Below are 115,343 nucleotides of genomic sequence, written 5' to 3' on the forward strand. Positions count from 1 at the left end.
CAATGATAAAAACTTTGCCCCCACCGATGAGAAAAAAGGCATCGAGCAGGTCGGTGCTATCATGATCGACAAATCGGGCGCCATCAAAGGTATGATTGAGGGCCGAAATTTCTTCGACGAACAGCTTAATCACGCAACACAAGCGTACAGACAGCCTGGTTCAACGATGAAGCCTATCGCCGCTTACATACCGGCTTTAGAAAAAGGGGCCATTCAACCGGCCAGCATCGTAGATGACATCCCGATTATTTTGAAAGATGGCGTTAAGGGCTTCCATCTGCCGGAGAACTGGGATCACAAATTCCATGGTTTGATGACGGCCAGAAAAGCATTGAACCAGTCTTACAACATCCCTGCAATTGATATCTTTTTGAATAAAGTCGGAATTAATGACGCCTGGGACTTTGCGAAAAAGCTAGGTATCACCTCTATTCAAAAAGAAGATTATTACGCCCAAACCGGCGTAATCGGCGGGCTAAGCCGCGGTACTTCCGTCAGAGAGCTGACAGGAGCCTACGCTTCTATCCCGAACAAAGGGCAGTACAATGAAACATTCATGATTCGCGAAATTAAAGATTCGAACGGTCAAACGATTTATTCTCATGATCAGAAACCGACTCAGGTCTACTCTCCGCAAAGTGCCTATCTGATTACGGATATGATGAAAACGGTGATTAGCCAAGGTACGGCAACCGATTTAATGAAAAAATATAAATCTTACGGCAAGATCGAAATTTCTGGTAAAACAGGCTCTACACAAGATGATGCCGATGCATGGTTCATGGGCTTTACACCAGATATTACAGTCGGCGTTTGGATTGGCTATGATCAACCAATCAATAAGCTCTCCTCCAAAACGCTGCAAACGAATCATGCCAAAGATATTTGGGCCTTAATCATGAATAAGACCATCGAGCAGAAGCCCGACCTTTTCCCTACCAAAACGTTCGCGAAGCCTGACGGTATCGTCTCTGCTACCGTGTCCAGCTTATCCGGCAAGCTGCCGAGCGACTTAACATCGAGCTCTAATCTTCAAGTAACCGATATCTTTAACAAAAAGTATGTGCCAACTGATGTCGATAATGTTATGGTCCGGATGAAAATCAGCTCCTATAACGGATTGAACTACATGGCACAAGATCATACACCGGCAGATTTTGTTCAAGAAAAAACGGTCATTAAACGAAAGAAGTCGATCTCGCAACTGCTCAAAGAAATCCAAGATGCGATGAGCAAGCTGCCGGAAAAGAGCAGAAAACCGATCGATAGTTACAAACCGACTGATTATGACGATGATGCTCCTTCCGAAATGGATCCAAGGGTCGACGACGGCAAAGAACCAACGGCACCAACTAACATAACAGCAACGAAGTCTGGAGAAACCGTATCTATTACATTCCAGCCAAGCACGAATCCGGATCTGGTCGGTTATCGCATTTACCGTTCGGATAACCGCGGGAAGTTCCAGCTTCTAGGCGGTAAGGTTGTCTTAGCTGGAGCAGAAGCCAAGTTTGTTGATACGATTCCATCAGCCAGCTTAATGGGCTACTACGTGACTGCAGTCGATGTAGCTGGAAAAGAATCAACGCCGAGCCGATCTGCATATACAGACGGAAGCTCGCTTGACTCCTTATTCGTCCCGTCGGTGGATGGCACACAAATGCCAGGATCAACAACTTCTCCAAGTGGCGGAACAGAGCCACCGACCACGTCATCCAAGGATGCACCGGGTGCGCCTACCGGTCTCAAAGCAAAAGCTGACGGTGCCGGTATCGTCCTCACGTGGAAAGCAAATTCGGGGAAAGAAAAGATTAAGAAATATAATATTTACTTTAGCGATAAAGAAAAAGGCACCTATTCGAAGCTAGGCTCTGTCGATAACGGTACTGAATTTCATTATTACGCGGCAGCTTACAATGGCTACTACAAAGTAACGGCTGTCAATGAATCAGGCGAATCCAAAGCTTCTGCTCCAATCGCCTTTAATAAGTAACCCAAGGATAAACGACTTCGTCGTCCTTTTAGGACGAACGCGTTTGTCAAGGTAGATGCGAAGCAAAAGTAAAAAACTTATACTTCCTTATCTACAAAAGAAAGAACCTAGCGAGGCTAGGTTCTTTTTTCTGCGCTTTGAGTAGCAACCTTTCTGCCCGTTAAAGGAAAAAGGCCGCCTCGAAAGTCATTTCTGACCTTCTAAGACAGCCTATTCTATATAAATCCCTAGTCTTCGATTGTAGATAAGTCGCCCGTTGGGAGATTAAGTTCCCAAGCTTTCAATACGCGGCGCATAATTTTACCGCTTCGCGTCTTCGGCAGCTTATCTTTGAACTCAATTTCACGAGGTGCAGCATGGGCGGAGAGCCCTTCTTTTACAAATTTCGAAATGTCCGCTTTGAGCTCATCTGACGGCGTAAAGCCTTCACGCAGCGCGATAAACGCTTTGATGATTTCGCCACGCATGGGGTCAGGCTTTCCGATAACACCTGCTTCCGCAACAGCCGGATGCTCAACCAGCTTGCTCTCAACTTCGAATGGACCTACTCGCTCGCCGGCTGTATTAATCACGTCATCTACACGGCCTTGGAACCAGAAGTACCCTTCTTCATCTTGGTAAGCGGAATCGCCAGAGACGTACCAGCCTGTCAGTCTGAAATATTCTTCATATTTGGCCGGATTGTTCCAAATTTTGCGCATCATGGACGGCCATGGCGTTTTGATCGCCAAGTTCCCCATCCGGTTTGGAGGCAAGACATTCCCCGCATCGTCGATAATAGCCGCTTCAACGCCCGGAATCGGACGTCCCATGGAACCAGGCTTAATCGTCATGGATGGATAGTTGCAAATAAGCTGTCCACCCGTTTCTGTCATCCACCACGTATCATGAATACGTTGGTTGTACACTTTGAGTCCCCAACGAACAACCTCCGGATTTAAAGGCTCACCAACGCTCAGTACATGGCGAAGCGAGGAAAGATCAAAACCGGACACAACATCATCACCGGCTCCCATCAACATGCGGAACGCCGTCGGAGCGCTGTACCAAACGGTAACTTTATATTTTTGAAGCGTATTATACCAATCCTGAGGACTAAAGCGCCCGCCGCGGATTACATTCGTCGCCCCATTCAACCATGGAGCAAAAATGCCATAGGAGGTTCCAGTTACCCAGCCTGGATCAGCTGTACACCAGTAAATATCGTCTTCTTGAAGATCCAATACGATTTTACCTGTATAGTAATGTTGAAGCATAGCGTTTTGTACGTGGAAAACACCTTTCGGCTTTCCAGTTGAACCCGATGTATAGTGAATAATGAGTCCGTCTTCACGATCCAACCACTCGATCTCAAGCTCAGTGGAAGCTTTCTCCATCTCTTTGTAGAAATCAACATGGCCTTCTGCAGGCTCCACATTTTCACCAACAACGATGATATGCTTCAGATTCGGAAGTTCACTGGAAGGAACCCGGGAAAGCAAGCTTGGCGTAGTTATAATCGCAACAGCTTCACTGTCCTCCAGGCGGTCTCTCACGGCTGTTTCCATAAAAGCCTCAAACAACGGCCCTACAACAGCCCCTACTTTCAATGTTCCGAGTAAAGCATAGTACAGTTCAGGCGTACGCGGCATGAAAATAAATACGCGCTCACCTTTGCCAATGCCAAGACCACGAAGAACATTACCGAACTGATTGGATTTCTCTTTCATTTGGCCGAAAGTAACAGACTCTTCTCTTTGATTATCGCTGTAATACAGAGCGATTTTATCCTTTTTTGACGATTCAGCATGGCGATCAATGGCTTCATAAGCCATGTTTACTTTGCCGGTTTCGTACCAGGAAAAGCTCTTTTCGATGTCTTTCCAATCAAAGTTTGCGTGTGTTTCTTCATAATTTTTCATGTTAGGATTTGCAGCTACTGCTTCAACGAGTTCAACTTTCAATTGATCCATGTACGTAAAACCCTCCTCACGAGATAAACCGCTTTCATTTTACTGATTTATTTGAGCAAAATGTGATCGATTTTTGACATATTCTATTATAACACACGGAGAATTTTTCGCCTACGCCTAACTTCAGCTTTTATTTGTAAATGAAATTTGGTATAAAGGGACTATGACCTAACGGAAAAGGAATCACTCATCATGCTGTTTTTCAAAAGGAGAGCTAAGGTTATGCAGCATACCAAGATATATCACTCAAATCGCTTGCACACAGCTCCCGATCAGCCAGAAATTATAATAGAAGGTCCAGTCTCAGCAGACAGCTTACAAAATCTTGCGATGCACGCCAAGTTAGACGCCTTTCGCAGACCAAAGGAACAATTGGAGGCACTTATTGAGATTGCCCAATTGCCGGAAGGCCGAATCATCATTGCCAGAGACTGTGCTACGATTGTCGGTTATGTCACCTTCCATTATCCGGATGAAATCGAGCGTTGGTCGCAAGGCCATATGCAGGATTTGATTGAGCTCGGAGCTATTGAAGTTGCGGACGATTATCGCACCATGGGGCTGGGGAAAAAGATGATTCGCCTTGCTTTCGAAGCCGAACAGATGGAAAATGTGATTTGTTTCACCACGGAATACTACTGGCACTGGGACTTGGAGAATAGCAAGCTCACCGTCTGGGAATACCGGCAAATGATGGAGAAATTAATGAAAAGCGTCGACATGATCTGGTTTGCTACGGATGATCCTGAGATCTGTTCGCACCCAGCTAATTGTCTCATGGTCCGTATCGGCAAGCATGTTCCGATATCGTCCGTGGAACAATTCGATCGGATTCGTTTTCAGCAGCGGTTCATGTACTAAATATTGACTAATCTTAGGATTTCTAGGGCTTCAAGCAAGAATGTTAGCCCATTCGGGGGAATGTGGGATATGAACAAGAAGGCATTAAGTCCTGTCTTTATCTATGATGATGAAGAAATTCACTATAAGTTCAATGAGAGTCATCCCTTTAATCAAGATCGACTTGTAATGACGGTCGATTTGCTGCGTAAGGCCGGTGCGCTCTCAGACAGCGCGATTCGGACGCCTCGCCCTGCCACAGACAGTGAGCTGCTGCGGGTTCACACCGCCGCTTATATCGAAGCGGTGAAAGCGCTTAGCTGCTCCGTGCCAGAGGATCGCTGGGTCAAAGAAGCGTCGCGCTTTGGACTCGACACCGACGACACGCCCTTTTTCCCCGGGATGCATGACATCACGGCGAAGATTGTAGGCGGCTCCATCACCGCAGCAGAGCTGGTGATGTCCGGTGAGGCTCCGCACGCCCTTCATCTAGGAGGCGGGCTGCATCACGCGCTGCAGAGCAAGGGCGCAGGCTTCTGCGTCTACAACGACGCGTCGGCGGCGATTGCTCATGCCAAAGAGACGTATGGCGCCAAGGTGCTGTACGTCGATACGGACGTGCATCATGGGGATGGCGTCCAATGGAGCTTTTACGCCGATCCCCAGGTATGCACGCTGTCCATCCATGAGACGGGGAAGTATTTATTCCCCGGCACGGGCGCCGTGAACGAACGAGGCGAAGGCGACGCGTTCGGGACAAGCATTAACATCCCGGTGGAGCCTTACACCGAGGATGAGTCATGGCTGGAGTGCTTCGGCGAGGTGCTCACCGAGACGATCGCCCGCTTCCGGCCGGACGTCATTATCTCGCAGCATGGGTGCGACGCCCATGCCTTCGATCCGCTCGCGCATGTGCACTGCTCCATGCGCGTGTACAAGGCTATGCCCGAGCTGATCCACAACCTTGCGCACCAGTGGTGCGAAGGGCGATGGGTAGCGCTCGGGGGCGGCGGGTACGACATTTGGCGTGTCGTACCGCGGGCTTGGAGCCTGCTCTGGCTCGTGATGAGCGAGCAGACGGTTTTGTCCCAGCTGGCGGCGCAGCCGCAGCTAGCGCTTCCTCGGGCGTGGCTGAACGCCTGGCAGAGCAAGAGCCCGGTCCAGCTGGTGGATACGTGGCTGGACCCGGTCGATGCTTGGGCGCCGATTCCAAGGCGCGAAATCATCACCGAGAAGAACCGGCAGACGAAGGATCTTTCTATGATGTATTTGAAGTAGAATAAAATTGGTCCTCCAAGTAACAATTTAAAGGGACCATAACAAATAGCATCTTCCGACGATCCGCGACTTCATTTGCAGCCAGGTATCGATGGATTTGGAGGCATGATTGCCTACAGTGCATGCAAAAAAACCGTTCCTTTGGAATTGGAGGACAAGTACCTCCTGCTTACCAAAGAACGGTTTTTTGTTTGTGGCAGTCTCTACCTTGTAGCTCCTAAATGAGGGAACTACAGGGCGCTATTCGAGCCAAATACGCTACTTTTGAGTTCACAGCGGAACTAGAGGGTCTTATTCGCCACAGGCAGCCACCAATACGCTTCGAATGAGGAAAATAGCGGAACATCGTCCCCACTACTTTTCCGAATAGCAGTTTTTGGGGCAAATAACGGATCGTTGTTCCCCCTGCCGCGAATTGGCCCTGCTGTATCGATCTGCTTCGTCGCTTAGGCTTTAACGCTCCGCTTTCTCGCTCTGCGCACAGCCTCTGCCTTCTCGTTCTGCATGTTGCCTCAGTCTTCTCGCCCTGCTTAATCATCAGCATTCTCATACTATTCCCTGATATCTACTTCCTCGCAAAGCTTCACTCGTCTAGAGCTGTTTCACGATCTCTTCAACCATTTTATACGAGTTCTCCGATGCTTGAACCGTAAATTCAGCAAAGTTCACATGAGCCGAACCATCCGCCTTATCTGACATGGAGCGCAGCACCACATAAGGAATTGCATTCATGGAACAAACCTGAGCTACAGATGCCCCTTCCATTTCTACGCAAATACCGCCTAGCTCTTTGTTGAGGCTAGCAACGACATCACGGCTTGCGATGAACTGGTCTCCGGAGAGCACTCTCCCCTTCTTCACTTTCCCTGCAAACAGCTTCTCGCCAGAAGCTACTGCCAAATCCACCAGCTTGCTGTCTGCTTCAAAAATAGATTTTGCTTCGTAAGGGATGACACCCCGTTCGAAACCAAGCGGCGTAACATCCATATCATGCTGCATGCATTCACTAGAGACGACGAGATCGCCGATGTTCAGTTCCGGGTCCAACGCACCTGCAACGCCAGTAAAAATGACAGCTTCAACTCCGAATTTGTCAATTAAAATTTGAGTTGTAACGGCAGCGTTAACCTTTCCTACACCTGTGCGGCATACGACGACATCTTTACCGAAGTACGCCCCTTCACGGAACGTAATTCCCGCTTTCACCGTTTCACGCACATCCGTCATATGGGATACGAGTAATTCAATTTCTTCATTCATCGCACCGATCAGCGCAAGTTTATTCCACGTCATTTTATCGATCCTCTTTTCAATATGTATACCTGCTTCAATTGATTTATTGCCTTCAAAGAAAGGAGAAAACCTCTAATGGCATCATCCTCGAAAGGATTGAGCTCGCTTAGAGGCTTAGATTCGTTCATTAGGCTTGGGTAACAGAGTTACGGTAAATTACTTCATGCGGCAAAATAACTTGCATATTATCCGTTGACTCTTTGTTCATCAGCTTCGTAAGAAGTCTCATCGACACCGCACCGATGTCATACATCGGTTGAGCCACTGTCGTTAGAGTCGGTCTAACCATGGAAGCCATGCGAATATTGTCTACACTGATGACAGCAATATCTTGCGGCACTTTGAGTCCGTTATCTTGAATCGTGTGAATAGCGCCAATCGCCATTTCGTCGGTTGCCGAGAAGATCGCTGTAGGACGAGGAGAAAGCTCCAAGAAATATTTGACAGCGTCGACACTGGATTCATACCGATAATTTCCGATTCGTACATATTCGTCACGCAGCTCGATACCTGCTGCATCTAAAGCTTTTTTGTATCCTTGGTAACGCGCGAATCCATTAGCTGGATCCTGCAAAGTTCCGGAAATCATTGCGATGTCGCGATGTCCGGCTGCGATTAACACATTAACGGCATCGAATGCAGCTTTCTCATGATCGATATCCACGGAAGGCATCGTTTGCTCCTCATCCTTTGTCCCACATAAAACAACAGGAACCGAAGAAGTACGGAATGCTTGGATATGATCCTCTGTGACAACACCGCCCATGAAGAGCAGTCCATCGACTTGCTTCTCCAACAATGTGTTGATAACACGGATTTCTTTTTCCTTTTTCTTATCGGCGTTACACAAAATAATATTGTAATGATACATATTCGCAATATCTTCAATCCCGCGCGCAACTTCGGCGAAGATTGAGTTAGAAATATCGGGAATGACGACACCAACGGTTGTCGTTTTCTTGCTAGCCAAACCTCTTGCTACCGCATTAGGGCGGTAACCTAATCGTTCAATGGCTTCAAAAACCTTCTTGCGTGTTTGAGGTTTTACGTTCGGATTGTTATTGACAACCCTGGAAACGGTTGCCATGGAAACGCCTGCTTCTCTTGCTACATCATAAATGGTTACGGTCACGGTTACTCTCTCCATTTTCAAAAGTATTCTGCGAGCCTAGTATATTACCGTTATGATACGACAAATTAATTCATCTTGCAATGAAAAATGAAAATACTTTGAAAATAATTTCATTTCGTTTTCAATAATATCTCACAATTATGTACAAAAAGCCAATCCGTAAGGGATTGGCTCCACGCTGCTTATGTCGAAATTGCGCTCTGTGTGATTTGAGACAACCTTTTGCGAATTTCTTCCGTCCATGGCTCGTCACCAAGCGATTGTGCCAGCAGTAAGATGTCTAGAAGCTCATTTATACGTTCTTCCACAATCTTTTCCATGGAATCATTCATATGTTCTTTCTCGGTGACCTTCAGCAGCAAGAAAGCCACTTCCGATAGCTCGTGGAAAAACAACTGCTGTTTCTCAGGCTTGCTCCCCAGCTTGCCGATTAAACCGGTAAGCTCGGGTTTAACATGAGGAACAACCTCACTTCGACCACATGCTTCACATGAATAAATAGGTACATTTTCAATATCTACTTTACTTTGATAAATAACCGTACGCAGACGAAGGTTCATCGTGCGTCCGCACTTGCAATACTTTTGCATTCTAACACTCCTTCACTGGCAGGCGGCATGTACATGAGTTTCTTGTACTATGATATTCTACGATTCTATACGATTTCCTGCCGAATGAAGAGTAGTAGTTTTTGCCACGATTGGAAGTGTAATGTTACTTTACCTGATGTTTGTTGTAATGAACAAGCTCATCCACAAAGCGTTTGGAAAATGCCGGTAGATCTGGCGGACGGCGTCCAGAGATAATATTGCGGTCGACCACAACTTCTTCATCTACCCAGGTGGCGCCTGCATTTTCGAGATCATCGCGAATGCCTGGCGTAGAGGTCATCGTGTAGCCATTTACGATTTTCGCCGAAATGAGTACCCATCCTGCATGACAAATTTGAGCAATCGGCTTCACCGCGGCATGGAACTCCTGAGTAAGACGGAGTACGTCGGGATAACGGCGAAGCTTGTCAGGAGCCCAGCCTCCCGGAACATAAAGACCAATGTAATCGGATGATTTCACTTCATCAAAGGCATAATCCGTCGTAATTGGAACACCATATTTACCGTGATACACCGTTTTTCCTTTTGGACCGACGATATCTACAACAGCACCAGCTTCACGCAAGCGTAAAACGGGGTACCACATTTCCAAGTCTTCAAATTCTTCATCCACAAACGCCAAAACCTTCATACCCTTCAACTCCATGCTAATTACCTCCTACAATCGATTCTGTTTGTTCGGTTTGAGCCAGCAGCTCTATAATTTCATCGCTAGTTTTGCAAACTAGAATTTCACTTACTAATTGTTTGCACTTCTTAGCATCACTGCTTAATAAACGATGTTTAACTTGTAAAAGGGTTTGAACAGAAATGCTTAGTTCCTCGATGCCAAGACCTAACCAAATGGGTAAAGCACGGACGTCACCCGCCATTTCCCCGCAAACGCCAACCGGAATGCCCATACTTTTGCCAGCGTCTATGACATGTTTAAGAAGTCGGATAACAGCCGGATGATAAGGATTGTATAAGTGCGCGATATTTTCGTTCATCCTGTCTACAGCCAATACATATTGTACGAGATCGTTTGTTCCGATACTCATAAAATTAACTTCACTTGCCAGAACGTCTGCAATGAGAGCTGCAGCAGGGACTTCAATCGTTAATCCTACCTCAATATTCGCATTGAACGGAACGCCTTGTGCACTGAGCTCAGCCTTCGCCTTTTCCAGAAGCGCTTTGGCTTGACGCACCTCACCCAGCGAAGTCACCATGGGATACATGATTTTCACATTGCCATAATGGCTCGCTCTAAGAATGGCTTTTAGCTGTGTCATAAACAGATCCTTACGATCCAGTGAGATCCGAATGGCTCTGTACCCAAGGAACGGATTATCTTCTTTGGCCAGCGGCATATAATCCAGTTTCTTATCTCCGCCGATGTCCAAGGTCCGGATCACAATAGGACGCCCTTTTAGCTGCTTGGCTGCATGCAGGTACACTTCAAACTGCTCATCCTCACCCGGAAGCGAATCGCGGTCCATGTATAAATACTCGGTACGGAACAATCCTACCCCTGAAGCGCCATTGCGTAAAACCTGATCGATCTCTATTACCGAGTTAATATTCGCATGCAAATTTACATAGCTGTCATCCAAAGTCACAGGCGCTACATCAGCGATTTCCTGCAGACTCTCCTTGAATTCAAGCCAGTTCTTCTTGCGTGCTTGATAGCGCTCGATCGTGATTTTGTCCGGATTAATGTAAAGGGTACCCTCTTGGCCGTCAATAATTAAGAAGTCGCCATTTTGAATTGGACGCAGAAGCTTCCCTTCCAAGCCTAAAACATAAGGTACAGACATTGCTCTAGCCATGATAGAAACATGCGAATGCGTGCCTCCAAGAATGGTCAGCAGCCCCAATACTTTCGTTGGATCCAAATGAGCCAATTGCGAAGGTGTCAGCTCCTTGGCAACCAAAATATACGGATGATCGATCGGTGGAACCGTTGAACTCGTATCCCCAAGCAAATGTTTCAGAAGCCTGTTACCGACATCTTTAATATCAAGTGCCCGTTCCTTCATGTACTCATCGTCGATCATATTGAACATACCGACAAATTTATCGATGACTTCTTTTACAGCAACTTCGGCCGCCTTGTACTGCAGCTCGATAATCCCTTGGATTTCATTCATAAAAATAGGATCTTCCAAAATAGCCAGATGGGCGTCAAAAATATAAGCTTGATCCTGCCCGACGACTTCCTTAATTTCCTGTTTAATGAGTTCCAGTTCATCTTTAGAAGACCGGATCCCGTCATACAGACGCTCAAATTCATAAGCCAAATCTGTCACATCGATCATTTTCTCAGGAAAATCCCACTCCCACGTAGGAATGACAAAAGCTTGACCCATTGCAATGCCTGAAGACGCGCCTATCCCTCTGATCATCCGTTCATCCCCCCCGTAGATTTAGTAGGCTTTAAGACGACGGACATCACAGAACCTTGGCCTTTTTTAACAGCTTTGAACGGAGCGAAGCTCCAAGACTTAACAAGATCCGGATTTGTAATAATCATCGGTGTCGCCAAAGATGAAGCAAACTTTTTAACTTTATTGTAGTTAAATTTAACAAGAAGCTGCCCAGGTTCTACTCGATCGCCTTCTTTTACCACCGCATTAAAACATTTTCCCGGCAGACTCGACGTATCAATCCCGATGTGCAGCAGTACTTCCAATCCTTCATCCGTCAAAATGCCAAGTGCATGCATAGTCGGATAAATATGCATAATGGTACCTGCAACTGGCGAGACCAGTTCCCCTTTTTCAGGAATAAAAGCTACGCCATTCCCCACCAAACGTGAAGCAAATATGCGGTCGGGCACTTCCTCTATAGGAATCATGCGTCCTTGCATTGGCGAAGTAAACAATACCACATGAATGTCTTTACGCAGTACTTTCATAATCTCTTCACGAATTAGCTCTGAGAATGTCCCGAACACGACCTGAACATTGCCTCCTCCAAGACGGATGACGCCTGCAGCTCCTAAGTGTCGTAATGCCGTGATGTCTATCAAACGATCATTAACAAGCGTAAGTCGCAATCTGGTGATGCAGGCTTCAATCTTCTTAATATTGTCTTTCCCACCAAGTGCTTGCAAAATTAAAGGCGATCGATACGGAATGTCGCCAGCCCACTCTTCGAGTGAAGAGCCTTCTTCCCTGCCCGGCGTAGGAATTTGGAACCTTCTTATCGCCCAGCGAAACATGAAATAATACACCAATCCATACACGATCCCGATTGGGATTAGAAGCAGGCCATTATGCGATAAATGCAAATTAATGACGTAGTCTATGGCACCTGCCGAGTATGAAAAACCGTGCTGAATATGCAGTTCGTAGGCAAGCCACATTGCCGCACCCGATAAAATCGCGTGAATAATAAACAAATAAGGAGCTACAAAGAGAAAAGCAAACTCAATTGGTTCTGTGACACCTGTCAAAAAAGAGGCTAGCGCTGCCGTTAGAAATGTCGCCTTAATCTTCGGCTTCAAGTCCTCACGCGCTTCCCCAATAATGGCAAATGCAATGGCAGGCAGAGCGAACATCATGATCGGATATAGGCCGGCCATGTACATACCAGCCGAAGGGTCCCCTGCAAAATAACGCGGTAAATCCCCGTATACCATTTGTCCTGAAGGCGTTTTGTAAGCCCCAACTTGAAACCAGAAGAAGTTATTCAAAATATGGTGCAAACCAGACGGCACTAACAATCGATGCGCGATACCGTACACAAATGCTCCGAAACCGCCTAAACCAAGCAGCCAGTTCGAAAGCTTGCTCATCCCCACTTCCAAATATGGGCCTATCGCAATCATGATATAGGACACGACGAGCGTACACAGTCCCATTATGAGCGGCACCATTCTCGGACCACCGAAAAATTGTATGTATTCAGGCAGTTTTATCTCCTTACAGCGGTGATAAATAATGGCTGCAAGCAAACCGATCAAGATTCCGCCCGGTACACCCAATTGAAAATGGGGTCCAAGTGCATGTTCAATGAGCCTTGTAAACATAAAATAGCCCAACATGGCAGACAGCCCGGCAATACCGGCACTTTCTGTAAGCCCCAGCGCCACGCCAACGGCGAATATGATGGGTATATAGTCAAAGACCGTATTCCCTGCTAACAGCAGCATATCCCCAAATCCGGATGCGTGAATGCCGCCCCAAGGCAGGTCGCCGAGACGAAGCAGCACAGCAGCAATCGGAAGTGCAATGGTGGGCAGCATTAATGAGCGGCCAAGCTGTTGTAAGTTTCCCATCCAGTTCAAACGTATGATACCTCCTAAAAGTTTTGCTTTAGCAAAGCTGACACCGTAAGCCAAAGCATAGAGTTATCGAAAAAACTTACTTGATGAGCATAAGCCTCTCTTATCAAATCGTATAGCTTGTTTGCCAGTTTGTCAAAACAAAATAAGCAGGTCGAGGTTCGACCTGCCTGTGATTGCTGGTAATCGCATGCGATTAGTTAGAGTAGTTATTTCCGTATTGTTGTCCCAAACCCGTGCTGCTGAAAGCTTGGTTATATGGTTGGTAGCTTTGCTGATACGTGCCTTGTTGCCCTTGTTGTTGATAACCAAATTGCTGCATGCCTTGCTGCTGCTGAGATGCATAACTTGGCTGGGAGGATTGCATGGAAGACGAAGAGGACTCGCTGCGCAAATAAGAATCATGTCCCGGTTGATTTCCACGGTAATTAGCCGTGTGATAGGCGTTTGGTGACGTATAGGCTTGTGAGGAAGGTTGCTGACTCATTTGGGATGAGCCTCCATATTGACTAGTGATTGACGGCTGTTGGTGCATGGCTGTATAGCTAAACGGCTGATTTTGATTAGATGTATATTGGTTGTTCGCGCCGTTATAGGTAGAATATGCGCTTTGGAAACTTGAAGGTTGATATTGCGATGACGTTGAAGAGTCGCTGCGCAGGTAAGCGTCATGTCCCGTTTGGTTGCCACGATAGTTCGCCATATGGAAAGAATCGGTAGAAGCCATGCCGGCTTGGTTATAACTTTGGTTGTTGTCTTGGTTATAGCGTTGGCTGTAGCCTTGACTAGAGCCTTGATTAGAGTTTTGATTATAACTTTGATTGTAACTTTGATTGTTGCCTAGAACATAGTTGCTCGAAGTCGGTTGGCTATAGAAAGACTGCACATTGCCAACAGGTTGATACTGTCTTTGGTATCCCTGATTTTGTGAATTGTTGCTCTGGTACCCTTGAGAAGCTTGAGAGCCTTGAGAACTTTGTAAAGAACTTCCGAACGATGAAGTGGCATTGTTGTTAAAATTGTTATACATGTGTAAATTCTCCTTTAAATTTCATGATTTGGGACACCTTTTTGGAGCCTCTTTTATTCTCTCCCCTCCTTCGTATTTTATTTATTTTATATTTTTAAAAGTTCGAGCTTACGAATTTAGCTCAGATAATATACATTCTATACACATAAGTTGACTAATAGGAATTGGGTATGCCATAATTTCCTAGTACCCCATTCTCTTTACAGGAGGAATACTGATATGGCATATGACATCATTATTATTGGAGCAGGTCCTGCCGGTGCGAGTGCAGCTTTATTTACAGCTAAAGCTGGTAAATCAACACTTGTTATTGACAATGATCAAAGCGTAACGAAGCGTGCGTGGATCGAAAATCATTATGGTGTAGATGGGATCACTGGTCCTGACTTGATTGAAATCGGGAAGAAACAAGCCGCTAAATTCGGAGCTGAGTTTGTTCAAGGTAAAGCAACACAACTGACTCAATCCGGTGACGGGTTCCAAGTAACGACAGAAAGTGGTACATACGAAGGTAAGTATGTCATCCTTGCTACAGGTTTATCCGTTGATCTTGCAGAAGCCTCAGGAATTCAAACGAAACCAGGTACTGAGCCTCGTATCAAAACGATTGTTGATGCAGACGCACAAGGCAACACGAGCCTCAAAGGTGTATGGGCAGCAGGTACGATTGCCGGTGTCTCCATGCATACCATTATCACTTCCGGTGACGGCGCCAAAGTGGCCATTAATGTGATTAGTGAATTAAATGGAGCACGGTACGTAGATCATGATGTATTAAAAGCATAACAGAGCTCAAAAAAATAAAACCGCTTCTCTCTCGCCTACACGGTCTGAGAAAAGCGGTTTTTTGGTATTAATGAAAAATCTAATTGTTTCGCGGATTGAGAATCGCATCTTCCACTTTAATACAGCGGTCCATGATGACTTCTAAGCCTGCTTCACTAGCAATTCGGCCAGCTTCCTCATTCACGATGTCGAGTTGAAGCCAGAAAACCTTTGCTTTGATTTTGACGGCTTCCTCTGCAACTGGAACGACTTGATCCGCACGGCGAAAGACATTGACGATATCCACTGGCTCCGGAATGTCGGACAGCGAAGCATAACATTTCTCACCCAAAATCTCAGTTGCATTCGGATTAACCGGAATAATCCGGTATCCTCTGCTTTGCATCGCTGCGGACACCATATACGACGTGCGATCAGGCTTATCGGATAATCCTACGACGGCAATATTGCCTGCATTCGCTAGAATTTCCTTGATGTGCTCTCTTGACGGATTTTCAAAAGTCATCGATTTACCTCCTATTTTTTCAAGTAAGTGAGGCCTTGTTTCCCCATAGCGGACCAACTGTCGATAAACTGATCTTTGTTTACCTGCACTTGCTTTTTCCCGCTTAATGGATCATTCAAGTATACATTATTCTCATCATATCCGACCAATAATACAGCGTGCTCTGCATATGTCGTTTGAATAGGGCCAATCGGCGTATCCCATGTTACCCATTTGTAAGGAATATTAAAATCAATGGTTGTCCAAATGAGAACAGGAATGCCGCTTGCCACCTGCTGTTCAAACAGTTCGAAAGACTCACCCGTAATATCGATCGCCTCTGGAATGTATGACTTGAGCAGCGGGAAAAGACCGGCATGGTAAATGCCGAACCCTCTTTGTTTCCGTGTAACATCACCTACGAAACCTATGTTTGGATTCCCCCAGTAAGCAGGCGATCCATCTGCATTGAGCTTAATAGGCGTGTTATCCTTCGGCATCTCGGCAACAAGTTCCATCTTCGTTTTGGTAATTCCATAATACTGCAGCAGCATCGTTAGACTTGTAATTTCACAACCTGCTGGCAGTTCAGGCAGTTGAGCAAAAACTGGCGCATCAATCATTGCTGATTTTTTTGTCTGGATCGTTGGTTGTGGCGTAGAAACCTCCGCTGTTTGTACAGGCGCTGGCGGCTTAGCAATGGGCACCAACGGACCGGCATTGAAAAAAGCCGGCTCTTTCCCCGTAGCTTTGGCGTACAGCAATACAGCAAATACACTGCTGGCAAATACAAGCCCCGCAACAAGGAATAATCCAAACGTCACCTTTAACCCCTGCCAAATAACCCTCATGCTGACTCACCCGTTCCTTGTTTTGGAATCAAATTACTCCGTCACAAGTTCAACCTGAGCACCGATAGAACGCAAATGGTCAAAATACTGCGGGTAGGATTTGGCAACGTGATGGGCATCACGAATAGTCAACCCTTTCTCGGAACGAAGACCAACGACGGTTAGCGCCATAATAACACGATGATCGAAGTGAGCATTAATCTCGACACCGCCTGTAACACCTTGCGGCTTGCCGTGGACAATGATTTCACTTTGGCGTTCTTCCACGTCAGCTCCGGCTTTACGCAGCTCGTTCAAATAATCAGTGATACGGTCGCACTCTTTATAACGCAAATTTTCGACATTGTAGAAACGTGACGTCCCTTCAGCAAAAACAGCTGCCGCCACCATGGCTAACACAGCATCTGTGAAATGATCGCCATCAAACTCACCGGCTATCAACTTTTGGTTGCCGCGAACGTGCACAACCCCGTTATCATGGGTTAAATTAACGCCCATCGCACGCAAGACATCGACACAAGCCTTCTCCCCTTGCTTGCTGTTCTCTTCTAAGCGAAGAACGCGTACATCCGAGTTCGTGACGGCCGCTGCAGCCAGAATCGCCGCAGAACCAGGGTAATCTCCTTGAATGACATACTCTTTAGCTTGATAGGATTGTCTGCCCGGAATACGATAGTGCATCAAATCTTCGCTAGCATGAACGACAATACCAGCCTGCTCCAATACTTCGAGCGTTTGGCCCACAATGATTTTGGATTTCAAATCATGAAGAACTTCAATTTCGCTATCCTCTTCTAGAAGAGGTGTCATAAATAAGAGAGAGCTGAGGAACTGCGAGCTGACATTGCCGGAAACGGTAAGTTTGCCGCCACGCGGTTGTCCCCCTTTTATTGTTATCGGCAAACGACCGTTAGAATGTTGTACTTCTACGCCCATTTGCTGCAAAGTTTCGATTAAATCATCATGCGGACGCTTGCCCAGTGATTCCGGATACGTGTTGACGAAGGTTACTTCCGGACAAAAAGCGGCAGTGGACATTAGAAAACGAAGTACTGCGCCGGCATTTCCTACGTTTAGTTCAGAAATATGCTTAGGGTTTTTACCAAAGCCTGTAATCACGATTTTCTCATCATCTTCTTCAATGATAGCACCCAAATCACGTACACAGCGTCTCATTGCGTCACTATCTTCACTATGAGCAGGATAATAAATCGTACTTGTCCCATTCGCTAGCGCGCCGATCAATAAATAACGTGTGGTGTAGTTTTTGGAGGAAAGTGCGTTGATTTCTCCTTGTAGGTTAGCAGTAGGTTTCACGATGGCTTTCATTTAGTTAATATCTCCTTCACATGTGTTTATATGTAATATCCGATGAAGGTTAATAGAATTCCACCGGTATAACTAAGCATTGTATAGACCATCCAAGCTTGCCATTGTCCTGAACGGAGCTGTTTCACACTTTCCAAATTCAACGTGGAAAATGTAGTGAAAGCTCCCATAAATCCTGTGCCAATCAATAGCTTCCAATTATCAAAAGAGTGATATTTCATGAGAAGCCCCAGTAAAAAACAACCCAAAAGATTTATTGTCAGTGTACCATACGGAATAGAACTTGGGAACCTTCTTGACATGTACGAACCAAGCTGGAATCGGCTGATCGCTCCAAAAAAACCGCCAAAGCTTACCAAACATATTGCCCACAGCCATGTATTCATGAGAGCTCAGCCTCCCTTCGGGAGAGTAGCGCGATACGAACGCCAACCCAAGTAAGTCCTAGTCCTCCCCATAGGCTTGCAAGCACATAAATAAGAGCAAGTATCAGATGCCCTTGTTTATACATGTACACCGTTTCGTAGCTAAATGTAGAAAATGTAGTAAAAGACCCGATAAACCCCGTTGTGATTGGCAATTGGAGTTTGGCAGGGATGGGAAGCCTGTCCGTAAACGAAATAAAGCCAAGTAATAAACAGCCTGCTAAATTACAGATAAAAGTTCCCCAAGGAAACACTCCTGCCGTCCCCGGATTCCATAGCATGGAGAGCCCAAATCGGGCAAGTGCGCCGCAAATACCGGCTAAACCGATGTATAGCATGATTTAAACAACTCCTGGCTCAGGTCGCAGGTTTGACATCTTGTCTTAATGTTTCTATCATTACTTGTAATGGGGCTTCTTCCCCGTATTTCAAAACAAGGAGGTCCTACGATGGATACGATTTTACCAACCGCCGTCAAAGATAGACTCAGCCGTGGCGAGCAGTTAACCATCATTGATGTTCGAGAAGATGAAGAAGTGGCTGCCGGCATGATTGCTGGAGCTATTCATATCCCGCTTGGCCAGCTGCCTGAACGTTTGAGCGAGATTCCGAAGGCGGAAGAAGTGATTCTGGTGTGCCGCAGCGGTAACCGCAGCGGGCGCGCGCTTGGCTTTTTGGAAGCGCAAGGTTATAAAGGACTGAAAAACATGACTGGTGGCATGTTGGAATGGGAGGACTAAGCGTCGAGCTTGTCCTTCCTCTTAAAGATTAGCATGCCGAATAATCAACTCGACAATTTGGTCCGTTGTTAACTCGGACGTATCAATCACGGCATGTGCGAAGTCGTAAGCTGACTTGCGTTGTTCAAGCAGCGTATGCACGCGCTCTTCCAGGTTTCCTTGCAGCAAAGGACGGCTTGTATCACTGCTTACTCTATGAATGATAGCCTCAGGCGAAGCTTTCAACGCCACGACGAAACCATTACGCAGCATGCAGGCACGATTCTCCTCTGCCAATACAGCGCCCCCGCCTGTGGCCACGATTTGCCCTTTGCGGGCTAATAAATTTTCAATTGTTTTACTCTCCAATGTACGAAAGTGCGCTTCTCCATATTGACGAAACAATTCCGAAATGCTAGTCTGTTGATCCTCTTCAAGTACGGCATCCGAGTCTTGAAAAGTCCAGCCCAAACGTTCCGCCAGCTTCTGACCGACGGTGGATTTGCCTGTCCCCATGAAACCTACAAGTACAAGATTGCTTGTTGTCACGTTAATCCCCTTTTCTCATATGCTGTTCATACAAACTTTCCCAACATCATACCATAGCCGATTAGTCATGAATACAATCCATTAAAAAATCATATAGTAGTGTGAATAAATTCCAACTCAAACAGTTAAGATTTTAAGAGAGACCCTATGCCGACAAGGAGAGATGAAGTTTTGAACCCAACTGTTGCCTACACCAACCCCACACAAGGCAAACTGGAACAAATCTTACACCCGAGCTATGTACTGTGCAAAGAGGATGTTGTTTGGATTTTGGAGTTTATTAAGAAAAAAGTGGCTGAAGAAGACCCGCGCATGCAGGGCCTTGCTCAACCACGATTGTTAAAAAATTTCCGTTACTTTGCCGAAGTTTCCTTGATGCTCATTCACAGAAGGAACGGCTTCGATCAAGAAGCCGATCGTTTGAAGATGTGGCTGCGGGAAGCGGCATACGGTTTACAGGGAGAGGCCTAATGCCTCTGCCCTCTTAGTTTTCCATCCAGTTGAAGTGGAAGGAACCTTCTTTGTCCACACGTTGGAACGTGTGAGCACCGAAATAATCGCGCTGCGCTTGCAGCAGGTTAGCCGGCAGTCTTTCTGTGCGGTAGCTATCGTAGTAAGCAAGTGCCGATGCGAAAGATGGAACTGCGATACCGCGAGTTACCGCTTCTGCAACAACTTGTCTCCACGATTGTTGATAGTTCTCAACGACACCTGTGAAGTAAGAATCTAGCAACAGGTTTTTCAGTTCAGGATTGCGGTCATAAGCATCCTTGATATTTTGAAGGAATCTAGCACGAATAATGCAGCCGCCGCGGAAGATCATCGCGATGTTGCCGTATTTCAGATCCCATTTATATTCATCAGAAGCTGCTCTCATTTGAGCAAAGCCTTGTGCATAAGAGCAAATTTTGCTTGCGTACAGCGCTTGGCGCACAGCTTCAATAAATGCTTTGCGATCGCCTGTGAAAGCTGGAGCATCAGGTCCTTTGAGTACTTTGCTTGCCGCTACGCGTTCTTCCTTCATCGCAGAGATGAAACGGGAGAATACGGATTCCGTGATGATGGAAAGCGGTACGCCAAGGTCCAGAGCACTCTGACTGGTCCATTTTCCTGTTCCTTTTTGACCCGCGGAATCAAGAATAACGTCAACCATCGGTTTGCCAGTTTCAGCGTCATATTTCGTAAAGATATCACGTGTGATTTCGATCAGGTAGCTGTCAAGCTCGCCGTTGTTCCACTCCGTGAAGATCTCATGAAGCTCTTCTGTGCTTACACTCAGAACATCTTTCAGCAATTGGTAAGCTTCACAGATCAGCTGCATGTCGCCATACTCGATTCCGTTGTGCACCATTTTTACATAGTGTCCAGCGCCGTCTGGTCCGATGTACGTACAGCAAGCGTCGTCGCCAACTTTGGCAGAGATCGCTGTAAGAATTGGTTCTACCAGCTTATAAGCGGATTCTTGACCGCCTGGCATAATTGACGGGCCTTTCAACGCGCCTTCTTCGCCGCCGGAAACGCCAGTTCCTACGAAGCGGATGCCGTGTGCTTCCAGCTCTTTGTTACGGCGTTGTGTATCCGGGAAGTAGGCATTGCCTCCGTCGATCAGGATATCGCCTTTTTCAAGATGAGGCAGCAATTGGTTAATTGTGTCATCCGTTGGACCGCCCGCTTTGACCATGATCAAAATTTTGCGCGGAACTTCCAAGGATTGTACGAATTCTTCCACACTGTATGTACCAACTAGTTGTTTGCCTTCTGCTTCTTGAAGAAGCTCTCTTGTCTTTTCGGCAGAACGGTTAAATACGGATACAGTGAAACCTCTGCTCTCGATGTTTAACGCTAAGTTTTTCCCCATTACCGCTAATCCAACTACACCAATTTGTTGTTTAGACACGTCTCTCATACACCCTTCCGATATATAAATATTTAAATCGTCATCGAGCCAAAACCGCCATCTACTCTTAAAACAGAGCCTGTAACAAAGCTGGACGCTTGTTCAGATGCAAGGAACACAGCAGCACCCTGAAGCTCGGAAGCCTCGCCGAATCGATTCATTGGCGTATGACGCATAATGGACTCGATACGATCAGGGGACAAAATCTTACGATTCTGCTCTGCCGGGAAAAAGCCAGGAATAATCGCGTTAACCCGCACTCGGCTTGGAGCAAATTCACGGGCGATGTTCTGCGTAATGTTATTGACGGCTGCTTTAGAAGCGGAGTAAGTGAATACACGAGAAAGCGGCGGATCTGACGAAACGGATGAAATATTGATAATGCTTCCGCCTTCGCCCCGTTCAACCATGTATTTACCGAACACCTGGCAGGCTAGCACGACGCTTTTCAAATTAACCTCCATAATAGAATCCCATTCTTCCATGGAAATGTCAAAGAAAGGCGTGGCACTATTTTTCCCTGGACAGTTCATCAAAATGTCCGCTTGGCCTGACCATGCGAGAACTTCACCGAGTACACGCTCCAAATCCTCCCGTTTCGTCGCATCCGCTTGAAACGTTTGGGCTTCGCCGCCAATGGCTTCGATCTCTTGGCGAACCTGGTCGCTTTTCTCTTGGTTGCGGCCGACAATGGCTACTTTCGCGCCATGACCAGCCAAAGCAACCGCCATTGATCCTCCGAGTGTACTGTTACCGCCAATAATTACTGCTGTTTTCCCTGTAAGATCGAATAAATTCATTTGTCTTCATCCCCTCTAACATTATGCTTGGAACATTACACCGAAAGGCGCTTAAGCTATTTATGATTGAGGGCTCCGAAGGTGCTGACCTTGAAAGGCGGTTATCGCGTCGAATTGATCTTTTAACTGATGATATACGCTTGTATAAATAGATGTCAATTGTTGATATACGCGATAATTGCTTTCATTCACCTCATGAGCCGTTCCAACCTGAATCCAATTGTGCGCATGGGCTAAATCGTCAATCTCACCCATGGCAAGTAAACCAAGCAATGCAGCCCCGATTCCCGAGCTCTCGATTGAATCAGGTACCGTAACCGAAGTTCCCAACATATCCGTCATCATCTGGCGCCAGAATTCAGATCTGGCAAAACCGCCGGAAGCACGGATCACTTCCGCAGGTCCCATAATCCGCTCAAGCGACGTTGCGACGGCTTGGATAGAGAACATGACGCCTTCCAGCGCCGCGCGAATCATATGCTTCTTCTGATGGCTAAGCGAGAGGCCGAAGTAAACACCTCGAGCGTTCGCATTCCAATACGGTGCGCGTTCACCGGACAGAAGCGGCAAGAACAGAAGCCCGTCAGATCCTGCACTAACCTGTGAAGCCAGCTCCGTCAGGTAGTCATAAGGATCCATCCCTTGACGGCGTGCCTCTTCGGACTCCGCGGTAGCGATTTGATCTCTCACCCAACGGAAAACGATTCCGCCGTTGTTGATCGGTCCGCCGACAACCCAAAATTTCTCTGTCAGCGCATAGCAGAACAGCTTGCCTTCCGGATCGGTTTGCGGTTTTGTCACAACGCTGCGCACTGCCCCGCTGGTGCCGATGGTGACGGCGACGACACCCGGCTCGAAAGCGCCGACTCCGAGATTCGCCAAGACGCCGTCGGAGGCGCCGACGATAAACGGCGTGTCTTGGGCCAAGCCCATTGCTGAGGCATACTCAGCGCTTAGGCCCTCTACGCGATATGTCGTCGGAACTAGCTCCGAAAGCTGTTCCGGCGTCACGCCGGCTTGTCCTAGCGCTTCAACATCCCAATCCAGGTTTTCGAGATTGAACAATCCCGTTGCGCTGGCGAGTGAATGGTCAATCAGATAGCGGCCAAACAGCTTCGCGAAGACATACTCTTTGATCCCGATGAACTTGTGCGTTTCTCTCATCAGCCCAGGTTCGTTATCTCTGAACCACATGAGCTTGAGCAGCGGGGACATCGGATGGATCGGCGTGCCTGTCCGGGAATAGATCTGCTGCCCGAGACCGCTGCGCTTTAATTCCGCCGCATACATCGAGCTGCGGTTGTCAGCCCACGTAATACAAGCCGTCAGCGGCTTCGTGTTGTTATCTACTGCGATGAGGCTGTGCATAGCCGAGCTGAAAGAGACGCAGAGCACTTGGTCAGGCGTAACGCCAACCTTGCGAACGACTTCGCCAATGCCTTGCACGACCGCATCAAAAATTTGATCCGGATCCTGCTCAGCCCGATCAGCAGTCGGGGTGAAGAGAGGATATTCAATGGAATGAGATCCAAGAACTTTCCCCTCGCGTGAGATGACAAGCGTTTTCGTACTTGTTGTACCAATATCAGCCGCAATGATGTATGGCTTGAGGGTACTTAATTGGTCTGTCATTTGCTAATATTCCCCTCTGCGTCGAATGAAAGTTCATAAGGTTCTGTCAAAATTTCAATATCCGGATGAACGCGTGCTGCGTCCAGTAAATTCACAGAAATTTCAATTTCGCCGAGGTGGAGCGTATCTTGAATCCTAACCAGCTTACATGTCGTATAATCTAAAATATTACACGTTTTCACGGCAGCCTTAATGGCATAAAGGTCATTTTCCAACGTAGTAGCAATCTTCGTTGGCGCACATACCGTGGACGTTAACCCATTAGCATACGTGAACTCCAGGTTTGTTTTGTCCACTAAACGCTGTGTCGTAAAATCTGCTGTTCCCACGCCATTCGCGTTCCCTTTGGTTTCCGGTGTCAAGTCCAGCACGACCATTTTCGCAACATCCGGTCCTCCGTGTGCGTAAGGCGTCGGATAACGGCCAGTAACGTTAGGGTCCATCCCGTCGCCGCTTATATTTTTGCCAATATAATCAATGACTAGCACATCAATTTCATCGAACAAAATTTTCGGCAGGCGCGCTTTCGCCTCAATCAGAAGCTTTTCTTCACGCTCTTCTATTTCAGCAGCCGGCAGCACTTCTACACGGCAAGTTTCGTCGTAAGCATTTTCCACGAGAGCTACACCAAACACGATGGGAAGCTTCTTGATCATCAAATTGGCCATCGCCGGCACATTCTCAGCCATATATTTAAAGCCAAGCTGATGGCAGGCTTCGGCGCCTTTTTGCTTCCCAAGTCCGATCGCAATCATCTTCATGATGCCGCTCTCAATACGTCCGCGGAACGCTGTATGCGGCTTCACACGATTAATAACGACAATAGCATCTGCTTCAGAAGCGATGCGGTCCACATAAACAGGCAAACCGTTAGGCAGCTCGTCAATTTTCACGACTTCCATAGAAGATCGAATCGGAGCGCCCATTGTTGCTTCCGTAATGCCAAAGTGCAGCAGCACTTCCGTTTGTCCTTCAGCTGTCGCGCCGCCATGGCTTCCCATGCAAGGCACGATAAATGGGAATGCGCCTTTTGCCTTAATCGCATCGATCGTCGTTTTAGTAAACCCTGCGATATTCGCAATCCCTCTGCTTCCTACGGCAACAGCCACTTGTTGGCCTGGAAGAATGGTCTCCATCACGCCGCTGCTGACTAGCTTATCCGCTAATTCCTGCTCTGGGTTTTCCAAAATCGTACGGTCAAACTTCTGGCGAATTTTAACCATTTGCGGGATCGGAATATCTTTTAACAGCTCTCTCAAAATGCTCATCGACTATTCCCTCTTTCTTTATGTTGACAGCTTCTTTACGGACTCCCGCACGACGAGCTCTGTCTTCAAAAGCACTTGCTCGGTTTCGTGCTGCTTATTTTCAATATTTCCAAGGAGCCGTACAGCGCCTTCTTTACTAATTTGCTCAATGGGCCTGCGGACGGTTGTTAAGGATGGCGTTACGTAGGCAGCGAAAACCGTATCATCAAAGCCGACAACTGAAATATCCGCTGGCACCTGCATCCCTCTTTCCGATATCGCTTTCATCGCCCCTAACGCCATTTCGTCGTTGCAGCTAAAGACCGCGGTGGGCCGTTCATCTAATGCAAGAAATTGCTGCATCGCTTTATGCCCGCTCTCCAGATCATACAAGCCAGGCATTCGGTAAACGGACGGGATGCTCAGGCCGTAATGCTTCATGGCTCTTTCGAAGCCGTCTTTCCGGTTCTGAGCGGATTTGAAGCCTTTGCGGCCCTCAATTAGCGCAATGCGCGTATGGCCTTGTTCGATTAAATAAGAACACGCCAGAAAAGCGCCCTGTTCTTCGTCAGAAAGAATATTTAGCACGCCTGCCGTAGAGACTGGCCTGTTGAGGACGACAAGCGGAATGCCTTTACCTGCAATATGCTCGATAATGGACTGATCATCATCGCTTTGGGAGACAACGATAATCCCGTCAAAGCTTTTGCGTGTAATCGATTGAAAACTTGTGTAGTCATCGATACCTTTGACAATCAGTTGGTACCGGTCCTGAATGACCGAGTTCACACCGCGGATTGCTTCATAGAAGAAACCGGCAGAAGTTCCATTACTCAGTGTGGTAAAGAACAGTCCCAAATTATACGAACGATCGAGCACTAGGCTCTTGGCGTTATAATTGGGCGTATAATCCAACTGTTCGGCTATAAGGCGGATACGCTCTTTCGTTTCTTCTTGAATAAGCGGACTATTATTGAGCGCTCTGGAAACAGTGGTATGAGACACACCTGCAAGCTTAGCAATATCCTTAATGGTTACGCTCATTCGTTCACCTCTACTAGAAGCATATCATAATAATGCACACGTTAACAATAGTCTTTTTTAAACAAAAAAAACTCCCTTCTCAGGGAGCATCCTATCGATAGTTTAAACAAAAAACGCAGGTAAATACGGCTTATTCTTTTCCAGCACTTCAATCAACCGTGTTTTACAAGTCTATTTTCGTTATTCATCCTCAAGAAACACAAAAGAGAGTCCGTATGTATAAATACAGGCTCTCTTCTTATTTAAATCCACTATTCATTCTCACATCTCCAATAAGAGCATTTCTTGACGCATTTCAATCAGCTTTGTTTTACTCTCCATAATGGCTTTGGCATCTCCCGATGCGATTGCATCTTGTAAGGTGGCGAGTTCATAATCGAGTTCCATGCGTAAAATGGGAATACGCTCATCAGTACGCTTGGATCGCAGCGCTTGCATGACTTCTTCTACTGTCACGGCTGGCTCCTTCTGATACAGCACTTTATGTTCGATGCCGCTAATTTCGACCATGCGAATAATTTCCCCGAACATAATATTCTCAATGAGAATTTGCCGATCTTTAAATCTTTTGACTACGGCATGACCGCGTGTATCACCTATTAGTTTTTCCATCATTTCCGCGAGCTTTTCATCTTTGAAGGAATAATTGCCCACAATTTTATACTTTTCACCGATTCGCTCAAACTTCAGCTTGATCAGCTTACGTCCTGTACGAATGGAAATGATGAACTGCAGCTCGCTTTCGTTCCAATACAGAGAATAACCTTCCTGAATGAGCGCTTTAATGAAGTTCCGGATTAGCCGGCGATCAAATCGTAACTCTAGGTTGCAGTACTCCACTTCATGACTCTTACTCACGGCAATCCCCTCCATAATTGGTGCTTTTGTTTTATTTAAATATTCAGACAACTTATCTTCTTATCCTTATCTTATTATGAATTCTATGTTTTAGCAACTTGGATTATTGACATTTTTTTAAGGAAAAACGTACAAAAAAAGCTGATGCCTGTTTGAACGCGGCTTCAGCCCAGTAAGTAAATGGAAGGCACATTCTGTTATGCAAAGTTGCCCCGATTAATGCCATCCCCAGAAAAATCCATCGCGTTCCCAAGCTGCTCTGCCGCCATGCAATTTCTTGAAAATTTTCTTGACCTCTTTGGAAATCGCTTGATTTCCGTTTTCATTCACATAAATAAAGGATTCCCCATAATGACGGATAATATAGTCAACCGCTTCTTTCTGGTGCAAGATCCCCGCAGACTTCAACTGATCCAACATCCACACTGCAACTTCGTTCGCCGTAACGGCCATTATTTTTCTCTCCTTATTCCTACTCGTACTGGAAATGCCAGACCGTGTCCAACATTTTGAAGCAATCATTCCATTGTAGCACATTTTCCTCTGAAATTATCGATCATATAGGTACAGGAGCACAATCACTCCAACCCAAGCCCACCTGCCCATTCCTTCTTATGGGTAGCACCATATGCTAGCACTGTAAGACAAACGAACAGATTTTATAAACGAAAGGGTGATTTTGAATGGGTCACGCAGCTGGTGGTTATAATTCTGCAGCAGCAATTTTGGTTCTATTCATTTTGTTAGTTATTATCTCTAGTGCCTTCGTTATCTAATTCACTTCAAATACGAAAGGGCTGTCTGGCATGATGCCAGCAGCCCTTTATTCAAGTTCATTCTTTAAGAAAAACCGTCTGCTCAACATTCTTTCTCATTGAATCCGTGGCTAGCCCACCTCCGCATCCTCGGGTTTTAATATGACCGTTCCAACTCCGAGAAGAATCAAGGCAAACAAAGTGAGTACGCCCATGTGCATCCACATCTGGGACAGAGAATGCCCCGCAGCCATTTGCTGGATTGCATCAATCACCCATTTCTGAGGAACGAAGTTGGCGATCTTCTGCATCCATTCCGGCATTAGCGAAATGGGCCAGAAACAGCCGCCGAGCATGCAGGTTGGGGTCACGACCAAAGAGTTGATCAGGCCCATATTTGATACGTTCTTCACCATGCCGGCAATCGCGCTGGCAATGCCCATGCTAGCTAGCAAAAAAAACTCTAACATGACAAATTGTGAGAAGAAAGGCAAGCCATACTCATAGTTGGTCACATAACGGGTAACGATCAAGATAACAAGCACTTGCAGCGTTCCTACCAAAAAGCTGCCTATAAAATTGCCGAGCATAATTTCAATAGAGCGAACCGGTGCCGTAAAAGTTCTCGCCATCGTCCGCATTCTTCGATCTTCCATAATGACCGAGATCGTGTTATTGATGACTCCCATCATGAACATCAGCATGAAGCCGACAACCAGATGCATATTCGGATTCACATACAAATTCAAATCCGTGACATGCGCTTTTACTTGGTGTTTCTCCATCTGTGTAAGGGTCTTTTCCATCGCTTCCTGAAGGGATTTATCCTCAAGCCCTTGCTTTCGGTGCACATCCACCGTTCCTTGATACCCGGAAAGAATGCTGTCCAGCGTTATTTTCAGCGTAATTGTAGCCTCGCTTACACTCAGTTGATACATATCGACTTGCGGTGCGGTACCCTTCAAAAGCGTTTCGCTAAATCCTTCCGGTATGATGAACGCGCCTGAGGTTTTTTGCTTTGTCACACTTTCCTTTAAGTCCGCTCCAGACGACTGTTCCTGCAATCTGTAATCTGGCAGCAGTTTTAGTTCCTGCAACAAATGAGCGCCGAAAGGCCCCTGATCCATGTTGATATAAGCGATATCAATCCGATGTTCTTGCTGCTGGCCCATGACACCGATGATTAAGGAAACCACACCTGCCGGAATAAGCAGATACATCAGGAAGCCCTTCTTCTGCAAAAGCGTGCGACGAAGCATGTTATAAGCGATAAACAAGCTATTCATGATATCCCGCCTTTCGGTAAACAATGAAGGAAACGAGCAGTAATCCGCAGCAAATGCAGCCCAAGACGAACAGATGATGGAGTAAGACTGAGAATTCACTGCCGAGAATTATACGAAACATACTTTGCATCGCCCAGTAATTCAGTGTGAAATCGCCGAGTTGTCGCAGCAGACCATCAGGAAGAGGGGTGAACCCCCCGCTTAGGAAAGACATAACGAGAATCATCATTTGGAAGATCGTCGAAATTCCTTTTGACGATTTGACAATTAAGGCAATCAAGACTGCGAGGCTCATGGATGCCACGATAACAAAGAAGCAAACAAGCGCCAGCATCCCATAAGAGGTTCCCCAATCGACGTGATAAAAGAAAACCGTTGTCGCAACGATAATCGCCGCTTGGCAAATTGCAATGAACGCGTTCCCGAGCACTTTGCCGAGCAATATTTTATATTCATGAATAGGCATGGCATTAAGCCGGGATAACGTATGCTTATCTTTCTCGCCTTGAAGACCCATAGCCGTGGACAAACCGGAGTATAACAAAAACATGACAAGCATGGAAGCTGCGTAATACTGCATGGCGGAGTATTGGGAATTGGACGCCGTCAGATTGCCTAATCTTACATGAGAAGAGGCTCCTGATACACTTGCTGACTCGGCCCCGCCTTGGTTCTGCAAGTGAACTGCCGCCTCCGGCCCCGTCGATATCGCGACAGACTGCCTTTGGTTCACGTTATCCAGAAAAGAACGCAGCACCATTTGAGCCGTCAAATTCTGCTCATAGTTGTTACCGAGAATCATCTCCCACTCCGCTTCTTTCCCTTCCATTACACGGGTACTGAAATCGCTCGGGATAATAACGGCAAACTCTGAGTCACCTGTTTGAAGATGTTTGACCGCTTCCTCCCGCGACTGAACGTCTGTAACTTGTATAATATTCCCCAGCTGGGAGGAATGAAGAAAACCGTCGATCGTAGATTTTAGAGCGCCAGAATCAGCCTGCACAACCTCCACTTTAACAGGTTTAATCATTCGATCCTCTACCTTGAAAGCGCCTGAAAGCGCAGAGCCCAGTATGAATATAAGTAAAAGAGGCATGACAAACTGAATGACCATGACATACCTCATGCGCAGCATGCGCACGATTTCATATTTGGCAATCGTCCATATTTGCATTGCACTCTCCCCCTAATCCCGCAAAGTTCTGCCGGTCAACGACAGGAATAAGGCCTCTAAATCCGGCTCAACCTGCGTGAGCGATTGAATTTTCACATTGTGTTTGGATAAGATGAACAGAATATCTTGCAAATAAGCTTGCGAGGAGCCGACCAACAGCTCCAGCGTTTGTTCCTGGACGATAACCTGTTTGATTTTCGGATGTTCCCGCAGTTCCTTGACCGCTTCGTCCGTTACATTTGCTACCTGCAGCATGATCTTATTGTCCTGCGCGACTTTGCCGCGAAGCTCATCTTGCGTACCGCAAGCGATCAGATGTCCATGATCCATAATGCCGACACGCGTAGATATCGCGGCTACTTCCTCCATGTAATGCGAGGTGTAAATAATCGTTGACCCCATGCGGTTCAAGGTTTTGACTGACTCCAGAATATGGTTCCGGGATTGGGGATCGATACCCACAGTGGGCTCATCCATAATAATCAGCTTAGGATGATGCATGATCGCGCAAGCAATATTCAATCTCCTCTTCATTCCCCCTGAGAAGGCGTTCGGCTTATCATTCGCTCGGTCTGACAAACCGACAAATTCAAGCGCTTCCTTCACCCGGCTCTGCAGCAGATTGCCTCTTAAACCGTACAGTCTGGCAAAAAACGTAACATTTTCCCTCGCGCTTAAACTTTCAAAAATAGCAAGTTCCTGCGGAACAAGACCGATGAGGCGTTTCACCTCCAACGTATCCTTCGCAACCGAGAGACCGCCAACAATCATTTCTCCCCCGTCCATTTTGAGCAGGCCGCTTAGCATTTTGATCGTCGTGCTCTTACCCGCTCCGTTTGGGCCTAGCAGTCCAAATATTTCACCTTCCTGAATGGATAAATTCAAATGATCTACGGAAATTTGATTGCTGTATTTTTTGACAACATTTTTTATTTGAATAAAACTCATAAGATCCACTCCCTTTTCCCTACTAGCTCTTATTACACTCATTGTACCTTTAAGAAATCACTTCAACAGGTAGAATAAGTCATTTTACATAGGTGACAAAAGTCATAAACACATCGTTAAGCATATAAACCCGCTTGTCAATTATGCTATAATTTGGCTACACGCTTGCAAAGGAAGGGAATCGCTTGCTGCCTTTATTGCCTTTTACCCGCTACGCCCTCATTCTCATTCCAGCGATTGCTTCGATGTATCTGGAAAGCTACGTGTCCAATGGAACGTATGTATTCTTTATTCTTCTGTTTTTTTGGGTCGCAGAGCTGCGTAGAACGATTTTCAAAAAATCCGTATGGATGCTTCTCATTGAAATCGGATTCGGCGGATGGTTAAGCTATCAATATGACGGTTTATTATTCATTCTCTTTTACTCTACACTGTTGACTTATCTCAATACTTTTCATCGTCATATCCGTTACTCTTTCTTAGGTATTCAGTTGGTCCTATTAAACATGAGTTTGCAGGCCCAACCAAGCAGCTATTATGTGATTGCCAATCTATTATTATTTGCCCAGTCGCTGCTTTTGCTGCACATGCGCCGGGTCGAGCAAAACAAAGTGGATATCGAGCTACTTTACGATCAGCTTCGGAGGCAGCATTACGAGCTGGATGAAGCTCGCATGCAGCTATTGGATTATGCCAGACAGGTTGAGAATATCGCGCAACTGGATGAACGGAACCGAATTTCCCGAGATATTCACGATGATCTGGGACACCAGTTGATCCGTCTCAAAATGATGATGGAAGCCGCCCTGCGCATATTGCCAACCCAAATGGACAAAGGCATGGAGATGTTAACTTCGGTGCGTGACCAACTAACAAACAGCATGGAGCTGCTGCGCTCAACCGTACGCAGGCTGAAGCCGGACGACGATTCGATGCAGACCTTTACGCTTAGCCGGCTCATCGAAGGATTAACGAAGGAGAAAGGCATCTCCATTGAAGTTGACATTCAGGGAATGCCCTATGTCTTGTATCCCAGTCTGGCGTTTATTCTATACCGCAACGCCCAAGAAGCCATCACGAATGCGATTCGTCACGGCGGAGCGACTGCCGTACAAATTCAGCTAATCTATGAAACCAAGCAAATTACAATGAACGTTTCGAATAATGGGAAAACCCCTGTGGGTGAAACCATCAAAGGACTCGGAATGACAGGCATGGAAGAGCGCAGCAAGCTCATAGGCGGTCAGCTTCATGTCGCGATCGAGAAGTCATTTACCGTGACGACGATCCTGCCTACTTTTCGCCAAACGCAATAATACAGAAAGGGTTGACACCTTCATGATTCATGTCCTTATCACCGATGATGATCCATTCATACGAGAAAGTTTAAAATTAATTATCGGACTCGACGACCAAATCACCGTGGTCGGAACGTGCACACATGGCGATGAAGCACTCGCTTTTATCCAGAGCGGCGTGCAGGTCGATGTTGTCTTGATGGATATTAGAATGCCTGTTTGCGACGGCGTTGAGGGTACGCTGAAAATCAAACAAGCGAATCCGGCAATCTCCATTCTGATTCTGACGACGTTCGACGACGATGAGTTTATTGTGCAGGCGCTGAAAAACGGGGCCAGCGGCTACCTGTTAAAAAACATATCGCCGGACCGCATCATTCAAGGTATCAAAACAGTTGAACAAGGCAATCTGCTCATTCACCCCGACATTGCTAAGAAATTAGCAAGCTTCATCAGCCCAAGCCCAAGCCCAAGTCCTAACCCGCCGACACTAACTACACTCCGAGAGTATGGATTAACAGCCAGCGAACAAGCGGTCGTGGAGAAAATCTCCGAAGGCTTATCAAATAAAGAAATCGCCCAGGAGCTTTTCCTGAGCGAAGGTACGGTAAAAAATTATATAACGGAAATTCTCAGCAAACTAAATCTGCGAGACCGCACGCAAATTGCCATTTTTTATTTAAAAAAACAAGCAGGCGCGAACGGCTAGTTCCCTAATTTCTAATCTTCTCGACCTGGATATCCTCCTTGGAAGAGCTGCCAACAACATAATCAGGCTGATTATTGATGCCGTTAACTTGAGTCAGCTTGAGCGTTGTGCGGTAGTAATGACCGTTTTCTGACAGTAAATAGCTGTATGTATTGAGCTCAGGCAGCGCATCGACAATAATGGGACTCGTCGCAAACTGTACCTTATCAAGCTCATAGTATCGGAAGCTTTCGACGTAATCATTAATTGCTTTCCGCTTAACAGGGTCCTTCTCACCGATAATGGTGACGGCATCATAGTTCGCATACGATATTTGCGGGGGATTGTTCCCCCAGACTTTCTTCAGTTCATCCTCACCTACATACAGTTCCTCCGAATATTTCTCCTTCGCTTTGCGCATTCCCGCCGTTTTTACACCCATTCGTTCCACATCCGTTAAACGGTAATAGGCCTGCTCCGTCATATTCGTCAGCACCGGATAAGTGGCACCGAGATAATCGAAGTACTGGACAATAGGATATTGGAACACAATATTTGTATAATTCGTTTCATTCCCCTCCTCAGGCTGCCCAGGATTAATACGGGGATTAATATAAATCGTTTTGGTGCTGTCCTGCCAATTGACGACTGCTCCCAAGTAGCTTCCCAACTCTTTCACAGGTAAGTAACTGCTATTGTTATAAATTAACGGTGGATTCGCCAACTTTACCTGCTGCCCGTTTACAACCACATTGAAATCGCTTCTTAAATAAGCATCCACACGTTGCAGCACATCTTGCGCGTAGACGCCCGCCGTAAAGCATGTTCCCATTAAAGTACCCAGTATCGTGATTTTAGTCCATTTTTTCATTTTCATTACTAGAGTTCTCCTGTCTTTCCTGTATGATTTATTCCACATGTTTCGGCAAACTCCTATATTTTCCTGCTTTTTCAGACAAAATAAGACCTTCTTCCTACTTCTTTTTCTACAAAACTTGCGAATCATTGCAGATAGTACTAATTTAATTTAAAATAATTGAAAAACGTAAGTGAAATGAGGCAGACCGACTATGAGTTTTACCGGATTTACACAACATGATTTTGATACTTTCGCCATTGAGGGCTTAGAGGGTCGAATGGAAGCTATTCGCGAGCGCATTCAACCAAAATTTAAAGCGTTAGGAGATTCATTGACACAGGATCTCTCACTTTTGTCCGGAACCGAAATGTTCCTTCACATTGCCAAGCATCTGCGACGCAAAATAAATCCTCCTGTAGACACCTGGATGGCAATTTGCCCTAACAAAAGAGGTTATAAACAAGTTCCTCACTTCCAGGTCGGCCTTTTTGATGACCGGGTGTTTATCTGGCTTGCACTCATTTACGAACTGCCGAATAAAAGCAATATCGCCACATCTTATATGAATCAGATCGACCGCATTCGAAAAGATATTCCTGCTGACTTCGTCCTTTCCTTCGATCATATGAAAAAGGATGTCACCCCTCTTGCTGACTTGGACCGCAGCGGCTGGAACGAAGCGTTGATTCGTTTCCGCGATGTCAAAAAAGCAGAGCTGCTGATCGGCAGAAACCTTCATTTCCAAGATCCCGTACTAACGAAGCCCGCCGAATTTGAAACGCTGATTAAGCAAACGTTCGAGAAACTTATTCCGGTATATCAGCTGGCTGTCGACGCGAAATAACTCGAAACGTGGAAACTTTTATGTAAAACTAAGGTAAATTTAAACTAAAATTAATCCCTCCTGCACAGACTATGTTCTGTAATTCCAATTAACTGGAAAGGAGGTCATATTCGCATGAACCAACCTTATATGAAAAAGCTTCTGGTGACTACCATGGCTCTCTCATTTGTTCTGGGAGCAAGCGTGCTCCCTTCACTGTCTGCTTCGGCAAACGCTCCCTCCGGAGACTCGCAGGAAATCGTTTCTTTGCAGCAAAACGATGAAAAAGGCCATGGGCATCGCAACCGCAAATGGCCGATTATCGAGGAGTCCGCGTCCGTCATTGGCGTTGACAAAGAAGTGCTTGTGAAGTCGCTTAAGAGCGGTAAGAGCATTGTCGAAGCAGCCGCTGACAAAGGGATTAGCGAAGCCGACTTAACAGCCAAGCTCCAGCAGCTCCGCACCGGGAAGATTGAAGTTGCCGTCAAAGACGGCAAGCTGACGGCCGACCAAGGCGAGCATATGAAGCAAAAACTTGGCGAGCATTTAAAGTTCATCCTCAACGAAAAGAATCTGCTTGACAGCCATGGCAAAAGCAAGTGGCACCGATTCGGACTGAAGCCCGACACGGAAAAACTCGCCAAGACGCTCGGGTTGAGCAAGGATGAATTGCATGCCCAGCTCCGTTCGGGCAAATCGCTTGCTGAAATCGCTCAATCGAAAGGCATTTCCAAAGACAAGCTGGTTGCGTCAATCAAGGAACAGTTAACCCCTTCTATCGAGAAATGGGTTGACCACAAGAAAGATACGAAAACTAAGTAATAAGCGTACAAGAATGAGACTGCTCCGCTATCGTCATTGATAGCTTGGACAGTCTTTTTACTTTCCGCTCATGCTTTAGTCCGTTAGCTATGCAGAAAAAAAGCTGTACACCTGTCTTCCCTGTTGAGAAGGCCAGTGTACAGCTTTTTTATTTGTTCTAGGCAGTTTGCTGTTGAACGCGTGTCTGACGGTCGACAAGCACGAAGCGCTGCAGCAGCAGGATCGCTGCCAAGCAGAGCACGCCGCCGATAATAAACGGCAACGAATGTGCAATGGCGAACACTGCTCCGCCAAGGAGCGGGCCGGCAATGCGGCCCAGGCTGTCCATGGAGGAGCTGAGGCCCGTTGCGACGCCCTGCCCGACTTTCGTCCGCTGTGTAATCAGCGACGTCACACAAGGGCGTATGAGCGCGTTGCCCGCGCCGAATACCGACAAGTAAATCGCAGCGGTTACGACGCTGCTGGAGTACAGCAGCAGGAAGAAGCCCGCTGCCGACAGCAACAACCCGATGCCGATCACCTTCTGCTCGGCACCCTGCTTGACCAATCGGCGTACGACGCCGCCTTGAATCAAGGCTCCGACAATGCCGCTTGCAAGAAACATCATGCCAATATCAAATGGCGTTGCGCCGATCTTGTCCATTTGGTAATACTGGAGCGTCGCTTCCAAGCCAGCGAGCGTAAATGAAACGAAGAAGGACAGCACATACAAATACTTGGAAGCTCCCGAGAACGCTGTCCATCTGGATGGCGCTTTTTCCTTCACAGAGGTTCGCTTATTTGCCGGCAGTGATTCCGAAAGAATAGCGGCAGCAAAGAGGAACGAAGCAAAAGCCAACACCGAAGCGGCGAAGAATGGCACGTAAGTCCCCCAGCGGCTTAATATACCTCCAAGCGCAGGTCCGAAAATAAATCCTAAACCGATCGACATGCCCACCATCCCCATGCCTTTCGTCCGATTCTCGGCTGTGGTGATGTCCGCCACGTAGGCGACAGCACAAGCGGTTGCCGCTCCTGAGAACAGGCCTCCCAGAATGCGGGACACATACATCACCCACAGATGACCGTTTGCGAATCCGAAAATCAAGAAGCTAATACTAAAACCTAACAGCCCAATCAGAATAATGGGTCTGCGTCCGATGCGGTCCGAGATCCCGCCCCAAATCGGTGACATAAGAAAGGAAGCCGCCGAATAGACCGATAACAACAACGCGTTATGGTACTCAGAACCCGCCCCCTTCACAACCTCCGGCAGTATGGGGATGATAATGCCAAAACCTACGAAAATGGTCATCAACAACAACATGATGATTCCAATCTGTTTATTCATGATGCTTATTAGCCTCCAAACAAAACATTTTACCTTATCGTACCATACCTTTTTTGGGGATGGAAATGAACATTTGAAGAACAAGCAGCAGCACCAACACTCCCCCGCTCATCAAAAATGGCGCATGATAGCCATACACATCCCACAGTTTGCCGGAAACGATCGGCCCGACGATCATGCCTAGCCCTTCGATTGTCAGAAAGAAACCCCAAACGGCGCCTCTTTTCTCGGGCGGAATGGCCGATGCAATAAGCGCATTCCAAGAAGGTATGATAAAAGCGTAGCCGATTCCAAGCAACGCAACCAATACGTATAGTATGGTCATAGATTTAGCATACGTAAACAGCAATAGGGCCGCGGCGCTTATTGTAAAACCCGTGATCAAAAATGGACGTATGCCCCGGCGATCCACCCATTTTCCCATTGGTACCAGGCAAATGACAGTAACGGCTCCTCCTGCAACCAGAAACATGCTGTATTCGAGAGATGAGAGCTTAAGCACTTCTTTTGCATACAGTGTAAGAATAGGTGTCAATATACCAAGCGCAAATGTCTGTGCGAACATGGCTGGAAACATCAGCGGGCTAACCGACATCGAGCGCCTTACTTCACTTAAGTAAGCCGAAATTCGCTGCATGAGCGGAGCTGCTGCTCGGCTGCTGTGCATCACAGCCTTCTCCGCACTTTGACTCGCCTTACTTTTTCTTGGCAGGAACAGCGCCACGAGCACCACCACCGTCATACAGGCAATCAATAAACGAAATGCGGTCGTATAGTGATTTTCGCCTACAAAAAAGTTAATAGCGACCGGTCCGAGGCCAACACCCGACAGCCACGCCATGTAAACGACGCTCATTATTGTGGCTTTGCCATCCTCTCCGGCCACCTCCGTCGTTCCTGTAATCACACAAGGCCATAACGGAGCCGTACCAAAGCCAAGCATCGCACACCCAACAATCATCCATATGTATTCGGACGTCGTAGCGATCAAGACCACCGAAATAAACGTCAAAAGCACACCGGTAAGCATGGTCGTACGGTAACCCAACTTATCTATAATCCAACCAACGGGTGTGCGCAGTACATTATCACCGATATATTGAGCCGCAAGTGTCCAGCCAATAATAAATGCAGACGCGCCGAGCCCTGTTTTCATATAGACCGGCAGTATCGTAATCAGCAGCGCACCCTTCACAAATTCGACGATAAACATAATAATTAACAATTCGATCACAAATGGCGAAAATAGCCGGTTTTCCCGCCATTTTTGCATCCAAATCATAAGATTTCTCCTTAATAGGCTGTATTTTAACAATTGCTGTTAGTTTTTCCCCAATTGGCACAAACTATTTTCAAAAAATTAGCTTGCATGAAATCTCTAGTTTGATATACTCATTTTGTTTGTTGCAACTTTCGACAAGCAATCTACGATAGAAGGGAAGCGATAATCAGGTGGATCATACCCGTACCCCCCTGTTCAATGCATTGCTCAAGCATGCTGAAAGAAATCCGATTCAGTTTCACATTCCTGGCCATAAAAAAGGAGTCGGCATGGACCCGGAGTTTCGTTCCTTTATTGGGGACAATGCCCTGTCCATCGACCTCATCAATATAGCACCGCTGGATGACCTCCATCAACCGATGGGTGTCATTGAGGAAGCCCAGAAGCTTGCTGCGGACGCCTATGGTGCCGATCATACGTTTTTCTCGGTACAAGGAACGAGCGGGGCCATCATGACGATGATTATGACGGTCTGTTCGGAAGGCGATAAAATTATCGTCCCGCGAAATGTACATAAATCGGTCTTGGCCGCCATTATTTTCGTAGGCGCGAAGCCGGTGTTTATCCAACCTGCACGCGACAAAAACTTGGGAATCGATCATGGTATTCCGACTCGTTCTGTTCGCAGAGCGCTCGAAAAGCATCCGGACGCCAAAGCCGTATTGGTCATTAACCCGACCTACTATGGCGTATGCACCAACCTGAAAGAAATCGTGGACCTGGTACACAGCTATAACATGCCGGTTCTTGTCGATGAGGCGCATGGCGTGCTCATTCATTTCCATGATAAACTGCCGATGTCTGCCATGGAAGCCGGCGCCGATATGGCTGCAACAAGCGTTCATAAGCTGGGTGGTTCCATGACGCAAAGTTCCGTTCTTAACGTGAAAGGAAATCGTGTAAATCCAAAGCGGATTCAAACGATTATTTCAATGCTTACGACGACTTCTACGTCCTACATTTTGCTAGCTTCACTGGATACCGCGCGCAGACACTTAGCCTTAAATGGATATGAAATGGCGGAACGCACAATTGCTCTCGCACAGTACACCAGAAAGCAAATCAATGAAATACCAAACCTCTACTGTTTTGGGGAAGAAATTTTAGGAGAAGAAGCCACTTTTACTTATGATCCGACCAAAATATGCGTGCACGTGCGCAAGCTTGGCATCACGGGCTTTGAAGTGGAGAATTGGCTGCGCGAGCACTATAATATTGAAGTCGAAATGAGCGACATGTACAACATCCTGTGCCTCATTACGCCAGGGGATACGCAAGAGAACATTGAGATTTTGCTCGAAGCTCTGCGTGAACTGTCCCATATGAATGATGATGTTGTCGAGGTGAAAGAGGTTGTAATTAAAGTCCCTGCCATTCCTCAATTAACGCTGACACCAAGGGATGCCTTCTATGGCGAGACAGAAATTTTGCCATTCAAAGATTCCGCTGACCGCATCATCGCCGAGTTCATCTACGTGTATCCGCCGGGAATTCCTATTCTGCTTCCGGGTGAAGTCATCACGCAAGAGCTCATTGATTACATTGTCGAGCATGTTGAGGTTGGACTTCCTGTCAAAGGGCCTGAGGACCGCAGCGTTCAAAATGTCAAAGTTATCGTCGAGACGCAAGCGATTTTCTAGGCACCTACCCTGCAGGTATATATTGTAAAACCGTTTACATGATGCTATGATGTTGGTGATGTTTAGCGAATGAGGTGAACAAGGAATGGCTCAAAGCGCTTATATTAAATTCGTAACAGGCTCCCTAGTACCCGCACTCACCTTGGATGAACTCAAGGAAAAGCTTTTGCATTACCGTGAACAGCTCAGTCTGACAGCCAAGCAGCTTGGCTGGGAATATGACGAGGCCGGATTCCCCTACACCATTGAGACGAAGCCGGAAGGCGAAGGAAAATGGTTCTATCTGAAAGGTATCAATCCCTTATACAAATATATCGTGATTGGTGTCGGCAGCGAGAAGAATCAAGAGGAAGATCGGCATTATGTCCAAGTCGTATTACCCGACGACGCCACACATGGCGACAAGAGCAAAGGCAACGAATTCTGCAAATACCTTGGCAAACTGCTGAAAGCTGAACTTCATCTATTCAACGGCAGAATCATGTACTTTAATCCTCGAAAATGAGATCTTACGCGAATGGGGCTGTCCTCGAGGTTTGTTGCAAACCTCGAGGACAGCCCCATTGTATACCTGGCATTAGTAAAGGGCTGCCCCTCTAGTAGATAAACTACTGAATGGGCAGCCCTTCCTTATGTATAGCTCTTATTCTTCGCCTTCTTGAGCTACGATCTCATTGTAAATGGTCACTACGCGCTCCCATTCTTCTTCATCCTCAATGTTGACTAGGAAAGCGTCGTCGCCATCTTCTTCAACACGGAAAATTACGCCGTCCGCTTCAGGATCATTGCGATCAAGCAATACTGCATACGCTTGCTCTTGAGATTGGAAGGTATAGACCATTACCATCTCATGCTCTTCACCGTTCTCGTCCGTTACGATAAAAACATCTTCCCCATGCTCGTGATCGTGGTCACAGTCCGGGCCGTGTACATGATCGTGCTTCTCATCGCTCACAGGCAGAACCTCATTTCGTCGAATAATTAGTTACGTAATTATCCTATCATTTTCAAATACAGAGGTCAAACCACTTTCTTCATAGCTTATCCTATTCCGATTGGATCTGCTTCTCAGAAACGACGGAATAATCACTGGCTCCATCCTGTTTCATCGCAAATTTCACGACATACGTTCCGGCTTCGTCAAAGGAAACACCGTACAAAGGCACTTTCAGCCAAAAGGCTTCTTTCGACTCCGTGATGGACTTCACAACGGGTGTAACCACGCTCTTGCCGCTTGGCGATACAATCGAAACTCTTACCGAATTAATGCTTGTTTTCAAATTGTCCACTTGTGCGAATACGATAAAGTCAGCTTGCTTGCCGCGCTCAACAACGCCGAACGGAACGATCGCGGAGTCCTTACGCACTTCAGTCGTAAAGAACAAGTGCACGTTCGGTTTGTATAAGTAGGCGGTCTTGTTGGCGTTATCCCATTTCACCAACGCTTGCAGCGCATCGCTTACAGCACGTAGAGGCAAGACAGTACTCCCATCGACGATAAGTGGCGGTACATCGGAATCACCGAACTCCGACGTAGTATCGTTGACGACCAGACGGGCAATGTTAAATCCCTTATAATCCCCCCATATCGACGAGGCCACCACTGCAGCCGTGCTTAGAACAAAAAACACCAGCATCAACGTGAATATCCGCTGAACTACTTTCATCTCAAATAACCTCCAGCTCTCGTTAGTAAACTTTATGTCTGCATCTTTATACTCCGAAGGCAAAGAAGAGTTGCGATGATTTTATAATTTTGATAAAAAAGCTAGAACGCGTTGGTTATATGCCTCTGGCTGCATTTGATAGGAACCGACATGCCCCGCTTTTTGTGTCACCCATAACTCAAAAGCGTCCGGATGCCGGCGCCACATTCCTTCACTATTGGACCATGGAATCGCGTCATCATCCTTGCTGTGAATAAATAGAATCGGCCTGGGATAAATATGATCGACTGCGGCAAGCGCATCCACATGCCGGGGGTTAATGCCGATCAACCGCGGTAAAATGCCCAGAATTAAGGGAGTGAACGGAAACCGCGGGAGCTTTGACCACACTGGCAAATTATCCCTTAAATAAGGACTCAGTTGACTGAAAGCACTGTCCGTAATAACTCCCAATACAGAGGATTCTTCAGCTGCCGCTAATAATGACGTGCTGCCCCCCATCGAAAAGCCAACTAAACAAATTTTACTTCGCACATGCTCCTGCACCCAACTGATTGCACCAAGAATGTCTTGCTTCTCCAAATAGCCGACGGTTGTCAAATGCCCTTCCGAGTTGCCGGAATTGCGAAAATCAAACATGAGCACATGGTAGCCCTCATCTACGATTGATTTCGCTAACGCAAGCGCCGGAAGCCCCTTTTCCAATCGGGTTCCGGCATATCCATGAGACATAATAACCGTCATCGCTTGCTCGCCAATACCCGCAGAAGGCGATTTAAAAAACCATCCATCCAACACAACATCCTTCGTATGGCTTGGAAATGTAATATCCTGCTTATGTAAGCCATATTGTTCAGGGGACTCGTCGACGAGCTTGCGTTTCGGATGGGTTAACTGCCAGCCTACATAGGTAGATATGCCCACCAGAATCAAGCCGATCAGCACGATCAGCGCTCCAACTATGAACCAGATCATAGAAAATATCATCACCTTTAATAAAAATGAACGAACTTAAATAGCATCAATCACTGCGTATTTACAAGGAATCCATATAAAGGTTGAAATCGTGCAACCTCCCATGCTACATTAGAAAAAGATGGTTTTTTGTCGAAAAATGGGGGCAGCTGAATGAGTTTGCAAATTCAAATGTTGGGAACCGGCAGTGCATTTGCCAAAACATTTTATAATACAAGTGCATTAATCCGTTCAAATGGAATGAATGTACTCATCGACTGCGGTGCAACAACGCCTAAATCGCTTTACGACATTCAGATGCAGCCAGACCAAATCGATGGCATTATCATCACCCATATTCATGCCGATCACGTAGGCGGCTTAGAAGAAATGGCCTTTCGCTTATTATATGAAAGCAATCAGAAGAAAACAAAACTTTTCCTTACGATGGCCATTGCAGACATCCTGTGGGAAAACACGCTGAAGGGCGGCATGTATAACCCGGAAGAAGGTTATCATTCCCTCGAAGATTACTTTGATGTAAACTTGATTGAGGAACAAGTTCCTATTGAAATAGGTCCGGGACTGACGATAGAATTTTTACCCACACTTCATATTCACCTCAAACCCAACTACTCGCTGTTCATCAACGATCGAATTTTCTATAGTGCTGATATCCGCTTTAGTAAGGATCTGCTTCTTCATGAAGTCGTAGGCATAAGAAACTGTCATACGATCTTTCACGATTGCCAATTAAGCGGTCAAGGCTTCATCCACGCTACGCTCGATGAATTGCTGACGTTACCTGAGCATATTCAGCAGCGGATCTACCTCATGCACTATGCTGATAATATGAGTGACTTCATCGGTAAAACCGGCAGCATGAAATTCATCTTTCAACACGAAGTCATTGAATTTCCATCATAATTATGACGTAAAGAACCAGAGAGATTCATTCTCCCTAAGGTTCTTTTTTCGCGAAAATCCGTGTTTATTTCCTATTCTTTTTGCCGGTTAGCAGGATTTGGTTAACAGACAGAGAACAAGTCAAGTGTATATATTTGGACATCGTTACTTGCAGGAGATGATACAGTGGTTATCAATTGGATTCTTTATGCTTATGCGTTTGTTTATTTGTTATATACGACCATACTGAAAACTTCGCTTAACATTCCCTTACAAATCCTACTCGTTATCCTGTTATTGATAAGCCTGCGGATTCAGTCGAAACATGCTGCATTGCCCTGGCTTCGCTTACTGATCATTGGTCTCATGCATTTCTGCGGTCATATAAGCCTTCTTCTCCCTCTTTACATACTAACGCTATTTCATGATATTTATTCAGAAGAAAATCGCAAAAAATCATGGATTCTCACTGCATCCTATGGACTTATTTTTTTAAGCAATGTGTACCTCATCAAAGGCATTTATGATTTGCTTTGGATCTACGTGATTGAATGCTTAATGCATTTCACAACGGTTGCCTTACTTACTAATGCGAATTATACCACTCTTGGACAAGCAGCCCGATTAAACAAGGAACGAGATCTATGCTCGCAGCAGGATTCGCTAACAGGGCTTTACAATTATGAAGAATCCCATCGCAGACTCGATCAGCTCATTCGCCAGAAACAGGGTTTGGTGCTGATCCTAATTGATTGCACCGATTTGAAAGCAATGAATACAACCCGAGGATTTCAAGCTGGTAATTTTATTCTGAAGCAGATGGCAGAACTCCTGCAAATTTTGTTCAAGGATGCGCTCTTTATCGCAAGGTATGGCGGGGATGAATTTGCCGTGGTTATGCCGCTTGTCACAGACCCTTCATCAACCACGTCCTTAAAGCTGAAGTTGGATTCTGAGCTCCCTAAGCTGACAGGCATACAAATCACATATGGGATTGCTTCCTACCCGCTTGATGGCTTGACGAAAGATGATCTTATCTTATTGGCTGAACATAACTTATTTACAAAGAAACGCGAATCGTGGCTCAAACGAGAAGAGCATATGTTGAGGTCCGATAAGCTCAGGGTCATCGGTGAGTTGGCCTCCGGAATGGCTCACGAAATTCGCAACCCTCTGACAACCGTCAAAGGATTTTTACAAATTTCAAAAGCAAACGGTTACAACATTGAACAGTGGTACAGCTTGATTATGGAGGAAATTGACAGGATGAGTGATTTAACCGCTGAGTTCCTCCAATTTTCCAAACCGCATAGCATCGATTTCCGGGTCCATTCGCTCCATGAGTGCATGCTCAAAGTCATTGCCTTGATGGAATCGGAAGCAACGCGTTGTGGCCATCAAATTTATTATAAAGAGTCCATGGATGCTGTCCTCATCTTGATGGATCAGGATAAAATCATTCAATTACTGCTGAACATCGTGAAAAATGCGTGCGAGGCCATGCAAGAAAACGGTGTTGTACATATGCAATTAACGTGCGATGAGAAACAAGTGACTGTGATTATCGCGGATAATGGGCCCGGGATTCCGAGTGAGCAATTGGAAAAAATCTTTCATCCATTCTTCACAACCAAAGCAGCCGGCACAGGACTTGGTTTATCCATTTGCTACAAAATAGTGCAAGATCACCAAGGAACGCTGGAGGTTGAGAGTGAGCTCGGAACAGGCACACGATTCATCATCACCTTCCCATTAGCCTATGAGCAATCAGCATAAGCAAAAAAGCCGCTGTACTTACAGCGGCTTTTTCATTCTTACGTGCAAAATGCCAGCATCATAAAATGGTTCTGTGGAGATGACTTGATATCCCAATTGATTATAAAAGCCTTCTGCTTGACACTGCGCATCCAGTATGGAAGACGTACAGTTCTCTTCGCGGGCCTGCTGCTCCATAGCCAGAATAATTTGTTTGCCAAGGGATTTGCCTCTATATTCTTTCAAAACAGCTACACGCTGCATTTTGGCGGTTTGGGGCTGATACTCATACCACCGGGCTGCAGCTACAGGTTGCTCTCCATCTACAATCAAAAAATGGTGGCAAGTTTCCGGTGATTCATCCTTCTCATCCATTTCCAAATGTTCAGGCACTTGCTGCTCGTCCACGAAAACTTTAAAACGAACCTTAAAACATTCTTGCAGTTGATCTTGTGTAGTAACGCGAATGATTTCCATGTGGACTTTCTCCCTTCAATGAACATTCCTTGATCTTATCGCATTCAAGAAAAGTTGTCCACATGTCCTAACCTACCTCTTTTTCTCCAACATATAGCTGAAAGCGCCGATAGCTACTCCCAGAATCGCTCCTCCCAGAACTTCTCTCGGCAAATGCCCCAGCCTTTCCTTTAACGCTTTCCGCCTGCGAGCATGGTACAATCCCGGTTGCTGCTTAGCCAAACGCTCAACCTGCTCATCAAGGTCGTTCACTTCGACTGCAATTTCTCCCGCTGCGCGGCGAATTCCCATCGCGTCGTACATAACAACGGCCCCGAAAACAGAGGTTACGGCAAAATCAATCGCTGAAATTCCTCGTTTCATGGCAATATAGGTAGCAAGCGCAGATACTCCTGAAGAATGCGAACTTGGCATTCCCCCGGTCTGAATCATTTGCGACCAATCCCACTTCTTGGATGAGATATAAGCTAGAGGAATTTTCATCGCCTGCGCAGTTCCAATTCCTATCATTGCAGTTACTAGAGCTCGATTCATTACCTTCACCTCACTTGTAGCATCCATCACAGGTTTAGATTCTATTCGTAAATTTTGATACAATAGGAGTGTTGGTTTACGATGACTGTTTCCTACGGAAACACTGCTTATACAAACGAATAAGTTTCCTAACGGAAAACTCTAAGGAGTGTGAATGATGAATATCGCTTTTTTCCTATTGCCGAAATCCGAGGTTATTACTACAACATTACAAACGACGCTTCGTCAAACACTTGAACGCATGGAATATCACCGCTATACAGCGGTACCGATTCTATCTGATGATGGTCTTTATGTAGGTACCGTTACCGAAGGCGATTTATTATGGTTTTTGAAAAACTCAGACGGAATTACGTTTGAAAATGCCCATCGTCATTTGTTATCCGAGGTTCCACTGCGTGTACAAAATAAGCCTGTTCATATTCATGCTGACATGGTGGATCTCATTGATTTAGCGAAAGTGCAAAACTTTGTGCCGATTGTGGACGATTCCGATAAGTTCATCGGCATTGTTCGAAGAAGCGAAATCATTGAATATTGCGCGAAGCAAGTCGTGTTTAAATCCCCCTCCGCAGCAGCCGAGAGGTAGTTACGGCATTTCGGATCATATAGAGCACTTGCGTAATCAAGTGTGCACTCGCCAACATAAGAAATGGAAGCATGGCATACACATAGCGATCTACCGGAATGAACACCATATGAATACCCAAGAATAAGAGGAAAGCTGTAGTAAGGTACCGAATGGCCAGACTTTGAAAGCTGAATGCAACCATGACAAAGCTGCCTGCGGCGATTAAAAAGGTGTGAAGATGGCTTAGCATCGTCATATACCAGGCAGGCACGGAAAACGGGTAAGGACCGACCCATATCGTTTTAAAAAACACGAACAATTTTCCAACCGTCATCCATTTTATCCATAGTACCGGCTCTGTACTCAGTCCTTCTTTGATTCGTTTCATTCCTTCTGAGAATTGATGATTCTTATCAATATGGTCCCAATCGATGGTATTTTGGAAGTAAGGGTCCGTTCCTCCCAGGAACGGATTACCCGCTTCCCCTTTGGCGATGAAAATAAGTTCATGAAACGTCACCCAGTTACGAATCCACCACGGCATCATCACACAAGCAAAAGTGGCAGCAGCAAGACAAGCATAGGATGTGTCGAATTTCTTCGACTTTGCCCAAAGAAACAGATAAGGTACGATTCCAAGCGGAAGCACATTCGGACGGATCAATACACAGATGCCCAGCAGCAGCCCCATCCATAAATGATCCTTCCGCTTGTTATCTTGAATCATACGAACCTGTACATACAGTAAACCTGTGAAAGCTGTTAGGAATGGAACTTCCGTCAAGATCAAAGAAGTCGACCATACATAAGAGGGATACACCGCGGCAAAACCGCTGGCGATAAGTCCCGTAAACGGATGAAACAGCCTTTTTCCTATCAAATAAAGAAATCCTATAGCTCCCAGTGCAATAAAACAGTTCAAGATTCTCACAACCATTAAGGCAGATTCCAGCGATTCATGGCCAGTAAGCTTAAAAACTGCTGCCAGAAGCAGCGGAAAACCGGGTGTAACCAGAGAATTGGGCACAGTGTCCCGGTAGGCAAAAATACCTTTTTCCAATAACTGAATGGCTGTCTTCGTATACTCCAACTGATCCCACTCCAAAGGCGGATATTCCGCTTCAAGCACATAGTGAAGGCGTAAATATAAGGCTGCTGCCATAATTAGAAATAGTGCAAGCCGAATGCCGGATTTCATATCCAACTTCCTCCCTTCTTTCCACTTCCTACTTGGCTAACAGAAAGGCCCCTCCAACCAAAAAGAGCAGTCCTATCCATTGCGAGGACGAGAACGTTTCCTTAAATACCAACCAGCCGAACAACGCTCCAAAGACGTATGCGATAGACTGCAGCGGATATACCCGACTGAGGTCGAATTTGCTAAGTGCATAAAACCAGATTAACGTTGCTGCCGCGTACAATAAACATCCTGCCAAAATATAGGGTTGCAGCAAAACAGCCCCTAAATTATGTATCCCCGTTAATGGCATTCGGTTAAGAGCAATTTTCCATACGATCTGACCGCAGACCAGTAAAATAACATTGAGGAAAACAACGAAAAGCGGCGCCTGCAACAGCATCATTTGGAATCGCCTCCGTGTAACTGCTCCTGCAGAAGGGCCACCTCTTGTACGAGTCGGGTTAATTTGCGGTGGAGCTTGGAGATAACGAGCGTCAAATGCATAATAAACGCAAGTGAAAATAACAACCCTACCAGAAACAATAAGGATGGCGCGTAATGAATATGCAGGTTGTACGATAATTGATCCAGCAAGCTAGGGAACAAACTGAACAAGGCCATGATAAAGCCAAGGATGAGCCAGAGAATAGCGTACTGTTCCTGCAGCTTCTGCCTGCGAATCAGCTCCACAGAAATAAAAATAAACACTAAACAAAAGGATATCGCCAATAAGTAGACATTCATCTTCGATCAACTCACATTACGGATTCTTGTAATACATATGGCTAAGGATACTTTAATCATATAGTAAAGAGATTTCACGGGCGTAATGGACGAGCGTCCAGCCTGTCTCGCATGCATAACCACCGAGACTTCTTTCACTCTGAATCGCTGTTTTTCCAACAATACGATAGCTTCTACCTCTGGATAGTCCTCTGGATATTCATTAGCGAAGAGCTCAATGACTTGCCGGTTCACCGCGCGAAATCCGGAAGTCGGGTCTGTAAAGGTTTTACCGGTCATCCAGCCAATCATCCAAGTGAAAAATAATATCCCTGCTCTTCGATTCCATGCAGATCTATAACTGGTTCTCACCAAGAAACGAGAGCCGATGCAGCAATCTGCCCGCCCTTCTGTTATGGGCTCCAAGATGTGCGACAAAGCCTGCGGATCATGCTGTCCGTCTGCGTCAATCTGAACGGCAATGTCATATCCATGCCTTGCTGCATATAGATACCCCGTTTGCATAGCCCCTCCTATGCCAAGGTTGACGGGCAAATCAATCACCGTTGCTTGCTTTGTCAATCGTGCTACCTGTGAAGTATAATCCGTGGATCCATCATTAATGATCACAATATCCATCTCAGGCTGTGCACATTTGATAGCAGCCACTACATGCGCAATACTTTTCTCTTCGTTATATGCCGGAACGATGGCAAGCAGCTTCATTGTATTTGTTCCTTCCCCTTTATAAGGTTAGACCGATCAGCCAATCTATTTCCAAGCATACCCTCATCGACATGGAAATAAACCAGTTCCATCAGCGCATGGATAGGGTTTCGCATCAGGAGACAGACTAAGAGGAAAACTTTGCTTGGAAAGGAAGGATATCCTTGGATCCATTTAGCCAGAACAAACAATGGCTGTTAGATAAACTAGGCCCTTCCGACGATCTGGAGCATCGCACGATACAATCCAATCATTTAAAGGCCGAGCTTTTATTTATAACGAATATATGTGACAGCAGTTTGATCCGGGACGGGATCATTCAGCCATTTTTCCAAATGCAGCATGAAGCTGAATATGAAAATTATTTACTCTCTTTTCCGGGCTGTAACCGCCCCGCTTCTAATGTTGACACCTTAGGCAAAATTACGGCTGGTCATGTCGCCATTCTGCTGCAGGATCGCATTCTGCTCTTCAATGCCGCGCAAATTAAAGCCGCTGCTTTAAGCGACGCACAAGTAGAAGCAACAATTCAAGGGCCGCAAACAGCCTTTAGCGAGCATATTGACACGAATATCAACTTAATCCGTTTCCGTTATCAAAATAACTCCTTACGCGTGGAGTGCAGCGAAATTGGCCGTCTATCCAAATCCAGGCTCTGTATCATGTATGACGACTTGCAAGTCGATCATAGCGTACTTGATCGGGTAAGACGCACTATCGATGAGATTAAAGTCGACACTTTACAATCTGCCAATGAGCTCCATCAACTGCTGACCAAGCAAAAGTTTTCAATCTTTCCCATCTTCATGACGACCGAACGCCCTGACAGAACGATTCTTAACCTATCGCAAGGCAAGGTTATTTTAATGCTCGAAGGCACGCCGTTTGTTCTGATTCTGCCCGTTGTTTTTTATGATTTCTATTCTGCAATGGATGATAATTATCAACTTTCGTTAGTTAGTTATTTTTTGCTGCTCCTGCGGTACATTGCCTTATTTTTAAGCTTGATTTTACCTGCCGCCTATGTCGCTCTTACGGCCTATAATCCGGAAATATTCCGGGTTCAAGTTTCGCTGTCCATTGCTGGCAGCCGCGCATCTGTCCCCTATCCGGCTTATGTAGAAGTACTGCTTATGCTGATCCTAATGGAACTCCTACTGGAAGCAAGCATACGTTTGCCCAAATCCGTAGGCTCTACCGCAACTACCGTTGGCGGTTTAATTCTGGGTCAAGCGGCGACATCCGCAGGCTTGATTAGTAACATCATGATTATTATCGTATCGACTGTTGCGATCTCCAATTTTGTTGTACCTGTTAATTCCATGAGCTTCGCCATGAGAATTATGAAATATCCCCTCATTCTGCTTGCATCCATGCTAGGCATTACCGGCGTCGTGCTAGGACTAATTGGAATGATTGCCTATCTAACGAACTTAAGAAGCTTTGGCGTTCCCTATTTCCGCCTTTTTTTCTATCGAAAATAAGTCCAAGCTATACCTATGCGGGGGGTGAGTGCACCGATGGTCCGTTATTTTTATTATTTGGTATTTATCAATATGCTGGCGAACATCGTCCTCTTCGTGCCCCGCATTTTTATCACCCACAGGTTTGAAGGAAGTATGATGGCGCTGGTCTTATCCATCCCGATCGGGTTCATGCTCCTATACTTTTTCGTCAAATCGATTACCAAGTTCCCAGGTCAAGGATTCCCGGAAATATTAAAAAAACACACCCCGGGATGGGTGCGTATTTGCTTTTTGATTTATTTTATTGTTATTTGGTACTTGGCCGGCATGATTACACTAATTGCTTTTAGCGAAATTACGAAGAAATATATTAATCCTGATATTTCTTCCATGTTCATCGTTCTTGCTTTTGTCATTGTCGTAGGGTTGATTGCTCGCTTAAGCTCTGAAACCGTTCTTTACAGTATGGAGATATTGCTTATCACCAATGTACCTGTCATTGCATGGGTCCTCTACAAAGCAATCACTAATGAATCCATGCAATATGATGCTTGTATGGAGATAGCTACTCATATTCTGAATATGCCAACATGGGACACCCTCTCGGCTGGCACTTATATTTTCACCGGATATACGAATTTAGTTATTTTCAATCGACTCCTTCAACCTAACAAAAAGATTCCTTTCCTATGGACAATCCCGATCGTAGGAACTTTTGTCCTGCTTACCAGTTTTTTGATCCCTGTGGGATACCATGGGACAATGGCAGTTAACAGCTACATTTACCCTTGGATCTCAACCTCGGATTCTATGCGAGTAGAATTCGGTTTAGTCGAGAGGGTATTGTTTATTTTCATGCTGCTGTACACCAATATTAGCCTTGCTGGTTCTTTTCTTCATTGGCATGTAGGGATTGAATTTGTTAAAGAGCTAATCCCTATTCAAAAAGATAAGCCTTATTTCTCTTGGGTCATAGTTGGCCTTATGGGGGGTATCACATTTCTACTCAGTTTCTTTTTCAACGATGATTCATTATTCGATTTCGGCACTGCCTATTTAAATGTTAGATTATTTTCTGAAATTGCATTAGTCTTAACCATCGTTATTCTTGCCAGGAGGAAAACTATGTGAAAAAACTGTTTTTCATTCTGCTCCTCTTATACCTGTGCAGCGGGTGCGGCTTCAAAGATATTGATAAACGATTTTTCGTTGTTTCCATTGGCATTGATAAATCTGAAAAAAAAGATATGAAATATCGAGTCTCCCTCAAATTAGCCGTTCCTGGAAATAGTCTCGATTTAGGCACTGCCCAATACGAAATAATCACACAGGATGCCAACTCCATTACCGAAGGCGTTCGATTACTGAAGTCTAAAGTCGATAAAGAGATTGATTTCGGTCATGCGAAAATCATTATCTTCGGCCAGTCGTTTCTGAAGGATAATGGCATTAATGCGACAGACTGGTTCAATCGCCGCAGAGATATTCAACTCGTAGCTTGGGTGGCCGTCGGCCAGCCAACAGCAGAAGCCGTCCTAGGAACCAAAATTCCCCACGAGAGGCTTCCTGGCAACTCCTTGCTGCTCAGCTTCGGGAAAACGGGCGTAGAATCCGGTTATGTAATATCGGAGTACTTATTCAACTTCTTCCGCAAAAAAAAAGAATTAGGACTCGATCCCATTCTCCCCGTTGTGGAATCGGCAAACAACCATTTCACCATCAACACAGCCATCGTTTTTGATAAGGAACGAGCAAAACTCACATTAAGTTCCAATGAAACTCGGCTTTTTAATATCATAAAAGCGAGTATCAACAAAGTGGAAATCGAAGCACCTTTCCAGGAATCAAAGTTTTTCGTATCCGTGGATAATATTCGTTCGTCTTACCGTGTTCGCGTCCCCTCTAGTGGTCACCCTTATGTAGACATGCACATCAAGATGAGTGGGGTTATTGAAGAATCAGCACTAGGTATACTGGATCCCAATCAGTTAACTGTTTACGAGAAAGCCGTTACGCAATCCGTTCAAGAAAAAATAGTGCGGCTTCTGAAAAAATTCCAAGACAACCGTCTGGATCCGCTAGGCTTCGGATTGGACTATCGAGCGCATCACTTCGGTACGATAAAAGAGGAATGGCAGACGTGGCAATCACTTTATCCAGAATTAGAGTTTCGAGTTCGGGTGGAAATGAAGCTCGAAGGGGTGGGCGTAATCAAGTAATGATCGATTTTACCGTCACCTTCCACTATATTTGCATTGGTTTGGTCAGACAGCCATCTTTGCAATTGATCAGGCTGTATGCCAAGCTGATTCGTTAGATGATGAATATCGATTTCTTTCATGCCACCTACACCTCATCTATGGTTTGTCTCTTTGGGTTTAACTCTCTTTTACTTTATCGGTCAATCTCTTTTATGTAAATAAGTGCATATTGTCGAATCGCCTAAAAAATCAATAAAACGTTGAAGTCTAAAAACGGAACATTACGTTTAAATTTATAAATCATGTTGGATGACAAGAATTTGTTCCGATATTCGACTCCCAAATTGAGCAATCTATGGGGAAAAGCATGAAAATCAAAAAGCCGGCCATCTTGACCGGCTTCAAGTTCCTTTCGCTTTTACCGAAGAAAGAATTATATAAGTTGCTTTTACGCCAATATGGATTCGATTTTATTAATTACATCCGATGAGAGCTCGATACCAGATGCCTTCGCATTTTCTACTACCTGCTCTGGACGGCTTGCACCCACGAGCGCACTCGCAACGTTGCGCTGCCTCAAGGTCCAAGCTAATGCTAGTTGAGCTACGGAGATCCCCAGTTCCTTTGCGATTCCGTTGAGCTGTTCGACATTGGCTATTTTTTCCTCAGTGATACCCTTTCTCATATTCTCTAGCTTGGCGGCACGACTATCGGCAGGAATATCGGAGATCGAAGTGTACTTCCCGCTGAGAAGACCTTGAGCGAGTGGTGAGAATACGACTTGGCCGATGCCTTTGTCTTCGCCGAGTGGGATCACTTCTTTTTCAATATATCGGTTGAACATGTTATAAACCGGTTGGTTGACTACGATGCGATCAAGTAAATATTTATCAGCCACTGCAAGCGCTTCTGCCATTTGTACAGCAGTCCATTCGCTTACTCCAGCATACAAAATTTTGCCTTGTCTCACCAAATCATCGATGGTGCGAAGCGTTTCTTCTACAGGAGTTTCAGGATCGAAACGGTGGCAGTAATAAATATCCACATAATCCGTACTCAAACGTTTAAGACTGGCATGTAATTGTTCGTAAACATGCTTCCGAGACAATCCACGGTCATTGGGACCATCACCCATTGGCCAAAACACTTTGGTCGCAAGTACATAGGAATCGCGGGAGTAACTGCTGAGAGCTTCTCCTACCACTTTCTCAGCTTCTCCGCGTTCATACACGTTAGCCGTATCGAAAAAATTGATACCGAGGTCGTATGCCTTATGAATCGAATCCACCGCATTTTTCTTTTCGACGTAGCCGCCATATGTAAGCCAACTGCCTAAGCTTATCTCACTGACCTTAAGACCCGATTTGCCTAATTTCCGGTACTTCATGTGCCTCATTCCCTCCATTTGGTTATACGAGCTTGACTATCTAATCATAGAATACTCAGCATTCTTTTAGAAGTACTGAAATTATTTTCACATACTTAACGACAGTATAGTAAGTAAACTCATTCATCTACTAGTACTTATGCTCGCTTCCCGTTACTATACCCTTCTCGTCTTTACCGTTGCCCAATGGAACGTTCTTCAAAAGGGAATTTGAGGTTGAGGTCGCGCACAAAAACGGGAATCGGTATATATTCTTGGCCTGAGTCGGCAATCGGTACATTTTGTTGTCACTTACTTTTGACAAGAATATGATCTGATAAAATAAAAAAGCCGCGGTATACGCGGATCGTTATCGGACTATATTCTTGACACTCAACGAATTTCGACTAAAAAAAGAAAAAAGAGCGGCAGTTAGCAGCCCTTTTTCTTCGATATGGTGACATTTCCTATTATTGAAGCTGTCCATTTGACGAGGCCTTGGAGGATACGAATTCACTAGCCCAGTCGACCATTCCGTTCATTAACGTCAATATCAGATTCACGGCATCCTTCTCTGTCAATGTGCCATTATTCGTTTGGCTGCTAACATATTGAGAAGTTTTCTGTTCAAGCTTTTCTACCAAATCCTTAATTTTCAAAAGTTCATTAGCTAGGTCAGAAACTTGCTGGCCATTGCCGCCGTTTTGACCAGCCTGCTGACCTTGATTTTGACCCTGATTTTGTCCTTGACCCAGATCTTGCCCCTGCCCCTGACCTTGTGCTTGACTTTGATCTTGATCTTGTCCCTGAGCTTGTTGTTGGCCGGAGTCAGAAGCTTGCTGCTGCTGATATTGTCCTCCTTGTGAACCTTGCGAACCTTGGGAGCCGCCTAACAACATTTTCTTTACTTGCTCGAGCTCGATAAGCACCAAATCGTTTTGTTTGGTGAGTTCATCCATTTGAAGCTTGAGATCTTGTGTTTTGATCATGATGTCAAGATTGCTCCTTCCTTTATTTCACGGAACCGCAGGCGATCCGTTTACCTGAATTACCGGATGGATCCGTCTTCAGATCATCTGCTTTCTCATGAATGACCAGAGAGGTCCCCCCTGGTTTAATCAACGAATTCGGCTTGTCAGGAAGCAGCACAACAGATTTGCTGACGGTACTCAAACGACCATTCCCCTGTTCATCTACGATGAGATTGGGAAGATCCCCGGAATGAAAACCCTTGGGATTGAGAAATCCATGCTCTTTATGGGTCGGATTTAAGTGTGCACCTGCCGAGTCAAAGGTCGGCGCATCGCAGGCAGATTTCTCGTGAATATGAAACCCATGGGCACCCGGCGTCAAGCCGCTCACTTGAAGATCGATTTGTACCCCTTCTTGAACAGTTGCTAATTGAGCCGTCCCGATGGGTTGTCCACTGGTTCCAATTAATGTAACTTGTAGGGGGGGCGGTGAAGCAGTTTCTGCTGTCGCTGAGCTTTTGACGCTTTGGCAGCCTGTCAGGACGAGTAACCCCAAACTTACAGTCACAACATTTTTGAGTGATTTCATTTCATGTTATCCTCCCGAAAACTTAGCGTTTTACATAATCTAACCTTAGGATGCTCAACTGACTTCTGCTGTAACCGTATTAAAAGAATAAAATTTTCATATTGCGTTCGGAAATAAGGATAAACGACTTCGTCGTCCCAATGGGACGATCGCGTTTGTCAAGATTGATGCGAAGCTAAAGTATAAAACTTATACTTTCTTATCAAAATAGCAAAAAGCCCGCAATCTTCCGATTGCAGGCTCTTTATCGTTTCATCGTACTTACAAAATGGTCATCAATTTGGCAATAATTTGGAGATTCTCAAGCTTTCGCTTGTAAAAATGAAACTCTACCTTCGCATGCTCGACAGCATCTTCCATTCGTAACACTTGCTGCTGCAATTCTTTCGTGTAGGGCCAGATTTCTGCCTGGCGCTGCTGCTCATTTTTCCCCGTAACCAAGCCATCACCAATAACTTCGCATTCCTTCGCCAAAAGTTGATGCTTGGCCCAGCTCAGTTCGGATACCGCATCCACATAGATTGCTTCTGCTTGTTTGAGCAGTTCGGGCACTAATTGTAATTCCAAAATAACATCCGACCGATTCATTCGGAATCCTCCTAATAGTTTTCGTAAGAAAACTAACTTCGTAAGCATTTGCTCAACTTTGCTGCTTCGCCTCATGTATATTCATATAAAAATAAAACATGCTTATCAGCGAAAACCGGCGACAATACGTCATTTTCACATAAATAACGACCTTTACTGCCATATGATTTCAACAAGGTTTGACAATTTAATTAAGGTTGCATTAAATATACTGAAAACGCTTACCACACCCTTGAATGGCCTGATAGAAGCAGATAGAATGATACTATACGTATCAGAGGAGGTGACAAAGTATGAGCCAAGAGGAAGAAGTAGTATCCCAAAATGAAGAAGAAATCGCCGAAGAGTCCACCGAAGAAGCGGTGAACGAAGAGGCGGTTGAAGAAGTTGTCGAAGCTAGCCAAGAAGCTGCTGCGGCTGAAGAAAGCGTGGAATCCGAAGAGGAATAATTGGTCCTTTTACTTAAAATATATGTCCCCCTCAACCAACCGGTTGGGGGTTTATTGATTTTATAGATTTTTTTATTTTTTTGTGCATAAATTTTCTGAACATTCAAATAATACTGGTGTACCATAAAAAAGGAGATGATTTTGAATGGCTAGAAACAACACTTTAGTCGTACAACAAGCAAAAGCAGCATTGGATCAACTGAAGTTTGAAGTCGCTCAGGAAATTGGCGTCCCTCTCTCCCCTACTGGCTACAACGGTAATTTGGCAACACGTGATGCTGGCGCTATCGGTGGAAATATCACGAAGCGTTTGGTGCAAATCGCTGAGCAGCAACTATCCAGCTTCAAACGTTAATCCTTTGATGTAGGAGCAGGCTCACAAAGACTGATTCACTCGATCCTCCTTAGAGTGACATTCAGTCTTTTCTTTTTTCTTTGAAATCGTCCTATATTCCTTCGATATCCTCACCAGTTTTAGTTCACATATTTTAATCAGACTACCTCTTTAGTATGATTGCTATATCCCTTATCCGCTAAAGGAGTGGTAACCATGACTGAACAACAATATGAAATTTTTCGTGATCCGTACCGCATGCTCATTCTCTTGGCTACATTAGTCAGTGAACAAAAAGGTGAAAAAACGCTTCAGTTTGACAACGTACCTTATTTCGAAAACGATACGTTCCTCATCCAGCATGGCAAATTTATTTACAAAAAAGCTCAAACCGAAATCACCTGGTTCCAATTTCTCGGAAGAGACATCGCCTGCAACAAAGACTATACCCGCGAGGAGTATAACAAAATGTTCGTGGATTGCCTCGCTTCCCTGTACAACCTCACTTAGTACATACGTCAGGCTACCGTAATTAACAAAAGCGCTGTTTAGCGGAAAAATCCGTCTAGACAGCGCTTTTTACTTAGCGTTATTTCTTTTTCACTTCTTCTACAAATACATCACTTGCATCACGATTACTTCCTAGCTCAAGAATTGTATACTTCTTTTCACCAATCATAATCACATCTTCCACTTCGGGAAGCGGATCCCCTAAATATACGGTTCCTAGATAAACATTACTGCTCTTCAAACGCAAATTCCATCGATGCTGCTGCTTCGTCATTCCTGTTCCTCCCAAACTCTAATGACACCAAGTTACCATAAATCCAGCTAATATGAAAGTCCTATATCAAACCGCTATGTTTTTTGATATATTAATGACATGATCGCTCAGAAAGGTTGACAATTCCAATGACAACACAAGGCTTAACAGAAGATGAGCTTTCCATCTTGCTCGGTAAAGGAACTGGATCGGCATTGCAAGTTTCACCGAATGACCTTTCCTTTATGCCAAGGTCCAAAAAGAAACGCAAATCTTACCACATTTTCATGAGGCTATTACGACTATGGCGTCACTAGCATTCATAACATGTATGTATTGACATTCTTAAGAATCCTTGGTATATTACTAATTGTCTTCACAAAACGACTTGTTAGCTCAGCTGGGAGAGCACTATCTTGACAGGGTAGGGGTCAGTGGTTCGAGCCCACTACAGGTCATACAGAGAAAAGCCTTGTATATCAAGGCTTTTTTTGTTTTTCTAAAAAGCTTCTCCAAAGAGCGAATCCTAATATCCACGATGTCCGACATACTATTTTGGCTCTGAGCGCCATTAGCGCCGCAACTGAGACAGGAAGTACACCCACTTATATTTATAAAAATGGCTTTATTCACACTTTTGTCCATGGTGTTTATGTTCCAGGCCACTATAAAAATATTGACGAAAATACAAGAGCCGTTTATATCCCCGGCGGAGTGGGTGTAATTGCAGTCGATAAAGATGCTGTTTTGCCTGAAGGCTCCAAATTCATAAAATAGATCTCATGATCCCATTAGTCAGACTTGCTCATTGTTCTCATTGTTCCCATTGTTCTCGTTGACCTTGATGCCCCCCTTGCACTACCCATGTTCAATGACTCCACTTCAATTGATTTGTATATTTTCCCACCTATTTCACTATAATAGGTATCACACCTTAACAACCCAAATCTAAGGAGCTTGCCCATGAGAGTCTCATCTAAATTTCTAACAATCTCCATGCTACAATCTTTCATTATGAAGATCAGCGAGCCGGCATCAGAATCGAACCAACCTCTGAATGATTTTAAGGCAATCTTGTTAACTAACCTCGGTCAGATTGAAGCCGAGAAAATTACGCTAGATACCCCAGAATCCCATGTTAGAAATGATAATGGTAAAGTCACAATTGACTTAAGCTTTATAGCAACTATGAAGGGAAATTATCTGGATCAAGAGAAAAAGAAAGACGAGCAGTTTGAATTGATCGGTGATGGAAGTACCGTAACGCTTGAAAATGCTACTCTTATACTTGCTTCTAATCCGAATATTCAACAACACTATCACCAATTAGTTCTTTTTTCTGATCAAATTATCGGCTTTTCAATAACTAATAAAATGGGCTAATTTGCAACCCCCTTCCACTCTCCTGTCGCCTCTCGTAGGCGGCTTTTTAGCTCCTTCCAATTTCCTCATCTTGATTCATATTGGCAACTCCTATAACAAAAATGTTTATTTTTCGCCCAAATCCTACATTTTGTTTGTTTTCAGACAGAAATTATCAGTCGTAACTGTTAAACTTGACTCATTATGGCAAATGATGAGCGAGGATACTTATGGTTCAAGTGATATGGCTACTGATTTTAATTCTGTTCTTAATCGTCGCATCCACTCGTAAAAGCTGATTTCGGTACCTCCACCGTGGCAAAACATAGAACGCATGCAATACAAAAAAGCCCATTCTGGAAAGAAAAGGCTTTTTATATTCATTAGAAATCTATATCTGATTGGACTGACTAACAAATTTCTCGAAAACTTGTTCAAATTCTTCCTTCGTTTGTGCTTCTTTGTAGATAAACACGCCATTTTCATCTCTTATCTCATTTTCTTCAAGGCTTATACTTTGGTAAAGATTCACGATATCTTGCGGCGGACCTTGAACAATAATATCGACGCCTTTCTGTTTGGGCGAAATAATATAGCCTATTTTTCTCTTAGTCGAGTAAGAAGGAAATAATATAAACTTTCCTTTACGTGTAAAGTAATCAATCTTTTCTGGAAAATAATTTTTTGAACCGCAAGGCAACTTATAGGATGACATTTGTGGCATAACGTACAGCTCCTTTTATCGTGTTGTTTCGTATTCATATGAAACGGCTTGGCATGGATTAACAAGTATACTTACCCCTGCTCTTCATCCACAACAACCGCATCGCGAATCTGTTCAAAAGAAACAGGCGTGTAGTCTAATTGTTCCACACTCACATTGAAATAATGATGTCCCTCGTATTTCTGACCATGAATGTGGCCGTGAACATTGACGTAGGGCATTTGTTTATTCATGTACATCGGCTCATGCGACAGGAAAAAGAAATTCATATAGATGAGCGGGTATTCGCTCACTTCATCGAACCCAACATCTAGCCACCAGTCCCTCGACCTCCCTCGGTCGTGATTGCCAAGGATCAGGATTTTATACCCGTTTAGCTGGGAAACGATCGCCTTTGTACGTTCTTTATTTAAGAAAGAAAAATCGCCTAGATGAAAGACTTTATCCTCTTTTGCAACGGCAGCATTCCATTTTGCGATCATGGTCGCAGTCATTTCATCTGCATCCGCGAATGGCCTATTTTCGAAATCAATAATGTTTTTATGTCCAAAATGATGATCCGATATAAAAAACGTTGTAGGCATCGTATTTCCTCCTTCACTTCACTCTATTATCCAACTGCGTTCTTGCGGCCTCTCCAGCCGTACGACCATATTAAGGTACATAAAGGCAAAGCCCAAAGAAACGAAGCATAAGCCATATAGTGCTCGACAGGAACCCCTACAATCGTTCCACACACGATAGCCAGCATGTTCCACGGTATCATGGCAGCTAGAATAAGGCTCGAATCAGCAACAACTCTGGCCAGCTGTGTGCGCGGAAACCGCTCTTCCCAGAAGGGGAGCAAGCTCCTCCCTGACATCATGATCGGCAAAGTTTGCGTACATGAAACAAGTCCAAGTCCTAAGCCAAATAAGGACGTTCGGACAGTGGCCGAGAACAGCGAGGCGGAGCTTCCTCCCAGAAGTTTTTGCATATAGGACTGCAGAACACGATTTTCCTCCAAAATACCATTGAAAGCACCTGCAAGTCCAATCAGAACAATTAACTCAACCATATTAGACAATCCTTTGGTTTGCAAGGAATCAAATAAACGGGAATGATAGCCAAACCACATGGCATGCAGCCATTCATACAGGGTTACTCCTTGTAGAAACAGGCCGATTCCAATAGCAGAAGCTATCGACAGAAGAAACCCATTTCTAGTTTTGAACCTTAACAAGATGGAAAGCAGTAAAAGTAAAACCGGCAATAATAACCAAATGCTGTAGGTAAAGCCGGTGCCAAATTGCTCATGAAGCAGCGCCTTTTCACCTTGATGCCATTCGCCTTTCACGTCGAGAAACAAGAATAATCCAAAAGTGATGCATCCAGCGCCGATCGTGGTTGGCAGCAAGGCTTTAAACAATTCCTTTACCGAAACACCCGTAGAAGAAGCGACAAGACGGTTGGCACTGGAAAATGGCGAAGTCCGGTCGCCGACAAAAGCACCGGATACAAGAGCTCCAGCGACCATCGGCAGTGGAATTTGCAGCAGCAAAGCAAGACCGATTAACGGGATTCCAACGGAACTGAGCGTCCCTGTCGAAGTACCCAGCAGCATCGAGATACAAGCGGAAAGCACGAAGGAAAACGTAAGAAAATAACTCGGATCCACAATACGAAGTCCCAAATCGATCATGTAAGGGATCGTTCCACTCGCAGTCCAAGTAGGGATCACAACGCCTACTAAGGCAAGAATCCATATGACTTCTTTGGTGTGTTTTACGCCCTCCCCCATACTTCGCAAGATGTCCCGAAAGGCGGTTCCGCCTCGCCGTACGAACAACACTAAGGTCATGAGTCCAAAAGCAAAGCCAATCGCTAAAGCAATTTGAAGCACATATGCGGCTGCAAGCCCAAGAATAGTAATGAATATCGTTACGCTAAGCTGTCTATTCGTTAACATATATATTTATCCTATCATTTCTCGAATCGTTTTCAGAGTCTCGCTGATCGCTTGCTTGAGCGGTTGCGTCTCTCCTTGATAAGGGTGAACTGATCCGAACGTATGGTTGCCCTCAGGGATTCTGATCCATTGGATGGCCGGATTTTGCTCAATCAATTGCTTTGAGCCCCGAATTAGCCGCTCTCCGTCCTCCGTACCTTGAATTAAAGCAATAGGAAATTCAGCGCCGCTAATCCTGCCAATGATATTAAATCGCTCGCTATTACGCTCCATATCTTTGAGTATCTCAAGATCTAAGGGCATGTTTTGCTTTGTGCGCCCGTTTAACGTATACGTTCTTCCCGTTTTACGCATTTCTTCTTTATTTTCCTCTGTAAGCAAATCGACATTCGCAATGCCATTCCAACTTATAACACCTGCAATTTGCCCGGGATGATCGAGAGCATAGATCAAACACACCCCTGCTCCTCTGCTGTGCCCCAAAAGAAAAACCGGTTTCTCGCCGTCTCCGGACAATTGTGCACGACCCCCAATCTCCTTCACCACGGCATCCAAATCTTCTATATCCCTGGAGTAAGTATCGCGGGCGAACTTCTCAAGCTCTGTAAATTGAAGCAAGTCCTCACCTACACCATTGTGGGAGAAATTGATTGACAACACATTCACATCTTCGGCCAACGATTGTGCAACGTGAGGAAACATCCCCCAGTCTTTAAACCCTTTATATCCATGACAAATAATAATCGTCCCTAGGGCCGGCTGTAACGCAGCCTCATAGTAATCCCCTCTGACAATGCGATCCTCTGCGATATGTAGTTCAAACGCTTTACCTGCATTCAGTTGCATAGGTTTACACTCCCTTTCTTAGTACTGCTATATTTTAACACAAATACATTTCAGACAGCATACACCTAGGATTGTTCATAATTTTAAGACAATTAGTAAAAACTTGACTATGGCGTTTCATCCTGCTTTCCCGATATGAATCGCTACTAAATTCGATCCAGGAGGAAGCTTACCTATGCATCACACCCGAGCAACTCGCTTGCTCCGAACGATGATTTGCACGCTGTTACTTTCTGTGCTTTCCGTTAGCTGGTTAAGTCCATTGAACCAAACTTTTGGCCAAGCCAACAATGATCAAACAACTAACCATCCGAATACTTTTCTGCTAGTTGTCAAAGCATCGCCGCATGCAACCTACCGAACAGAAGCATCCTTTGAAGATAAAAAATTACAGCGGGAGCTAGAGAAAGTAACGGCAGGCGCTCCGTATGTGGAGGTTTTGCCTCCGGATACTACCCTCACTTATTCTAAAAAAGGGCAGACGCAGAACTACGGCGTCACGGTTACCGGGGAATTGGTTGATCTCATAACTAAATCAACCGTTACTGTATCCACTGGCACGCAAGAAGCTCTTCGTCAGCAAGTCGAAGCTCTCCGAGCCAAGCATTATGGCGAAATCCTCCCCTGGGAAGATGCCAGCAAAGTCATCCCTAAATATAGCAAATTCACGATTACCGACGTAGAAAGCGGCCTTAGCTTTGAAGGGCAGCGCCGCGCAGGCTCTAATCATGCGGATGTTCAACCGCTGACAAAGACCGATTCCGCGACGCTCAAAACGATCTACGGCGGCGCCTGGAGCTGGGACCGCAAAGCGGTCCTCGTGAAGTTTAACGGCCGCACACTGGCCGGCTCCATGCACGGCATGCCGCATGGAGGAGACGGTATACCCGGAAATGACTTCAACGGTCATTTCTGTATTCACTTCCTCGGGAGCGTCACGCACGGCTCCCGCTCCTCTGACCCGGCGCACCAGGTCATGGTGCACCGGGCAGCAGGCTTGCTGACGTCCTACATCAGCAAGCTCTCGCCCTGGGCGCTGATCGACGTCTGGATCAGCGCCGCGAACCAAGGTGACCTGCAGCTGCTGCAGGTCACCACAGGGCAAGAGCAGGCGATGCATGTGCGCAGCATGCGCCGCCTGTCCAAGTTCCAGGAGCGGGACGTGTCCCAGCTCCTGGAGCTTGAGACCGCGGTCGACGTTACGGCTACGCCGGCACGTGCTTCCGCGCCAGCCCACAGGCGTGTGCTCTTTCGCCTCGAAAGAGCATCGCTCGATTCGCGCTGGTATATTCGCAGCGCGGTCATGAAATGACATAAGCCCGTCAGTTCTCTCGAGAATCGAGAGGTGACGGGCTTCATTTATGATTGCTGCGGCTGACCGGAGGCTTTCCGCAGCTCATTGGCTAAGCGGTGGAACTCCGCTCTAGCTGGAAGCGACGTCGTCGCCTCGTAGCCGGCAGAAAGAAAAGGAATGATCACGTTGGCATCCTTTGGTGTTAACGGATAAGCAGGAGGCTCAGGAGTTGTCTTCGTGTTCCACCAGCCTTCACTGCCATAAGACTCATCATGGTCGATTTGGATGCCATTTTCTGAAACATCATTCAAATATTGATAAATGTGAATAAATGATGATTTTTTGCCGCCGCTCCAGGCATACGTTTGCCAAAAACGCGAGCAGGCTCCCGCCTGCTTAACGGCTTCCATTACAGCATATGAGCCATATACCCCTGTGGTATACTCAGGTGTCGCTTCACTTGCCGCTTGGATATATGCAATGACAGTTGCCATTTGAGCACTTGTAGCGTCAAAATCGACGGCAAAATATATACAGCTTCCTGCGGGCTGCTCCAGTTGATGAGCCACCTGCACAGCGGTAGCGCCATCAGCTAGTCCTGCACTTCTTCCGCCGAGAGCACGATTTGCCGTTGTTTCGAAGACAGATACAATTTCCAAGCCTGCTTGGCTAATCCATTCCGCTTCGCTTTTCGTTAAAGCCTTATACCCGCTCGGGACGAGATATCTGGCCACAAACGAGTATCCATCCTTGACGAAAGCAGCGGCGGTTTGTGCCGTTAAAGGTGTTGAACAATCAAAACCTTTGGTCACTTTCTATCACCTAATTTCTACTAGTTTGTATATAATATGCTCGTAGTAGATAGATCGCTACAAATTAAATGAGTTACTTATCAATAGATAGCCACAAAAAGGCTCTCACCTATGAAGGTAAGAGCCTCTTTATTAGGGATTAAGCTTCTTTACAGTTCCGAATCGTTTAGCATTTCTAGCGCGAGCACGCTCGATTTCTACGTCCCGATTGCGGGGTTCTGCATGAGTTACAAGTGAATCCATCAATTGACGTGCAGCCATAGCCACCTCGTTAACCGCTTGGTTGAATGCTTCCTCATTCGCCTTCGATGGTGCGGTGAAGCCCGATATCTTTCTCACGAATTGTAGAGAGGCTGCTCGGATCTCATCATCCGTGACAACGGGGTCAAAATTAAACAGCGGCTTAATATTCCGGCACATAACAAGCAGCAGCTCCTTTTCAAAAAATGGTTGGCTTGTTGAGATAATTGATGTCATAAAAAAAACAAAAACCCTTATAAATCAAGGGTTTTGATCATATGGGCCCAGAGGGACTCGAACCCCCGACCAATCGGTTATGAGCCGACCGCTCTAACCAACTGAGCTATAGGCCCTAATGAAATTTGGTTGCGGGGGCAGGATTTGAACCTGCGGCCTTCGGGTTATGAGCCCGACGAGCTACCGAGCTGCTCCACCCCGCGTCATGTTTGCCGCTCAACAGCGACAAAAATAAATATACACTAAGCGCGAGTGGTAAGTCAAGCGTTAATTTTTAGAATATACGTTTGAAATTACGTATTGTAACGAACGCCGAAACGTCCCTTCTTTGACTTAAAAACTTCCACCTCTTGTGGACACTCATATCCGTATATCCACCAGTCTTCTTCCATTCTTTTCGCCAAACAGCCCGCTTGAAACTTGGAATCATATAATTTTGCCCAATATATCCAGTTCATCGCAATCACTCCGTTTTGTTTAAATCGATAATCCTATCTTATCCAAAACAGGACTGACTTATGAGTCCCCGCGCCATGCACAAAATGATGAAACCAGCGAAACAAAAAAAACCGCCTAGACGTGCTCTAGGCACACGTTCTAAGCGGTTTTCCCATGGACTTAACTATTGTTTAAAAGTTGTTAGCAACCGTTTAACGGTTTCTCCAAATTCGTTCGTAAAGGTTTCATAAATTTTGACTTGGATCGGGAAATCCAGTTGACCGGATCTCGCACTTAAATCAATTGTATTCGTACCATTGTACAATCTTCCTTCGCCTGACAAATCTTTCGTCGTTTTTCCAACCGGATTGCCGACTTTATCGAATAGTTCGAAGGAAAGCTTGCTGTTGTACTTATCCACTGTTACCAGCTTATCCGGCTTGATATCCAGATCAAGCTTAAGCTTGTAGTCATACGTCAAAGCAGCTTGGAAAATCGCTGAAATCGTCCAGTCTTTAATACTGATTTCATAGGGATACACGTTAAGAACTTTTGACGTAAAATCATTTGGCTGCACGGGCACTTTGGCTGTAGCTAACAAAGATTTGTATGTAGTGTCTCCATTTGCTTGTTGGCTGTAGAGGTTCATTTTCAAGCCCTCGCCTGTTTCAGAAGCAGGCAGAGCATACGAGTAGCTGACGACATAAGACGCCTTAGGAACGACGCTAAGCGCTGTTGCCGCCTGTCTTCTGCCTCCGTAAGCAAAGCCATCTTTACTTACAAGCTCAGTCTGAATAGCAGGAATAGGAATCGGACGGTCGCTGTTATTCGTTAGTTTAAATTTCGCGATAGCCGTATTGAAGCCGTCGTCTTCATTATTTGTAACGTGAAGCTCGACTAGCGAAACATCGACATTGGAAGGTACGAACTTATTCGTTGAATCCAGCTTAACCGGCGTGCCTAATGTATATGCTGGCGCTGGAATAACACCTTGCGTAGCCGCCCCGACCGGCAGCAGAATGTTAGCGCGCCCTACACGATAAGTTACTTCTTGTAGATTGCCTCCCTCACCCATCGCGGCAAAGAAGCTTTCCGGTGATACTACATTCAAACTGGTGAATTCCGTATCCAGATCGGTTGGGATAACGACATGAATATACTTTTTCTCACCCGGGTCGAGCACAACGGAAGTTTCAGCACGATTGCCTGAGTATATCGTGCTCTCCGTTTTACCGTCGATTCCGAAATTCGGGACGGTTTGACGTTCGTTCGTCGGATTTACGACTTGAATTTGCACAACCGTGGAGACGCCTTTGGCTGTGATTTCCTTATGGATATCAACAGGGATGAATCCGATCGGAGACCGCAGTGATGGCAGCGTGAAAGCCTCTCCCCATTTGAGTAGAGCAGCTGCCTTGGTAATCGTACTGTCACTACCATTCCACACAAGCGCCGAGTCAACAGGGACGCTCAGCAGTGTCGTTTCTTTTTTCGGATACACTTCCATATCAACATCAACAAAGCTAAGCTCACTTAGTTCGGCGTCATCACTGCGCTCTACAGTACTCAAGTAACTAAGCTCTTGCTGCGATTTTGGTTGAATGGACTTTGGATTTTTGGCACTTGGCTGCAGTGTATATACCGTACCATCCGCCATGCTAACGCGCATTTCAAAGTCAGGCACTCGAGTCACTTTGCCGCTTGTATTTTTAATCCGAATGACTGCGCCAAGTTTCGTTGAATTCGATTCATGCTCATTAAGAATGCTCTTAATCTCAACTTCAACTTGATCCTTCAATGCATAGCTCGTATTCGTGCTTGTTTGAGCAAAAACTGCCGAGCTCACTCCCTCTTCAGCCCATGCAGGAAAAGATGCGGTAGTTAAAAGTGCAGCGGATAATACAATGGTGGCCAGCGATCTCTTCATTTTCATATTCACGTAGTTCTCCTCCTTGAGCTCATGCTAGTTGCTCACTTTAATTTTATCTTGATCTTTCAATTGGTGCTGTCCGGAAATAACGAGAATATCGCCCTCTTTGACGCCCGACAACACTTCTTGATTCGTTTCATTTAAACGGCCAAGCTCTACCTTGCGTTTTTGAACCGTCTCTCCGTTCACAATGTAAACGAAGCTGTCTCCACCTTCATGGACAATACTAAGACTCGGGATGACAGGTACGATTTGTTCGTCGTCTTTCGTAAGTTCAATTTGGGCTTTGGAGCCGGGTTTCAGCTTGCCATCCGGATTCGGGACCTCAAGCTCCAAATCATAAGCTTTGGATTGCCCGTTTATCACATCAGATAGATACGTTACTTTGGCACTAGCTTTATCGCTAGCCCCCGGAATGTAGAACGTTAATTCCCCTTTACCTCGAACAAGAGATGCGGATGCTTCTGTCAGTTGGGACTTGATTTTCACAGGATTGGTCTGCTGCACTTCACCGACACGGACGCCAGGCGCCAAAGTTTGGCCTACTGTTACGTTCAGATCCGTTAGTACACCGGATGCAGGCGCTTTTACTTCGAGATTGCTAAGCGCTCTATCGATATTCCGTGCGCTGACTTGTGCTGACTCTAGGCTAGTTTCCACTTGCGCTAGTGAATTCGTCTCTTGCAATGTTTTCAGAGATCTACGAGCGCTCTCCAGATCCTTCTTCATATTCGTAAGTGCTGTTTCGGCCTGCTCTAATTGCGTTTTTGTGGCCGTTCCTAGATCGTATTCATTCCGAGCCTTATTATAAGCCTTCTCTAGATCGCTAACCGTTGTTTCCAATTTCGAAACCCCGTCTTTGGCATCCGCTATTCCATTTGCTGTCTTTTGCTTAGCTTCGACAAGTCCTGCCTGAGCTCCTTTAATACTCACAGCATTTAAATCTTTTTGAATTAATGTGTCTGTTGGGTCCAAGCGGAACAGCACTTCGCCCTTCTCTACTTTATCACCGCGTTTCTTTGCAATTTCGATAATTTCCCCGCCGGACTTTGCTACAACGTCCAATTGAATGGATGAGACAACGTCTCCGACTTGTTCAACCGGATTACCGATTTTTTGCTTCGCAATTTTAGCCGTTTTCACAACTTTAACACCTTGCTCCGCAGCGGCTGCCGATGTCGCAGTTGGGCTTGCTGCCGGTGTAGCAGAACATCCCACTGCAATCGCCGCGCTAATCGCGACGACACCGAATAACTTGGCACTTTGCTTGATTGTAAACAACTGACGTTTCATATTCGATTTCTCCTTTTCCCCTGTTCAGCTTATTGAATCGCAGATGGTGCTTGCTCCGATTGTATGGAAGACGACTTCCCTTTTCTTTTGAACCATCGGCCTTCTCTTTTCTTAAATAAAATTTCATACATGATAGGCACGATTACAAGTGTTAATAGAGTTGAAGTCGTAAGACCGCCAATCACGACGACAGCTAATCCCTTAGAGATGATGGTTCCTTTCGATAAGCCTAATCCTAATGGCAAGAGGGCAATGATCGTTGCACCTGCTGTCATAATGATCGGTCTTAAACGTGTAATCCCCGCTTCAATGAGGGCTTCACGAATGGAATAATTTTGCTCCCTAAGCTGCTGCACGCGGTCTACTAGTACAATTGCGTTCGTTACAACGATACCGATCAGCATCAGGAACCCGATGAGTGAAGTGACATTGATGGATTCTCCGGTAATAAGGAGACCAAGAAGTCCTCCAATCGCTGCAAGCGGCAGTGAGAAAAGAATGGCTAACGGTGCTCTTGCGTTCCCAAACGCAATCACCATAACGATGTATACAATGAAAATGGAGGCAAAGATGGCAACAAACATTTGCATAAAGCTTCTGTTAATATCATCGGAAACCCCTTTGACTTCGCGGGAGACGCCTGACGGCAGTTCCAGTTTCGCCAACTCTGCGGTTACTTTTTGGCTCACGCCGCCTTTATCCGTACTTTCGATTTTGGCTCTGACACTAACAATTTGCTCTTCATCTTCACGGCTAATGCTGTTCGGTGCGTCAATTTGTGAAATTCGTGCAATTTCATTTAATTGAACGGATTGGCCCGTAGGCGTTTTGATCAAGAAAGTACCTAACTTATCCACGGAGTTCTTATACATGGGATTCAGCATAACTTTGGTCGCATAGGTTACATTGTTAAACTTCAAATCTCCGAGCTTTTCTTCCGCAATCCAGGAATTAACGGCTTGTAAAATTTGCGCTGAGGAAAGATCGTATAACCGCGCCTTATTTTGATCTACCGTAATCTCAACCTCTGTTTTGGAATCGCTCAAGCTGTCTTTAATATCATTGAGCTCTGGGAACTCTTTCAGCTTATCTTTTACTATCTGTGCGGCTTGCTGGAGGTACAGCTGGTCATCACCCTTCAGTGAGTAGGAGAAATCAGCACCCGTTGATGTTGGAGGACCTCCCGTAAACAACTGGATATTGACTTCAGATCCAGGCGGCATCAATTTCAGCATATCCTCTTTGTAGGTTTTGACGGCTTCCGTCGCATCCGTGTCTGCCGTTAGTTCAAAGAACATCATCGCTCTATACGCATACCTGTCGCTGCTTTGGTTATAACCGACTAGCGATTCGATATACTTGAACGCGGGATTGCCCAATTTATCTTTATGCTCCTTCAGATCTTTTTCAAGCTCTTTGGATTTTTCATTCATCATCTCGATGGATGTTTCGCGCGGCATTTTTATTTCAATTGCGCCTTGTTTAACAGCTTCACTGTTTGGCATGAACGCTACCGCTAAATTAGGCACCGTAATTACAATAGAAAGAATAAGGGCTACTGCGGCAATCAAAAGCGTTTTAATGCGGTTATTTAAAGACCAAATAATCGCTTTTTTGTACTTCTCACCCATGGGTCCAACATGATGTTCATCGTGATGGGTAAGTTTTTTGGATTTAAGCACCATCAGCTTCGCCAACATTGGAATAACCGTCAAGGCCACAATTAAGGAAGACAATAAGGCTACAACGAGTGTAATCGCAAAAGGACGGAATACTTCGCCGACGACCCCGCTCACAAACCCGATCGGTCCGAATACACCCACTGTTGTAATTGTTGAAGACGTAATTGCACTGGATACTTGTTTCGTTGCTAGTCGAATAACCGATTCGTTTCGTTGTTGAGCAACTTGCAATTGACTGTAAATATTTTCGATAACGACGATACTGTCATCCACGACCCTACCGACGGCTATCGCCATACCGCCTAGCGTCATAATATTTAAGGAAATGCCCAGTGGTCCCATAACTAATAATGTAACGAGAATAGAAAGCGGAATAGAAACGAGTACGATAAGAGTCATACGTATATTACGGAGGAACAGCAAGATCATTACGGAAGCAAGAATAGCTCCTAATCCGCCTTCCTGCACCATACCATGGATGGAATCTTTAATATCGTTGGCTGAATTGTAAATTTTGTGGAATTTCACACCTGGCAGCGTCTGAGCCCAGTCCGTCATTAATTTGTCTGCACTGTCTGCAAATTCTACGGCATTCGCCGCTTTCGTTTTGTACAAAAGCACACCGATCGCCGGTTTATCGTCTAATCTGGCAATAAACTTGGACTCGCTGATGGCTTCAACCTTGGCGATCTGCTTTAGAAGCAGCGTGTCGCCAGTTTTTGTATTAATTTTTAAATTATCCAAATTGTAGATGGTATCCATTTCGCCTTTCACGCGAACCATCTGTTGATTTCCATTGAAATCCACAGTGCCCGCAGGGCTGGAAACCAAAGCTGCTTTAATCGATCCTGAAACATCTGCAGGCGTTAGACCATAATTGTTAATCGCAGGCGCATCCAGCTTAATCGTAAGCACAGCGTCCTGATTACCGACAGAGTCCACGTGATCGAGCCCTTTTAATCCATTAAATCCGGGAAGAATTGTATTCTTGTAAGCATTATCGAGCTCTGCTTGGTTCATTCCTTCATCACCGTAAACGGCTAAATAATAAACCGGCTCGGAAGCGAAGCCTGCCGTCAGCACTTTCGGCTTTTCGGATCCTTGCGGAAGCTTCACATTGGAGATAAGGCTCTCCACATCCTTCTTGACATCTTCAGGCTTCTTATCCTGATCTAACTCCAAAATAATTTGTGAGTAATTGTCCTGCGAGCTTGAGCTAAGTGTTTTAAGCCCGTCTAAGCCCGCAACCGCCTTTTCCAGCGGTTTCGTAATCTCGTCTAGCACATCCTTCGGAGGCGCTACGTATGTAGTACTTACAATGACGACCGGAAAAGTAATATCTGGAAAACTTTCCACCTTGAGCGTCGTTGTGGAATACGTTCCACCTACGACTAACAGCAGCATGAGGATGAAAATTGCTGCTACATTTTTCATCGAAAAATCGGTTAACTTGATCATTCTCACTTCTCCCCTATCACCAGCTTTAATACTCTGACACACTCACTCAACCATCATACTTGGAATTTCTTAACAAAACATAAATTAGTATTGAAGATTTTATGTTTTTTCGCGGTCTGGATTTATTATATATCGGCACATTAATAAAAACAGGTGAGCGAAGTCATATTTCAGTCATAATTTGGTCATATGGACAACAATCCTATTATGACTTCTTATGACTGAACACAAAAAAAGGGCTGTTCATAGGTCATATAAGACCATTTGAGACAACCCTCAGGTGTAAGTTATTATTCCGTAGTAATAAACCAATCCGCTTTCTGAGAAGCGAGCAGTTTTCTCTGCCCTTGGAACTCATCATACACACTAAGTGTGTATTTCTCTAGGAATTTCGTGTTAAAAATGAGACCGGGATCCGGGAGCGAGATTTTAAAATCCTCTCTCTTTCCAAGTCGGATCTTCGTATCTTCATCTGCAGTGGAATCCCCATTGAAGACGTCAAAGTCTTTAAAATCGAACCTTTTCTCAAACCGTTTAATGCCGCCGCCATCCTCAAATACAAGCAGTAGATTATGGCCTTCCGTATTAATTTCGGTCAACTTCTCTTTCGTTAACTCGTAATTGAACTTCAGAGTAAATACGTTGTCCTCAATTTTCGTACCGATTTTATCAATAGAGATGGAATAAGGGAATAAGTCCACATTTTTCAGCGTAGTTGCTACATTCGTGCTCTCGGCTGGCAGCCAATAAGCAACGGGATTTACGTAAGAATCAGCAACTGCCTTATCGCCTTCCGACAGTTTACCGTCTGTGACGGCTTCCCCTAGAAGTAAATTCAAATTCTCCGTAGAAAAGCCCTTAGGCACAGGCGCCCATACATTAAGCAGTGCTTTTCCCGATGGTGAAATCTTGTTCTTCACTTCTGCCACGGTAGCCGGGAATACGGTCCCGTCTGACGAACGGAAATTCGCGACAAGCTTGGCTGTGTTCGTGAATCGTTTCTCTAGGTTGGTTACCTCGACCATAGCTGAATACATAATACTCGTTTTGTCCTCGTAGGTAGACACATTCCGAATCGCATACTTCGCTTTGCGTCCAGCATCCGTGGACGAATAGGACTCACCCAGACCAACAAAAGGAACCGACTGAAGCTCCGCTTGTGTCGAGAACTCCAGAACATCCGTAGTTGTGGAACTCGTATTCTCCGTTCCGGCGGCTGGCGCGTCTCCTTCATTCTCTTGAAGTACTAACTTCACGCTAGAAAATTCATACGTATACGGTAATTTGCCTGCAAGCTGCAGATTAACGCTTGCGCCTGCCCCAAGTCCAATAACTTTGGCTGTCTGGATAAGCTTCGCATCGATTTTGACGGCATCGTCCAGTAAGAAATATCCGGCTAGTTTGGGGATTGGCAATGACTCATCCCCTTTGTTGCTCAAAACCAAATCCGCCGTTAATAAATCTTGATCCTCCCAAGGCAAGCGATGAAGACCGCCAAGTTGAGCGGTGTAAACACCCAACTTATTGGTGAAAGAATACTCTTTACCAATAGATCCTCCTTCCTGTGATGACACCGCCGGCAATTGGAAATTCGCAACAGCGACATTAAGCTTCAAATCTGCGATCGTTTCCGCAACGGACAACTGCCACACATCCGCGGCTACCGCTATCGGAATGGAACCGGAGAGTTGAATTTCCTTGCTCTCCTTAGGATTTATCTTTAAATCCTTCATCCCTTTAGCTTCAAGCGGGTACAGCAGCCCCTCAGGTGTCCGTATTGAGAATAAGTACGAAGGAATAGTCACTGTATGACTGCCTGCATTCTCTAGTGTCAGATACACCGTTGGTACATGGTATTTCTCATTTTTGTTGCTGACAAACTTTTTAATAGACGCATGAACTTCAACGCCACCGACCGAGATGACCCCAGCGCTATCCGAAGGTGTGATATCGGTGTAATCATTCGGTACTGCTACTTCCCCAAGCACGCGCTCAAAATTCGTTTGACTAAAATCCCACTTAATGAACTGAACTACAAGGTCCTGCAAGTTCGTACTTGGATTAACAGTTGCATAGAACGTTAAATCGGTTGTTGAACCGGGGGCTACCCGGTTCTTATCTTTATCGGCTGGCAGCAATCGCGCTGAGAATTGATTACCTGATTTGCTTTTCAACCTGGCCCAGTAATCAATAAATTGCAACTCGCTGCTTCCTTCATTGTGAATGGTAATCGTGAATGTCGCGATTTTCCCGCTTTGATCAGGTAAAACGTGAATTTGTTTCAATTCAAAATAACTGCTATTCGTAATCGGCACCTTACCGATCGCCATTGTAATTGCGGCTGGGCTGCCGTCTGCCCAAACGGGCGTTATGGCGCCAAATGCCATCGTGGCAGACAAGGCAATGGTGGCCACATATTTGTAGCTGAACCTGATGTTCATGGTGTGGATGGCCTCCTTTATTAGTTAAGTAGCATTGTATGGAGCGGTCTGCTTATCCGGCAGGCACAGCTTGTTGTATCATAGGGTTCATGGGTGCAGTGGGATTTTCCTTCATTTGCTTCAGCATCGCATCGCCCTGGGTTTGCCATTCTTTGAGCGCCTCACGTGCCGTCGTTTTCCCTTGCAGTACATTGTTGAACAACTGATGCCCAATTTCTTGGACTTGATAAATATTTGGCTTGTCGCGGTAAATTTTGAAGTTATTATCAGATGGCGCAGGTATCACATTGTAAAAGGCCTCCATATGGAATTCCAATCCATCTTTGGGTTTCAAATATTTGGAGCGAGCCACCAAGTTATAGGAACTGTGCGATTTCAGCTTTGCCCAGTCATCGCCATTCACGAACTTAATGAATTTCCAGGCGTCATCCGGATTTTGCGCTTTCGCGTTAATTCCCATAATGCCATTCATATAGATAGAGCCGCCAACACCCTTAGCCTCAGGATGGGAAGGAATCGTTACAACATCCCAATCAATCGGCGTAAACCCTTTATAGCTCGCAGCGTTTTTATTGGCACTCGTAATCTGTTGAATTTGACCATAATTAATAATCCCCATCGCTAATCGATTCGACATGAAATCGTCATAGGCAAACGGATTCTCTTGATCGAATTGCCGATTCATTCCCTTCTGAGGATCCACAAGCTCTGGAAAAACATTATCTTTTTGAAGCTGAGCCATTTTCGTCCAGACTTTCTCCCACTGATCTGAATCTACAGTCATTTTCTCTCCGGCATCATCAAACATTTTCAACTGCAGGGGAGCTGTGTACATTTGCATGCCATAAAATAAATCACCTTGCGCTTGCGTTGAGAACGAGAAGCCGTTGATGCGTTTTTCCCCTTCTCCCTTCGTGAGCCGTTTGGAAAGATCAAAAATCTCATCCCACGTCATGCCGTCTTTCGGAAAATCAACACCTGCATCCATGAACATTTTCTTATTATAAATAAGTGCAGAAGAGGAGAACGTTGGCGCAAGTGCATACAGTTTGCCACTGCCAGCATTCTTGATGCCGTCGATCACGGCAGGTACAATTCCAGTTGTATCGAATTTATCTTTCGTAATCAGCGGATCCAGCTGTGTCAACATGTTGCTTTCAATGATTTCCGGCAGCTGCTCGAAGCCGACCATTACGACATCCGGCGGATTGTCGCCCTGCATGACCTCTTTCAGCTTCTCCATCGGATCCGGCATCTTTTCGCCTGGTTTCACACCGCCATACCGATATCTGTCATCCATGGTTGGAATCATTTCAACCTTGATATTCGGATTGGCGAACTCAAATATTTCCGTAAACTGTTGTCTGAAATATTCATCATCACCGAAACCCATGGATGTTGCGATCTTCAGCACACGTTCCTGTTTGTCGTCAGTTTTCTCGCCTTTCGTACAAGCTGCCGCAAGTGGTACGACCATCGCCAAAGTCAAAGATGTGGCGAGCATTTTTCGCGTTATTAATTTCATTTTGATTTACCTCCGTCAACAATTGAATTTAATTTACTACCCTCATATGCGGGAATGGCTTTAGGTGCTTTAATCATAATTTTTTCGCCATCAAACTCCATTGTTGCTTTTCCCTCGATTTGCAAAGCGTTCAAATAGGCTTTTGGCACTTGCAAACGTCCTGCCCGGTCTAATACAACAAACTCTTCATGGTCCTCATTCGCAAGTCCTCCATGGATGCCGGCAGCGCCATCCAGTGATGGACTCCGTGCAATAAACTCCGAACTTGTCATCCCATCCCGGATGGCAACGACCCGGCCAACCTTGCCAGCCATGGATAAATCATGTGTAACAATCACAATCGTCACACCTAGTTCTTTATTCAACCGTTGGAAAATGGTTAGAATCATATCCGCCGTCTTCGAATCTACGGAACCAGTAGGCTCGTCGGCAAGCAGCAGTCTTGGCCGATTAGCCAGCGAAATGGCAATGGCCACACGCTGTTGCTCCCCTCCTGACAGTTCCTGAAGCTTATTGTTCAACCGGTGGCTGAGCCCGACCCATTCCAGCAATTGCTTGGCATAGGCAGGATCATAGTTCCCGCTGAGCATCATCGGCATTTCCACATTTTCGAGTGCGGTCAAGTAAGAAACGAGATTTCGCGCGTTATTTTGCCAAATAAAGCCGACCGTATGCCGTTTGTATTCAACCAACTGCTTATCTGTGATTTTCAATAAATCCCAATCGCCGACTTTTACTTGACCGGCTGAAGGACGATCAAGTCCGCCCAAGATATTCAGCAATGTAGACTTGCCGCTTCCGCTGTTCCCGATAATTGCCATAAGCTCACCGGCATCAACCTGAATGTTCAATCCTTGTAAAGCGACAACTTCGATCTCGTCAGATTTATAAATTTTGACCAAGCCCTCGCAAGTAATCATCCTATTTCTCCTCCCCGAGCTTCACAGCTTGATGAACCCGCAGCCTTCTAATGTGTAAGAACAGCAGTAAAGCTCCTGTTGCCATCATGAAAGCTACAACGAAATAGAGCTGATACGTGTCTTTGGAATCGAAAACAACCCGAAATGGCGGCACCTGAGTCTTCACATTCTGCGAGGTTTGCAGGAAGGGCAAGAAGAAATAGCTCGTTAATTTACCGATGGCAATTCCTAACGCAATGGATAAACCCGCTGTAAACCCTTGCTCCAGCAGCAGCATCCCCGTCAATTGCTTGCGGGAGAGCCCCATCGCGCGAAGCACCCCAAACTGAACGACTCGACTCGATAAATTAAAGAACCAGTACAGCATGTAGCCAATTAAAGACACCAAAACTGAAACGAGAAAGCCCAAACTAAGTATCCCGAAAACGCCGCCTCTGGCCGGAAGCTTCTTCTGAACGATGAGCTCATTCCGAACATCCTTGACAGAAGCCAACTCGATTCCCTTAGCTTGCAAGGCGGTTACGATTGGCGCCACTTTCGCGTCCGGTTTCATTTTCAACCAAACCTCATATGGAACCATGGGCGCTTGATCGTAAACATAATCCAGATTCGTAATGAAAAATGGCGTCTGATCCGGATATTGACTTGGCCAGTAAGGAAGAATGCCGACAATAACAAATTCTACTGGCTGCTGGCTGATTGTAATCGATAGCAGATCCCCGGCTTTGAGCGAATACTTGCTTGCATAATTAGAAGGAATAATAACGGCTTGCTCATAGCTGCCAAGCAAATTCAAGTATTGATACGGAGGCGCCGGAAATAAATCAGGCCGGAACCATCCTACTTTAGCAAAATCAACATTATCAATGCCCATGACCAGCCCTTGGCCGGTTGATTTCCCTGACACCACGACATTTCCTTTCGTTTGCAAAACCCTTGCCGCAGCTTGAACGCCCTCTAGATCTCGGAACACTTGAAAAGGTGGTTCAACGTAACGAATTTTCGATGGTGTACCCTCTCCGTTATTCGCTCCACCCTGGCCTCCTTGCCCACCGTTTGCTCCAGATCCACCATTACCTGTACCTCCATTTCCGCCATTATTACCGCCTGCCCCGTTCGAGCCTCCCCCTTGGTTTCCTCCGGTGTTTCCTCCAGCATTGGGATCCTTAGGCAGATCATCGGAGAATCCTTCCCATACGGTTTGCAGCACAACATCCGTTCCATATTGGTACAAGGTCCTTTCCGTCGAATTCAGATCAATCGTACGTGCAGCCGAGGAATTATATACACCAAGGCCTAACGTTAAGATCAGAAGCAGCATAAGCGGATAATAGGCTTTCGCTGAACGGGAAAGCTGCACAAGCGTTAAATAGAGCGGCACGGGAAGGAATTTTCGCCCCAGCCAGCCGAACAAACGCAGCAGCCACGGAAAAATACGCAGAAAGAACAAACCCAGTGCGAAAATTGAAAGTGCAGGTACGAAAAACAACAGCGGATGCACTTGCAGCTGATCGGTCGTCAAGCCTGTTTGCACGGACAACACTTGACGTTGATCAAATAAGTAAAAGCCATAGACGACAACACCGATCAGCACGATGTCCAGAAACCAGCGCTGCCAAAGCGGCGACCGGTCGGATCTGGCAAGAAGCTGCTTGTAGTTCACGATCGAAGCTTTTGCAAAAAGGATTGCAGGAATCACGCTCGCAAGAATTGCGATGAGCACAGCAAGACCGCCATAGAGCATTGCTTCCTTTGTGAAGCTGACAGGAATCGATTTCCGGTCAACAAACGTTAGAAACCCGCTGGAAGAACCAATACTTTTGGCCATAAACCAGCCCATAAATGGTCCAACCACCAGAGCAATGATTCCTAGTGATAATCCCTCCAGAAAATAAATCCCAATGATTTGTTTCGTACTGCCGCCCCTGCTTCGGAGTGTGGCAATAACACCGCGCTGCCGATCAAGCGACTGCCTGGCATTCATGACAATGTAATAGAAAACCATGGCAATCATTGGAGCTGCCAATGTGAATAGCAGAATCTGCATCTGCAAGCTTTGCGCCTTAAATTCGGACAGCATCGGCTTGAATGAAACATCGACCTTTGTATTTTTGAGTTTCTGGAACAGATTAATGTCCAGCCTCTCCAGACGATGGTCTAATGGAGACAGTTGGCTCGTTTGAATGTTACGCAGATCGAAAGCATAATACCAATTGGCTAATTGCAGCGGAATTTTCTTCTCCGTTAATAACGTGTTCATAAAAACATCATCGCTAACGATAAGTGCGTTGACTAAACCTTCCAAGCCTTGAAACCAATAGGCATCCGTCTCGTTTTTTGGCTTAAAGGAGCCTACAATCTTCACCTTCAGCAATTGACTTCCGCTTGCTCCGGACACGGAATAATTGAACACGTCACCGATATGCAGATCATTTCGGTACAGAGCTTCATCCAGTACAACGGCTTCCAGAATACCGTTTTGCACTTGATTCGAAGCCATTTGTCCATTCGGCCATTCTACGTGTTCATTCAACCCGCTCCATGAGGTAAGCGCCATTTGCCGCCGTTTGCTGGGATCCACTTTCGATGCATCTACAGGTGTGATTTGCGCTCCTTTGATCGTATAGCTCTTGGCAAAAGTTTGGACCGGAAACCCGATCTCCTTCGGGATATCTTCCCCTATGTACACATTGACGTCTTTCAGCTCGTCCAACCCTGCACGTTCTGTCCCAACCGCTTGATACCGCATAAGCAGAGAGCCTGCGGGCAGTCCGCTGCTCTTCTCTTCAAGCGATTTGGCCACGACGCGCTTCAGCGATCCATCCGCATACATCGGAATGCTGGTGGTGAAGGCAACGGCCATAATCAATCCAAGTAACGTGCTGAGCGTCAGCCAACGGGTATTCCACATTTTTCGAAATAAAAACCGCAGCATGGGAATAGACATTAGCGACCCACTACTTTCTGTCCGGCGGTAAGACCTTTCACAATCTCCACATCCGTTGACGTCTGTTGACCGATTTCCACATCGACTTCCTTCTTATTCCCCTGATTATCCACCACTTGCACATAATTTCGGCCGGAGTAGGAGCGAAGCGCCGCCAAAGGAATCGTTGTCGCATTTTCTTTTCTTTGTGTTACAATCGTCACACTTAGCGGAGTTCCGCGATTAAGTCCCTTTGGAAACTCATCCAATTGAACGACTAAATATTGATCGATCGAATCTTGCTTGCCATCTAAACCGCCCCCCGGATAGCCGCCATTATTATTCCCAGCTGTCTGCGGGTTCGGCAGTTGCTTAACCTTTCCTTTGTGCTGACCAGCAGAGTTAATATCCACTTGGGCTTCCATCCCGACAGCAACTTTCTTCGCATCATCTGCGCTAATACTTGCCGCTACTGTCAATTCATTCAAATCCGCCAGCGTCGCAACGGACTCATCCGACTTCACGGTATCGCCCTTCTTCGCTGTGACCGTTACGATCGTCCCGCTGAACGGCGCGAGAAGCTTCGCTTTGCTTACTTGCGTTTCAAGCTTCGTCAGCTCCTCCCGTTTCAGTTCAAAATCAATCTTCGCCTGCTCGATTTGCTCGGGCGTCATTTCGTCCGCCTTCCGCAACGTCTCGATCATCGTCAGCTCATCTTTGCGGGTTTGAAGCTTTTTACGTTTCAAATCGCTTTCTAAATCCGAAACATCCAGCTCAGCAACGGGCTGGCCCTTCTCAACTGTATCTCCATTTTTCACAAGAATGGCGCTGATTCGTTTGGAAGTCATATCTTCAGAGAAGAAAAGCTTTTCTTCCTGCAGGGCCATTAATCTTCCGCCCCCTCTTACTTTGGTTTCGAGCGTTTCCGTTTTCACCGTATATTCGGGCTTCTTGGAAAGCTTAGGCGGATTAATGCTCGGAAGCGCCTCTTCCTCCTGCTCCTTCGGCAATAACGAACAGCCGGAAGATAATAAAAGTGTCGTACATACAAGCAGTGCAGTTACGGGCTTCCTCCAGCTAGGAGACGAATTTCCCGTCCACCATTTCGTAAACATGATCGGCAACCTCCAAAATAGTAGGGTCATGGGTCGTCATACAAATCGTAACCTGCTCCGTCGCGATCATACTTCGAAAAACGGACATAATCTGTGCCCCCATCTGGGAATCCAGCTCAGCAGTCGGCTCGTCAGCCAAAATCAATGAAGGCCGATGCGCAATTGCCTTAGCGATTGCAACACGCTGCTGTTCACCCCCGGACAGTTCAAACGGACGATGGTGCATACGTTTGCCAAGCCCGACGAGTTCAAGGCAATAAGCTACCCTTTCCTTCCATTGAGATCGCGGAACTCCCGCCATGCGCAGTGCAAGCTCCACATTTTCCCAAGCAGATAACAGCGGCATTAAGGCATACGATTGAAAAATAAAACCAATCTCTCTTCGGCGAACTAACGTTCGTTCATCATCGCTTCCCAGATGAAATGCATGATCCAGGAACGTAATTTCCCCTTCGTTCGGCTGATCAAGTCCCCCAATCAAATTCAACAGCGTCGTCTTTCCCGAGCCTGATCGGCCTTTGAGCATCACAAGCTGAAGAGGCCGGAGTTCCATCTCAATACCTTTAAGAACCTCTAATCGTTCACCTCCGACTTGAAAGGATCGAGTCACACCCGTCACCGTCAATATCGGCGATTCGAGATGTGCGTGCGAAGAAGTATGGGTCTCGCCGGGTATCTCCTCCTCCATCGTCATAGCCTCTGATGTACTTTTTTTACGAAACCAGTTCGCCATATGGCACTTCTTCCTTTCATTTCCAAATCAGCTGTATGATAAATTAGACGGTGCATGTTTTCAAAAAGTTCCACGAAACTGAAAATTTGCTGAAAGTTTTTCTTTTGATCCTATGCACTCCTTGTATGAATCTATTAAAATATACTAATTTTTGTAATATGTTACCATGCAACAAATTACCTATTTTATCCAATGAAAAAAAGCTATCCTGAAAGTCTGATCAGACCCTTCAAGATAGCCCATTTTCTGAAGCGCAGTTTCTACTCCAACGCTGTATTCCGCAGCACCATATGAATATGGTCCTCCCAAACCCCATGTATTTTCAAATATTTGAGCGCCAATCCCTCCTCATAGAAGCCCAACTTCTTCACTACCTTAAGGGAAGCAGCGTTCCGAGGCATGATGTTCGCTTCAATGCGGTGCAGGTCCATGACCTCAAAAGCATAGGCAATTATCGCTTTCAGCCCCTCAGTCATAAGTCCCTGATTCACAAGATTTCCATCCATCCGATAGCCCAAATGACAGGATTGAAAAGCCCCTCTGACAATATTGTTAAGAGCAATTGACCCGATCAGACGCTCTTCATACAACATCCATACTTTTAGTAATTGGCCTTCCTCCATCATTTTAGCTTCTTTCTCAAGTAACTCCACCTGATACTCCTTGGTAAAGTACGTCTCATCGCGCTCTATTTCCCACTGCTTTAAAAAAGCACGATTGCGATTCACATAATCCAACACCAGCTCAGCAGATGAATGATCTAACTTAACTAAAGACATTCTCTCCGTCTTACAGACCAACTTCATCATTATTCCTCCTTAAATCGTATACGTGATCGTTTATTTGGCTATACAATAATACCCGCATGCCTGAACCACCGCAACTTTCTTACAAAATGTGAAACCTCAACTGTTATTTGCAGGATTTTACCCGCCTTTGGGGAAGTTAAAAAGAGGAACGTAATTAGAAATGCTTACAAAGAAGGAGAATACCGACATGATTGAAACGATCAAAACCTATTTGGAAGAGCATAGGGATCAACACATAGAGGAATTGATGCAGTTTTTGCGGATTCCAAGTATTAGTGCTGTTGCCGAACACCAACCTGATATGAAGCGCTGTGCGGAATGGGCCGCTGATGCCCTAAAACAAGCTGGACTTGAAAATATTGAAATTATGCCGACCGGCGGTCACCCTGTCGTTTATGCAGACTGGCTGCATGCAGAAGGTAAGCCAACGGTGCTAATTTATGGACACTATGACGTTCAACCGGCTGAACCGCTTGAGCTATGGGAGACGCCTCCCTTTGAACCAGTTATTCGTGACGGTAAACTATTTGCCCGGGGCAGCACAGATGATAAAGGGCAACTTTTGCTTTATGTCAAAGCGGTAGAAGCTTTTTTACGCACGCAGGGCAGTCTGCCAGTGAATGTGAAATTCTGTATTGAAGGCGAAGAAGAAATTGCGAGCAAGAACCTGCCTCCATTCGTAGAAAAGTACAAAGATAAATTGCAAGCCGACGCGATTACCCTTTCAGATACCCAAATGCATGGCCCTGGGAAGCCGGCACTTATGTACGGTCTACGCGGTCTGGCTGGCTTTGAAATTACGATCGATGGCGCAAACAGTGACCTGCATTCCGGGTTGTTCGGCGGAGCCGTCCAAAATCCGATTCACGCTTTGACAAATCTGCTGAGCTCGTTCCATGATGCCGAAGGCCGTGTTGCCGTCAAAGGCTTTTACGATCGCGTAATTGAACTATCGGACAAGGAACGCGAAGCTTTTAAACAAGTGGAACCCGATGAAAATAAGGTGCGGGCCGATCTGCATGTCGATACTTTATATGGCGAAAAAGGATTCTCGTTCTACGAGCAAACAACGTCAAGACCGACTTTGGAAATAACTTCAGTAAGCGGCGGCTTTCAAGGAGAAGGCATTAAGCCTATCATCCCGAACCGCGCTTCGGCCAAAATTGCGTGCCGACTTGTTGCTGCGCAAGTCCCGGAAGAAATCATGGATGCTGTTGAAGCGCATATTCAAGCCCAAACTTTGCCTGGCGTAAAAGTATCCCTGAGCCGACAGCTGCGCGGCAACCCGTTTATTACTCCAATCGATGAACCTGTCATGGTTGCAGCCGCGGAAGCTTATGAAGATACTTATGGCGTATGGCCGGTTTATACGCGAAGCGGAGGGTCGATTCCGATCGTCGAAGTGTTAGGACGAGTACTTGATGCTCCCGTAATTCTACTTGGATTCGGCTTGCCTGGCGAGAACCTGCATGCGCCTAATGAGCATTTTCACTTGGTCAATTGGGATCAAGGAACAGAGACGATCAGCCGCTTCTGGCTGAAGCTCTCGAAACAGAATAACGAAGCATGAGAGGATTGGCTAACCATATGAACACAACTCATTTATCTCTCCGAGATGCAAGCTTGGAAGATCTCGCAGAAATTGTACGTATATATAATTCAACTGTTGCAGGGCGCATGGTTACCGCTGATACGGAGCCAGTTACGACAGCAAGTCGTGAAGCCTGGTTTCATGAACACTCCGCCGATTTCCGGCCTTTATGGGTGGTCGAAAACGGCAGCGGAATTTGCGGTTGGCTTAGTTTCCAATCCTTCTATGGACGGCCAGCCTACAATGCTACAGCGGAAGTCAGCATTTACATTGATGAAGCTGCCCGTGGCCAAGGAATCGGCCGTTACCTCATGGAGCAGGCTTTAGCTGCTTGTCCAAAGCTGGGTCTTAAGACCTTGCTGGGCTTTATTTTCGGCCATAATGAACCCAGTTTACAGCTCTTCCGTAAATTCGGCTTCGAAAATTGGGCGCATTTGCCGGGTATTGCCGAACTCGATGGAATCGAAAGAGACCTGATTATTCTAGGTAAACGAGTCGGTTAATGAATGTTTACTAAAAAAATAGCGCTTCTCCTCTTGCTTAGCGATGTTACATCGCAGCCAAGAAGGAAAAGCGCTATTTCTTATGCCAACCTGCAGACCCTATTAGCCTTCATCCAAAAAAGCCTCAACCTCGATCTCGATCATCAACGCAGGATCAATCAACGCTTTTACTTCAACCATTGTTGCCACAGGCTGCACATCTCTGAAATATTCTCCATGCGCGCGACCAAATTGTTCCCATAAAGAAATATCCGTCACAAACATCCGGGTACGAATCACATCCGACATCGTAGCTCCAAGCTCCAAAAGTGCTTTCTCGATGGTCTCCAGCACAAAGCGAGCTTGCTCATAGGCATTGCCTGCGCCAACCACCATGCCATCCTTCATCGCCGTTGTTCCTGCTACTTCGATACGGTTCCCTACGCGAATTGCCCGGCAATAACCGACAGTTGGCTCCCAGGGGGAGCCTGTAAATACTCTCGTTCGACTCATGACTCAATCAACTCCCCTTTTTACACATAGGATGCTAATTTAGCGCGCAAACCTTCCGTCACTGGCAAAAGAGGAAGCCGAAGCGTACCGGATGCAATAATGCCTTGCTGCTCTAGCAGCCATTTGATGGGAGCCGGGTTCGGCTCTTGGAAAAGAAGACGAATAAGCGGAAGCAAATCCTCATAAAGCTCTCTGCTTTCCTTGTGCTGCCCGGCTAGAAAATGGCGGTAGAAAGCAACAAAGCGCTCCGTCTCCACATTCGCAGATGCACTCATGACACCTTTAGCTCCTGATTGAAGCGCATCAAATAGCAGTGAATCTTCACCGCATAATACCGGCTTCGAACCCAATCGGGTAAGCTCAGTAACCAACTGTGTGTTTGGCGTACTGTCTTTCATTCCAATCACGCCATCAAGTTCAAGGATCCTCCGCACGGTATCAAGCTCCAGCTTCACCCCAGTGCGATGAGGTACATCATACAAAATCACCGGCATGCCAACACTCGCTACACGGCGAAAATGCTCAATAATCCCTTCCTGACTTGGTTTATTGTAATACGGCACCACCACCAAGGCTGCATCAGCGCCCAGTTTTCCCGCTTCCTCTGTTTTACGAACTGTGGACATTGTAACATTCGTACCCGTACCTACTATGAGAGGAACACTTACATTCGCTGCATCTCTAGCAGCTTGTGCCGCAGCAAATAAAACGCCGAGCTCTTCGCTCATAATCGCAGGTGATTCCCCCGTCGTTCCGTTCACGACCAGCCCATCAACCTCATCCTGAAACAAATTGTAAGCTTGATTATAAAAAGAGGCAGTGTCCACCTCACCGTCCTCATCAAAAGGCGTAATAATGGGTACATAAACGCCATGCAAATCTCTTTCTGTTAACATCTGTATCATCTCCCCGTTAAAATTATGATGTACATACACTTTAGCATGGAATATCACATCACAGTTAGCTATAATAAATGATAGTACTCATCAATATTTTTGATAAAAGTGGGGGGGGATGGCCATGGACTTAACGTATTTCCGGACCTTTCGGGAAGTTGCCCGAAGGAAGAGCTTTACTAAGGCTGCTGAAGAATTAGGATATGCACAGTCCAGCATTACCATGCAAATTCAGAAGCTTGAGCGCGAATACGGCGTGCCTCTTTTTGAAAGATATGGCCGGCAGCTGCGGTTAACCGCTCCAGGTGAAAGCCTGCTGAAGCTAGCCACACAGATGCTTGATCTCTATGACCAGTCCAAAGAAATGATAGCAAGCCAACTTACTGGTACATTAACGATAGGTACGATAAATTCACTTGCTGCCTATTATTTGCCTCCTTTTTTGCAAGCGTTGAAACAGCTTTATCCCGGTCTTAATATACAGCTCTTTCCCGACAGTGAAGCCTCCCTTATGAACAAAGTCAGAGAAGGCGACTATGATCTGGGTTTATTGCTGGATCGCTTTCCGGCTGATCCTCACTTGACCTGCACCAAAATCAAAGAAGAACCTCTAGTACTCGTAGCCCCATTAGCACATCCGCTCACACAACTTAACCATATAAAGTTAACCGATTTTCAGCAAACAGAGTTTATCGTAACGGAAGAAAGCTGCATCTATCGGGGCATGTTTGAAAAATTGCTCAAAGATCACGCAATCCCGCTTCAAATCGGCTTCGAACTTGGAAATTTAGAAGCGATTAAACAATGCGTCATGAGCGGGCTCGGTATCGCCCTACTGCCTCGAATCGCTGTTCAGAGCGAGCTCGAACAACACAAACTAGTCGCTCTTCCGTTCTCACACGTTGACTTGTCGTTAAATATTCAACTGATTCTTCATCCTAAAAAGTGGATTTCCCAGCCTTTACAGTCCTTTATTACGCTGTTAACCAAAGAAAGCGAGCACCTTTAAGCACCCTCAGCATAAAAAACCTAGCCTGCGGCTAAGCCCTTGGTGTCAAAATAGCGAAATAGCGGACCCTAGTTCCCTCTCCCTCACGCAAAGGGATTTTTTTGGCATAATAGCGGCTTGTAGTCCCCCTATAAACATAGAACAATAATGTTAAAAAAAGAAGCCCTCCTTTTCGAAAAGGTAGGGCTTCTTTCATGTTAATCATATGCCATCCAAATGCGGCGCCGCAGATGCGGTAACCAGCTGCTGAAGTTTCGCAAAATCCTGTACGAGTGTACTTGCTTTCGAGTCTATCCTACACGCCAAACGCAGCAGGATTCTCTCTCCAAGAACGTAGCAATGCCATATCTTCTTCCTTGATTGCTCCCTTCTCTAGCGCCACTTCAAGCAGCGTAGAGTAGTTCGATAGCGTGTGAAGAGGCATGTCCGCCGCTTGGAACGCATCCGTAGCTTTGTCCAATTGGTAGGAGAAAATTGCAAGCACGCCCAGCGGAACAGCGCCCGCTTCTTTGACAGCAATGGCAGCTTTCAAAGAGCTTCCTCCTGTAGAGATCAGATCCTCGATCACGATGACCTTTTGCCCTGGTTTGACGGAACCTTCGATCAGGTTCTCTTTGCCATGGCCTTTGGCTTTATCCCGAATGTAAATCATCGGAAGACCCAGCTTCTGAGCCACCCATGCTGCATGAGGGATGCCAGCTGTTGCTGTGCCGGCAACGACTTCAGCGTCCGGGAACTTCTCTTGTATCAAACTGACAAAGCCGTCAGCAATCGCTTCACGGATTGCCGGGTGCGACATTGTCAGTCGGTTGTCGCAATAAATCGGGGATTTCAAACCCGATGTCCAAGTAAAAGGCTGCTGCGGTCTTAGCGCTACCGCACCAATATCTAATAAAGAAGCTGCAACATGCTTCGCAATCGTTTCAAGCTGTTGACTCATGTTACTTCCACCGTTCCTTCCGTTGATAGGTGCTACAAGATGGAATCAATGATCGATTCCATCGCAGCCCTTGGATCCGCCGCGCCTGTGATCGGTCTGCCGATCACGACATAGTCCGTTCCCTGCGCGAACGCAGCTGCCGGCGTCATGATGCGCGACTGGTCGCCCACATCCGATCCTGCGGGGCGGATGCCCGGCGTCACGGTGACGAACCCGTCACCGCACGACGCCTTAATGGCGGTCACCTCTAAAGGTGACGCGACGACGCCCTGCAGCCCCGCGGCTTGCGCCAAGCGGGCATAGCGAATGACGGCTTGCTCCACCGTTCCGGCCAAGCCGATCTCTTCATTCAGCACCGCTTGCGAGGTGCTGGTCAGCTGCGTCACGCCGATGACGATCGGACGTGCAGCGCCTACGGCTAACCCCTTGTCGACACCTTCCAAGGTGGCTTCCATCATGTGCTTGCCTCCGGCGGCATGGACATTGAACACATCAACCCCAAGGCGCGTTACGCTTTCTGCGCCGCCTTTGACTGTGTTCGGAATGTCATGCATCTTCACGTCAAGGAACACCTTATACCCGCGATCCTTCAGACTCGCGACGAACCCGGGACCTGCAGCATAGAACAGCTGCATGCCCACCTTCACGTAGCAAGGAATTCCTTCGAGTTGCTTGAGCAGCCCTTCGGCACTTGCGGCATTCGCATAATCCAAGGCGACCATAATGCGTCCGGCAACATCCGTACGAGTTAATACTGACAAGTCCGTCACCTCTTCCTTAGACATGAACTGGCATTGCGCGTGAGGAGAAGTTGATTGCTTCAAGCATATTCACAAGCGCTCTTACTGTATCAAGCGATGTCATACAAACCACACCGTTCTCAACCGCTTCACGGCGAATGCGGAATCCGTCGCGTTCAGGCGTTTTACCTTTGGTCAGCGTGTTCACAACGAACTGCGCATCCCCGCTGCGGATCAGATCCAAGATGTTAGGTGAGCCTTCGCTCAACTTGTGTACCGTTGTTACCGGAAGACCAGCTTCTTGAATAGCTGTAGCCGTACCGCCTGTAGCAATGATTTTGTAGCCTAAACGGTAGAAGCCTTTCAAGATTTCAATGGCTTCTTCTTTGTCTTTGTCAGCGACTGTTACGACTACTGAACCGGCAGATGGGATTTTCATGCCCGCACCGATTAAGCCTTTGTAGAGCGCTTTGGCAAAGTTCGTATCGCGGCCCATCACTTCGCCTGTCGATTTCATCTCAGGTCCGAGTGTTGTGTCTACACGGCGAAGCTTCGCGAAGGAGAATACAGGCACTTTTACGGAGACATAGCTATCTTCCGGCCATAGACCGCTTTGGTAACCCATGTCTGTCAGTTTTTGCCCCATAATGACGCGAGTTGCTACGTTAGCCATAGGGATGTTCGTTACTTTGCTTAAGAATGGCACCGTTCTGGAAGAACGCGGGTTTACCTCGATGACATACACTTGTTCGTTGTGGATAACGAACTGGATGTTAACCAAGCCGACTACGTTCAGTTCTAGACCGATTTTTGTCGTAATCTCGATAATTTGCGCTTTAATCGCATCTGAGATCGATTGCGGCGGGTAGACGGCGATGGAGTCACCGGAGTGAACCCCTGCACGCTCAACGTGCTCCATAATCCCAGGGATCAAGACGGTTTCTCTATCACAAATCGCGTCAACCTCTACCTCTTTACCAAGCATGTAACGGTCGATAAGAACCGGATGCTCAGGGTTGATTTTCACGGCATATTCCATGTAGCTTAGCAATTCTTCATCGGAGTAGACGATTTCCATCGCACGTCCGCCTAGGACGTAGGAAGGTCGAACGATTACCGGATAGCCGAACTTCGCTGCTGTCCCAACCGCTTCATTAACCGAAGTTACTGTACCGCCCGGAGGCTGTGCAATCGAGAGCTTGCTAAGCAAAGCTTCGAATTTCTTACGATCTTCAGCTGTATCGATGCTTTCCAGATCGGAGCCAAGAATGCGAACTCCTGCTTTGTGTAAAGGAGCTGCCAAGTTGATTGCTGTTTGACCGCCGAACTGAACGATAACCCCGATCGGCTTCTCACGTTCGATCACGTTCATAACATCTTCGAAGAACAATGGCTCGAAGTACAAGCGATCGGATGTATTGAAGTCCGTTGATACTGTCTCTGGGTTGTTGTTAATAATAACAGCCTCGTATCCAGCAGCTTGAATCGCCCATACCGCGTGAACGGTTGAGTAGTCAAACTCGATCCCTTGACCGATACGGATTGGACCGGAACCCAGTACAACAACTTTCTCTTTCGTTGTTTCCGTTACTTCATCTTCTTGCTCATAAGTTGAATAGTAGTAAGGCGTCGAAGCTTCGAACTCTGCTGCGCAAGTATCAACCATTTTGTAGACCGGTTTGATGTTTTGCTTCAAGCGGTAAGTTCTTACATCAGCTTCGTTGATGAATGTTGTGCAGCCTGCCAGCGTACGAATTTCAGCAACTGCGCGATCTGTAAAGCCTTTGCGCTTAATTTCAAAGAGCAGTTCAGCTGTTAATTCACTTGCTGCGATTTCTTTCTCGAACTTGATGAGTCCGTCCAACTTGTTCAAGAACCACCAGTCAATTTTCGTCAAATTTTGCAATTGCTCTACTGTATAGCCTCTGCGGTAAGCTTCCGCTAGTAAGAACAAGCGCTCATCGTCAGGTTTTTGCAGGCGGAGTTCCAATGTTTCTTTATCTAAAAGGTCCGTCTCTTTCAAGAACAAACGGTGTACGCCAATTTCCAGCGAGCGAACAGCTTTATGAATGGACTCTTCGAACGTACGGCCGATAGCCATAACCTCGCCAGTCGCTTTCATTTGTGTCCCCAATTTGCGGTTTGCGGCAGTGAATTTATCGAACGGCCAGCGTGGAATCTTGGATACGATGTAATCAAGCGCAGGCTCAAAGCATGCATAAGTTTGACCGGTAACCGGGTTAACAAGCTCATCAAGCGTGTAGCCAATTGCAATTTTGGCAGCCATTTTAGCGATCGGATAACCCGTTGCTTTGGAAGCAAGCGCCGAAGAGCGGCTTACACGCGGGTTAACTTCGATGACATAGTACTGGAAGCTGTGCGGATCCAGTGCGTATTGTACGTTACAACCGCCTTCGATGTTCAAAGCGCGAATGATTTTCAAGGATGCGGAACGCAGCATTTGGTACTCACGGTCCGACAATGTTTGGCTCGGTGCTACTACGATACTATCGCCTGTATGTACGCCAACCGGATCAAAGTTCTCCATGTTACATACAACGATACAGTTGTCGTTAGCGTCACGCATAACCTCGTACTCGACTTCTTTCATGCCCGCGATGCTGCGCTCGACGAGACATTGGCCGATTGGGCTGTAACGAATTCCGGAAGCAACAATCTCCGTCAGTTCTTCCATCGTGTTACAAATACCGCCACCCGTACCACCTAATGTGTATGCTGGGCGAACGATGATCGGAAACCCGATTTCATTAGCAAAATCTACTGCTTGAGCTACCGTTGTTACGATCACGCTATCCGGTACCGGTTGCTCTAGTTCTCTCATCAAGTCTCTGAAAAGATCACGGTCTTCCGCTTTCTCAATCGCGGTGAGCTGCGTTCCCAACAGCTTCACGTTCTCGCTCTCAAGCACGCCTGCGCGAGCTAGTTCAACAGCCATGTTAAGACCCGTTTGACCGCCAAGTGTAGGAAGCAAACCGTCCGGGCGCTCTTGACGAATGATTTGAGTAACGAATTCAAGGGTGATCGGTTCGATATATACTTTATCCGCCATGTTCGTATCCGTCATGATCGTAGCCGGGTTGGAGTTGATCAGGATAACTTCCATGCCTTCTTCTTTCAAAGCTTGGCAAGCTTGCGTTCCCGCGTAGTCGAATTCCGCAGCCTGACCGATAACGATCGGGCCTGATCCGATAACGAGGATCTTTTTGAGTGTATTATTTTTTGGCATATTGCAGTTCCTCCCTAGAGTTTTGCTTCAGCAAAACTTGCTTCGTAAGCTTTACTTACAGATGTCGATGCCGTGGACGCTTTCCACTGAGCAAGCATTTGCGCTTGGCGCGGCTGCTGCGGGTTATCGCGTTTGTGCTGACGAATCAGCGAGATGAAATCATCGAACAGATAGCTGGAGTCAAATGGTCCAGGTGCTGCTTCCGGGTGATATTGAACCGAGAAAGCAGGGAATTTTTTATGTTTCAAGCCTTCGATTGTACGGTCGTTATTGTTAATGTGCGTCACTTCAAGATCAGTTCCTGCGATGGACTCATCTTTAACCGTGTAGCCATGGTTTTGCGATGTAATGTAGCAGCGACCGGAAGCCAAATCTTTCACTGGGTGGTTACCGCCGCGGTGTCCGAACTTCAGTTTGTCAGTGTCAGCGCCGCATGCAAGTGCGAACAATTGGTGACCCAAGCAAATTCCGAAGAGCGGGATATCGCCAAGCAGGCCTTTGATCATTTCGACAGCGTGAGGAACGTCTTTCGGATCCCCAGGGCCGTTGGACAGCAGGACGCCGTCCGGTGCAAGTCGGCGAATTTGCTCCGCAGTTGCATCTTGAGGCACAACGACAACGTCGCAGTCGCGTTTGCTCAGATCGCGGATAATTCCACTTTTTGCTCCAAAGTCAACCAGCACGATACGCTCTTTGTGGCCTGGCGCACCGAAAACACTTTTGGTGGAGACACGAGCAACTTGATCCGTCATGAGGGAAGTACCTTTCAGGATTTCAGTCAACTCCGCAACCGATTTATTAGAGGTTGTCAGTAAGCTTTTCATTACGCCGTGATGGCGGATTTTACGCGTCAACATGCGCGTATCGATTCCGCTGATACCAACGATGCCATACTCCTTGAGCAGGCTGCCAAGCGTATATTGCGCTCTCCAGTTGCTTGGGATTTCTTCATGCTCGCGAACGACAAAGCCATGAATGAATGGGCGTACGGATTCAAAATCATCACGAATCACACCGTAGTTCCCCACCAATGGATAAGTCATCGTTACGATTTGACCACAGTAGGAAGGGTCCGAAAGAACCTCTTGATACCCTGTAATCCCCGTGTTGAATACGACTTCGCCGACGGACTCCCCTTCACTACCGAACGATTTTCCTGTAAAAAGCGTGCCGTCTTCCAGCAACAATCTTGCCTGCATGTATGTTCAGCTCCTTCACTATTGTCAACGATTCTTATGAACCGCGGATGTCCTGCTTGCATCTTACGAAATCTTACGATTGCTCCGTATAGACTTGCATAAAAAATTATCAGTTTGTATAAATATACACGAAATCACTGTCGCCGTATAGATCATTCTTGTCGTTTTTATGAATAAACGATTTTACCTGATGCGATCGTAACGATCGGCCAGCCCTTCAGCTTCCATCCGATAAACGGCGTGTTTTTGCTGCGTGAAACGATCTCTTCTTTTAGAACCTCGCGTTCAGTTTCTAAATCAACGATTGTAATGTCCGCTATGCTTCCTACATTCAAAGTTCCGTATGGAAGTCCGAATACTTCAGCAGGCTTTTTCGTCATTCGATCTACCAAGAAGCCTAAAGTCCACTTGCCTGTCAGAACAAATTTCGTATACAGCAGGTTGAAAGCTGTCTCGAATCCAAGGATACCGAATGGCGCAAGCATCATGCCCTTCTCTTTCTCCTCTTCCGAATGCGGTGCATGATCCGTTACGATAATGTCGATCGTGCCGTCTTCAAGACCTTCAATGACAGCTTGCACATCGCGCGGTGTGCGCAGCGGCGGGTTCATCTTCCAGTTGGCGTCTAGCCCCGGGATGTCTTCATCCGATAGCACAAGGTGATGCGGGCATACTTCTGCCGTCACTTTAATTCCGAACTGCTTCGCGTGACGGATCAGACGAACCGATTGCTCAGTGGACACATGGCACACGTGGTAGTGAACACCAGTCGCTTCCGCTAGCAGCACATCGCGGCCTACATGAATCGCCTCGGATTCGTTCGGGATGCCTTTCAGACCGTGCTTCTTCGCGAAGGAGCCTTCACTAACTGGCGCTCCGACAACGAGCGTATCATCCTCGCAGTGAGCGATGATCGGCATACCGATAGATGCGGCCAGCGTCATGGCGTCCTTCATCATTTGCGCGCTTTGCACGCCTACGCCGTCATCCGTGTAGCCAATGACACCCGCTTCTTTCAGTGCAGCAAAGTCGGTCAACTCACGGCCAAGTTCGTTTTTCGTGATCGTCCCGTATGGAAGGACACGAACGACACCTTCGGTTGCCGCTTTATCCAATATGTAGTTCACTGTTTCTACTGTATCGATGACTGGTCTTGTATTCGGCATACAAGCAATCGTTGTAAAGCCGCCTCTTGCCGCGGAACGCGTTCCAGTCGCAATATTTTCTTTATGTTCAAAGCCTGGCTCTCTTAAGTGTACATGCATGTCGATGAAACCAGGCGCTACCAGTTTGCCTGCGGCATCGATCACTTCATGACCTTCCGTTTGCGGAGCTGAACCGTCAGCTGCGTCCAAAACCTGAGCAATCTTATCATTTTCAATAAAAATGTGTTTTTTCGCTTGTACATTATTTGCGTCAACTGTAAGTCCGTTTAGAATCCAAATGCCCATTGTAGTGAAGTCCTCCTGTTTTATGATAAAGCTCGTTCGATAACGGCCATGCGAATCGGTACGCCGTGAGCAATTTGCGTGAAAATTTTTGATTTTTCATGTTCAACCAGTTCATCGTCCAGCTCTACGTTGCGGTTAACCGGAGCAGGATGCATGATGATGGCATGAGGCGCCATGCGGCTTGCGCGCTCTAATGTTAGTCCGTACTGTTCGCGGTATTCCTCAGCCGAGCGAAGAAGACCTGTGTCGTGGCGTTCGAGCTGCACTCGCAGCATCATCACGACGTCTGCTTTCAGCGCTTCGTCGAAGGACACATATGGCGCGAACTCAGCAAGCTCCGGAGCCTGCATGCTGGCTGGCGCGCAGAATTGCACTTTGGCGCCCAGTTCGAGCAGTCCCCACAAATTGGAGCGTGCCACACGGCTGTGCAGGATGTCTCCGACAATGGAAACAGTCAGTCCTTTGATGGCGCCGAACTGCTTGCGCATCGTGTAGAAGTCGAGCAGCGCTTGTGTTGGATGCTCATTGTTGCCGTCACCCGCGTTGATAAGCGGAATCTTGATTTTCTCGGCGAGCTCTTGGAGCACGCCATTCGGCTTCAAGCGGATGACGCCTGCGTCGATGCCCATGGACTCTAGCGTGCGAACCGTGTCGTAGATGGACTCGCCTTTTTGGACACTTGACTCCGCTGCAGAGAAATTTAGCACGTCTGCGCCGAGACGCTTTTGCGCCAGCTCGAAGGAAAATCGAGTTCTTGTACTATTTTCAAAAAATAAGTTGGATACGAATTTGCCTTGAAATTGATTCGTCACTTTCGTAGGATACTGCTCCCAATGGGCCGCGCGATCAAGGATGCTCGTAATCTCCCCTGCGCTAACCCCTTTCAATCCCAGAAAATGTTTTGTTTGTGTACTCACTATGCTCACTCCTGTTTCCCCCTCTGTTGAAGTATAATGACGCCGTCTTTATCGTCGATTTCCGTTAGCAGCACTTCAATGCTTTCACTTTTGGAGGTAGGCACGTTCTTTCCAACATAATCAGGGCGAATCGGCAGCTCGCGATGTCCTCTATCCACAAGTACCGCCAATTGAATCATTTGCGGTCTGCCTAAGTCGATTAAGGCGTCCATTGCAGCCCGCACGGTCCGTCCAGTGAAAAGGACATCATCGAATAGGATGATTTTGCGGTCTTGAATTTGGATGCGGCCGCCTTCCTGGACGTTCAGGGCGGATTTCACTTTAACCCTGTCATCACGATAAGACGTGATGTCAATCTCGCCAACAGGAACCGGAACGCCTTCAATTTCTAGAATTCGTTCAGCGACTCTCTTTGCTAAATAAATGCCTCGGGTCCGAATCCCAATTAGGGTACAATTTTCTACACCCTTATTCTTTTCAAGTATCTCATGGGCAATCCGTGTAAGAGCACGACGAATTCCCATTTCGTCTATAATCGTGTGTTCGGCTGCTTCGTTCATTTGGTGCGCCTCCTGAGAGTTTTGCTTTAGCAAAACTGGCATCGTAAGCATTAGCTGTGTTTTCCGAAGGAAAACTCACATCGTAAGCATTGGCTGAGTTTTGGCCGCGTTGAGATACACCAAAAAACTCCTTGCCCATGATTGGCAAGGAGTTAGCGTGCATAAAGATACAGAGCGGGGCATAAGGATGCGTACATCCTCATGCTTGTTCATAAACCGAATGCGCGACCCGGTCTATTCCGTCTTTTCTCATCGACTACCTTGCCAGCCTCTCTGGACTGTTTTTAAAGGTACATATGTAATTAAAAGAATTATGCCACTTTCGACAAGATAAGTCAATATGCATAGCGTTGAATTTTTGAGCACTCCCTTTCCCTTGTGTTATAATTTACATATGAAATTGACTAGTTATCGCTTTCTTACGAAACTCTAAGGAGGAAATCATGTTCAAACTGTTTAGACTTTTGAAACCGTACAGAATATCAGTCGCTGCAATCATTACATTAATGCTCCTGCAGTCTCTGGCCCAATTGTATCTCCCTACTTTACTGTCGGACATCGTTGATGTCGGAGTCTTGAAAGGAGATGTTGCTTACATTCTCCGTTTTGGAGCTTATATGCTTTTAGTAGCCATGGGCGCGATGGTTTGTGTCATCATTGCCAGCTACTTGCTGGCACGGACGGCCACAGGATTCGGCAGAGACTTGCGCCGCAAGCTGTTTAGCCATGTCGAAAGCTTTTCCTTGCATGAATTTGACAAGCTCGGAACCTCCTCGCTAATAACAAGGACTACAAACGATATCGCGCAGGTACAGCAAGTGATCGTCATGATGCGGATGTTTATCGGCGCTCCGACGATGCTAATTGGCGGTGTGATTATGGCAACTTACAAAGATGCCCATCTGGCGATTGTCCTTATCTCGGTTATTCCGATTCTTGTGCTTGCGATAGTCGGCATCATGCTCAAAGGGCTTCCTCTTTTTAAAGTTTTGCAAGTCAAAATCGATGGCATCAATCTCGTGCTGCGCGAACATTTAACCGGTATTCGGGTCATCCGTGCTTTTAACCGTTCCGGACATGAAAAGCAAAAGTTTGAGAAAGCAAACCTCGATTACACGCAAACAGCGATCAAAGTAAATACCATTATGGCAACCATGATGCCAGTCATGATGCTGGTCTTTAATCTGGGGGTTGTCGTCATCCTTTGGTATGGCGGCATTCGCATCGATCAAAACCAAATGCAGATTGGCGATTTGATGGCTTTCATTCAATATGCCATGCAAATTATGTTTTCGATGTTCATGATGACGATGATCTTCATGATGATTCCCAGAGCATCCGCTTCCGGTGTTCGAATTAATGAAGTTTTAGCTATTACCTCAACTATACATAATACCGAGAAAGCGATAAGCCTTCCTTCCAATCATGCTGCGATTGAGTTTGAGAATGTGACCTTCAGCTATCCCGGTGCCGAACAGCCAGCGATTCGGAATGTTTCCTTTCGGGCAGAGCCAGGCGAGGTAACAGCCATTATTGGAGGCACAGGCTCCGGCAAAACGACATTGATAAATTTGCTACTGCGATTTTATGATATCAACACAGGCAGCATTCATGTTGACGGTCATCCGTTGCACACATTGCAATTGGAAAGCCTTCGGCAGCACATCGGTTACGTACCTCAAAAGGCTGCTTTATTTTCCGGAACAGTCGCCGACAACATCCGCTTTGGTCGCGAGACAGCGACGGATGAAGAGATCAAGCAAGCTGCGGCCACGGCGCAAGCGGCAGATTTCATCGCCGAACTGAAAGACGGCTATGAATCACAGCTCGCCCAGGGCGGAACGAATTTATCAGGCGGACAGAAGCAACGGTTAGCCATCGCTCGTGCGCTCGCCCGTAAACCTGATATCTACGTTTTCGACGACAGTTTCTCCGCACTTGATTTCAAAACCGATGCCAAGCTGAGAGCAGCTCTTAAAGTTGAAACGGAGCAAGCAACGAAAATCATCGTAGCCCAGCGTGTCAGTACCATTATGGATGCTAACCGGATAATCGTGTTGGAAGATGGGTGCATTGCAGGGATCGGCACACATGAAGAACTGATGAGCACCTGTGACGTATATCAAGAAATTGTGGCTTCCCAGCTGTCAGAGGAGGAAATTGCATGAGTGAACAACCGAAGAATCAACAACCTTCTTCCTCTCAGGGGGTTAATCCGGCTCATTTTGGCCGTGGAGGCATGGGAGCAATGGGCAGGCCGGTTCAAAAAGCAAAGGATTTCAAAGGAACTTTACGCCGCCTTTCCACTTATATGAAACCTTTCCGAGTATCTATCGTTTTCGTTTTCATAGCTGCCGTACTTAGTACGGTATTCAGCATCATTAGTCCCAAACTGATGGGGAACGCAACGACTAAGCTTTATGAAGGCTCCATGGCTAAACTGAAGGGTGTCGCCGGCGCCAAAATCGATTTCGACGCGCTCCTCCAAATTGTTTTGATACTCGCTGCGCTGTATGTGTTTAGTGCCGTATTAACATTTATCCAGCAAAGGATCATGGTTGGCGTCACCCAGAAAATCGTATTTAATCTCCGCAGAGATATAAGCGAGAAGCTGACGCGAGTCCCTCTTTCCTTCTTTGATTCCCGCAGTCACGGGGATACGATGAGCCGCGCCACGAATGACGTGGATACGATCTCTTCCACCATGCAGCAGAGCTTGACGCAGCTCATCACATCTATCGTAACACTGCTGGGAATCATTATTATGATGCTAACCATTAGCCCTTTGCTGACTTTAGTCACCATCATTACTTTGCCTTTAAGTATTATGGGAACGAAAGTCATTGCTTCGAGGTCTCAGAAATATTTCAAAGGACAGCAAAAAACGCTTGGCGAACTAAACGGCCACGTTGAAGAGATGTATACCGGGCATACCATTGTTAAAGCTTTTGGCCGTGAACATAAATCCATCGAGAAATTCAATGAAATTAACGATCGGTTGTATCACTCCGGCTGGAAGGCGCAATTCATCTCTGGGATGATTTTTCCCCTCATGTCTTTTATCGGCAATATCGGTTATGTGCTTGTTAGTGTGATTGGCGGGATCATGGTAACGCACAACGCAATCAAAATTGGCGATATTCTGGCATTCATTCAATACTCCGGCCAATTCGGAATGCCCATCACACAGGTTGCTAATATTGCAAATATTATTCAATCGACTATCGCAGCCGCGGAGCGTATCTTCGAGCTCTTGGATGAGCCCGAGGAAGTTCTGGAAGAGGCAACAGGCCAAACGGTAAAAAATGTGCGCGGACATGTGCAGTTTCATGATGTCGCTTTTTCCTACAAAGCGGATTCGCCGCTCATTGACCATATGAATATTGAGGTGAAACCAGGACAAACGGTAGCCATAGTAGGCCCGACTGGTGCAGGTAAGACGACAATCGTCAACCTGCTTATGCGCTTCTACGAATTAAAAGGCGGATCAATTTCCATTGATGGCGTAGATTCCCGCAAAATGTCACGCAGCCATCTTCGAGGACTTTTCGGAATGGTGCTTCAAGACACTTGGTTGTTCAATGGGACGATTCACGATAATATTGCCTACGGCCGAGATGGCGCATCCGAAGCAGATATCGTGAATGCGGCGCGCGCGGCTTACGCGGATCATTTCATCCGTACACTGCCGGACGGTTACAACACCATTCTGAATGAAGAGGCCTCCAACCTTTCACATGGACAAAAGCAGCTTCTTACCATTGCTCGCGCGATTCTGGCGGATCCTGCTATTCTGATTCTAGATGAGGCAACCAGCTCCGTAGATACTCGGACGGAAGTCTCCATTCAAAGAGCGATGAATAATCTGATGGAGAATCGCACGAGCTTTGTGATCGCGCATCGTCTTTCTACGATTCGAGATGCCGATCTCATTCTTGTGATGAATCACGGGACCGTTATTGAACAGGGATCTCATGAGCAACTCTTAGCGCAGCAAGGCTTCTATGCCGACCTCTATAACAGCCAATTCGCCTCAAATGCCGTTTCATAAACAAAGGACTGCGTAACCGAGTTTATTCGACTCCATACGCAGTCCTTTTCACCTCGTCCCCTATCTGCTAATATAGGAGAGTCAATCTAATTTTGAAGGAGATGTCACCATGAGCGAAATGAATACGCTAGAAATCATCCAATTTATTAAAGAAAGCAAGAAAAAAACCCCAGTTAAAGTATATGTAAAAGGAAACCTTGAAGGCATTAACTTCGGAGAAGGCAGCCAAGCTTTCATTTCAGGCGGCAGCGGCGTTGTTTTTGGCGAGTGGAGCGAAATTTCTCCTGTGCTTGAAGCGAACAAAGAGCAAATCGCTGATTATGTCGTTGAATCAGATCGCCGCAACTCTGCAATTCCTATGCTCGACCTGAAAGGAATCAATGCTCGTATCGAGCCAGGTGCGGTCATTCGCGATAAAGTACATATCGGAGACAACGCCGTTATTATGATGGGCGCCCTCATTAACATCGGCGCATCCGTAGGCGACGGCACAATGATCGACATGAACGCAGTTCTTGGCGGCAGAGCGCAAGTCGGCAAAATGTGTCACATCGGCGCTGGAGCAGTTGTTGCAGGCGTAATCGAGCCTCCTTCCGCACAACCATGCGTAATCGAGGATGATGTACTTGTAGGCGCGAACGCAGTTATCTTGGAAGGCGTGCGCATCGGTAAAGGTTCCGTTGTTGCCGCTGGTGCAATCGTTACTCAAGATGTAGAAGAATATACCGTTGTTGCAGGTGCTCCTGCGCGCGTGATCAAAAAAGTTGACGACAAAACAAAATCCAAAACAGAAATCTTACAAGATCTTCGTACCCTGTAAGATCATCTGGAGGGAATGCTATGCTTAGCCCTTTCACCCTTTTGCGCCGTCAGCTGCACCAAATCCCGGAGCCTGGCTTCCAGGAGTTCAAGACCCAGCAGCTGCTTCTAGACCAACTTGCCAAGCTGCCGCAGGATCGGATGACGATCCGCACATGGCGCACAGGCATTTTGGTTTACATCAAAGGAACGAATCCGACCAAACGCTTCGGCTATCGGGCGGATATGGACGGGCTGCCAATTACGGAAGAGACTTCTCTTCCGTTCCCTTCGCAGCATCCAGGATACATGCACGCTTGCGGGCATGATTTTCACATGTCGATTGGGATGGGGGTAATCACCCATTTCGTCGAACATCCTATGCGCGATGATTTGGTTGTCCTGTTTCAACCAGCTGAGGAAGGCCCTGGCGGCGCCTTGCCGATGCTTGCATCAGAAGAGCTGCAAGATTGGAAGCCGGATCAGATGGTTGCCCTCCATATCGCTCCAGAATACCCGGTTGGCACGATTGCCACGCGGCCTGAAATCCTGTTCGCCAATACCTCTGAGCTATTTATCGACCTCTTGGGCAAAGGTGGACACGCGGCCTATCCGCATCAAGCGAATGATATGATCATCGCGGCGACTCAAATGGTTGGTCAACTGCAAACAATCGTTTCCCGCAATGTGAATCCGCTGGATTCTGCCGTAGTGACGATCGGCAAAATGGAAGCTGGCACGAAGCAGAACATCATCGCCGAAAAAGGCCGATTGGAAGGCACGATTCGCACCCTTTCCGCTGATTCGATGAACAAAGTCAAGAAGCGGATCGAGGCAATCGCCGCCGGTATCGAAAGCTCCTTTGAATGCAAAGTGACGATCGATTACGGGTCGAATTACCGCCAGGTGTTTAATGATCCTGCTCTTACTTTGGAATTTATGGCGTGGCTGCGCGAAAACGATCAAATTCAGCTGGTGGAATGCACAGAAGCCATGACCGGTGAAGATTTCGGGTACTTTTTGGAGCAATTTCCCGGCTTCATGTTCTGGTTAGGGGTAGATACCCCTCACGGTCTGCACAATGCCAAGCTTGACCCGGATGAACGCGCCATTGATGTCGCAATAGACACAATAACAGCTTATTTGAGATATAAAGCTCAGTAGGCAATCAAAAAAAACCTCCAAGCCCGAGTAAAGTGGACTTTGGAGGTTTTTTGCTTATTACAATTTGCTGATAAATCGTTCCACACGATTCAGAGATTCTTCTAATACTTCTTGCGAATAAGCGTAAGAAATACGGATAAAGCCTTCCCCGTAAGAGGTAAAAGCATCCCCTGGCACAACCGCGACGTGTTCTTCTTGAAGCAGTCTCATCGTGAACTCTTGAGAGGATAATCCGAATTTGGCGATGGAAGGAAACAAATAGAAAGCCCCTTCCGGCTTTTCCAGCTCAAAGCCCATAGCCAGTAGTCTATCGTAGACGTAGTCTCTGCGGGCTTCATATTCTTTCCGCATTGGCAGTGCATCGTCGATGCCGGCCGTTAGAGCCTCCAGCGCCGCATATTGACTAACTGAGCTGGCGCAGGTCACATTGTACTGGTGTACCTTAACCATATGCTCCGTAATGTTGGCTGGCGCGAGCGTAAAGCCAATCCGCCACCCTGTCATGGCATGAGATTTTGACAACCCATTAATGACAATCGTTTTTTCCCGCATCTTACCAATGGTCGAGATGGATTGATGCGTTTCTCCATATACAAGCTCACTATATATTTCATCGGATAAAACAAACAATTCCCGGCCATCCAGCAAATTCGCCAAATCACTCAATTCTTGCTTGGACAGAACTTGACCCGTCGGATTTGACGGATAGCACAGGATCACGCAGCGTGTCTTATCGGACAAATAGGGTGCAAGAAGCTCAGCTGTTAACTTCAAACCATTTTCTCTCGTATCGACATAAACGGGTACCCCGCCGGCCAATCGAATCAATGGCTCATATCCCGGATAAATCGGTGCAGGCAAAATCACTTCCGCACCCGGAGTAAGTATCGTGCGCAATGTGATATCTACAGCTTGACTTGCCCCCGCTGTCACGATAATTTCGTCTGCCGCGCTGTAGGTTTGACCGTACTTCACTTTTACGAAGTGAGAAACCGCTTCTCTAAGCTCCAATAAGCCTGGATTTTGCGTATACACCGTTTTATTTTGATCCAGCGCCCTTTGCCCTGCTTCAATGATATGACGCGGTGTCGGGAAATCCGGCTGTCCAATCGTTAGTGTTAGCGCACCTGGAATCGTGCTAACCAGATTGGATATTTTGCGAATACCTGAAATTTGAATATCTTTCACTTGTGGATTAATTAAATGTTCCATGTGATTCACTCCTCTCCCCATCAGATGAATCCTAGGATGTTCGTATGGTTTGCAATAAGTGTTCCATATCGGACGGAATCGGGGCTTCAAACTGCAGCCATTCCCCTGTCCGCGGATGCTCGAAACCGAGTATGGCGGCGTGCAGGGCTTGTCCGTTCATTAACATCCCTTTGCTTTTGCCATACATAGGGTCACCGACCAAAGGATGTCCGATAAATTTCATATGAACGCGAATTTGGTGCGTTCTTCCCGTTTCCAGCTTAAGCTCCACTAACGTGAAGTCGCCAAAACGTTCCAGCACAACGAAGTGCGTCACCGCGTGTTTACTGTTTTTCTCCGTCACTGTGTACATCTTGCGATCATGCGAATCCCGTCCAATCGGTGCGTCAATCGTCCCTTGATCATGCTGCAGATTTCCATGGACTAACGCGATATATTTGCGATTGACCGTATGAGCCTTCAATTGCTCAGCCAAACTGGCATGGGCTTTGTCATTCTTCGCCGACATGATTAGGCCTGATGTGTCCTTATCAATGCGATGCACGATGCCAGGACGCAGTTCTCCGTTGATCCCCGACAGGTCCTTACAATGATGCATCAATGCATTAACTAACGTACCTGAATAGTGCCCAGGCGCAGGATGCACGACGAGACCCCGCTGCTTATTGATAACGATGACGTCCGCATCCTCATAAACCACGTTAAGCGGAATGTCTTCAGCGACAAGCTCGACCCCCTGTGGGTCCGGGATTTGGAGCGAGATGAGGTCTTGTTCAGAGAGCTTGTAGTTCGGTTTGATCGTTTTCTCATTTACTTTAACATGCCCGTCTTTGACCCATTGCTGAACCAGCGTTCGGGACACATCTTCTTCCAATGCTTCTGTAATGAATTTATCGATTCTTTCATTGGCATACTGTTTGTCAACTGTCCATTCAATAACATCGTGTGATGCGATCTCAGACGAGGTCTGATTTGTGTTCATGTGCGGCTCCTTTTTTCTCTTTTCTCCAAGCAAGAATCGAATCTAAGAAAATGAGGATAACCCCGATCACGATAGCGGAATCAGCAATATTGAATATGGGATAGATATAGTAAATGTCCTTACCAAAAAAGCTGAAATCAAAAGTAACCTGCAAGAAATCCACAACTTCACCAAATAAAGCACGGTCAACAAAGTTACCGATAGCTCCTCCAAGCAGTAAACTAAGTGCACTAGTTAACAACGTTTTACCTTCGCGAGTAGTGCGGCGCATATACCAAATGATTCCTATGAGAACAAACGACGTTATCACAATGAAAAACCATCTTTGGTTTTGCAAAATCCCGAAAGCTGCGCCTTTGTTTCGATGGGAGGTAATCATAAAGAATTCACCTAATACAGATCGCTCTTCGCCAATTGGAATTCTCTTCACGATGAACCATTTGGACACTTGATCCAAAATAAACACAACAAGCGCATAGAAATAATATTTCATGATCTTTTCCTCCTAAGAGATTTGCGTCAGCAAAACTCACTTCGTAAGCAATAACTTTTCCAAAACAAGAAAGGTACCTTATTTTCAAGGAATTACCTCACTAAAAAACACTGCCACTCGGCATTATAACGGTAAGGATCAGCTGTAAGAAGGGAGCTGTACGACCTATGAGCCATTTAACCGAGGAACAATCCAAACAATTATATCTGCAGCTATTGGAGGAAAAGCTTGGTCTCGAAAAACATTTTGCCACCAATGATCATTTCGGCTTGTCCAACTCTTTCAAAGATAGTACAGGCGAGATCTCCATGTATGACAATCATCCTGGCGATGTGGCTACAGAAATCTACGAACGCGAGAAAGATATCTCGCTCAATGAGCATGCGGAATTTCATTTACAACAGGTTGACGAAGCCTTGGCACATATGGAAAAAGGGGATTACGGCCACTGTGTCTTCTGCAAAAGCCCGATTCCTTTTGAGCGATTGCAAGCCATACCAACCACCCTCTACTGTTTAGAGCATGTGCCTGATCCAGAGCAATCCTTCCGAAGACCTGTTGAAGAACAAGTTTTGTATCCGCCTTTTGGCCGGACAAGCTTTGACGAACGGAACGACGAAACCGAATTTGACGGTGAAGATGCTTGGCAAATCGTCGAAAGCTGGGGGACATCCAACACCCCCGCATTTGCCGAAGATCCTAACGTTGAAAACTACAATGAAATGTACATTGAAGCTGACGAGAATGAAGGCTATGTGGAATCTTTTGAAAGCTTCGTTGCTACGGATTTATATGGTGAACATGTCACGATTGTACGTAGTAAAGCTTACCGAGATTATATGCACAGCGATGAAGGCGACCCGTTTCTTGAACCGGAAAACCGTTCTCTCGATGACGAGCCTCTCTAAAAAACAGGACAAACGAGCTTCGCTATTCAGCGAAAGCTCGTTTGCTCTTTTCATTACTCGTGGTAGTGAGCAGTAACCACATCATTACATCTTACGCACAGGGTTGGATGTTCTTTACTTTGCCCAACCTCTGGAGTCACTATCCAACAGCGTTCGCACTTCTCACCATCTGCGACAGCAATGGCAATAGCTAAATCCTTCGACTGGTAGGCCCCCTCAGGCGCCCCAGTACCAGGCTGATGTAAGCTTACAGCGGACACAATGAACAATTGATCCAACTGGTCTAACTGAGTAAGCAGGCTAAAAGTTGCTTCATTCGGATATAGATGTACAGCTGCACCTAAGGAGTTACCGATGACTTTCTCTTTACGAGCTTCTTCTAGTGCTTTCAGCACTTCATCGCGAACATCGAGGAAGCTGTTCCATTTATTTTCCAGTTCCTCATTATACAAGCTTGAATCCACTTCAGGCAGCTCAGCCAACTGAACACTGCTTACATCCACACCAGGAGTGAACTTCCATACTTCATCAGCTGTATGAGCTAAAATTGGCGAAATAAGCTTAGTTACAGCTACTAAAGACGCATATAGCACCGTTTGTGAAGCTTTCCTAACAGAATCTTGCGGTGCATTGGCATATAAGCGATCCTTGATAATATCCAAGTAGAACGAACTCATCTCAACTGCACAGAAGTGATGAATCGTTTGATATACAACATGGAATTCATAAGCATCGTAAGCTTTTACCACCTTATCGATCATCCGGTTCAAGCGGATCAATGCATAACGGTCAAGCTCGGACAAGCTTTCCACAGCAACCCGATCTGTCTCAGGATTGAAATGACTTAAATTCCCGAGCAAGAACCGCATCGTGTTGCGGATTTTACGGTAAACTTCCGTCGTTTGATTCAAAATATTGTCCGAAATCCGGTGGTCTGATTGGTAATCGACGGATGACACCCATAGACGCAGGATATCAGCGCCTAGCTTGCCGCAAACCACATTAGGATCAATTGTGTTACCGATGGACTTGGACATTTTGCGTCCTTCTCCGTCCAGCGTGAAACCGTGACTAAGAATGCCTTTATACGGAGATTGCTCTTTCGTCGCAACACCTGTAATCAAAGAGGAGTTAAACCAACCACGGTATTGGTCAGAACCTTCCAGATACAGATCTGCGGGCCACTGAAGCTCAGGACGAGCCTCAAGCACTGCCACGTGGCTGGAACCGGAATCAAACCAAACATCCATAATGTCTGTTTCTTTACGGAATTCGCCATGACCGCATTTCGAGCAGCAAGTTCCTGCCGGAAGAAGATCCTTCTCTTCTTTGATAAACCAAGCATTCGATCCTTCTTGCTCAAACAGCTGTGCAACATGCTCAATTGTTTGCTCATTCACGACCGGTTCATTACAACTGCGGCAGTAGAAGATCGGGATTGGCACGCCCCATGAACGCTGTCTAGAAATACACCAGTCTCCACGATCGGCAATCATGTTATGCAAGCGTGTTTCTCCCCACTCCGGTGTCCACTTCACTTTTTTGATTTCATCCAGCATCTCTTGTCTGAATTTATCAATGGAAGCAAACCATTGCTCCGTAGCGCGATAGATAACAGGCTTCTTCGTACGCCAGTCATGCGCATACTGATGCTGAATTTCTCCTGCTTTAAGCAATAAGCCTGATTCCTGCAGCTTCTCAATAATCAGTTTGCCGCCTTTTTCATAGAATAAACCTTCGAAGCCCGGCGCTTCCGCTGTAAAGTGTCCTTGATCGTCAACCGGACAAAGCACACCGATGTTGTAGCGCTGACCTATCGCGAAGTCATCTTCCCCGTGACCTGGGGCCGTGTGTACGCAACCTGTACCCGCTTCAAGCGTAACGTGCTCACCAACCATGACAAGGGACTCACGGTCATAGAATGGATGCTGACACGTTGCGTATTCAAGCTCTTTCCCTTTCACTGTGGACAACACTTCATAGTCGTTCCAGCCAATTTCTTTCGCCGCTGTCGCCAACAAGCCCTTTGCCAGTACATACTTTTTGCCGTTTGCCTGTACGACAGCATAGTCGAATTCCGGATGCAGGGAGATCCCCAGATTCGCCGGAAGTGTCCAAGCTGTTGTCGTCCAGATGACGATGGCCGCGTCCTTTGGAAGCTTGTCTTTACCGTCTTTAACGGGGAAGGCCACATAGATCGAGGAGGACGTTTTTTCTTTGTACTCGATCTCTGCTTCAGCAAGCGCACTCTCGGATGATGGAGACCAATAAACCGGCTTCAAACCTTTGTAGACGTATCCTTTTTGGACCATTTTGCCGAATACGCGAATTTGTCCTGCCTCATACTCAGGTTGCAGCGTGATATATGGATTTTTCCAGTCGCCGCGAATACCCAGACGCTTGAATTGGCTTTTTTGCTTCTCTACGGACTGCAAGGCATATTCTTTGCAATATTCACGGAATTCAGGTACCGTCATTTTTTTGCGATCGACTTTTCCGCTGTTCGTGATCACTTGCTCGATCGGCAAGCCGTGCGTATCCCAACCTGGGACATAAGGAGCATCATAGCCTTGCAGCGTTTTAAAACGTACGATAATATCTTTCAATACTTTGTTAAGTGCATGCCCAATATGAATATCTCCATTCGCGTATGGAGGCCCATCGTGCAAAATAAATTTAGTTCTGCCTTTACGACTCTCCTGCACTTTGGCATAGATGTCTTCGGCATCCCAATGTTCTTGAATTTTTGGCTCCGCTTGAGGCAAGTTCCCTCTCATCGGAAAATCGGTTTGTAATAAATTTAATGTTTTGCCATAATCCATTTCAACCACTCCATTCTTACCCTCACACATTTTATTAATCAGAAAAACAAAAAAAGCCTCTCATCCCCAAAAGGGACGAGAAACTCTGCTCGCGGTACCACCCTCGTTATTAAGCTGCTGAAGACGCTTTAGCCGCGTGCTCATCCTCGCTTAATCACTCGATCATGTGTAACGGCATGACCCGGTTCTCTCTACTTGATTCAAGAGACGCTCCTGGGGGATATTCGGTACGCTGCAGAGATTAGGCTCACACCAAAACCCTAATTCGCTGACACTGCACTAACGACCTACTCGTTCCAGTCATAGCTTTGCTGAGATACATTTAACAGGAGTATAACGAATTCACTAGACATAGTCAATACGGCAACCGCCTAGCCTCATCTTCCTATGCTTCTTCCTTTTGATCAAACTGCATGCTCTGCCAGCCTTCATTGTTTAAAAGCTCTAGCTGAGCTTCCAGCAGCGTCCGAAAACGCGTCCGATAAATCGACGCTTGCTTCTTCAATTCTTCAATCTCCAGAGCTACCTTACGGGAACGCGTCAGGGATTCGTTAATAATCCGGTCCGCATTCTTCTCGGCTTCCTTCAAGATGAGCTGAGCTTCTTTCTTCGCATTGTTTCTAACTTCATCGGCCGCTTCTTGCGCTACGATGATCGTTTTGCTCAACGAGTCTTCGATATTCGTGAAATGATCAAGACGCTCCTGCAGTGCCACCGTTTGATTATGTAAGTCTTTATTCTCTCGAATCAACGCCTCATAATCCTTAATGACTTGATCGAGGAATTCATTCACTTGATCTTCATCATATCCGCGAAAAGAACGGGAAAATTCCTTGTTATGTATATCTAACGGTGTTAATGGCATCAGTGCCCCTCCTTAGCGTCTTGCGCAGCAAAACGCACATCTATACAGAAACACTTCGACAGAAAATAAGCAATTCCTGCAAAGTTCGTGGATAAATTATCCACGTTCATGCAAACTTGCCGATTTTCACACGAATCCTACCTTTTTTGGTTATACCTTCCACTTCAAGCACCTTGAATCGGCCGAACCCTTGCATAGAAATCATGTCGCCTTCTTTAAGCGGCTTACTCGGATCTTCTTCCGGTTTCCAGTTGACCCGGCAACGTCCGGCTTGGATAGGTATCAGCACTTTTGCGCGGCTTAGCCTAAATACATCGCTTACAATTCCGTCCATCCGCATGGAGGCAACGGACAACGTTAGCTCATCCAGCTTCACGGTGGATAGCTCCAATTGATTGAGCGGAAGCAGTTCTGTTTGGACATGCACCCTATGTACTTGAGACAAATTTAAGTGGAGGTAGTCTGCAGCATCCTGGGTCACCAAGCAGTGGCAGCCACCCTCAATAACATGAATATCGCCAACCTTGTCCCGCTTCATGCCGAGTCCAAGAATGGCGCCCATGTAATCTCCATGTTCTAATGTTAGAAATTTGCCGTCCCCCGATGAAACGGAGAGGACAGCCATCTCCATGTCTTCCTCATCCAAATTCCGGTAATCGGGGGCGATTAATGCTCTCCTGCGTTCGGCAGCCGAGTAACCGCCATCCAGACGGCACTGTACGTCCGGATTCCGATTTACCAGCGTCGTGAGAATGAATGCTTGTCTAGGATCCAGAAAGTCAGTCAGCTTTACAGCATGATTCTGTGCTGCCCGCTCCAGCCAATCCCACGCTTTATCTACAAAGTAATGTTCGTCCGAATGAAAATGGCTATAGAGTTCTTTATTCAAAGTTAAAACATCCCTACAATGAAATCGAGTACAGCAATTATTCCCATAACCACAAAACGCAATGCAATAAGCGCAACGATTGGCGATAGGTCAATGAACCCTATACTTGGAATTATTTTTCGGAAAGGACTCAAATACGGTTCAACTAATTTCCCCAGCAGACCTCCGATAAAGCTGTCGCGTGCATTCGGAAACCAGGAAAGAATTAAGTAACCGATAATCATGAAATAATAAATTTCCATCAAAATACTAAGATAATAGTGAACGTAATCCACGTACGCATCCACCTCTGTGTTAGGATATGCGCCTATTCCTCACCCATCATCTCGGAGATGTGGCCATGAATATCAACTGTATCTGGTGTGCAAAGGAAGATATTCGGTCCCAGTTTGGAGATAGACCCATTCAAAGCATATACCGTACCGCTTAAAAAGTCTACGATGCGTATGGCCAGGTCGCCGCGAACACGCTGCAGATTGACAACCACCGCTCTTCGAGAACGAAGATGATCTGCGATGTCTTGCGTTTCTTCATAGGTTCTAGGCTCACTCAGCACGACACGTGCATTCTTCTGTGAGTGAATACTGACGACATTTGCCTTATTTTTATTACGTAATTCATAAGGATTGGTTTCAGGTTCTTCCGGAGTTTCCACGATACGCTCACGCTCCACAACTTCTTCCTCTTCTTGCAATCCAAGAAAATTCATAAAACGGTTATAAACTCCCATTATAATTCCCTCCTATCCGCTTCTTCAATCCTAAGTAACCATTACGCTTCTTTTCCAACCAAAACGGTTCCCAAACGCACCCACGTGGCTCCTTCTTCAATGGCCACTTCAAAATCACCGGACATCCCCATGGATAACTCTTTGATATCATAAGGGAAAATATGCCGCTCATTCAACTTGTCTCGAAGTTCTCTAAGTCCGCGGAACACGGGTCTTGTTGCATCGGCTTCCATTTCATAAGGTGCCATGGTCATTAAACCGGAGATATGTATATGCTGCAGTTTGCTAACTTCTTCAGCAAATTCGAAGAAATGCTCGGGATCCATGCCGTACTTAGACGCTTCTCCGGAAATGTTTACTTGCAGCAGACAGTTCACTTTAATACCCAACGCCGCGGCCTGCTTGTCCAGTTCTTTGGCGAGCGACATACGGTCGAGCGAGTGAATATAGGCGAATTTACCGATGACATCCTTCACCTTATTCGTCTGCAAATGACCGATGAAATGCCAGGTTCCACGATCATGAAGTGCTTCCCACTTGGGCTTTACATCCTGCCAGCGATTCTCGCCGATATGCAGCAGCCCTGCATCAAGTACACTTCTGGTCGTCTCAAGCGAAACATATTTTGTTACTGCAATAATCTTGACCTCATTCTCATCTCGGCCTGACCGCTTGCAAGCTGCGGCAGCACGAGCTTCAACTTCCTCTTTACGCGCTATTAAGTTCATTATATGCGAACACCCCAATTCCAAACATCGCTTGCCTGCTCTTATCGAAGACCAATCCAAGCAACCATTCTACCTGTCGAGCCGCCCTCTTTCCGATGAGAAAAGAAGTCATCGGAGCTGCAACTCGTACATAACTGAGTTACTTCGATATGGGACGACAAAATTCCTGCTTGTTCCAACAATTTTCGGTTCAGTTCTTGCAGATTCAGCATGTACTTACCGTTTTCTTTCCCCCTAATGACTGAAAGCTGTTCATCAGGCGCAGCACTTATCTCATGAAGTGCAGCATAAACACGGCTGGCAACGGTTTCGTCAACCTCATAGCAGCATACGCCAATGGAAGGCCCAATGGCAGCCCTTATGTCAGATGGCTGACTACCAAAAGTATGTGTCATTAAGGTTATTGTAGCCATGGAAATGTTTAGCACAGACCCTTTCCAGCCCGCATGAGAAAGCCCTATCACCTGCTGAACAGGATCGTAGAAAAACAGAGGTACACAGTCTGCGAACTGCGCACAGAGTACAATACCCTTCTCCTGTGTAATGAAGCCGTCTTTTGCTTGAATCGCTGATTCTCTAGACGTTCTTCCTTTGCCTTTCTCTATGAGGCTAACGACGGTCACCTCATTACCGTGCACTTGCTCGCCATAGGTAAAAGCATCAAACGGCTGACCGATGGCCTCAGCCAGCAGCTCACGATTTCTGATCACGTGTTCTGGCTTATCCATCACATGCAAGCCGCAATTCAGCGTTGAGTAGGGAGCTTCGCTGACTCCCCCTTGGCGGGAAGTAAAGCCCGCCGTTAGCCCTTTGTACTGTTCCAACCATGTATCAATCGTAAAAAGAACAGGCTGACCCTCTTTTACTTGTTTCACAAATGGTTCCACGTTCATTCCACTCCCTTACATTCATCTACCTCTACTTTAGCACAAAACAAAAAGACACACGATTGTCTCTTGGCTCACTGTGGAGCAGCAGCCTACATTCGTGTGTCATACATTAATTCCGGAACTGCCGATTGAACTCATAAACACCTTCGTTTTCATCAGTTTGACGATAAGGTCGGGCATCTTCAAGCTTTACAAGTACAACGTCAGCGCCAATTTTCACAATATGCTTCCATGGTATGATGACGTCAGTCCCTGTACCGAACAATCCGAAGAACCGGCTTTGGTTAGGCACTACAATCGATTCGATCCGACCCTGACGCAGATCAAGCTCCAAATCACTGATTGTACCGAGCTTTTTGCCGTCTACGATATTGATGACATCCTTCGTTTGGAAATCAGATATTTTCATGAGGCTTTTCACCACGAATCTCATAGGATTTTAACTGATTTTGTACTAGTATATGTGCCCGATGGGCAAAATGTCCTGAAAATGAAAAAAAGACCGTCACAGCTTGTCACAGCCGCATCCGGTCTTTATGTAAAGAAATTACGATTTTACGTGTTTTTGCATCTGGCAAATAGCTGATTTCTCAAGCCTGGAAACTTGTGCTTGGGAAATGCCAATCTCATCGGCAACCTCCATCTGTGTCTTCCCTTCAAAAAAGCGCATGGAGAGAATCATCTTCTCCCTTGCATTCAGTTTTCGCATCGCTTCGCGAAGAGCAATACCTTCAATCCAGGACATATCCTTATTCCGCTCATCGCTAATCTGATCCATCACATAAATCGGATCACCGCCATCATGATAAATCGGTTCGAATAACGAGACCGGATCTTGAATGGCATCGAGCGCAAAGACGACATCTTCTTTGGGCACATTCAGCGCCTCGGAGATCTCATAAATCGTTGGCTCGCGTGAGTTCGCGTTCGTCAGGCTGTCTCTGACTTGCAGCGCTTTGTAAGCAATATCTCTTAAGGAACGAGAAACGCGAATCGGGTTATTATCTCGTAAGTAGCGGCGTATCTCACCTATAATCATCGGTACAGCATAGGTTGAGAATTTAACATTTTGGCTCAAATCGAAGTTATCAATGGCTTTCATCAGACCAATACAGCCAACTTGGAAGAGATCGTCCACATACTCTCCGCGATTGTTGAACCTCTGGATCACACTTAGAACCAATCTGAGGTTCCCATTCACCAATTTCTCTCTTGCCGTTCGCTCCTGCTTGGTCTGCAAATCAGCGAACAGCTCGCGCATTTCAGCATTGGTCAGAACAGGCAGTTTGGCGGTATCAACACCACATATCTCAACTTTATTTCGGGTCACCGTGATTACCTCCCAAGGAGAAACATTAATGTTAATTATCCCCGTGAGTGTGTGATTTATTCCTCGTCCACCCGCTGTCCTGCCACTTGACAAAAGGTCTCCGACTCGCTCCCCCCTGTGACTCCTGAACAATTTCGACATTGCCTGCAAAAAAATATTTTTCATAAAAAAAAGAGAGCCAGGATGGCGACACCATCCTATCCTCTCTTTTTCCCTTACACCATCTTATTAAATTCCTTGCGAAGCCTTTTAATGATACGCTTTTCCAGCCTTGAGATGTAGGATTGTGAGATACCCAACAGATCGGCTACGTCTTTTTGCGTTTTTTCCTCGCCATCCTGCAATCCGAAGCGGAGCTCCATGATAATACGCTCACGTTCACTTAGTTTATCAAGCGCTTTATGCAGCAGCTTACGGTCCACCTGTTCCTCAATATTGCGGTAAATGGTATCGTTTTCTGTTCCAAGCACATCGGATAACAATAGTTCATTACCGTCCCAATCAATATTAAGCGGCTCATCAAAAGATACTTCCGTCCGTATTTTACTGTTCCTCCTTAGATACATCAGGATTTCATTCTCAATGCATCGTGAAGCGTACGTTGCGAGCTTAATCTTTTTCTCAGGATCAAAAGTGTTCACAGCTTTAATTAAGCCAATCGCGCCAATTGAAACGAGGTCCTCAATATTGATGCCTGTATTTTCAAATTTTCTGGCTATATAAACAACCAATCTCAGGTTGCGTTCAATTAACATCGCTCGAATCGCTGCATCCCCGGATGGTAATTTTTCCAATAAGTATTCTTCTTCTTCTCTTGTTAACGGAGGCGGCAAAGCTTCGCTTCCACCTATGTAATAGATTTCTTCTCCCTTAAGACCCAGAAGCATCAATATTCGATAGTACGCTAGTTGAAAACGCATTTTCCACTTCAAGAGCATGTTAGTTTCCTCCTAAGAGTTTTCCGTAGGAAAACTTGCTTCGTAAGCATTCACTGAGTTTTCCATAGGAAAACTTGCATCGTAAGCGTAAGCTGTGTTTTGCGTATGCAAAACTAA

The 115,343-nt window shown here is 46.1% G+C and carries 112 protein-coding genes, 3 tRNA genes and 1 other annotated feature (1 of these 116 only partly in view); of the genes, 33 read left to right on the top strand and 82 right to left on the bottom strand.

Features of this window, described 5'->3' with window-relative positions; all coding sequences use genetic code 11:
- A protein-coding gene (locus J2Z65_RS02255; RefSeq protein WP_167064052.1) for a transglycosylase domain-containing protein crosses the window boundary here: on the top strand, positions 1 to 1,993 show its 3' portion. It extends 1,106 nt beyond the left edge of the window; only the last 1,993 of its 3,099 coding nucleotides appear in the window; its start codon lies beyond the left edge, outside the window; its stop codon occupies positions 1,991 to 1,993.
- A gap of 227 nt (positions 1,994 to 2,220) precedes the next feature.
- On the opposite strand, the gene acsA is transcribed toward J2Z65_RS02255, so the two are convergent.
- Positions 2,221 to 3,945, bottom strand: coding sequence for an acetate--CoA ligase (gene acsA / locus J2Z65_RS02260; RefSeq protein WP_167064049.1), 1,725 nt, complete (start codon positions 3,943 to 3,945; stop codon positions 2,221 to 2,223).
- A 222-nt stretch (positions 3,946 to 4,167) separates the two neighbouring features.
- Between acsA and J2Z65_RS02265 the strand changes: the two genes are divergently transcribed.
- The gene (locus tag J2Z65_RS02265; protein ID WP_167064046.1) at positions 4,168 to 4,806 is read left to right on the top strand and encodes a GNAT family N-acetyltransferase; all 639 of its coding nucleotides are present in this window, start codon (positions 4,168 to 4,170) and stop codon (positions 4,804 to 4,806) included.
- 69 nt (positions 4,807 to 4,875) lie between these two features.
- Positions 4,876 to 6,063, top strand: coding sequence for an acetoin utilization protein AcuC (locus tag J2Z65_RS02270; protein WP_167064043.1), 1,188 nt, complete (start codon positions 4,876 to 4,878; stop codon positions 6,061 to 6,063).
- Between the two features lie 591 nt (positions 6,064 to 6,654).
- Here the strand turns inward: J2Z65_RS02270 and J2Z65_RS02275 are convergent.
- The 7 genes from J2Z65_RS02275 to J2Z65_RS02305 form a co-directional block, all read right to left on the bottom strand.
- Positions 6,655 to 7,356 carry a 5'-methylthioadenosine/adenosylhomocysteine nucleosidase gene (locus J2Z65_RS02275; RefSeq protein WP_167064040.1) on the bottom strand — a complete coding sequence of 234 codons (702 nt, stop codon included), beginning with the start codon at positions 7,354 to 7,356 and terminating at the stop codon, positions 6,655 to 6,657.
- 127 nt (positions 7,357 to 7,483) lie between these two features.
- Positions 7,484 to 8,488 carry a catabolite control protein A gene (gene ccpA / locus J2Z65_RS02280; RefSeq protein WP_167064037.1) on the bottom strand — a complete coding sequence of 335 codons (1,005 nt, stop codon included), beginning with the start codon at positions 8,486 to 8,488 and terminating at the stop codon, positions 7,484 to 7,486.
- Positions 8,489 to 8,670: 182 nt separating this feature from the next.
- Positions 8,671 to 9,078: a hypothetical protein gene (locus tag J2Z65_RS02285; protein ID WP_167064035.1), complete on the bottom strand. Its 408-nt coding sequence runs from the start codon at positions 9,076 to 9,078 to the stop codon at positions 8,671 to 8,673.
- Positions 9,079 to 9,202: 124 nt separating this feature from the next.
- Positions 9,203 to 9,745 (bottom strand): type 1 glutamine amidotransferase domain-containing protein, encoded by a 543-nt coding sequence (locus J2Z65_RS02290; protein ID WP_167064032.1) that lies wholly within the window; start codon positions 9,743 to 9,745, stop codon positions 9,203 to 9,205.
- Position 9,746: 1 nt separating this feature from the next.
- Complete coding sequence (gene ptsP / locus J2Z65_RS02295) at positions 9,747 to 11,486, bottom strand: phosphoenolpyruvate--protein phosphotransferase (RefSeq protein ID WP_167064029.1); 1,740 nt, start codon at positions 11,484 to 11,486, stop codon at positions 9,747 to 9,749.
- Positions 11,483 to 13,372 carry a glucose PTS transporter subunit IIA gene (locus J2Z65_RS02300; RefSeq protein WP_167064026.1) on the bottom strand — a complete coding sequence of 630 codons (1,890 nt, stop codon included), beginning with the start codon at positions 13,370 to 13,372 and terminating at the stop codon, positions 11,483 to 11,485. The genes ptsP and J2Z65_RS02300 overlap by 4 nt, the downstream gene beginning before the upstream one ends.
- A 193-nt stretch (positions 13,373 to 13,565) precedes the next feature.
- Complete coding sequence (locus tag J2Z65_RS02305) at positions 13,566 to 14,399, bottom strand: hypothetical protein (protein ID WP_167064023.1); 834 nt, start codon at positions 14,397 to 14,399, stop codon at positions 13,566 to 13,568.
- A 219-nt stretch (positions 14,400 to 14,618) separates the two neighbouring features.
- On the opposite strand from J2Z65_RS02305, the gene J2Z65_RS02310 reads away from it, so the two are divergent.
- Positions 14,619 to 15,185, top strand: coding sequence for an FAD-dependent oxidoreductase (locus J2Z65_RS02310; protein ID WP_167064020.1), 567 nt, complete (start codon positions 14,619 to 14,621; stop codon positions 15,183 to 15,185).
- A gap of 79 nt (positions 15,186 to 15,264) precedes the next feature.
- On the opposite strand, the gene J2Z65_RS02315 is transcribed toward J2Z65_RS02310, so the two are convergent.
- Genes J2Z65_RS02315 through crcB (J2Z65_RS02335) form a run of 5 tightly spaced genes read right to left on the bottom strand, consistent with a single transcriptional unit; the run spans position 15,265 to position 18,612 of the window.
- Entirely contained in the window at positions 15,265 to 15,690 is a 426-nt protein-coding gene (locus tag J2Z65_RS02315) for a CoA-binding protein (RefSeq protein ID WP_167064017.1), read from the bottom strand.
- 11 nt (positions 15,691 to 15,701) lie between these two features.
- Positions 15,702 to 16,520, bottom strand: coding sequence for a C39 family peptidase (locus tag J2Z65_RS02320; RefSeq protein WP_167064014.1), 819 nt, complete (start codon positions 16,518 to 16,520; stop codon positions 15,702 to 15,704).
- 33 nt (positions 16,521 to 16,553) lie between these two features.
- A complete protein-coding gene (gene aroA / locus J2Z65_RS02325) occupies positions 16,554 to 17,849 on the bottom strand; it encodes a 3-phosphoshikimate 1-carboxyvinyltransferase (protein WP_167064011.1) in 1,296 nt (431 codons plus the stop codon).
- Positions 17,850 to 17,875: 26 nt separating this feature from the next.
- A complete protein-coding gene (gene crcB / locus J2Z65_RS02330) occupies positions 17,876 to 18,235 on the bottom strand; it encodes a fluoride efflux transporter CrcB (protein WP_167064008.1) in 360 nt (119 codons plus the stop codon).
- Entirely contained in the window at positions 18,232 to 18,612 is a 381-nt protein-coding gene (crcB, locus tag J2Z65_RS02335; RefSeq protein ID WP_167064005.1) for a fluoride efflux transporter CrcB, read from the bottom strand. Before crcB (J2Z65_RS02335) ends, crcB (J2Z65_RS02330) begins: the two co-directional genes overlap by 4 nt.
- Before the next feature lie 111 nt (positions 18,613 to 18,723).
- On the opposite strand from crcB (J2Z65_RS02335), the gene J2Z65_RS02340 reads away from it, so the two are divergent.
- A complete protein-coding gene (locus J2Z65_RS02340; protein ID WP_167064002.1) occupies positions 18,724 to 19,014 on the top strand; it encodes a rhodanese-like domain-containing protein in 291 nt (96 codons plus the stop codon).
- 21 nt (positions 19,015 to 19,035) lie between these two features.
- On the opposite strand, the gene J2Z65_RS02345 is transcribed toward J2Z65_RS02340, so the two are convergent.
- Entirely contained in the window at positions 19,036 to 19,542 is a 507-nt protein-coding gene (locus tag J2Z65_RS02345) for a shikimate kinase (protein WP_167063999.1), read from the bottom strand.
- 171 nt (positions 19,543 to 19,713) lie between these two features.
- Here J2Z65_RS02345 and J2Z65_RS02350 point away from each other — a divergent pair, with 171 nt between their 5' ends.
- The gene (locus J2Z65_RS02350; protein WP_240159899.1) at positions 19,714 to 20,013 is read left to right on the top strand and encodes a hypothetical protein; all 300 of its coding nucleotides are present in this window, start codon (positions 19,714 to 19,716) and stop codon (positions 20,011 to 20,013) included.
- 13 nt (positions 20,014 to 20,026) lie between these two features.
- On the opposite strand, the gene gndA is transcribed toward J2Z65_RS02350, so the two are convergent.
- From gndA to J2Z65_RS02385, 7 genes are all read right to left on the bottom strand, one after another.
- Positions 20,027 to 21,439, bottom strand: a complete 1,413-nt coding sequence (gene gndA, locus J2Z65_RS02355) for an NADP-dependent phosphogluconate dehydrogenase (protein WP_167063993.1) — start codon at positions 21,437 to 21,439, stop codon at positions 20,027 to 20,029.
- Between the two features lie 32 nt (positions 21,440 to 21,471).
- The gene (locus J2Z65_RS02360) at positions 21,472 to 22,239 is read right to left on the bottom strand and encodes an SDR family oxidoreductase (RefSeq protein WP_167063990.1); all 768 of its coding nucleotides are present in this window, start codon (positions 22,237 to 22,239) and stop codon (positions 21,472 to 21,474) included.
- Positions 22,240 to 22,299: 60 nt separating this feature from the next.
- Complete coding sequence (gene gntK / locus J2Z65_RS02365; RefSeq protein ID WP_209855711.1) at positions 22,300 to 23,871, bottom strand: gluconokinase; 1,572 nt, start codon at positions 23,869 to 23,871, stop codon at positions 22,300 to 22,302.
- Positions 23,868 to 25,139 carry a nickel pincer cofactor-dependent isomerase, group 22 gene (locus tag J2Z65_RS02370; protein ID WP_167063988.1) on the bottom strand — a complete coding sequence of 424 codons (1,272 nt, stop codon included), beginning with the start codon at positions 25,137 to 25,139 and terminating at the stop codon, positions 23,868 to 23,870. Before J2Z65_RS02370 ends, gntK begins: the two co-directional genes overlap by 4 nt.
- Positions 25,140 to 25,157: 18 nt before the next feature.
- Entirely contained in the window at positions 25,158 to 26,162 is a 1,005-nt protein-coding gene (locus tag J2Z65_RS02375; RefSeq protein WP_167063985.1) for a LacI family DNA-binding transcriptional regulator, read from the bottom strand.
- A 261-nt stretch (positions 26,163 to 26,423) separates the two neighbouring features.
- Positions 26,424 to 27,020 (bottom strand): hypothetical protein, encoded by a 597-nt coding sequence (locus tag J2Z65_RS02380; RefSeq protein ID WP_167063982.1) that lies wholly within the window; start codon positions 27,018 to 27,020, stop codon positions 26,424 to 26,426.
- Between the two features lie 216 nt (positions 27,021 to 27,236).
- Complete coding sequence (locus J2Z65_RS02385; RefSeq protein ID WP_167063979.1) at positions 27,237 to 27,473, bottom strand: DUF6953 family protein; 237 nt, start codon at positions 27,471 to 27,473, stop codon at positions 27,237 to 27,239.
- Positions 27,474 to 27,703: 230 nt separating this feature from the next.
- On the opposite strand from J2Z65_RS02385, the gene J2Z65_RS02390 reads away from it, so the two are divergent.
- A complete protein-coding gene (locus J2Z65_RS02390; RefSeq protein WP_167063976.1) occupies positions 27,704 to 27,796 on the top strand; it encodes a YjcZ family sporulation protein in 93 nt (30 codons plus the stop codon).
- 110 nt (positions 27,797 to 27,906) lie between these two features.
- Here the strand turns inward: J2Z65_RS02390 and J2Z65_RS02395 are convergent, their stop codons facing one another.
- The 3 genes from J2Z65_RS02395 to J2Z65_RS02405 are packed head-to-tail and all read right to left on the bottom strand — an operon-like array spanning position 27,907 to position 31,186.
- Entirely contained in the window at positions 27,907 to 29,061 is a 1,155-nt protein-coding gene (locus J2Z65_RS02395; protein WP_167063973.1) for an ABC transporter permease, read from the bottom strand.
- Complete coding sequence (locus J2Z65_RS02400; RefSeq protein WP_209855714.1) at positions 29,054 to 30,238, bottom strand: ABC transporter permease; 1,185 nt, start codon at positions 30,236 to 30,238, stop codon at positions 29,054 to 29,056. The genes J2Z65_RS02395 and J2Z65_RS02400 overlap by 8 nt, the downstream gene beginning before the upstream one ends.
- 12 nt (positions 30,239 to 30,250) lie before the next feature.
- Complete coding sequence (locus tag J2Z65_RS02405) at positions 30,251 to 31,186, bottom strand: ABC transporter ATP-binding protein (protein ID WP_167063968.1); 936 nt, start codon at positions 31,184 to 31,186, stop codon at positions 30,251 to 30,253.
- A gap of 185 nt (positions 31,187 to 31,371) precedes the next feature.
- Here J2Z65_RS02405 and J2Z65_RS02410 point away from each other — a divergent pair, with 185 nt between their 5' ends.
- Together J2Z65_RS02410 and J2Z65_RS02415 are read left to right on the top strand one after the other, a co-directional pair.
- Positions 31,372 to 32,502: a sensor histidine kinase gene (locus J2Z65_RS02410; RefSeq protein WP_167063965.1), complete on the top strand. Its 1,131-nt coding sequence runs from the start codon at positions 31,372 to 31,374 to the stop codon at positions 32,500 to 32,502.
- Between the two features lie 22 nt (positions 32,503 to 32,524).
- Positions 32,525 to 33,193: a response regulator transcription factor gene (locus tag J2Z65_RS02415; RefSeq protein ID WP_167063962.1), complete on the top strand. Its 669-nt coding sequence runs from the start codon at positions 32,525 to 32,527 to the stop codon at positions 33,191 to 33,193.
- Between the two features lie 4 nt (positions 33,194 to 33,197).
- On the opposite strand, the gene J2Z65_RS02420 is transcribed toward J2Z65_RS02415, so the two are convergent.
- Positions 33,198 to 34,049, bottom strand: coding sequence for a stalk domain-containing protein (locus J2Z65_RS02420; protein ID WP_167063959.1), 852 nt, complete (start codon positions 34,047 to 34,049; stop codon positions 33,198 to 33,200).
- 193 nt (positions 34,050 to 34,242) lie between these two features.
- Here J2Z65_RS02420 and J2Z65_RS02425 point away from each other — a divergent pair, with 193 nt between their 5' ends.
- Together J2Z65_RS02425 and J2Z65_RS02430 are read left to right on the top strand one after the other, a co-directional pair.
- Positions 34,243 to 34,875 (top strand): YktB family protein, encoded by a 633-nt coding sequence (locus tag J2Z65_RS02425; protein WP_167063957.1) that lies wholly within the window; start codon positions 34,243 to 34,245, stop codon positions 34,873 to 34,875.
- Between the two features lie 114 nt (positions 34,876 to 34,989).
- Positions 34,990 to 35,676: a hypothetical protein gene (locus J2Z65_RS02430; protein ID WP_167063954.1), complete on the top strand. Its 687-nt coding sequence runs from the start codon at positions 34,990 to 34,992 to the stop codon at positions 35,674 to 35,676.
- A 157-nt stretch (positions 35,677 to 35,833) separates the two neighbouring features.
- Here the strand turns inward: J2Z65_RS02430 and J2Z65_RS02435 are convergent, their stop codons facing one another.
- Together J2Z65_RS02435 and J2Z65_RS02440 are read right to left on the bottom strand one after the other, a co-directional pair.
- The gene (locus tag J2Z65_RS02435; RefSeq protein WP_167063951.1) at positions 35,834 to 37,006 is read right to left on the bottom strand and encodes an MFS transporter; all 1,173 of its coding nucleotides are present in this window, start codon (positions 37,004 to 37,006) and stop codon (positions 35,834 to 35,836) included.
- A 34-nt stretch (positions 37,007 to 37,040) separates the two neighbouring features.
- Positions 37,041 to 38,288 (bottom strand): MFS transporter, encoded by a 1,248-nt coding sequence (locus J2Z65_RS02440; RefSeq protein WP_167063948.1) that lies wholly within the window; start codon positions 38,286 to 38,288, stop codon positions 37,041 to 37,043.
- 170 nt (positions 38,289 to 38,458) lie between these two features.
- Between J2Z65_RS02440 and J2Z65_RS02445 the strand changes: the two genes are divergently transcribed.
- Positions 38,459 to 39,928, top strand: coding sequence for an aminotransferase class I/II-fold pyridoxal phosphate-dependent enzyme (locus tag J2Z65_RS02445; RefSeq protein ID WP_167063945.1), 1,470 nt, complete (start codon positions 38,459 to 38,461; stop codon positions 39,926 to 39,928).
- A gap of 85 nt (positions 39,929 to 40,013) precedes the next feature.
- Positions 40,014 to 40,433, top strand: coding sequence for a DUF1885 family protein (locus J2Z65_RS02450; RefSeq protein ID WP_167063942.1), 420 nt, complete (start codon positions 40,014 to 40,016; stop codon positions 40,431 to 40,433).
- A 138-nt stretch (positions 40,434 to 40,571) separates the two neighbouring features.
- Here J2Z65_RS02450 and J2Z65_RS35630 read toward each other — a convergent pair whose 3' ends face one another.
- The 3 genes from J2Z65_RS35630 to J2Z65_RS02465 all read right to left on the bottom strand — a co-directional run bounded on the left by J2Z65_RS35630 (position 40,572) and on the right by J2Z65_RS02465 (position 42,570).
- Positions 40,572 to 40,883 carry a DUF1292 domain-containing protein gene (locus tag J2Z65_RS35630; RefSeq protein ID WP_127452090.1) on the bottom strand — a complete coding sequence of 104 codons (312 nt, stop codon included), beginning with the start codon at positions 40,881 to 40,883 and terminating at the stop codon, positions 40,572 to 40,574.
- 91 nt (positions 40,884 to 40,974) lie between these two features.
- Positions 40,975 to 41,595: a stalk domain-containing protein gene (locus J2Z65_RS02460; protein WP_167063939.1), complete on the bottom strand. Its 621-nt coding sequence runs from the start codon at positions 41,593 to 41,595 to the stop codon at positions 40,975 to 40,977.
- Between the two features lie 81 nt (positions 41,596 to 41,676).
- Positions 41,677 to 42,570 (bottom strand): alpha/beta hydrolase, encoded by an 894-nt coding sequence (locus J2Z65_RS02465; RefSeq protein WP_167063935.1) that lies wholly within the window; start codon positions 42,568 to 42,570, stop codon positions 41,677 to 41,679.
- A 153-nt stretch (positions 42,571 to 42,723) separates the two neighbouring features.
- Between J2Z65_RS02465 and J2Z65_RS02470 the strand changes: the two genes are divergently transcribed.
- Together J2Z65_RS02470 and J2Z65_RS02475 are read left to right on the top strand one after the other, a co-directional pair.
- Positions 42,724 to 43,476 carry an MBL fold metallo-hydrolase gene (locus J2Z65_RS02470; protein ID WP_167063932.1) on the top strand — a complete coding sequence of 251 codons (753 nt, stop codon included), beginning with the start codon at positions 42,724 to 42,726 and terminating at the stop codon, positions 43,474 to 43,476.
- 165 nt (positions 43,477 to 43,641) lie between these two features.
- Complete coding sequence (locus J2Z65_RS02475) at positions 43,642 to 45,231, top strand: ATP-binding protein (protein ID WP_338111763.1); 1,590 nt, start codon at positions 43,642 to 43,644, stop codon at positions 45,229 to 45,231.
- 18 nt (positions 45,232 to 45,249) lie between these two features.
- On the opposite strand, the gene J2Z65_RS02480 is transcribed toward J2Z65_RS02475, so the two are convergent.
- A complete protein-coding gene (locus J2Z65_RS02480) occupies positions 45,250 to 45,687 on the bottom strand; it encodes a GNAT family N-acetyltransferase (RefSeq protein ID WP_167063929.1) in 438 nt (145 codons plus the stop codon).
- A gap of 72 nt (positions 45,688 to 45,759) precedes the next feature.
- Positions 45,760 to 46,221, bottom strand: coding sequence for a divergent PAP2 family protein (locus J2Z65_RS02485; protein WP_167063926.1), 462 nt, complete (start codon positions 46,219 to 46,221; stop codon positions 45,760 to 45,762).
- A gap of 157 nt (positions 46,222 to 46,378) precedes the next feature.
- On the opposite strand from J2Z65_RS02485, the gene J2Z65_RS02490 reads away from it, so the two are divergent.
- On the top strand, positions 46,379 to 46,810 hold the full coding sequence (locus J2Z65_RS02490) for a CBS domain-containing protein (protein WP_167064364.1): 432 nt from the start codon (positions 46,379 to 46,381) through the stop codon (positions 46,808 to 46,810).
- Here J2Z65_RS02490 and J2Z65_RS02495 read toward each other — a convergent pair.
- From J2Z65_RS02495 to J2Z65_RS02510, 4 genes are read right to left on the bottom strand one after another with little or no spacing between them, the layout of a single operon-like run.
- A complete protein-coding gene (locus J2Z65_RS02495) occupies positions 46,779 to 47,990 on the bottom strand; it encodes an ArnT family glycosyltransferase (RefSeq protein WP_167063923.1) in 1,212 nt (403 codons plus the stop codon). The genes J2Z65_RS02490 and J2Z65_RS02495 overlap by 32 nt on opposite strands.
- 28 nt (positions 47,991 to 48,018) lie before the next feature.
- Entirely contained in the window at positions 48,019 to 48,375 is a 357-nt protein-coding gene (locus J2Z65_RS02500) for an EamA family transporter (protein ID WP_167063919.1), read from the bottom strand.
- Complete coding sequence (locus J2Z65_RS02505) at positions 48,372 to 48,716, bottom strand: DUF2304 domain-containing protein (protein ID WP_167063916.1); 345 nt, start codon at positions 48,714 to 48,716, stop codon at positions 48,372 to 48,374. Before J2Z65_RS02505 ends, J2Z65_RS02500 begins: the two co-directional genes overlap by 4 nt.
- A gap of 6 nt (positions 48,717 to 48,722) precedes the next feature.
- On the bottom strand, positions 48,723 to 49,421 hold the full coding sequence (locus tag J2Z65_RS02510; protein WP_167063913.1) for a glycosyltransferase family 2 protein: 699 nt from the start codon (positions 49,419 to 49,421) through the stop codon (positions 48,723 to 48,725).
- 164 nt (positions 49,422 to 49,585) lie between these two features.
- Between J2Z65_RS02510 and J2Z65_RS02515 the strand changes: the two genes are divergently transcribed.
- Genes J2Z65_RS02515 through J2Z65_RS02525 form a run of 3 tightly spaced genes read left to right on the top strand, consistent with a single transcriptional unit; the run spans position 49,586 to position 53,106 of the window.
- Positions 49,586 to 50,905, top strand: a complete 1,320-nt coding sequence (locus J2Z65_RS02515) for a spore germination protein (RefSeq protein WP_244999131.1) — start codon at positions 49,586 to 49,588, stop codon at positions 50,903 to 50,905.
- 36 nt (positions 50,906 to 50,941) lie between these two features.
- Positions 50,942 to 52,018 (top strand): GerAB/ArcD/ProY family transporter, encoded by a 1,077-nt coding sequence (locus tag J2Z65_RS02520; RefSeq protein WP_167063910.1) that lies wholly within the window; start codon positions 50,942 to 50,944, stop codon positions 52,016 to 52,018.
- Complete coding sequence (locus J2Z65_RS02525; RefSeq protein ID WP_167063907.1) at positions 52,015 to 53,106, top strand: Ger(x)C family spore germination protein; 1,092 nt, start codon at positions 52,015 to 52,017, stop codon at positions 53,104 to 53,106. Before J2Z65_RS02520 ends, J2Z65_RS02525 begins: the two co-directional genes overlap by 4 nt.
- Before the next feature lie 430 nt (positions 53,107 to 53,536).
- On the opposite strand, the gene J2Z65_RS02530 is transcribed toward J2Z65_RS02525, so the two are convergent.
- From J2Z65_RS02530 to J2Z65_RS02545, 4 genes are all read right to left on the bottom strand, one after another.
- Positions 53,537 to 54,475 carry an aldo/keto reductase family protein gene (locus J2Z65_RS02530; protein WP_167063904.1) on the bottom strand — a complete coding sequence of 313 codons (939 nt, stop codon included), beginning with the start codon at positions 54,473 to 54,475 and terminating at the stop codon, positions 53,537 to 53,539.
- 449 nt (positions 54,476 to 54,924) lie between these two features.
- On the bottom strand, positions 54,925 to 55,443 hold the full coding sequence (locus J2Z65_RS02535) for a hypothetical protein (protein WP_167063902.1): 519 nt from the start codon (positions 55,441 to 55,443) through the stop codon (positions 54,925 to 54,927).
- A 22-nt stretch (positions 55,444 to 55,465) separates the two neighbouring features.
- Entirely contained in the window at positions 55,466 to 56,014 is a 549-nt protein-coding gene (locus J2Z65_RS02540) for a superoxide dismutase family protein (RefSeq protein ID WP_167063899.1), read from the bottom strand.
- Positions 56,015 to 56,275: 261 nt separating this feature from the next.
- Positions 56,276 to 56,602 carry a hypothetical protein gene (locus J2Z65_RS02545; protein WP_167063896.1) on the bottom strand — a complete coding sequence of 109 codons (327 nt, stop codon included), beginning with the start codon at positions 56,600 to 56,602 and terminating at the stop codon, positions 56,276 to 56,278.
- 293 nt (positions 56,603 to 56,895) lie between these two features.
- Between J2Z65_RS02545 and J2Z65_RS02550 the strand changes: the two genes are divergently transcribed.
- From J2Z65_RS02550 to J2Z65_RS02560, 3 genes are all read left to right on the top strand, one after another.
- Positions 56,896 to 57,051, top strand: coding sequence for a hypothetical protein (locus tag J2Z65_RS02550; RefSeq protein WP_167063893.1), 156 nt, complete (start codon positions 56,896 to 56,898; stop codon positions 57,049 to 57,051).
- Positions 57,052 to 57,196: 145 nt separating this feature from the next.
- A complete protein-coding gene (locus J2Z65_RS02555; RefSeq protein ID WP_167063890.1) occupies positions 57,197 to 57,406 on the top strand; it encodes an alpha/beta-type small acid-soluble spore protein in 210 nt (69 codons plus the stop codon).
- A 195-nt stretch (positions 57,407 to 57,601) separates the two neighbouring features.
- A complete protein-coding gene (locus J2Z65_RS02560; protein WP_167063887.1) occupies positions 57,602 to 57,895 on the top strand; it encodes a hypothetical protein in 294 nt (97 codons plus the stop codon).
- Positions 57,896 to 57,974: 79 nt separating this feature from the next.
- On the opposite strand, the gene J2Z65_RS02565 is transcribed toward J2Z65_RS02560, so the two are convergent.
- Positions 57,975 to 58,169 carry a hypothetical protein gene (locus J2Z65_RS02565; RefSeq protein ID WP_029196081.1) on the bottom strand — a complete coding sequence of 65 codons (195 nt, stop codon included), beginning with the start codon at positions 58,167 to 58,169 and terminating at the stop codon, positions 57,975 to 57,977.
- Positions 58,170 to 58,533: 364 nt separating this feature from the next.
- Between J2Z65_RS02565 and J2Z65_RS02570 the strand changes: the two genes are divergently transcribed.
- Positions 58,534 to 58,606, top strand: a tRNA-Val gene (locus J2Z65_RS02570).
- A gap of 505 nt (positions 58,607 to 59,111) precedes the next feature.
- A complete protein-coding gene (locus J2Z65_RS02575; RefSeq protein WP_167063884.1) occupies positions 59,112 to 59,531 on the top strand; it encodes a hypothetical protein in 420 nt (139 codons plus the stop codon).
- Between the two features lie 370 nt (positions 59,532 to 59,901).
- Here the strand turns inward: J2Z65_RS02575 and J2Z65_RS02580 are convergent, their stop codons facing one another.
- The 4 genes from J2Z65_RS02580 to J2Z65_RS02595 form a co-directional block, all read right to left on the bottom strand.
- The gene (locus J2Z65_RS02580) at positions 59,902 to 60,234 is read right to left on the bottom strand and encodes a hypothetical protein (RefSeq protein ID WP_167063881.1); all 333 of its coding nucleotides are present in this window, start codon (positions 60,232 to 60,234) and stop codon (positions 59,902 to 59,904) included.
- A 71-nt stretch (positions 60,235 to 60,305) separates the two neighbouring features.
- Positions 60,306 to 60,818, bottom strand: coding sequence for a phosphoesterase (locus tag J2Z65_RS02585; protein WP_167063878.1), 513 nt, complete (start codon positions 60,816 to 60,818; stop codon positions 60,306 to 60,308).
- A gap of 26 nt (positions 60,819 to 60,844) precedes the next feature.
- Positions 60,845 to 62,182 (bottom strand): Na+/H+ antiporter NhaC family protein, encoded by a 1,338-nt coding sequence (locus J2Z65_RS02590; RefSeq protein ID WP_167063875.1) that lies wholly within the window; start codon positions 62,180 to 62,182, stop codon positions 60,845 to 60,847.
- A 6-nt stretch (positions 62,183 to 62,188) separates the two neighbouring features.
- Entirely contained in the window at positions 62,189 to 63,028 is an 840-nt protein-coding gene (locus J2Z65_RS02595; RefSeq protein ID WP_167063872.1) for an alpha/beta hydrolase family protein, read from the bottom strand.
- A 175-nt stretch (positions 63,029 to 63,203) separates the two neighbouring features.
- Between J2Z65_RS02595 and J2Z65_RS02600 the strand changes: the two genes are divergently transcribed.
- Entirely contained in the window at positions 63,204 to 64,340 is a 1,137-nt protein-coding gene (locus J2Z65_RS02600) for a hypothetical protein (RefSeq protein WP_167063869.1), read from the top strand.
- Between the two features lie 47 nt (positions 64,341 to 64,387).
- Here the strand turns inward: J2Z65_RS02600 and J2Z65_RS02605 are convergent, their stop codons facing one another.
- The 15 genes from J2Z65_RS02605 to J2Z65_RS02675 all read right to left on the bottom strand — a co-directional run bounded on the left by J2Z65_RS02605 (position 64,388) and on the right by J2Z65_RS02675 (position 82,881).
- Positions 64,388 to 65,134 (bottom strand): glycoside hydrolase domain-containing protein, encoded by a 747-nt coding sequence (locus tag J2Z65_RS02605; protein ID WP_167063866.1) that lies wholly within the window; start codon positions 65,132 to 65,134, stop codon positions 64,388 to 64,390.
- A 132-nt stretch (positions 65,135 to 65,266) separates the two neighbouring features.
- On the bottom strand, positions 65,267 to 65,554 hold the full coding sequence (locus tag J2Z65_RS02610) for a DUF2277 domain-containing protein (protein ID WP_167064359.1): 288 nt from the start codon (positions 65,552 to 65,554) through the stop codon (positions 65,267 to 65,269).
- 99 nt (positions 65,555 to 65,653) lie between these two features.
- Positions 65,654 to 65,727, bottom strand: a tRNA-Ile gene (locus J2Z65_RS02615).
- A gap of 10 nt (positions 65,728 to 65,737) precedes the next feature.
- A tRNA-Met gene (locus J2Z65_RS02620) sits at positions 65,738 to 65,814 on the bottom strand.
- 90 nt (positions 65,815 to 65,904) lie between these two features.
- On the bottom strand, positions 65,905 to 66,069 hold the full coding sequence (locus tag J2Z65_RS02625) for a hypothetical protein (protein ID WP_164484139.1): 165 nt from the start codon (positions 66,067 to 66,069) through the stop codon (positions 65,905 to 65,907).
- A 164-nt stretch (positions 66,070 to 66,233) separates the two neighbouring features.
- Complete coding sequence (locus J2Z65_RS02630; RefSeq protein ID WP_167063863.1) at positions 66,234 to 67,988, bottom strand: hypothetical protein; 1,755 nt, start codon at positions 67,986 to 67,988, stop codon at positions 66,234 to 66,236.
- Positions 67,989 to 68,012: 24 nt separating this feature from the next.
- The gene (locus J2Z65_RS02635; protein ID WP_167063860.1) at positions 68,013 to 69,272 is read right to left on the bottom strand and encodes an efflux RND transporter periplasmic adaptor subunit; all 1,260 of its coding nucleotides are present in this window, start codon (positions 69,270 to 69,272) and stop codon (positions 68,013 to 68,015) included.
- A gap of 29 nt (positions 69,273 to 69,301) precedes the next feature.
- Positions 69,302 to 72,412, bottom strand: a complete 3,111-nt coding sequence (locus J2Z65_RS02640; protein ID WP_167063857.1) for an efflux RND transporter permease subunit — start codon at positions 72,410 to 72,412, stop codon at positions 69,302 to 69,304.
- A gap of 290 nt (positions 72,413 to 72,702) precedes the next feature.
- Positions 72,703 to 74,853 carry a COG1470 family protein gene (locus J2Z65_RS02645; RefSeq protein WP_167063854.1) on the bottom strand — a complete coding sequence of 717 codons (2,151 nt, stop codon included), beginning with the start codon at positions 74,851 to 74,853 and terminating at the stop codon, positions 72,703 to 72,705.
- 52 nt (positions 74,854 to 74,905) lie between these two features.
- Positions 74,906 to 76,378 carry an ABC transporter substrate-binding protein gene (locus J2Z65_RS02650; RefSeq protein WP_167063851.1) on the bottom strand — a complete coding sequence of 491 codons (1,473 nt, stop codon included), beginning with the start codon at positions 76,376 to 76,378 and terminating at the stop codon, positions 74,906 to 74,908.
- Positions 76,375 to 77,298, bottom strand: coding sequence for an ABC transporter ATP-binding protein (locus tag J2Z65_RS02655; RefSeq protein ID WP_167063848.1), 924 nt, complete (start codon positions 77,296 to 77,298; stop codon positions 76,375 to 76,377). The genes J2Z65_RS02650 and J2Z65_RS02655 overlap by 4 nt, the downstream gene beginning before the upstream one ends.
- Position 77,299: 1 nt before the next feature.
- Positions 77,300 to 80,245, bottom strand: coding sequence for an ABC transporter permease (locus tag J2Z65_RS02660; RefSeq protein WP_193581055.1), 2,946 nt, complete (start codon positions 80,243 to 80,245; stop codon positions 77,300 to 77,302).
- Positions 80,245 to 81,339, bottom strand: coding sequence for an efflux RND transporter periplasmic adaptor subunit (locus J2Z65_RS02665; protein WP_167063845.1), 1,095 nt, complete (start codon positions 81,337 to 81,339; stop codon positions 80,245 to 80,247). Before J2Z65_RS02665 ends, J2Z65_RS02660 begins: the two co-directional genes overlap by 1 nt.
- Complete coding sequence (locus tag J2Z65_RS02670) at positions 81,302 to 82,027, bottom strand: ABC transporter ATP-binding protein (protein WP_240159917.1); 726 nt, start codon at positions 82,025 to 82,027, stop codon at positions 81,302 to 81,304. Before J2Z65_RS02670 ends, J2Z65_RS02665 begins: the two co-directional genes overlap by 38 nt.
- A gap of 305 nt (positions 82,028 to 82,332) precedes the next feature.
- On the bottom strand, positions 82,333 to 82,881 hold the full coding sequence (locus tag J2Z65_RS02675) for a GNAT family N-acetyltransferase (RefSeq protein WP_240159898.1): 549 nt from the start codon (positions 82,879 to 82,881) through the stop codon (positions 82,333 to 82,335).
- A gap of 187 nt (positions 82,882 to 83,068) precedes the next feature.
- Here J2Z65_RS02675 and J2Z65_RS02680 point away from each other — a divergent pair, with 187 nt between their 5' ends.
- Positions 83,069 to 84,451 carry a dipeptidase gene (locus J2Z65_RS02680; RefSeq protein WP_167063840.1) on the top strand — a complete coding sequence of 461 codons (1,383 nt, stop codon included), beginning with the start codon at positions 83,069 to 83,071 and terminating at the stop codon, positions 84,449 to 84,451.
- Between the two features lie 17 nt (positions 84,452 to 84,468).
- A complete protein-coding gene (locus J2Z65_RS02685) occupies positions 84,469 to 84,975 on the top strand; it encodes a GNAT family N-acetyltransferase (RefSeq protein WP_167063837.1) in 507 nt (168 codons plus the stop codon).
- A 102-nt stretch (positions 84,976 to 85,077) separates the two neighbouring features.
- Here the strand turns inward: J2Z65_RS02685 and J2Z65_RS02690 are convergent, their stop codons facing one another.
- Together J2Z65_RS02690 and dapA are read right to left on the bottom strand one after the other, a co-directional pair.
- Positions 85,078 to 85,467, bottom strand: coding sequence for a RidA family protein (locus J2Z65_RS02690; RefSeq protein WP_167063834.1), 390 nt, complete (start codon positions 85,465 to 85,467; stop codon positions 85,078 to 85,080).
- A 20-nt stretch (positions 85,468 to 85,487) separates the two neighbouring features.
- Complete coding sequence (gene dapA / locus J2Z65_RS02695) at positions 85,488 to 86,363, bottom strand: 4-hydroxy-tetrahydrodipicolinate synthase (protein WP_167063831.1); 876 nt, start codon at positions 86,361 to 86,363, stop codon at positions 85,488 to 85,490.
- 124 nt (positions 86,364 to 86,487) lie between these two features.
- Between dapA and J2Z65_RS02700 the strand changes: the two genes are divergently transcribed.
- On the top strand, positions 86,488 to 87,372 hold the full coding sequence (locus J2Z65_RS02700) for a LysR family transcriptional regulator (RefSeq protein WP_209855717.1): 885 nt from the start codon (positions 86,488 to 86,490) through the stop codon (positions 87,370 to 87,372).
- Positions 87,373 to 87,667: 295 nt separating this feature from the next.
- Here J2Z65_RS02700 and pyrE read toward each other — a convergent pair whose 3' ends face one another.
- The 7 genes from pyrE to pyrR all read right to left on the bottom strand — a co-directional run bounded on the left by pyrE (position 87,668) and on the right by pyrR (position 96,426).
- On the bottom strand, positions 87,668 to 88,312 hold the full coding sequence (gene pyrE / locus J2Z65_RS02705) for an orotate phosphoribosyltransferase (RefSeq protein WP_167063828.1): 645 nt from the start codon (positions 88,310 to 88,312) through the stop codon (positions 87,668 to 87,670).
- Between the two features lie 32 nt (positions 88,313 to 88,344).
- Positions 88,345 to 89,034, bottom strand: coding sequence for an orotidine-5'-phosphate decarboxylase (gene pyrF / locus J2Z65_RS02710; RefSeq protein WP_240159916.1), 690 nt, complete (start codon positions 89,032 to 89,034; stop codon positions 88,345 to 88,347).
- A gap of 55 nt (positions 89,035 to 89,089) precedes the next feature.
- Positions 89,090 to 92,299, bottom strand: a complete 3,210-nt coding sequence (gene carB / locus J2Z65_RS02715; RefSeq protein WP_167063819.1) for a carbamoyl-phosphate synthase large subunit — start codon at positions 92,297 to 92,299, stop codon at positions 89,090 to 89,092.
- Positions 92,300 to 92,313: 14 nt separating this feature from the next.
- Complete coding sequence (gene carA / locus J2Z65_RS02720) at positions 92,314 to 93,498, bottom strand: glutamine-hydrolyzing carbamoyl-phosphate synthase small subunit (protein WP_167063816.1); 1,185 nt, start codon at positions 93,496 to 93,498, stop codon at positions 92,314 to 92,316.
- A gap of 167 nt (positions 93,499 to 93,665) precedes the next feature.
- Positions 93,666 to 94,949, bottom strand: a complete 1,284-nt coding sequence (locus J2Z65_RS02725; RefSeq protein WP_167063813.1) for a dihydroorotase — start codon at positions 94,947 to 94,949, stop codon at positions 93,666 to 93,668.
- A 20-nt stretch (positions 94,950 to 94,969) separates the two neighbouring features.
- Positions 94,970 to 95,866, bottom strand: a complete 897-nt coding sequence (locus J2Z65_RS02730) for an aspartate carbamoyltransferase catalytic subunit (protein ID WP_425326202.1) — start codon at positions 95,864 to 95,866, stop codon at positions 94,970 to 94,972.
- 5 nt (positions 95,867 to 95,871) lie between these two features.
- On the bottom strand, positions 95,872 to 96,426 hold the full coding sequence (gene pyrR / locus J2Z65_RS02735) for a bifunctional pyr operon transcriptional regulator/uracil phosphoribosyltransferase PyrR (protein WP_167063807.1): 555 nt from the start codon (positions 96,424 to 96,426) through the stop codon (positions 95,872 to 95,874).
- Positions 96,427 to 96,869: 443 nt separating this feature from the next.
- Between pyrR and J2Z65_RS02740 the strand changes: the two genes are divergently transcribed.
- From J2Z65_RS02740 to J2Z65_RS02755, 4 genes are all read left to right on the top strand, one after another.
- The gene (locus tag J2Z65_RS02740; protein WP_167063804.1) at positions 96,870 to 98,594 is read left to right on the top strand and encodes an ABC transporter ATP-binding protein; all 1,725 of its coding nucleotides are present in this window, start codon (positions 96,870 to 96,872) and stop codon (positions 98,592 to 98,594) included.
- Positions 98,591 to 100,477, top strand: a complete 1,887-nt coding sequence (locus tag J2Z65_RS02745; RefSeq protein ID WP_167063801.1) for an ABC transporter ATP-binding protein — start codon at positions 98,591 to 98,593, stop codon at positions 100,475 to 100,477. The genes J2Z65_RS02740 and J2Z65_RS02745 overlap by 4 nt, the downstream gene beginning before the upstream one ends.
- Before the next feature lie 109 nt (positions 100,478 to 100,586).
- Positions 100,587 to 101,297 carry a 2,3,4,5-tetrahydropyridine-2,6-dicarboxylate N-acetyltransferase gene (gene dapD / locus J2Z65_RS02750; RefSeq protein WP_167063798.1) on the top strand — a complete coding sequence of 237 codons (711 nt, stop codon included), beginning with the start codon at positions 100,587 to 100,589 and terminating at the stop codon, positions 101,295 to 101,297.
- 20 nt (positions 101,298 to 101,317) lie between these two features.
- Positions 101,318 to 102,439: an N-acetyldiaminopimelate deacetylase gene (locus J2Z65_RS02755; RefSeq protein ID WP_167063795.1), complete on the top strand. Its 1,122-nt coding sequence runs from the start codon at positions 101,318 to 101,320 to the stop codon at positions 102,437 to 102,439.
- 57 nt (positions 102,440 to 102,496) lie between these two features.
- Here the strand turns inward: J2Z65_RS02755 and J2Z65_RS02760 are convergent, their stop codons facing one another.
- The 3 genes from J2Z65_RS02760 to lspA are packed head-to-tail and all read right to left on the bottom strand — an operon-like array spanning position 102,497 to position 105,126.
- Complete coding sequence (locus tag J2Z65_RS02760; RefSeq protein WP_167063791.1) at positions 102,497 to 103,651, bottom strand: aminotransferase A; 1,155 nt, start codon at positions 103,649 to 103,651, stop codon at positions 102,497 to 102,499.
- Positions 103,652 to 103,682: 31 nt separating this feature from the next.
- Positions 103,683 to 104,633, bottom strand: coding sequence for an RluA family pseudouridine synthase (locus J2Z65_RS02765; protein WP_167063788.1), 951 nt, complete (start codon positions 104,631 to 104,633; stop codon positions 103,683 to 103,685).
- Positions 104,608 to 105,126, bottom strand: a complete 519-nt coding sequence (lspA, locus tag J2Z65_RS02770; protein WP_167063785.1) for a signal peptidase II — start codon at positions 105,124 to 105,126, stop codon at positions 104,608 to 104,610. Before lspA ends, J2Z65_RS02765 begins: the two co-directional genes overlap by 26 nt.
- Before the next feature lie 167 nt (positions 105,127 to 105,293).
- On the opposite strand from lspA, the gene J2Z65_RS02775 reads away from it, so the two are divergent.
- A complete protein-coding gene (locus J2Z65_RS02775) occupies positions 105,294 to 106,034 on the top strand; it encodes a TraR/DksA C4-type zinc finger protein (RefSeq protein WP_167063782.1) in 741 nt (246 codons plus the stop codon).
- A gap of 53 nt (positions 106,035 to 106,087) precedes the next feature.
- Here J2Z65_RS02775 and ileS read toward each other — a convergent pair whose 3' ends face one another.
- From ileS to sigE, 10 genes are all read right to left on the bottom strand, one after another.
- The gene (ileS, locus tag J2Z65_RS02780; protein WP_167063779.1) at positions 106,088 to 108,856 is read right to left on the bottom strand and encodes an isoleucine--tRNA ligase; all 2,769 of its coding nucleotides are present in this window, start codon (positions 108,854 to 108,856) and stop codon (positions 106,088 to 106,090) included.
- A gap of 68 nt (positions 108,857 to 108,924) precedes the next feature.
- Positions 108,925 to 109,169, bottom strand: a binding site (T-box leader).
- Between the two features lie 72 nt (positions 109,170 to 109,241).
- Positions 109,242 to 109,721 carry a DivIVA domain-containing protein gene (locus tag J2Z65_RS02785; protein WP_167063776.1) on the bottom strand — a complete coding sequence of 160 codons (480 nt, stop codon included), beginning with the start codon at positions 109,719 to 109,721 and terminating at the stop codon, positions 109,242 to 109,244.
- Between the two features lie 106 nt (positions 109,722 to 109,827).
- Positions 109,828 to 110,610 (bottom strand): YlmH family RNA-binding protein, encoded by a 783-nt coding sequence (locus J2Z65_RS02790; protein ID WP_167063773.1) that lies wholly within the window; start codon positions 110,608 to 110,610, stop codon positions 109,828 to 109,830.
- Between the two features lie 2 nt (positions 110,611 to 110,612).
- Positions 110,613 to 110,852 (bottom strand): YggT family protein, encoded by a 240-nt coding sequence (locus J2Z65_RS02795; protein ID WP_167064350.1) that lies wholly within the window; start codon positions 110,850 to 110,852, stop codon positions 110,613 to 110,615.
- Positions 110,853 to 110,917: 65 nt separating this feature from the next.
- The gene (locus tag J2Z65_RS02800; RefSeq protein WP_167063770.1) at positions 110,918 to 111,340 is read right to left on the bottom strand and encodes a cell division protein SepF; all 423 of its coding nucleotides are present in this window, start codon (positions 111,338 to 111,340) and stop codon (positions 110,918 to 110,920) included.
- Positions 111,341 to 111,381: 41 nt separating this feature from the next.
- Positions 111,382 to 112,068 carry a YggS family pyridoxal phosphate-dependent enzyme gene (locus J2Z65_RS02805; protein ID WP_167063767.1) on the bottom strand — a complete coding sequence of 229 codons (687 nt, stop codon included), beginning with the start codon at positions 112,066 to 112,068 and terminating at the stop codon, positions 111,382 to 111,384.
- Positions 112,069 to 112,109: 41 nt separating this feature from the next.
- Positions 112,110 to 112,961, bottom strand: coding sequence for a peptidoglycan editing factor PgeF (gene pgeF / locus J2Z65_RS02810; RefSeq protein ID WP_193581054.1), 852 nt, complete (start codon positions 112,959 to 112,961; stop codon positions 112,110 to 112,112).
- Positions 112,962 to 113,067: 106 nt separating this feature from the next.
- The gene (locus J2Z65_RS02815; RefSeq protein WP_167063761.1) at positions 113,068 to 113,367 is read right to left on the bottom strand and encodes a YlmC/YmxH family sporulation protein; all 300 of its coding nucleotides are present in this window, start codon (positions 113,365 to 113,367) and stop codon (positions 113,068 to 113,070) included.
- A 138-nt stretch (positions 113,368 to 113,505) separates the two neighbouring features.
- Positions 113,506 to 114,288: an RNA polymerase sporulation sigma factor SigG gene (gene sigG / locus J2Z65_RS02820; RefSeq protein WP_127451991.1), complete on the bottom strand. Its 783-nt coding sequence runs from the start codon at positions 114,286 to 114,288 to the stop codon at positions 113,506 to 113,508.
- A gap of 215 nt (positions 114,289 to 114,503) precedes the next feature.
- Positions 114,504 to 115,226 carry an RNA polymerase sporulation sigma factor SigE gene (gene sigE / locus J2Z65_RS02825; RefSeq protein WP_167063758.1) on the bottom strand — a complete coding sequence of 241 codons (723 nt, stop codon included), beginning with the start codon at positions 115,224 to 115,226 and terminating at the stop codon, positions 114,504 to 114,506.
- Positions 115,227 to 115,343 lie beyond the last annotated feature (117 nt).

Origin of the sequence: Paenibacillus aceris, from assembly GCF_017874035.1 — a bacterium.
Lineage (GTDB): Bacteria > Bacillota > Bacilli > Paenibacillales > NBRC-103111 > Paenibacillus_E > Paenibacillus_E aceris.

Excerpts from the sequence above, each read along its gene's own strand:
- crcB (WP_167064008.1), bottom strand. The coding sequence starts at position 18,235 with ATGAATACATGGCTGTGGGCAATATGTTTGGTAAGCTTTGGCGGTTTT.
- J2Z65_RS02640 (WP_167063857.1), bottom strand. The coding sequence starts at position 72,412 with ATGATCAAGTTAACCGATTTTTCGATGAAAAATGTAGCAGCAATTTTC.
- J2Z65_RS02315 (WP_167064017.1), bottom strand. The coding sequence starts at position 15,690 with ATGACTTTTGAAAATCCGTCAAGAGAGCACATCAAGGAAATTCTAGCG.
- J2Z65_RS02740 (WP_167063804.1), top strand. The coding sequence starts at position 96,870 with ATGTTCAAACTGTTTAGACTTTTGAAACCGTACAGAATATCAGTCGCT.
- J2Z65_RS02675 (WP_240159898.1), bottom strand. The coding sequence starts at position 82,881 with ATGATGAAGTTGGTCTGTAAGACGGAGAGAATGTCTTTAGTTAAGTTA.
- J2Z65_RS02375 (WP_167063985.1), bottom strand. The coding sequence starts at position 26,162 with ATGAGCGTAACCATTAAGGATATTGCTAAGCTTGCAGGTGTGTCTCAT.
- pyrF (WP_240159916.1), bottom strand. The coding sequence starts at position 89,034 with ATGGTCGCCTTGGATTATGCGAATGCCGCAAGTGCCGAAGGGCTGCTC.
- J2Z65_RS02310 (WP_167064020.1), top strand. The coding sequence starts at position 14,619 with ATGGCATATGACATCATTATTATTGGAGCAGGTCCTGCCGGTGCGAGT.
- dapA (WP_167063831.1), bottom strand. The coding sequence starts at position 86,363 with ATGTTAACAGAAAGAGATTTGCATGGCGTTTATGTACCCATTATTACG.
- J2Z65_RS02775 (WP_167063782.1), top strand. The coding sequence starts at position 105,294 with ATGAGCCATTTAACCGAGGAACAATCCAAACAATTATATCTGCAGCTA.
- J2Z65_RS02755 (WP_167063795.1), top strand. The coding sequence starts at position 101,318 with ATGCTTAGCCCTTTCACCCTTTTGCGCCGTCAGCTGCACCAAATCCCG.
- J2Z65_RS02275 (WP_167064040.1), bottom strand. The coding sequence starts at position 7,356 with ATGACGTGGAATAAACTTGCGCTGATCGGTGCGATGAATGAAGAAATT.
- pyrR (WP_167063807.1), bottom strand. The coding sequence starts at position 96,426 with ATGAACGAAGCAGCCGAACACACGATTATAGACGAAATGGGAATTCGT.
- J2Z65_RS02665 (WP_167063845.1), bottom strand. The coding sequence starts at position 81,339 with ATGTTTACGAAATGGTGGACGGGAAATTCGTCTCCTAGCTGGAGGAAG.
- J2Z65_RS02645 (WP_167063854.1), bottom strand. The coding sequence starts at position 74,853 with ATGAACATCAGGTTCAGCTACAAATATGTGGCCACCATTGCCTTGTCT.
- J2Z65_RS02450 (WP_167063942.1), top strand. The coding sequence starts at position 40,014 with ATGGCTCAAAGCGCTTATATTAAATTCGTAACAGGCTCCCTAGTACCC.
- J2Z65_RS02800 (WP_167063770.1), bottom strand. The coding sequence starts at position 111,340 with ATGGGAGTTTATAACCGTTTTATGAATTTTCTTGGATTGCAAGAAGAG.
- J2Z65_RS02555 (WP_167063890.1), top strand. The coding sequence starts at position 57,197 with ATGGCTAGAAACAACACTTTAGTCGTACAACAAGCAAAAGCAGCATTG.
- J2Z65_RS02495 (WP_167063923.1), bottom strand. The coding sequence starts at position 47,990 with ATGAAATCCGGCATTCGGCTTGCACTATTTCTAATTATGGCAGCAGCC.
- J2Z65_RS02540 (WP_167063899.1), bottom strand. The coding sequence starts at position 56,014 with ATGAAATCACTCAAAAATGTTGTGACTGTAAGTTTGGGGTTACTCGTC.
- J2Z65_RS02465 (WP_167063935.1), bottom strand. The coding sequence starts at position 42,570 with ATGATCTGGTTCATAGTTGGAGCGCTGATCGTGCTGATCGGCTTGATT.
- sigE (WP_167063758.1), bottom strand. The coding sequence starts at position 115,226 with ATGCTCTTGAAGTGGAAAATGCGTTTTCAACTAGCGTACTATCGAATA.
- J2Z65_RS02500 (WP_167063919.1), bottom strand. The coding sequence starts at position 48,375 with ATGATGCTGTTGCAGGCGCCGCTTTTCGTTGTTTTCCTCAATGTTATT.
- J2Z65_RS02625 (WP_164484139.1), bottom strand. The coding sequence starts at position 66,069 with ATGAACTGGATATATTGGGCAAAATTATATGATTCCAAGTTTCAAGCG.
- J2Z65_RS02585 (WP_167063878.1), bottom strand. The coding sequence starts at position 60,818 with ATGCCTACAACGTTTTTTATATCGGATCATCATTTTGGACATAAAAAC.
- J2Z65_RS02650 (WP_167063851.1), bottom strand. The coding sequence starts at position 76,378 with ATGAAATTAATAACGCGAAAAATGCTCGCCACATCTTTGACTTTGGCG.
- crcB (WP_167064005.1), bottom strand. The coding sequence starts at position 18,612 with ATGCTATACATCGGTTTAGCCGGTATTTGCGGCGCACTTGCCCGATTT.
- ptsP (WP_167064029.1), bottom strand. The coding sequence starts at position 11,486 with ATGATCAGAGGGATAGGCGCGTCTTCAGGCATTGCAATGGGTCAAGCT.
- J2Z65_RS02285 (WP_167064035.1), bottom strand. The coding sequence starts at position 9,078 with ATGCAAAAGTATTGCAAGTGCGGACGCACGATGAACCTTCGTCTGCGT.
- J2Z65_RS02725 (WP_167063813.1), bottom strand. The coding sequence starts at position 94,949 with ATGGGCATTTGGATTCTAAACGGACTTACAGTTGACGCAAATAATGTA.
- J2Z65_RS02370 (WP_167063988.1), bottom strand. The coding sequence starts at position 25,139 with ATGAGCATTTTGAGAGAGCTGTTAAAAGATATTCCGATCCCGCAAATG.
- J2Z65_RS02405 (WP_167063968.1), bottom strand. The coding sequence starts at position 31,186 with ATGAGTTTTATTCAAATAAAAAATGTTGTCAAAAAATACAGCAATCAA.
- J2Z65_RS02680 (WP_167063840.1), top strand. The coding sequence starts at position 83,069 with ATGATTGAAACGATCAAAACCTATTTGGAAGAGCATAGGGATCAACAC.
- J2Z65_RS02470 (WP_167063932.1), top strand. The coding sequence starts at position 42,724 with ATGAGTTTGCAAATTCAAATGTTGGGAACCGGCAGTGCATTTGCCAAA.
- J2Z65_RS02600 (WP_167063869.1), top strand. The coding sequence starts at position 63,204 with ATGCATCACACCCGAGCAACTCGCTTGCTCCGAACGATGATTTGCACG.
- J2Z65_RS02270 (WP_167064043.1), top strand. The coding sequence starts at position 4,876 with ATGAACAAGAAGGCATTAAGTCCTGTCTTTATCTATGATGATGAAGAA.
- J2Z65_RS02480 (WP_167063929.1), bottom strand. The coding sequence starts at position 45,687 with ATGGAAATCATTCGCGTTACTACACAAGATCAACTGCAAGAATGTTTT.
- J2Z65_RS02670 (WP_240159917.1), bottom strand. The coding sequence starts at position 82,027 with ATGGAGGAGGAGATACCCGGCGAGACCCATACTTCTTCGCACGCACAT.
- J2Z65_RS02505 (WP_167063916.1), bottom strand. The coding sequence starts at position 48,716 with ATGAATGTCTACTTATTGGCGATATCCTTTTGTTTAGTGTTTATTTTT.
- J2Z65_RS02805 (WP_167063767.1), bottom strand. The coding sequence starts at position 112,068 with ATGAACTTAATAGCGCGTAAAGAGGAAGTTGAAGCTCGTGCTGCCGCA.
- carA (WP_167063816.1), bottom strand. The coding sequence starts at position 93,498 with ATGCAGGCAAGATTGTTGCTGGAAGACGGCACGCTTTTTACAGGAAAA.
- J2Z65_RS02490 (WP_167064364.1), top strand. The coding sequence starts at position 46,379 with ATGAATATCGCTTTTTTCCTATTGCCGAAATCCGAGGTTATTACTACA.
- carB (WP_167063819.1), bottom strand. The coding sequence starts at position 92,299 with ATGCCAAAAAATAATACACTCAAAAAGATCCTCGTTATCGGATCAGGC.
- J2Z65_RS02485 (WP_167063926.1), bottom strand. The coding sequence starts at position 46,221 with ATGAATCGAGCTCTAGTAACTGCAATGATAGGAATTGGAACTGCGCAG.
- gntK (WP_209855711.1), bottom strand. The coding sequence starts at position 23,871 with ATGACAGACCAATTAAGTACCCTCAAGCCATACATCATTGCGGCTGAT.
- J2Z65_RS02700 (WP_209855717.1), top strand. The coding sequence starts at position 86,488 with ATGGACTTAACGTATTTCCGGACCTTTCGGGAAGTTGCCCGAAGGAAG.
- J2Z65_RS02580 (WP_167063881.1), bottom strand. The coding sequence starts at position 60,234 with ATGCCACAAATGTCATCCTATAAGTTGCCTTGCGGTTCAAAAAATTAT.
- J2Z65_RS02430 (WP_167063954.1), top strand. The coding sequence starts at position 34,990 with ATGAACCAACCTTATATGAAAAAGCTTCTGGTGACTACCATGGCTCTC.
- J2Z65_RS02435 (WP_167063951.1), bottom strand. The coding sequence starts at position 37,006 with ATGAATAAACAGATTGGAATCATCATGTTGTTGTTGATGACCATTTTC.
- lspA (WP_167063785.1), bottom strand. The coding sequence starts at position 105,126 with ATGAAATATTATTTCTATGCGCTTGTTGTGTTTATTTTGGATCAAGTG.
- ileS (WP_167063779.1), bottom strand. The coding sequence starts at position 108,856 with ATGGATTATGGCAAAACATTAAATTTATTACAAACCGATTTTCCGATG.
- J2Z65_RS02595 (WP_167063872.1), bottom strand. The coding sequence starts at position 63,028 with ATGCAACTGAATGCAGGTAAAGCGTTTGAACTACATATCGCAGAGGAT.
- J2Z65_RS02660 (WP_193581055.1), bottom strand. The coding sequence starts at position 80,245 with ATGTCTATTCCCATGCTGCGGTTTTTATTTCGAAAAATGTGGAATACC.
- J2Z65_RS02550 (WP_167063893.1), top strand. The coding sequence starts at position 56,896 with ATGAGCCAAGAGGAAGAAGTAGTATCCCAAAATGAAGAAGAAATCGCC.
- J2Z65_RS02565 (WP_029196081.1), bottom strand. The coding sequence starts at position 58,169 with ATGACGAAGCAGCAGCATCGATGGAATTTGCGTTTGAAGAGCAGTAAT.
- J2Z65_RS02690 (WP_167063834.1), bottom strand. The coding sequence starts at position 85,467 with ATGAGTCGAACGAGAGTATTTACAGGCTCCCCCTGGGAGCCAACTGTC.
- J2Z65_RS02635 (WP_167063860.1), bottom strand. The coding sequence starts at position 69,272 with ATGAAACGTCAGTTGTTTACAATCAAGCAAAGTGCCAAGTTATTCGGT.
- J2Z65_RS02320 (WP_167064014.1), bottom strand. The coding sequence starts at position 16,520 with ATGAGGGTTATTTGGCAGGGGTTAAAGGTGACGTTTGGATTATTCCTT.
- aroA (WP_167064011.1), bottom strand. The coding sequence starts at position 17,849 with ATGAAAGCCATCGTGAAACCTACTGCTAACCTACAAGGAGAAATCAAC.
- J2Z65_RS02390 (WP_167063976.1), top strand. The coding sequence starts at position 27,704 with ATGGGTCACGCAGCTGGTGGTTATAATTCTGCAGCAGCAATTTTGGTT.
- J2Z65_RS02305 (WP_167064023.1), bottom strand. The coding sequence starts at position 14,399 with ATGTATAACAATTTTAACAACAATGCCACTTCATCGTTCGGAAGTTCT.
- J2Z65_RS02415 (WP_167063962.1), top strand. The coding sequence starts at position 32,525 with ATGATTCATGTCCTTATCACCGATGATGATCCATTCATACGAGAAAGT.
- J2Z65_RS02610 (WP_167064359.1), bottom strand. The coding sequence starts at position 65,554 with ATGTGCCGGAATATTAAGCCGCTGTTTAATTTTGACCCCGTTGTCACG.
- J2Z65_RS02510 (WP_167063913.1), bottom strand. The coding sequence starts at position 49,421 with ATGAAGCTGCTTGCCATCGTTCCGGCATATAACGAAGAGAAAAGTATT.
- J2Z65_RS02460 (WP_167063939.1), bottom strand. The coding sequence starts at position 41,595 with ATGAAAGTAGTTCAGCGGATATTCACGTTGATGCTGGTGTTTTTTGTT.
- acsA (WP_167064049.1), bottom strand. The coding sequence starts at position 3,945 with ATGGATCAATTGAAAGTTGAACTCGTTGAAGCAGTAGCTGCAAATCCT.
- J2Z65_RS02520 (WP_167063910.1), top strand. The coding sequence starts at position 50,942 with ATGGTCCGTTATTTTTATTATTTGGTATTTATCAATATGCTGGCGAAC.
- J2Z65_RS02560 (WP_167063887.1), top strand. The coding sequence starts at position 57,602 with ATGACTGAACAACAATATGAAATTTTTCGTGATCCGTACCGCATGCTC.
- J2Z65_RS02785 (WP_167063776.1), bottom strand. The coding sequence starts at position 109,721 with ATGCCATTAACACCGTTAGATATACATAACAAGGAATTTTCCCGTTCT.
- J2Z65_RS02535 (WP_167063902.1), bottom strand. The coding sequence starts at position 55,443 with ATGATCAAAACACAAGATCTCAAGCTTCAAATGGATGAACTCACCAAA.
- J2Z65_RS02530 (WP_167063904.1), bottom strand. The coding sequence starts at position 54,475 with ATGAAGTACCGGAAATTAGGCAAATCGGGTCTTAAGGTCAGTGAGATA.
- J2Z65_RS02815 (WP_167063761.1), bottom strand. The coding sequence starts at position 113,367 with ATGAAAATATCTGATTTCCAAACGAAGGATGTCATCAATATCGTAGAC.
- J2Z65_RS02795 (WP_167064350.1), bottom strand. The coding sequence starts at position 110,852 with ATGGAAATTTATTATTTCATGATTATCGGTTACTTAATTCTTTCCTGG.
- J2Z65_RS02290 (WP_167064032.1), bottom strand. The coding sequence starts at position 9,745 with ATGGAGTTGAAGGGTATGAAGGTTTTGGCGTTTGTGGATGAAGAATTT.
- pgeF (WP_193581054.1), bottom strand. The coding sequence starts at position 112,961 with ATGAACGTGGAACCATTTGTGAAACAAGTAAAAGAGGGTCAGCCTGTT.
- dapD (WP_167063798.1), top strand. The coding sequence starts at position 100,587 with ATGAGCGAAATGAATACGCTAGAAATCATCCAATTTATTAAAGAAAGC.
- J2Z65_RS02340 (WP_167064002.1), top strand. The coding sequence starts at position 18,724 with ATGGATACGATTTTACCAACCGCCGTCAAAGATAGACTCAGCCGTGGC.
- J2Z65_RS02385 (WP_167063979.1), bottom strand. The coding sequence starts at position 27,473 with ATGGCCGTTACGGCGAACGAAGTTGCAGTGTGGATGTTGGATCAGTTG.
- J2Z65_RS02420 (WP_167063959.1), bottom strand. The coding sequence starts at position 34,049 with ATGAAAATGAAAAAATGGACTAAAATCACGATACTGGGTACTTTAATG.
- J2Z65_RS02265 (WP_167064046.1), top strand. The coding sequence starts at position 4,168 with ATGCAGCATACCAAGATATATCACTCAAATCGCTTGCACACAGCTCCC.
- J2Z65_RS02545 (WP_167063896.1), bottom strand. The coding sequence starts at position 56,602 with ATGAATCGGTCGGATGTTATTTTGGAATTACAATTAGTGCCCGAACTG.
- J2Z65_RS02575 (WP_167063884.1), top strand. The coding sequence starts at position 59,112 with ATGAGAGTCTCATCTAAATTTCTAACAATCTCCATGCTACAATCTTTC.
- J2Z65_RS02745 (WP_167063801.1), top strand. The coding sequence starts at position 98,591 with ATGAGTGAACAACCGAAGAATCAACAACCTTCTTCCTCTCAGGGGGTT.
- J2Z65_RS02590 (WP_167063875.1), bottom strand. The coding sequence starts at position 62,182 with ATGTTAACGAATAGACAGCTTAGCGTAACGATATTCATTACTATTCTT.
- J2Z65_RS02400 (WP_209855714.1), bottom strand. The coding sequence starts at position 30,238 with ATGCAAATATGGACGATTGCCAAATATGAAATCGTGCGCATGCTGCGC.
- J2Z65_RS02360 (WP_167063990.1), bottom strand. The coding sequence starts at position 22,239 with ATGAATTTATTCGATCTTACAGGGAAAACAGCAGTAATTATTGGCGGT.
- J2Z65_RS02395 (WP_167063973.1), bottom strand. The coding sequence starts at position 29,061 with ATGAATAGCTTGTTTATCGCTTATAACATGCTTCGTCGCACGCTTTTG.
- J2Z65_RS02655 (WP_167063848.1), bottom strand. The coding sequence starts at position 77,298 with ATGATTACTTGCGAGGGCTTGGTCAAAATTTATAAATCTGACGAGATC.
- J2Z65_RS02425 (WP_167063957.1), top strand. The coding sequence starts at position 34,243 with ATGAGTTTTACCGGATTTACACAACATGATTTTGATACTTTCGCCATT.
- pyrE (WP_167063828.1), bottom strand. The coding sequence starts at position 88,312 with ATGAGTCAACAGCTTGAAACGATTGCGAAGCATGTTGCAGCTTCTTTA.
- J2Z65_RS02440 (WP_167063948.1), bottom strand. The coding sequence starts at position 38,288 with ATGATTTGGATGCAAAAATGGCGGGAAAACCGGCTATTTTCGCCATTT.
- J2Z65_RS02760 (WP_167063791.1), bottom strand. The coding sequence starts at position 103,651 with ATGGAACATTTAATTAATCCACAAGTGAAAGATATTCAAATTTCAGGT.
- J2Z65_RS02685 (WP_167063837.1), top strand. The coding sequence starts at position 84,469 with ATGAACACAACTCATTTATCTCTCCGAGATGCAAGCTTGGAAGATCTC.
- J2Z65_RS02765 (WP_167063788.1), bottom strand. The coding sequence starts at position 104,633 with ATGAACACAAATCAGACCTCGTCTGAGATCGCATCACACGATGTTATT.